We start from the raw sequence: 111,284 nt of genomic DNA, 5'->3' as shown, positions 1-111,284 counted from the left end.
CCCGCGCGAGGCCCTGCTGACCGCCTCCCTGACGCTGGACGAGACCAACTGGCTGGGCGACGAGGCCTCCATCGAGGCGGCGGCCGAGGCCGGCGCGCCGGTGCTGGCCCGCGTCCGCTCGACCCGCCCGCCCTCGCCTGCCCGCCTGGCGCTGGTCGACGGCGTCGTCTCGCTGGTGTTCGCCGCGGGCGAGGAAGGCGTCGCCCCCGGCCAGGCTTGCGCCCTGTACGATCCGGCCGATCCCGACCGGCTGCTGGGCGGCGGCTTCATCAAGACGACCGCCGCCGTTGTCTGACCCTTCGGACGACGCCCTCGCCCTGGCCCGCCGCCACGGCCTGCCGGTCGAGATGCTGTACCTGCGAGAGGAATACCCCCGCGACCGCTGGGCCGAACCGGGCCTCGACCAGACCGCCGCCTTCTGGCTGCAGATGCACGGCTCCTTCCGCGGCCATCAGGGTCATATGGACGGGCTGGTCAGCCAGTGGCGGGCGGGCGGCGACATTCGCGTGCTGCACCGTCAGCTGATCCCGGCGCTGCAATCCTTCCTGCAGCACCTGGACGGCCACCACCGGATCGAAAGCAGCCAGTATTTCCCGATGATGCGCGAGATCGAGCCGAAGATCGGCCACGGCATCGACCTGCTGGACCGCGATCACGACGTCATCCACGGCCAGCTCGAAACCCTGTTCCAGTCGGGCCTCGCCTTCCATCAGGCGGTCTCGTCCAACGCCGCCGACGCCGCCGACCGGGCCGCGCGGCTGGGCGACGCCATCGACGCGATCGCCCCATCCCTGCTGCGCCATCTGGAGGACGAGGAGGACATCGTCATCCCTCTGATCCAGCTGCGCGGCCTGCCACACTGAGTTTTTCGGGCTGGCCTTCCGACGAAGCTTCGGATATCAGCGCCCTCCCGAAAACGAGACGACCCATGTTCGCCTGTTACGCCACCTCGCAGCTGCCCATGCAGCTCGACCGGAATCCGGTCGAGGGCAAGGGCGTGTGCGCGGAGGGTGTCTAGGAGAACGACAGGGCCAGATCGGCTTCGGTTTTCAAGCAACCCCTCCCGCCAACCGGCAGGAGGGGTTTCTTGTATCCGCAAGAGCTCTCCCGCCGGTCCGGAAGGACAACGAGGAAAGGAGAGACCATGCGCGACTATGACGTGATCGACAGCCCGGGCGCGCCCATCAAGGCGTGGACCCGCGGCGTGCCGATCGAGGACGCCGCGCTCAAGCAGCTGAAGAACGTGGCGTCGCTGCCGTTCATCCACAAACACGTCGCGGTCATGCCCGACGTGCACTGGGGCATGGGCGCGACCGTGGGGTCGGTGATCCCGACCGTGGGGGCCATCATCCCGGCCGCCGTGGGCGTGGACATCGGCTGCGGCATGATGGCGGTGCGGACCTCGATCCGCGCCGAACACCTGCCGGACGACCTGTCGGGCATCCGCTCCGCCATCGAGGCGGCCGTCCCGCACGGCCGCACCGACAACGGCGGGCGCAACGACAAGGGCGCCTGGGCGAGCGAGCCCCCGGCCTCTGCCGTCACCCGCTGGACCGACCTCAAGGCCGGCTATGACGCCGTGGTGGAAAAGCACCCCAAGGCGGCGCACCACCGGGGCTTCGGCCACCTGGGCACGCTGGGCACGGGCAACCACTTCATCGAGCTCTGCCTCGACGAGGCGGGGGACGTGTGGGTGATGCTGCACTCCGGCTCTCGGGGCGTGGGCAACCGCTTCGGGACCTACTTCATCGAGCGGGCGAAGCATGAAGCGCGTCGCTGGTTCCTGAACCTGCCGGATCAGGACCTAGCCTACTTCCCGGAAGGGTCGGAGGGCTTCATCGACTACGTCCGGGCGGTGTCCTGGGCCCAGAGGTACGCCCGGGCCAACCGCGAGGTGATGATGGACAGTGTCCTGAACGTGCTCCGCGCGTTCTGGCCGGATCTGGAGACGACGCAGGAGGCGGTGAACTGCCACCACAACTACGTCTCGAAGGAGCGCCACTTCGGCAAGGACGTGTTCCTGACCCGGAAGGGCGCGGTGTCGGCCAAGCTGGACGAACTGGGCATCATCCCCGGCTCGATGGGGGCCAAGTCCTTCATCGTGCGCGGCAAGGGCAATGCGGAAAGCTTCTGCACCTGCTCGCACGGCGCCGGTCGGGCCATGAGCCGGACCGAGGCCAAGCGCCGCTTCACGGTGGAAGACCACGTCCGCGCCACCCAGGGCGTCGAGTGCCGCAAGGACGCGGACGTGATCGACGAAACGCCGATGGCCTACAAGGACATCGACGCCGTGATCGCGGCCCAGTCCGAGCTGATCGAAGTCGTGCACACCCTGCGGCAAGTGGTGTGCGTGAAGGGATGACGGAGGCCGGTCGTGCGCAAGCGCGGCCGGCTTTCGTCGTTCAGGCTCTCGGCGCCCGCGAGGCCAGCACCTTGCGAAGCTGACGCCCGACCGCCAGCGGCCGCCCGTCCTGAGCCCAGGCCGTCGCGTCCTCGACCGTCCAGCCGCCGTGGCTGTCGCGTGAGACGAACTCGAAATAGGTCCAGCCGTCCGGCGCCGCGTCCTCGGGGACCGGGCCGAAGAAGTCGTAGCGCAGGTCGGCGGTGGCCGAGACCGCGGGCGGCGGCGGCAGCATGGTCCAGTAGACCGGGAAGGTGGCGTCCAGCAGGAAGGCCAGCCGGGCCTCGTCCAGCGGCTTGCCGTCGACGGTGCGCATCCATACGCCCATCCGGTCGGTCTCATTCTTGCCGAACAGCTGGATGCCGCCGACGAAGCGGTGCTCCACATGGCGGATGAAGTGCGGGCCGAACTGCGGATCCATCGGCGTCAGCGGCTGCTCCAGCAGCGGCGGCGGGGTGATGGAGGCGGCGCGCAGCTCCGGCCCGTCGCCGGGCTGGCCGAAGGTGATCAGGCCGCTCATCGCCAGCCGGTCGCCCTGCCCCGCCCGCACCGAAGCGTAGGCCGCCGAACGGCCGCCGCGCAGCAGCTCGCTGGTGATGGTCAGCGGCTCGAACCTGGCCCCGATCAGGAACTGGGTCGCCACCGTGCGCAGCGGCGCCGTGATCCCCAGCGTCTCGCGCGCCGCCTTGGCCGCCAGCGCCGCCATCAGCCCGCCGAAGGGCGAGCCCTTCTCGGCCGGCCACGCCGTCGGCGCATTGGAGAATGAGCCGGTCATCGGCGCGATCAGGCCGCCCTGTCCGTCCTCGGTCAGGGTCAGGGCTTCGTCGAGGGTCTGGTGCGTCATGCGATCGGTCTATCGGCAGGAAAGAGCGGGCGGAAGACTGGAATCTTCCGCCCGGAAGTCGAGGGATAAGGATACGTCTGGCATGCGCCGGAACGTGTCCGTAGCCAAACAAGACTGACCTAGTGGGTTCAGATTGGCAACCCTCTTGCAAATCGCCTGACGCGGCGTCACCTTTGCGTCATGGGACGCACAGCCGACTACTCTCGCCAGAGCTGCACCGTCGCCGCCACCCTCGAGGTGATCGGCGACCCGTGGACGATGCTGGTCATCCGCGACGCCTTCAACGGCGTCAGCCGCTTCGAACAGTGGCAGGAGCGTCTCGGCGTCGCCCGCAACGTGCTGGCCGCCCGGCTCAAGACCCTGGTGCAGCACGGCGTGCTGGAGCCCCGCCTCTATTCCGAACGCCCGCCGCGCAACGAGTACGTCCTGACCGCCAAGGGCAAGGACCTGTACGGTGTGCTGGTCACCCTGCACGCCTGGGGCGCCAAGCATGTCTACGGCGAGGAGAACGCCGGCCTGACCATGGTCCACAAGGAATGCGGCCACGACCTGTCGCCCCGCATCGCCTGCGGCCACTGCAACGAGATCGTGCGTCCCCGCGACATCCAGCTGATCCACGACCGCAGCCGCATGACCGTCGGCGAGGTCATGCCCGCCAAGGACGAGGCGGCCTGACGGCCGCCGCCTTTCACTGACGCGGCGTCGGAGGCATCCTCCGCGCCATGACCGACTCACACGCCGACGGCCGCTGCGGCTGGTGCGGAACCGCCGACCCGCTCTACATCGCCTATCACGACGAGGAATGGGGCGTGCCCGAGTACGACGCCCGCGACCTGTGGGAGAAGCTGGTGCTGGACGGCTTCCAGGCCGGGCTGGCGTGGATCACCATCCTGAGGAAGCGCGAAGGCCTGCGCGACGCCTTCCACGGCTTCGATCCCGAGATCGTCGCCCGCTACGGCGAGGACGACATCCAGCGCCTGCTGGGCGACGCCCGCATCATCCGCTCGCGCGCCAAGATCAACGCCGCCATCCGCGGCGCGCAGATCTGGCTGGAGATGCGCGACAATGGCGAAGACTTCTCCGCCTGGCTCTGGTCCTTCGTCGGCGGGTCGCCGATCCAGACCGAGTGGGCCGATTTCCGTGACGCGCCGACCCAGACCGAAGCGTCCTTCGCCATGGCCAAGGCGCTGAAGAAGCGCGGCTTCAACTTCTGCGGCCCGGTGATCGTCTACGCCTTCATGCAGGCCGTAGGCATGGTCAACGATCACCAGACGATCTGCTTCCGTCACGCCCAGGTTCGTGCGATGCCCCGCCCGTGAGTTCTGACCGCACCTTCCCGACCCTGGCGCTCGAGACCCTGCTGGCCCAATCCAGCGGCGGCCTGGTTTGCGGCGTGGACGAGGCCGGGCGCGGACCCTGGGCCGGTCCCGTCTCGGCGGCGGCGGTGATCCTGAACCCCGACGACCTCCCCGAAGGCATGGACGACTCCAAGGTCCTGACTGAAAAGCGCCGCGCGGCGCTGGAGCCCCAGATCAAGGCCCGGGCGCTGGCCTGGGGCGTCGGCTTCGCCTCGGCGCGCGAGATCGAGGAGCTGAACATCATCGGCGCCACCGGCCTGGCCATGTGCCGGGCCATCGAGGCCATGGCGATCCCGCCGGTCGCGGCGCTGGTCGACGGCAACTACCGCTTCAAGCTGCCCTGCCCGATCCAGACCGTCGTTGGCGGCGACGGCCTCAGCCTGTCCATCGCGGCGGCGTCGATCCTGGCCAAGACGGCGCGGGACCGGGTGATGATCGAGCTTGATACGCTCTATCCCGCCTACGGGTTCGCACGGCACAAGGGCTACAACGCGCCGATCCACTCTGAAGCGCTGCAGACCCACGGCCCCTGCCCCGAACACCGGCGCAGCTGGGGTCCGGTGAAGGCTCTGCTGGAAAGCTAAACTCTAGATCTGCAGCGCCCCGCCCAGCAGGGCGCCCATCAGCGCGGCCACGACTCCGCCGCCGACGATCACGGCCCAGCCGGGGATGGCGCGAACCATGTCGCCGACCGTCGGCTCGGGTACGACCGGCGCGTCGTTGGCGATCTCGGTGCGGAAACGGGCGGCGGTGGGCGGTTTCCACGCCACCGCCTCGAAGGCGTCAGCGGCCCGGCCATAGGCGCGGGCGCCGTGCAGCCGGTGCGAGGGGGTCATCGACAACGGTTCCATGGCGGACACAACGGCCCCGGACTCCGACCGTTCCCTTAAGCGGCGTCGGCGAGGTCCAGCCGGCGCTCGCCGACCACGAACAGGTATTCCACGTTGCGCAACCGTCCGACCGTCCCGACCTTCTCACCCTTGGGGCTGTGGATGCCGATGCGGGCGCCGACGTAGCGCGGCCGGGCGATCTCGATCACCTGCACCTCGCCGCGCGTGGACAGCATGGCCACCAGCTGCTCGCGGCTCAGATAGCCCTCGTCGTTGAAGGACACGACCAGGTTCGGCGCCTTCAGCCCGCCGATCACCGCCTCCAGCGCAGGGCCGATGCCGGGGCGGCTGTTGAAGGCGCTCTTGCGGGTCTTCACGTCGATCCGCTTGTTGGCGACGCCATAGGTCTCGGGCTTGTCCCAAAGCACCAGGCTTTCCCAGCAGTGATAGTTCCCCAGATAGGAATGCTGGTTGTAGGGCGGATCCAGGTAAACGAGGTCGGCCTCGATCTCCGGCGCGATCTGCACCGCGTCCGCATGGGTCGCCCTGCAGACTCCGCCCGCGACACCCGGCAGGATGTCCGGCATGCGCAATTCCAGCGGCTTCAGCGCCCTCGGGGCCCAGGTCTTCATATAGGCCATCTGCAGGCCCGCCGTGGAATCCACCCGGTCCGCAGCCTCCATCAGGGCGACCAGGGCGATGGCCTCCAACTCCGGCTCAAGCGCCAGGGCGGTGATCCGGTCGCGCATGGCGTCCACCACCGCGCCGTTGTCGGGATGGAAGAAGCGGGCGTCCTCGCAGAAGGCCTTGGTGAACCAGCCGCGCGCCGGCGTGACCGTGCGAAGCTCGGCCAGCACGGCCTCGGCCCGCTCCAGCCAGCGCTCGCGGTCGGCCTGCACATAGGCGGTGGCCAGGGTGTGGGCGTAGGCGTTGTGATCGTTGGACCAGACCCGGAAGCCCTGTCCCTTCAGCGCGTGCCCCACCCGGGCCGAGCCGGAAAACAGGTCGCAGACCGTCCCGCCCTGCGGCAGCAGGGTCGCGACCGTCGCTGTCACCTGGCCCAGCAAGGCGCGCTTGGAGCCGATGTATTTGATCAAGACGCCCCCTTCGCGAGGGATCAGGCGCGGCCCTTGCCGCCCTTCTTGGTCGGAGCATGCGCCAGACGCAGCAGATTCGCAGCCCCCGGCGCGCCGAAGGGCGTGCCCGCCAGGATCAGGATGCGCTGGCCGGGCTCGGCCAGGCCGTAGGTCATCGCGCTGTTCACCGCGTCCTCGGTGACGTCCTCCAGCGAGGTCGGCTCCTTGCCCAGCCGGGTCTCCAGTCCCCAGACCAGCGCAAGACGGCGCGCGGTGTCGGGATTGGGCGTCAGGGTCAGGATCGGCTGCAGCGGCCGTTCGCGGGCCATGCGTCGAGCGGTCCCGCCCAGGGTCGTGAAGACCACGATACAGGCCGTCGCCTGCGAGTCCGCGGCCTTGCGGGCGGCGGCGACCAGGGCGTCGACGTCGTGTTCCTCCATGCCCGCGTGCTCGGCGTCCATCAGGCTGGGCCACAGGGGATCCTGCTCCACCCGCTCGATGATACGGCTCATGATGCCGACGGCTTCCAGCGGATAATGGCCCGAGGCGGTCTCGGCCGACAGCATCATCGCGTCCGCGCCCTCATAGACGGCGTTGGCGACATCGGACGCCTCGGCGCGGGTCGGCGCCGGCGACGCGGTCATCGATTCCAGCATCTGCGTCGCCACGATCACCGGCACGCCGCGCTGGCGGGCGGCGCGGATGATCTGCTTCTGCGCCACCGGGACCTCCTCCGGCTCCAGCTCGACCCCCAGGTCGCCGCGGGCGACCATGACGCCGTCGCAGTAGTCCAGGATGCTCTCCAGCTGGGCCAGGGCCTGCGGCTTCTCGATCTTGGCCAGGCAGGCGGCCCGTCCCTTCACCAGTTGCTTCAGCTCGGCCATGTCCTCGGCCTTCTGGACGAAGCTGAGGGCGACCCAGTCCACGCCGATGCGCAGGGCGAAGGCCAGGTCCTCGCGGTCCTTGGGGGTCAGGGCCGAGACCGGGATCACCGCCTCGGGCACCGCGACGCCCTTGCGGTCCGACAGCTTGGAGCCGCTCTCGACCGTGACGTCGGCCCAGGTGTCATGGCGCTCGCCGACGCGCAGCCGCACCCGCCCGTCGTCCAGCAGCAGCAGCATGCCGGTGCGCAGCGCCTTGAAGATTTCGGGGTGGGGCATCTGAACCCGCGTCTCGTCGCCGGGCGTCGGGTCCAGGTCGAAGCGCATCTTGTGGCCCGGCTTCACGTCGATCTCGACTTCGGCGAAGCGGCCCAGGCGCAGCTTGGGCCCCTGCAGGTCGGCCAGCACGCCCAGCGGACGCTTCAGCGCCAGTTCGGCGCCGCGCACGGCCTTCAGAGCGGCGGCGTGGTCCTCGTGTGAGCCGTGGCTGAAGTTGAGGCGGAACACGTCCACCCCCGCCTGGGCGAGGGCCTTCACCGTACCGGGCGCCCGGCTGGCCGGTCCAAGGGTGGCGACAATGCGCGCGCGCCGGGCTCTGTTCATCGTGTGGTTCCGGCCTGTGAGAGGATCGAGCGCCCCTTGTGCCTATGAAACGCGGAGCGGGTAAGGCCGCTCCGGTTCCCGAAACACGAAGTTATGAGTGAATCTCGGGGCTTGATTTCAACCAAAAATGGATATCAATGTTATCTGCACGGGAGGCGTTCATGAAAACCAGGGTCCTGATCGTCGGCTTGTCCATCGGTGCGTTGGCCGTCAGCGGCTGCGTCTCACCCAAGATCGCGGCGGCGCAGAAGCTGGGCGTCGCGGGCGTGGAGGCCAGCGCCGGCCTGCTGACCTCGGCCACCAGCGTCGAAAGCGGGTTCCAGGAGTCCCTGCGCCAGGATCGCTTCCTTCGGGCCCTGCAGACCCAGACGCCGTTCGTACGGCTCGCACCCGGCCAGACGCCGCCCTGCTACATTCCGCCGGGCCCGCCGGTGATCACCGCCGTCCCCGCCTCCAGCCCGGATCCCGCTGTCGATCGCGTCGCGGCTTCGCTCAGGGCGAGGACAAACCTGGCCAGGTCGCTGGTCCAGACCTACGCCAGCTGGAACAGCCTGGCGGACTACGACGCCTACGGCCAGGTCCAGGCCGGCGTCGATGGCGTGGTAAGCGCCGCCAACACCTTGCGGGCGCAATGGAACCTGCAACCGATCTCCAAGGGCGCGGGCGCGATCGCCAGCGGCTTGGCCGGCGCCTGGGCCAGCGACCACCAGGCGGAGCGCCTGCTGAGCTCGTCGCGGGACATCAGCGCGGCGCTGAAGGGATACCGCGAGGCCCTGGCTGTCGGCGCGGGCCCGACGGTCTCGGTCATGAGCAATCAGGTCGGTCAGCGCTACGACCTGACGGTGGCTCTGTGGCGGCGCGGCTATCTCGACGCCAACACCCTGGTCGCCAACCTCGGGCTGGCGGGCGAACTGACAGTGCTGCCCGCCTCGCCCGATCTTCGGTTCAACGCCGCGGATGAGGGGACCTGCCGGACCATCCAGACCTACCTGGACACCGAGAAGCTCCAGCGGATCGACGCCGCGGCGAGCGACTATCAGAGCCAGATCGACGTGGTGGACGCCCTCATCGGCCTTCACGACCGGTTCGAGAAGGGCGACGGCATGTCCATCGCCCACATGGACGCCCTGATCGACAGACTGACGGCCATCGCCACCCTTCTGGGACCTGAGGAGGCAGAGGAATGAGAAGCGCCACGCCGGAGTTCAAGGAGATCGAATCCGCCTGGTTCATCATCCGGGCGCGGTTCGACGATCTCAGCATGATGGCCCCGACGGCCGAGGCGCGGATGCGATTGCTCGACGACCGGGACGGCGCGCGCGACGCCTATTATCTCGCCCTGAGCAAGGCCTTCGACCAGGGCGACGGCTTCGTCAGGAACACGCTCAAGGCGCTGAAAGACGCGAACACGAAACTGCAGACGGCCTTGGCGGATATTACGGATCTGGTCGCGGTGCTGGGCTTGATCTCCTCCGTCGCGCAGCTGATGGCGGCGCTGGCGGCCATGGGAACCTGAGCTCTATCGGAGCGGACAGGTCGCGCCGCCGGGCGCCTGCAGATCGATGCAGCGGCCGTCCAGGCCGGCCGGGGTCTGCACCCCGATGATCGGCGCCAGGGTCGGGGCGATGTCGATGGTGCGGATGGGCAGGAAGCGCTCCTGCCCCTGCGCGCCCGGCCACCAGAAGATGATCGGCACGCGGCGGTCATAGTCCCAGGGCGTGCCGTGATTGGCGATGGTGCCGCCGACCCGGCCGCCCGAGACCACGTTCTCGGCCAGGGCGATGATCAGGTCCGGCGAGCGCTCGGCCACGGTCGACAGCCGCATCCGCTGGCGCACGGCCATCAGGTCCGGCGTCAGAGTCGCGGGCGGCAGGGGCTCGGCCAGCAGCACGTCGCGACTCTCGGCGAACGCCACGTCCGCATTGGCGCGCAGCAGCGGCAGGGCCGCCTCGATGATGCGAGTGCGCAGCGGCTCCGGCAGGCCCTTGTGATCCTTGTCGCCGACCATCAGCCCGCTGCCGCCCGAGGACAGGGGGTCGTAGTCCAGGCCGAACTGGGCCTTCAGCGCGCCGTTGATGTTCGCCAGCCGTTGCGGATCGGCGCGATGGGCGTGCGGATAGCCGCGCACGGCCAGCCGTTCGACGAAGTCCGAGCCTCCGTGGTCCGCGGTCAGGACGACGATGCTGCCCTGTGGCAGGCGCTGCAGGAAACGGCCCAGCGCCGCGTCGAGGCGGTACATCTGCTCGCACATCTCCGGTCCCTGGGTGCCGAAGCTGTGGCCGATGCGGTCGGTCCCCGACAGGCTGACGCCCAGCATGTCGACCACGCCGCGGCGGCCCAGCTGCTTCGTCTCCAGCAGTTCGGTCGCGGCCTCCAGCGTCAGCTCATCGAGCATGGGCGAGGTGTCGAGCGCGAAATTCTGGGGCGGCAGGTCGGAATGGAAGGTGCGTCCGTTGATCCGCCAGTCGCCGGTCAGGCGGCGGCAGACGTCGTGGGTGTAGGTCCAGGCGGCGGGCGTGACGCGCAGCCGCTCGGCGATGCGGGCGTTCAGCGCCGCCACGGGCGCCAGCCGCGCCTCGGGCGTCTGGCCCGGCTCGACATAGGTCGTGAAGCCGAAGCCGTCGGTGTACCAGAAGGCCCCGTCGCCGAGGTGGCCGTTCAGATTGATGGCGCCGCGGTCCTTGCCCGACACCGCATAGACGCGGCTCTGCGGACTGGCCGTCTTCAGCCAGTCGGCCAGGGTCGTGACCTCCAGCTGCCCGGGGCCGACCGGACCGTTGTCGCTGGTGTCGTCGCCATGGGCCAGATGGTTGGCGGGCGCGGCCAGGCAGTAGACCTCTTTCCCCGTGGCCGGATCGACCCAGTCGTTGGCCGGAATGCCGGTGCGGGCCGGGTTCATGCCCGTCAGCACGGTCGAGTGGCCGGGGCAAGTCTCGGTCAGGCCGTGCTGCTGGAAGCCGTTGGCGTGGACCCGGCCCTGCTGCGCCAGCACGGCCAGACCGCCGGTGAAGTCGTCGCGGTACTGGTTGAACAGATTGGCGCTGAACTGGTCGATGACGAGGGTCACCACCAGCGTCGGCCGGGCGGTCGATTCGGCGACCGGCGCGGCGACGGTCGCGGGCTCCGACGGCGCAGCGGCGTCCGCCGGCCACCAGCCCTGAACGGTGCTGCAGGCGCCCAGCGCCAGAAGGCTCACGGCGGCGAGGGCGGTTCGAACTCGGTTCACTCGGGCGTCTCCTGCGATGCCGCCGCCTAGCCTGTCCGCGCGACAGCTCTGCGACAGCGGCGGACCGCTACCGTGAGACGCCGCCTTCGGCTAGCCCCGACGGTTCGCCGGTCAGTCCGCGCTGTAGCTGGTCTTGGTCTGGGTGAAGAACTCCGCCGCCGCGAAGCCCTGCTCGCGCGCGCCGTAGCTGGACGACTTCGTCCCGCCGAACGGCACGTGATAGTCGACCCCCGCCGTCGGCAGGTTGACCATGGTCATTCCCGCCTTCGCCCGACGCTGGAAGTCGCGCGCGTGCTTCAGCGAGCTGGTGACGATGCCCGCCGACAGGCCGAACTCGACCCCGTTGGCGATCTCCAGCGCCTCTTCGTAGCTCTTCACGCGGATGGTCGAGGCGACGGGTCCGAAGACCTCCTCATTATTGATCCGCATGTCCGCCAGGGTGTCGGCGATCAGGGTCGGCTGGACGTACCAGCCCGGCTTGTCCAGCTTCAGACGGTCGCCGCCGGTGACGATCCGGGCGCCTTCACTGCGGGCGACCTCGACGTAGCTGTAGGCGGTCTCCATCTGGGCCTCGCTGACCGCCGGGCCCATCTGGGTGTTCGGATCCAACGCGTCGCCGACCCGCAGGGCGGCGACCTTCTCGGCCAGCAGGGCCACGAACCGGTCGTGAATTCCGTCCTGCACGATCAGGCGGCTGGAGGCGGTGCAGCGTTGGCCGGTCGCGAAGAAGGAGCCGTCCAGGGCGATGTTCACCGCCCGCTCCAGATCGGCGTCGTCCAGCACGATCAGCGGGTTCTTGCCGCCCATCTCCAGCTGCACCCGGGCCTGGCGCGCGACCGTCCCGGCCGCCACGCCCGCGCCGACGCCCTGCGAGCCGGTGAAGGAGACCCCGACGACATCCTTGTGATCCACGATGGCCTGACCCACACGGCCACGGCCGATGACCATGTTCATGACGCCCTTGGGCAGGCCCGCCTCGTGCAGGATGGCGACCAGCGCTTCGGCGGTGGCCGGGGTCGGACCGGCGGGCTTCAGCACCACCGTATTGCCGAAGGCCAGGGCGGGCGCGGCCTTCCAGGCGGGGATGGCGATGGGGAAGTTCCACGGCGTGATCAGGCCATAGACGCCGACCGGCTGGCGATAGGTCTGGATCTCCACGCCCGGCCGGGTCGAGGCCAGGTTCTGGCCGTGCAGGCGCAGGGCCTCGCCGGCGAAATACTTCAGGATGCGGGCGGCGCGGGCGGTTTCGCCGACGCCTTCCGCCAGCGTCTTGCCCTCCTCGCGCGACAGCAGTCGGCCGACGCTTTCGCGGCGCTCCATCAACAGGTTGCCGGCGCGGTCCAAAATGTCCGAGCGCACCTCGGGCGAGGCGTCCGCCCAACTGGGAAAGGCCGCCTTGGCCGCCGCGACCGCGTCGTCGACGTCCGAAGCCGAGCCGTCGGGTGTGCGGGCTACGACCTCGCGGGTGTCCGACGGATTGATGCTCTCGGCGGGCCGATCGCCGCTCGTCCGCTCGCCGTTGATCCAGTGCGAAAGGTCGAGCGTGTCGGTCATGGAAGGCGTTCCCTGCAGAAGTCGGTCGTACGGACGCGGCCCCATCGGGACCGCGTCCGCCGACCGCGCCTCAGGCCGCCGGCTTCAGCGTCCAGTCCGGGCGCACGAAGTGGCAGGTGTAGCCTTCCGGATAGCGCTCCAGATAGTCCTGATGTTCAGGTTCGGCCTCCCAGAAGGGCCCGACCGGCTCGACCTCGGTGACCACCTTGCCCGGCCACTGTCCGGACGCCTCCACATCAGCGATGGTCTCAGCGGCGATGCGCTTCTGATCCTCGTCGGCGTAGTAGATGGCCGAGCGATAGCTGAGCCCCCGGTCATTGCCCTGCCGGTTCAGCGTCGTCGGATCGTGGATCTGGAAGAAGAACTCCAGCAGCTGCCGATAGCTGATCTCCTTCGGATCGAAGACGATCTCGATGGCCTCGGCGTGGGTTCCGTGGTTGCGGTAGGTGGCGTTGGGCACGTCGCCGCCGCTGTAGCCGACGCGGGTCGAAATCACGCCCTTGTAGCGCCGCAGCAAATCCTGCATGCCCCAGAAGCAGCCTCCCGCCAGAACGGCGCGCTCGGTCGTCTCGCTGCCCATGATCGGTCCTTTCTTCGCGCGCCCTCGCGGCGCGGCTTCCGTCTTGAAATAGGCGCTCGCGGAAGCGAGGAAAGGCTCGACTGGCGCAACGGCGGTTTTGTCCAGATTTCGTCCCTATTGAAAGGCTATGGCCCGCGCGCATGAACGCGTCGCCCGACATCCCGGCCGCAGGCCTCGAAGCGGTGTTCACCGAGATGCGCCCGGCGCTGATCCGACGGGCGTCGGCCATGGGCGCGGGCGGCGACGCCGAGGACGTGGTCCAGGATGTCTGGCTCAAGATCGGCAACGCCGACGGGCCGGTCGCCAACCCCCAGGCCTATCTGCTGCGCATGGTCTACACCGCCGTGCTGGACCGGCGCCGCGGCATGCGGAGGACGGCGGCGCGGGATGCGGCCTGGGCCAGCCCGGCCAACCTGCCCGAGGACGCCGTCGAACCGGCGGACGCGGAACGCCGCCTGATCGCGGTCCAGGCCTTGGCGGCGGTCGAGGCGCGCCTGGCCGCCGTCGGCGATCCGGCCGCGGCCATTTTCCGCCGGCACCGCATCGACGGCGTCACCCAGCGCCGGCTGGCCGAGGAATTCGGCATGGGCCTGAGCACCATCGAGAAGCATCTGCGCAAGGTCTATGCAGCGCTTCTGGATCTTGAGGGGGACGGGGCATGAGGCGAATCGGCTTCGGCGGCGTCCCGGGGGCATGGGGATGAGCGCCACGACCAGAATTATCGAACGTGACGCCCTGGACTGGCTGGTCCGGGTCAACGATCCCGACTTCGATCAGTGGGACGCCTGGGAGGCCTGGCTGGCCGCCGACGCGCGCCACGCCGAGGTCTATTGGCGGCTGGCCGAGGCCGAGGGCGACGTGGTCGAGGCGCTGAAGACGGCTCCCGCGCGGACCCTGCCGACGATGCGGGCCGGCCGCGGCTTCGTCTTCCCCCGCCGGGCCGTGATCGCGGCGGCGGTCGGCGTGCTGGCCCTCGGCGTGGCGTGGATCGGCTGGAGCGCCCGCCCGCAGCCGTGGCTGATCGAGACCGCGCCCGGCGAGCAGCGCACCGTCACCCTGGCCGACGGCTCCCAGGTCGTGCTGGACGGCGCGACCCGGCTGACGCTGGATCGCCGCAAGCCACGCCAGGTGTCGCTGGAGGCCGGACGCGCCCTGTTCGAGGTCGAGCACGACGACGCCCGCCCCTTCCTCGTCGCGGTCGGCGACACGACCCTGACCGACCTCGGCACCGTCTTCGACGTGACCCGCCTGCAGGACGGCGCGCGCGTCTCGGTGTCCGAAGGCAGCGTCCAGGTTGACGCCGGATCCGCCCGGACGGTCCTCAATCCCGGCGACAGCGTGGTCTCCAGCCTTCGGGGTCTCGAGCGCGGCTCGGTGGCTCCGGAAGACGTGGACAGCTGGCGCGAGGGTCGTCTGTCGTGGAACGACGAGCGCATGACCGTGGTGGCCCAGGACCTGGGCCGCGCCCTGAACCGGCCGGTCACCGTCGCGCCCGGGCTGGCCGACCGCCGCTTCAGCGGCAGCCTGACCACCACCGCCCCGACCGCCGACCAGAAGTCGCGGCTGGAACTGCTGCTCGGCGTCACCATCACGGAGGCGGGCGAGGGCTGGCGGCTGGAGCCGCGTCGGGCGCCGTGACGGTCGCCGCTTGGCTGGCGGTCGGGCTGCTGACGGCTCAGTCAGGCGCGCCACAGACGTTCGACGTGCGGGCCGGCCCCGCCGTCCCCGCCATCAACCGTCTGGCCTCCCAGGCCGGGATCGACGTGGTCATCGCCGCGGACCTGTCCGCCCGGCGGACGCCGGAGCTGCGCGGGCGGATGACGGCGGAAGCGGCGCTTGAACGCCTGCTGCGTCCGCTGGGCGCCCGCGCCGTACGGATCGGCGACGGCGTCTACCGGATCGAAACCGCCCCGCGCGCGCCGCTGCGCCCCGCTTCCCCGCCCCCGCGGCAACCCGTGCCCGCCGGACCGACGACGCTGAGCGAGGTCGTGGTCACCGCGGTTCCGCCGGTCGGGCTTCGCGACGGGGCCGGACGAAGCCTGCTGGCGCCGGGCGCGCTGGACCGGGTCGCGGGCGCGGCCGCCAGCGAGGCCGTGGCCGATCTGTCCGCGACGGTGGACTCCACGCGTCAGGGCCTCGGCCGCAACAAGCTATTCGTGCGGGGCCTGTCGGATTCGGCCATGAACGGCCCGCTGCAGGCGACGGTCGGCCAGTATCTGGGCGACCTGCGGCTGAGCTACGGCTCTCCCGACCCCGACCTGGCCCTCATCGACGTCCGCCGGATCGAGGTGTTCGAGGGCCCGCAGGGCACCCGCTTCGGGGCCGGCTCCATCGGCGGCGTGCTGCGCATCCAGCCTGAATCCCCGGCCCTGTACGAAACCTCGGCCCGCCTCACCACCGGGGTGGGCGCGACCTCGGGCGGGTCGAACAGCGGCGAGGCGTCCCTGGTGGTCAACCAGACCCTCGGCGATCAGACCGCTGCGCGGCTTGTCGCCTACGTCCGCCACGACGGCGGCTTCCTCGACAACCCCGGCCGGGGCCGCCAGATGGACGGGGTCGACACCATCGGCGGCCGCGTCGCCCTGCGCTGGACCGACGAGACCTGGACCATCGACCTGGTCGGCCTGGCCCAGCGCGTCTCGGCCGACGACGCCCAGATCGTCGCCGTCGATGACAACAGCTTCAGTCGCTCCAGCCGGGTGCTCGAACCGTACGAAAGCACCATCGCCATCGCCGGACTGACCGCCCGCCGCCGGCTGGGCGGCGCCACCCTGACCTCGGCCACCAGCGTGTCGCGGCAGGAGTTGATCGAGCGGTTCGACGCCAGCCAGCCCGGCGACCCCTTCCCCAGCGCGGTCGACCGGCGCCAGACCATCACCGCCCTCGCTTCCGAGGCGCGGGTCGACATCACGTCCGGCGGCGGCTGGACCCTGACCGGCGGCGGCACGGTCGCCCTGGGCGAGACCCTGGTCGAGCGCCGGCGGCTCACGCTGTCGCCGACCGACGCCAAGGCCGGCGGCGCGGACCTGAAGCGCAGCTTCGCGGAGGTCGCGGCCTTCGGCGAGGCGGCGCTCGCGCCCACCCCCTACTGGCGTGTCGCCCTCGGCGCCCGTCTGTCCGCCGTCCGCATCGACAGCGACATTCACGACGTCGTCGTCAATCTGCGGGTCGGAAGCGATCACCGGGGCGTCACCTACCGCCTGACCCCCAGCCTGTCGGCGCGCTGGGACGTGTCGCCCGCCGTCACCGTCTTCGGCCGGTTCGAACAGGCCGTGCGCCCCGCCGGGGTCAACGAGGCCGGCGGGGCCTTCGCCCGCTACCAGGGCGACCGGGTGACCCTGCTGGAGCTGGGCGCGCGCACCCGCGACGACTGGAACGGCCTGTCGGGTGAGGTGTCAGTGGGCTGGATGGACTGGCGCGACGTGCAGGCCGATATCGTCACCGAGGGCGGCGATCTGGTCACCGACAATGTCGGCGACGGGGTGATCCACTTCATCTCGTTGAAGGCGGCCTGGCGACCGGCCTCGAATTTCGAGGTGTCCGGCGGCGTGTTCCTCAACGAAAGCAGCCTGACCCGGACCCGCTTCAGCACCATCGGCGGCGGCACGACCGATATCCCCAACGTCGCCCCGGTGGGCGCCCAGATGAGCGTCGACTGGGAGGCGGGGCGGATCGCGACCCTGCCGCTGCGGCTGGGCGCGGACTTCCGCTACATCGGCCATTCGCGGCTCGGCGTCGGTCCGATGCTGGACGTGCCGCAGGGCGGCTACCTGCGCTCCGAGCTGACGGCGCGGCTGGGCGACGAACGCCGGGCCGTCACCGTGCGCCTGTCCAACCCCTTCGACACCACCGGGATCCGCTACGGCATCGGTTCGCCCTACCAGCTGTCCGAGCCGCAGGCCGTCCCGGTCCGGCCGCTGACGCTCCGGCTGACCTTCGACGCCGCCTTCTGAAGAAATTCGGACCGACGCCGTAAGGCGTCCCGCGCGACGCGGCGTCCTTAGAACAGGGCGGCGACTTCAGTGCGAGTATTTCATGATCAAGACCGTCATCGCGGCCTCGGCGCTCGTCACCGCCGACCGTGGGATCACAGACTTCTTCAGAACCGGCGGGTCGCGGGTCACCCCAGCCCCCCAAGGCCCCACCGGCGATCTTCGCCGCTTCTGAATGAAGGGATGGGCGCGCTGCATAGCCCCCGATTGGCGCGCCCATCCTCCCCCACATCATGGAACACGCTTCAAACACCGTCGGCGCGCACGCGCCGCGCCGGAGCCGCCTTGACCAACTCTATCGGCGCGACCCGCGCGCCGAGGGCCGGTTCTGGTATTCGGTCGTCACCACCGGCGTCTATTGCCGCCCGACCTGTCCGGCCCGGCATGCGCGGCCTGAGAACATCCGGCTGCACGACACCCTCGACGAGGCCCGTGCGACCGGCTTCCGCCCCTGTCTGCGCTGCCGTCCCGAAGCCCCCTCGCTGGGCGACCACCACCGGGACCTGATCCAGGCCGCCTGCAGGCTGATCGAGATCAGGGGCGCCGCCCCGCCCTCCCGCGACCTCGCCGAGGCCGTGGGACTGAGCCCGTCGCACCTGTACCGGCTGTTTCGCCGTCTGACCGGCACGACCCCTTCGGCCTACGCCCGGGCCCTGCGCGCGCCCGGTCGACCGGAACCGTCGGCGGCGAGGCTCAGAAGCGCCGGCTTAGACTGAGGCGGACCATGCGCCCCAGCGGGTCTTGATCGTCGCGGCCGTATCCCGGAACCGGTCGGCCGTCGCCGCGCGTGGCCTCGGGCCGCGCGTCGAACAGATTGTCGATCTGCAGCTCGATGCGCACGCCGCCGTCCCGCCGCGGCCTGGCGCCGTCCTGGGCGGCCGGGGCGGCGCGCTCCAGAAGATAGCTGATCTTGAGATCGATCGCCGCGAAGGCGGACCGCTCGATGTCGTTCGGCCCGTCCACCCCGATGTCGCGCCGGATGCGTGACGCGCTCTGCCAGCGCGCGCTCGCGTTCAGGCCCCAGTTCCCCCGACGGCCGTCGACCTGCAGGTTGACCTGCTGCCGCGGCGCCCCGCCGCCGTCGCCGGCCAGGCGGTCCAGCTCCGGCAGGCCCGGATGCAGGATGGCGGTGCTGGCCAGCTGCCAGGTGTGGTTGATCCCGAACTGCAGGGAGGGCGCGCCCGAGCGCCGCCTCCCGCCTCCGAAGGGAACGCTGAAGTTCAGGCCCGAAGTCAGGGTTTCCGACAGCGTCGAGCCGAGGTTGATCGGCCTCTGGTCGATGTTGACCAGCCGACCGCCCGGCTCCCGTATGAAGAGCTCCGGGAAGGCCGCCTCCACCGCCGGGGTGAGATCGGGAACCGGTCCGATGCCGTCGGTCGAACGGTTCCTCTGGAACCCGACACGGCCGCGCACGCCCCATGAGGTGAAGGGACCCGCCGACGCGGACAGGGAGAACCGCTCCAGCGTCTGGCCCCGCAGATCGGGATTGCCGCCCAGGATCGGCAGCACCTCAACGGACTCGCCGGTCTGGAAGTCGAACACCACCCTGGGCGGGCCGAAATAGACCGGATCGAACCTCTGGGATGACGAGGGATTGTCGGTGGACCGGGACCACAGGCCGTTGAACCTCAGCTTGCGGACGGGCGCCCAGGCCAGGCCGACGTTCACCCCGTCGCCCCTGCCGGCGTCGTCGTAGAAGCCGTCCGCCGTGACCCCGAGCGTCAGCGACAGGTCTCCCATGGACAGGCCGCCGTCTTCCCCGGGCGACGCGGCCTTGAACAGAGGGATCGCCAGATTGCCCCTCAGATCCAGGGACTGGGTCGAGCGGGCGTCGGCCGCGTCGCGGGTCACGCGGGATCGGCCGTATCGCGCCGCCAGGGTGGTGATGACCGGGCCGGCCGGAAGCTCGATCAGGGGGCGGTTCGCCTTCACGTCCGCGCCCATGGACATGTTGCGCGAGCGGGAGTTCGCGATCCCCTCCTGCTCGGCGTCCGATATCGCCCCGCTCAGGCCGACCTGAACCGACCATCCCGCGGCGTCGCCGGTCACCCCGCCGGACAGGCCCAGGCTGTCTACGCTTCGCCGGGTCTCGACGGTCTCCGTCCCGGCTCGGGAGGTGAAGCGGTCGCGTTGGACCCGGGCGTCCCCGCTGAGGGAACTGGACCAGTCGCCGAACGCCTTCGTCATCGAGAAATTGGCGTTGACCGCGTCCGTCGCCGGCCGAAGGGTGACGCCGGCGCTTTCGGGATGGTCGCGCAGATAGTCCGGGCGCTCGTCGGCGCGAAGAGAGGTGTCCCGGGTCAGCTGGACGCCGAACTGGCGGGTGTCGCTTTCCACGATCTCGGACTGGCGGGCGTCCAGGCCCAGGGACGAGTTCCCCCCCTGCGTCGGCGCCGAGGCCCTGACGAAGCCGTCGCGGCTGGTGAATCGCGGTTGCAGGACGATGTTCAGAACCCGGCGGGTCGGCGCCTCCCCGTACAGCGAAGCGGCCTGCTGCGGCAGAACCTCGACCCGCACCAGGGCGTCGGTGGGAAAGCGCAGGAAGTCGCGCGCGTTCACGACCCGGCGGCCGTTGACGATGATCGCCGGCGTTTCGTCGAAGCCCAGGGACTGGCTCAGCCGCCCCAGCGCCTCTCCGATGTCGTAGGCGCCCAGGTTGTCGATCTCGGTCGCATCCAGCTCCATCTCGGGGGCCAGGGCCGCCGCGCCGCGGCGCGGGCCCACGACCACCATGCCCTCGATGTCGACGACGTCGGGATCCTGGACGGCTGCCGGCGGCTCTTCACTGACGGGGGCTCGGGGAAGCACGTCAGGCGCGGTCGCGCCGGAAGGCGGTGCGGCGGATTGGGGCGCGGCGGCCTGGGGCGCGCCCAGCACGCTGGAGACAACACAGATCAGCGGCAGCACGGCCATGCCGACGACCTAGCGGCGTCGCGCCGGATCGGCGCCGGGCTGCGGGCGCATTCGTCGATGATGGAGCGGGCGGAGGACGGAAAGCCAGGGCGCCATATACTATCCATCCTTGGCTACGACGCCGCCGGTCCCGGGCGAAACGCCTCCGAGAAGACCGGAATACCGTCCAGGCCGCAACATGATCCCAAAAAGCGTCGCCAGACCTCCCGCACAACCCCAAGGCGGCGCGTGTGGAAGGCCTGGCGAACTATCAGCGATAGGACTGTCGGATTACGACAGCGTGATCGCGGAGTTTCCGGTCGTGGCGAAGCCCTCGATGTAGCAGGTCATCGGGAAGCCGAAGACCGTGCCCGCAATGCCCTGACGGGGGATGGTCAGGGTGTTGCCGACATAGGTGCCGGTGACGGTGCCGGCGCAGGTGCCCAGCAGCGAGACTGCGGAGATGCCCGTGACGGTGACGTTGGTGCCGCCGGTCGGGGTGATCGTCCAGTTGGAGTTGTTCAGGCCGACGTTGTCACACAGGCTGTCGCCGTCGAGCAGGGTGTTGGGCGGGCTGACGTCGATCACCGCGTTGGCGCCGCCGCTCGGCACCGAACCCGCGAAGCCATCGATATGGCAGGTCAGTTCCTGGGTCTGTTGGACGATGAACTCGGAGTCCACGATTTCGAAGGCGCCGGCGGGGCTGAACGACTGGGCGTTAGCGAACGAGGCGGCCGCCATGACGGCCACGAAACAGGAAACGGCTGAAGCGGTACGAATAATCATCAGAACCTCCCTTGTCTCCGCGTTGAGTGCGGATACAGAACGCTATCAACACCTATGAAAGTATTCAACCAGAAATCGGCATTTTAACTATCTTTACAACCTTAGCTATAAAGTATTCGTTGCACGATTCATCGCCTCGCAGAGAATAAACCCTGCGAGGCGACATCGATTTCTGAACAGGGGTCTAGAATCTTTTCGTGACGTTGAATCCAAAGATGCGAGGGTCGTTGATGAACACGTTCGTCGTCAGCATCGAGTCATCACTATTCGTGAATGCATCCACGATGGACTCGTTATCGAGCACGTTCTTGACGTAGGCGCTCAGGACCAGAGAGTTCTGGACGTTCTCGACAGAGATCGATAGGTTCAGGTTGTCCCAACCTTTGATCCGGTCGTACTCGGTGTTGTAGACGCGGAAATAGCTCTCGGCCTGGCGGTAGTAGTCGCCGCGCAGCGTCGTTTCCCAATCCCCCATGAACCAGGTGTATTGGGCGCCGATGTTGGCGGTCCAGCGCGGCGCGTTCGGCAGCTCATTGCCGCTCAGGTCGTCGTAGAAGCCGCGCCCGCCGTTCGGGGCGTCCGTCAGCGGATTGTAGGTGAAGCCGTAGGTCTCATAGAAGCGGAAGCTGCTCTGGATCGCCGGCGTGAAGGTGCCGAACCGCGACGAGCCCGCGCACAGGGCGGCCAGGGCGTTCCACGCCTGGCTCGGATCGGGCTGCATCCTCAGGATGGTTTCCACGTGCCGTGTCGGCGCCACGCAGTTCGACGGCACCTGGATCCACGGCCGCAGCAGGGTCCAGTCCGCATTGCCCTGCGTCCGGTTCATCACGTCGATGGACTGCTCCCCGTCCCCGACCCGGGTCTTCAGGAAACCGAGGTTGCCGTCGATGCGGAAATTCTCGGTGACCTGGAAGATGCCTTCGAGCTCCAGCCCCATGGAGGTGGCGTCGAAATTCTCGTTCAGGGAGATCCGGTCGACGATCTGCGAGACCTGGTAGTCTTTGTATTTATAGTAGAATGCGGTCGCGTTGAGCCGGACCCGCCCGTCGAAATAGTCGCCCTTCACACCGATCTCGAGCGCGTCGACGTATTCCGGATCGAAGACCTCGGCCAGGGGCTGGTACTGGATCACCGCCGGGTTGATGTCGGCGCGGGGCGGGTTGGTGCCGCCGCCCTTGTAGCCGCGGGCGTACGACCCGTAGACCATGACGTCTTCGTTGACGTGCCAGTCCAGGACCACCCGTCCGGTGACCGCGTCCCAGCTCTGTTCGATCGGATCCCCGGCGACGAAGCCGCGCCGCACCGTGCCGCCCGACGACGGACCGAAGCCCAGCTGGGTCCAGGTCCCCAGCAGAAGCTGGCTCGGATAGGGCGTCGTCGTCTTCGTGTCGCTGGTGTAGCGCAGGCCCAGCGTCAGCTTCAGATCGTCCCTCAGATCGATGTAGGATTCGCCGAAGATCGCCCAGGACTCGGTCTCGACCTCGTTCTTGCTGCGGAAATAGTTGTGGCCCTCGCCGTTGATGTTCCCGAGGGGATTGGGATCCACATAAATGCATTCGAAGTTGGTGACGCTGTCGTCGCAGGTGACCGGAATGCGGTTGGACAGCGCGCCGTTGTAGAAATACTCGGCTAGGAAGCTGAACAGGTTGTTGAAGACGAAGTAGTCGTCCTTCGTCTCGAACTTCAGGTAGTTCGCGCCGATATTGAAGTTGACGCCCGAGTCGAAATTCGTCTGCAGCCGGAGCTCTTGATAGAACTGGTTGTTCTCGGACCGGCTGAGATCCACCGACAGCATCCGGTTCGACGGGCCGAGCTGCGGATCGGTGTAGATGCCGCCCGGCGTCGCCGGGTTCGGGATCAGGACGCCCTGACGATTGTAGATCATCGAGCTGTCATTGAAGATCGGATTCGTGACGTACCGGTTGTAGTCCTGCGATGAGTAGTAATTGTCCTTGGTGTAGGCGGTCTGGGACACGATCTGGATCGTGTCGGTCGGGTTGAACTCCATGTTCAGCTGGAACACGTCGTTCTCGGCGCGGAACACCGGATCGTAGGACGTCGAGATCTCCCTCAGGTTCCGGCTCTGCGAAAGCCCCTCGTAGGGGTCCTGGTTCGCATTAACGAAGGTGAAGGACCTGCGCGTGGCGGCCACCGGGGTCGTGAAGCCGCTTGAGACGCCGAAGGCGCTGGCCAGGAACATCTGCGCCAGACCGGCCCCGTTCGGCACGCCATAGGCGGCGTCGTCATACAGGGAGCCCGCCTGGCAGCCCTGGCTCATCCGGCCCCGAAGGGAAACATTGGTGACCGACTGCGCACCGACCTGGGTCGGGCCCGGGTCGCGCGTACACAGCTGCTTGCCCGTGCGCGACCGGTTGTCGTCCTCCTCGAAATGCTCCCAGATCAGGTTGGCGTTGAAGCGTTCGTTGGGCTCCCACGCCGCGGACACCCGGGTCGCCCACAGACTGCGGCCGTTCACGTCCGTGTCCAGGAAGGTGTTGTGGTCGAAGCCGTCGCGTTCGGTGAACGACCCGGCGGCGCGGATCCAGAAGGTGTCCGACACCGGGATGTTGATCATCGCCTGGCCGCGCGTCGAGACATAGTTGCCCAGCTCGAACCGGGCCATGGCGTCGAAATTCGGCCCCGGCAGATTGGGGATCATATTGACCACGCCGGCCGTGGCGTTGCGTCCATACAGCGTGCCTTGCGGTCCGCGCAGCACCTCGACCCGGCTGACGTCCAGGTATTCCTGCTCGAACAGGCGGTTCCGGATCAGGGGGCTGTTGTTGAAGCTGACCGCCACGGCCGGGTCGGAAGCGGCCGAAATGGCCTTGGTCCCGATCCCCCGGATCGAGAAATTGTACATGCTGAAGTTGTTCTTGGAGAAGCTGACGTTCGGGACGGCGCGCAGCAGTTCCGAACCCCCTTCAATCCGCAGATCGTCCAGAACCTCGGCCGAAAAGGCCGACACCGCGATCGGCACGTCCTGGATCGCCTGCTCGCGCTTCTGGGCCGTGACGATGATCTCATCGAGGGTGGCGGCTCCCGGATCGGCTTGCGGTTCGGCGGTCTGGGCCAGGGCCGGCCCCGCCGCCATGAACAAGGCGGTAGCCGAGGCGGTGATAGCCAGACGCGCGCGAATACAGGCCGATGAAGCCATGGTGTCCCTCCCGAAACGCGCCATTCCCCAACAGCGCGCTAATGTACGTTTCCTCCCGTCTGGTCTTTTCCGCGTGATGGGACGGGACCATCAGCGGTTGCCTGCAACTTCGCACTACTAACTCATATGTCAATACCTACTGACAGCGATGTGCGTTGACCTTACGGCAACTTCCCACATACTATTTACATCAATGTAAATCTTGGCGATGGTCTACCGACGGGGGAGGATCGGATGAACTATGACGCCATCATCGTGGGCGCGGGCCTGGCCGGCCTGGTCGCGGCCAACGAACTGGTCCAGGCGGGCCGCCGCGTGGCCGTGGTGGATCAGGAGAACCCCGCCAACCTGGGCGGTCAGGCCTACTGGTCCTTCGGCGGCCTGTTCCTGGTCGACAGTCCCGAGCAGCGGCGGCTGGGCGTCCGCGACAGCGTCGACCTGGCCTGGTCGGACTGGCGGGGCAGCGCCCAATGGGACCGGCTGGACGGCCCTCTCGCCGAAGACGAATGGGCCGCGCGCTGGGGCCGCGCCTATGTCGAGTTCGCGGCGGGCGAAAAGCGCGACTGGCTACGCCGCCATGGCATCCGGCTGACCCCCATGGTCGGCTGGGCCGAGCGGGGCGACGGCCGGGCGGACGGCCACGGCAATTCCGTCCCGCGGTTCCACGTGGCCTGGGGCACCGGCACCGGCGTGTCCGAACCCTTCGCCCGGCGCGCGCTCAAGGCGGCGAAGCGCGGCCTTCTGACCTTCCACCATCGCTGCCGCGTCGATGCGCTGATCGTGGAGGCGGGACGCGTCACCGGGGTCTCGGGCGCGCGGCTTGAGCCGGACGATGCGCCGCGGGGCGCGCCGTCAAACCGGACAGAGGTCGAGGCCTTCGCCCTGCGCGCGCCTGTCGTGCTGATCGCCACCGGCGGCATCGGCGGAGACCATGATCGGGTGCGGCGCTTCTGGCCCGACCGGCTCGGGTCCCCGCCGCGCGAGATGCTCACCGGCGTGCCGGCCTATGTCGACGGGCGGCTGCTCGATATCGCCGAACAGGCCGGCGCCCGCCTCGTGAACCGGGACCGCATGTGGCACTACGTCGAGGGCGTCCGGAACTGGAACCCGGTCTGGCCCCGGCACGCCATCCGGATCCTGCCCGGGCCGTCGTCGATCTGGCTGGATGCGCTGGGACGGCGCCTGCCCTTCCCCGCCCTGCCCGGCTACGACACCGTCTCGACGCTGCGTCATCTGCGCACCACGCCCGACCTGACCGGGCACGACCATTCCTGGTTCATCCTCACCCAGAAGATCATCGAGAAGGAGTTCGCCCTCTCGGGCTCCGAACAGAACGGCGACATCACCTCGGGCAGCTGGCTGCGCGTGCTGAAGACCCGCCTCGGCAAGGGCGCGTCGCCCGAGGTCGAGGCCTTCAAGACCCGGGGCGCCGACTTCGTGATCGCGGACGACCTCGAAACCCTGGTCGCGCGCATGAATGCGCTGACGCCGACGCCGCTGCTGGACCCCGACTTGGTGCGCCGCCAGATTGAGGCCCGCGACGCCCAGATGGCCAACCCCTACGCCAAGGACGTCCAGATCCAGGGCATCCACAACGCGCGCCGCTATCCCGGCGATCGTCTGGCGCGGGTCGCCAAGCCGCACAGGATCCTCGACCCTGCCGCCGGCCCCCTGATCGGGGTCAGGCTGCATGTCCTGACGCGCAAGAGCCTGGGCGGCCTGCAGACCGACCTCGACAGCCGGGTCCTGCGCCCGGACGGCGCCGTCTTTGAAGGCCTCTACGCCGCCGGCGAAGCGGCCGGCTTTGGCGGCGGCGGCCTGCATGGCTACAACGCTCTGGAGGGCTCCTTCCTGGGGGGCTGCATCTTCTCCGGTCGGGCCGCGGGCCGGGCCATGGCCGCTATCGTCTGAGGGATCCCTGAATGGAATTCGCCGCCGTCGCACTGCCCCTGGCCCTCGGGGTGATCATGTTCGGCCTGGGGCTGGACCTCACGCCCGCCGACTTCGCCCGCGTCGCCAGACAGCCCAAGGCGGCCGGCGTCGCTCTCGCCTGCCAGCTGCTGCTGCTGCCCGCGCTCTGCTTCGCCCTGGTGCTGCTGTTCCGCCTGCCGCCGATCCTGGCGGTGGGGATGATGCTGCTGGCGGCCTCGCCCGGCGGAACGACGGCGAACCTCTACAGCCACCTGTTCCGGGGCGACGTGGCGCTGAACATCTCGCTGACGGCGATCAACTCCGTCATCGCCGTGGTGACCCTGCCGGTCATCACCAACCTGGCCATCGCCTTCTTCCAGCCCGGCGACCTGTCCGTCGGCCTGCAGTTCAAGAAGACGCTGGAGGTCTTCCTGATCGTCCTGGCGCCGGTGGCGCTGGGCATGACCGTGCGGGCGCTGAAGCCGGCCTTCGCCAAGGCCATGGACAAGCCCGTGCGGATCGCCTCGGTGGCGATTCTGGTCCTGGTGATCATCGGGGCGTCGGTGAGCAGCTTCGACCTGCTGGCGTCCAACTTCGCCCTGCTGGGCGGGATCTCGGTCGCCTTCTGCGGTCTCAGCCTGGCGGTCGGCTACGTCGTGCCCCGCCTGCTGCGGATCGAACAGCCGCAGGCCGTCGCCAGCGCCTTCGAGGTCGGCATTCACAACGCCACCCTCGCCATCGTCGTCGCCCAGGCGGTGCTGGGGCGGCCGGACATGTCGCTGCCGGCCGCGGTCTACGGGGTGCTGATGTTCCCGGTCGCGGCGCTGTTCGGACTGTGGATCACCCGGCGGCGGGCCGCCTCAGCCGCGTAGTTCGCGCCGCAGCACCTTGCCGACCGCCGATTTGGGCAGGGGCTCGCTGCGGAACTCGACCAGCCGGGGGACCTTGTAGCCGGTCAGGTGCTCCCGGCAGTGGGCGATCAGGGCCTCCTGCGTCAGGGCGTCGGAGCGCGGCACGACGATGATCTTGACCCGCTCGCCCTGGACGGCGTCCGGCACGCCGATCGCGGCGACCTCCTCGACCATCGGGTGGGCGGCCACGACGTCCTCGATCTCGCTCGGATAGACGTTGAAGCCCGACACCAGGATCATGTCCTTGATCCGGTCGACCAGGCGGACCCGGCCGTCGGCCTGCATCACGCCGATGTCGCCGGTGCCCAGCCATCCGTCCGGCGACAGCACCTTCGCCGTCTCCTCCGGTCGGTTCCAGTAGCCCCGCATGACCTGCGGCCCGCGCACGCACAGTTCGCCCGGCTCCTCCAGGCCGCACCAGCCGCCGTCTTCCCGGCGCATCCGCACCTCGGTCGAGGGCACGGGCAGGCCGACGGTCCCGTCGAACCCCATGCTCCCGGGCTGGTCCAGGTCGACATAGCCGATGCACACCACCGGCGAGCATTCCGTCAGGCCGTAGCCCTCGATCAGCGGCGCCCCGGTGGCCGTCTGCCACGCCTCGGCGATCACGCGCTGGGTCGCCATGCCGCCGGCGATGGTCAGCTTCAGGTCGGAGAAGTCCCGGGTGCGGAAGCCCGGCGTGCTCAGCAGGCCGGCGAACAGGGTGTTCAGCCCGGCCATTCCGGTGAACCGCTCCTTGCGCAGCACCCATTCCACCCCTTTGGCGTCGCGCGGATTGGCGATCAGGATGTTGCGGCCGCCGACCCCGACGAACATCAGCAGGTTCGCCGTCAGGGAGAAGATATGGTAGAGCGGCAGCATGGTGACGTTGCCCACCGCCTGCTCCGGCGGGATCTGGCTCATCACCCACGCCCGCCCCTGCAGCACATTGGCCAGGACGTTGCGGTGGCTCAGCATCGCGCCCTTGGCGACGCCTGACGTGCCCCCGGTATATTGCAGGAAGGCCAGGTCGTCCGGGCGGCGCTCGACCGGCCGGAACCCCGTCCGCCGTCCCTGCGCCATCGCCCGTCCCCAGCGCTCGGCCTTCAGCACGCCGGTCGTCTTCCGGCCCGGCGCGCGCGCCGTCATGGCGTTCACCGCCCAGCGCCTGGGCGCCGGCATCATGTCGCCCATGCCGGTCAGCAGGACCTGACAGACGGCGGTGTCGCGCACCCCCTCTTCCAGCGTCGCGGCGAACAGGTCCATGGCCACCAGGACCACAGCCCCGCTGTCGGCCAGCTGATGCCTCAGCTCCCGGGCCGTGTAGAGCGGGTTCACATTGACCACCACGCCCCCGGCGAACAGAACCCCGAACAGGGCCACCGGATACTGAAGGCAGTTCGGCATCATCAGGGCGACCCGGTCGCCGGGCTCCACGCCCACCGACTGCAGCCAGCCCGCGAAGGCCTTCGCGTCCGCCAGGGCGCGGCCGTAGGTCACCTCCGCCCCCAGGCTGACGAACCCGACGCGGTCGGCGAAACGGCGCGAATCCGCCTCGAACAGCTGATGGACGCTTGACCAGCGCGCCAGGTCGTCCTCGATGCAGGCGGGCACGCCGGGCCGATAGGCCGCCGTCCAGAACCGGCCCCTCCACAGGGTGTCGGCGGCGGCGTCCCCGGCGACGGTCGTCGTTTCCAGGAGCTCCAGCGTCACCGGACCCTGCGCCACGTCTGGGTGCGGCACAGCAGGCGCGCGATACACCCCCGCACGGCCAGGGAGTCGCCGACCAGGGTCACCGTGCCGGTCGCGGCGCTCTGCCCGCTGTTCGGGTCGTACAGCGGGCCGGCCCGCCACTCGGTCGGGCCGCCGGTGAGGTTCTGCAGCACCGCCAGTCCCCGCAGGGGCCGGTCCCGAAGCGCGGCGTCGCGATTGCGGACGTCCCTCTGGTTCGGATCGCGCCGCAGCGGCGCGGCGTCGACCAGCCGTCCGCACAGGGTCGCGCCGCAGCGCTGGATTTCAACCACCCCGCCCTCGGCGGGCGTACGCCAGCGCCCGAGGATCGAAGCCTCCTGCGAGACCGCCGGCGACGTCGCTCCAACCAGTATCAGAACGCCGACGACGGCCGCCCGGATCACCCCATCCTCCCGTAGGCGTTGCGGGCCTCGACCGGCACGCGCTCATACACGGTCGGCGCGGTCAGGTTCAGCCGCGCGCGGGCGCTGTCCAGCGGTTCGGCGAACAGGGCCTCGTAATCCAGGCCCGGCAACCAGGCCGCCCGGCGTCCGCGGACCCAGGCCTGCAGAATGGCGCGGGCGCAGGGATAGCCGGTCTTGGCCCTCACGAACTCCACCGCCACGCCCGCCGCGATCACGCCGAAGCCGGGGCTGCGGGTCTGCGGCAGCGAGAACGCCACCACGCAGGCTTCGCCCAGGGCGTCGGTCCGGTATCCGGTCAGCACATGCCAGATGTCGTGCACGTCGCGCAGACGCCGCGCGTACCAGGCGTGGGGGTGGGCCGCCTCGATATCGGTGTCGGCCACCTTGCGGCTCTCGTCGGCCAGTCCGTAGGCGGAAAAATTGCGCTCCTCGATGAACGCCAGATAGGCCCGTCCAACGCTGCCTTCCGGGAAGGCGCGCAGCCAGTCCTTGTCCTGCAACCGGTCGGCCAGCTCCGTCATCAGGAAGGCCTGGCGTCCGCCGTCGGCCTGGTCCAGCATCTGCTGGTAGCCGCGGCGGACCGAGCCGCCCGCCAGGGCGTTCATGATCTCGAAGACCTGGGTGGTGTCTTCCTTGTCCGCGATCAGCCGGCGCAGGGCGCGCCAGGCGCGGACCGGTTGGACACGGCGGGGCTTCAGCCGCGTCGGGGGGCTCACGTTGCGATCGAACGCCATTTCCCCAACCATTGATTCGGCAGTCACTTGCTCTCTCCGCATGCTGGGCTTAACCAAGCCGCTTATCTACATGGATGTAACTTACATAGATGTCAATACCATCTCCACGCCGCCGCCGCCGCACGCCTGAAGAAGCGCGCCTAGAGGCGATCATGTGTGCGCGCGCGCGCCTGCTTTCGGGCGGGCCGGATGCGGTCACGCTCAAGGCCGTGGCGGACGACATCGGAGTGACGCACACCAACCTGATCCACCATTTCGGCTCGGCCGCCGGCCTGCAGTCGGCGCTGATGGGCTCGATGGTCGCGGACCTCGCCCAGGCGCTCGACACCGCCATCGTGCGCCTGCGCACCGACGAGGGCGCGCCGCTGGAGCTGGTCAACGCCGTGTTCGACGCCTTCGCGGAGGGCGGCGCGGGCAAGCTGGCGGCCTGGATCGTTCTGAAGGGCGACCTTTCCCAGCTGGAGCCCGTCCGGGACGCGGTGACCGGCCTGGTGCACGCCATCCAGGAGAAGCTCGGCGATCCCGACGGACAGGCCCACGCCCGCATCTCGGGTGCCGTCCTGTTCATCGCGCTCAGCGCCTTCGGCGAAGCCCTGATCGGCCCGCCCCTGCGCGATATGCTGGATCAGGACGAAGACTCGAGCCGCCGGGTCATCGCCGGCCTCCTGCCGCACTTCCTGCTGAAGCCCGCCCAGGCGGAGTGACCGCCCGCGGGCGTTCGCCTTCGACCGCCCGACCTTCCACAGAGGGTGACAGGCGCGCGCCCATGTGGCTTGCAAATCCGGACTGATCATTGCAGGTTCGGTTACGCAAGTGACGGAGAAAGAGCCATGACGGTCGTGCCCCTGCCCCCGAGACCCGCCAGAACCGCGGCGGCGAGCCCGGCGATCAGCATTCGGGAACTGGCGGCGCGGACAGGAACGACCCTTCGGGCGCTGCGGCACTATGAGGACATCGGCCTGCTGACCGCCGGACGCCGCCCCTCCGGCGCGCGGTGCTACGATTCGGAGCAGCGGCGCCGGGCGGCGCTGATCGCCCGGCTGCGCCGCCTGGGCATGCCGACGCCCGACATCGACGCCGCCCTGACGGCAGCCTCGGGCGAACAGATCGTCACCCGCTTCCTGTCGTCGGAGATCGCCGCCGCCGAGGCGCGCCTTCGGGACCTGCGCACCGCCATTGACGAGCTGGAGGCCGGCGGGCTGGAGGGCCTGGGGGCGGGGACCTCGCCCGCCTCCGTCGCCACTGTGGATCGCTCGGCGAGGCTGCGTCATGCCCGCTGACGCCCACCCCTCGGGTCGCCTTTCCGACCGCCACGTCCTGATCACCGGCGCCTCGTCCGGCATCGGCGAACACCTGGCCCGGGTCGCCGCGCGCGAGGGGGCCAGGGTCACCGTCGCCGCCCGCCGCACCGACCGCCTCGCCGCCGTGGTTGACGCCATCCGGGCCGAAGGCGGGGACGCCTTCGCCGTGGCCATGGACGTCGCCGACGAGGCCTCGGTGATTGCCGGAATCGCTGCGGCGGAGGCCGCCCTCGGCCCGCTGCACACCGCCTACGCCAACGCCGGGATCGGGCTGCCGGGACTGGCGCTGGACGCCCTCGTCGCCGAGTTCGACCAGATGTTCGCCGTCAATGTGCGCGGCGCCTTCCTGACCGCCCGCGAGGCGGCCCGGGCGATGAAGGCCAACGGCGCGGCCGGGGCCGGTCGCGGCCGCATCGTGCTGATCGCCTCCATCGGCGCGCAACAGCAGCTTCCCGGCCTCAGCGGCTATTGCGCCTCCAAGGCGGCCGTCGTCTCCCTGGGCAAGTCGCTGGCCCGCGAATGGGCGCGCGAGGGAATCAACGTCAACTCGGTCTGCCCCGGCTATCTGGAGACCGAAATGAACTCGGACTGGTTCTCCAGCCCCGGCGGCGAGAAACAGATCCGGGGCTTCCCGCGCCGTCGGCTGATGCCGGGCGACGGACTGGATCCGACCCTGATCCTGCTGGGCTCGGACGAGGCCGCCCCGATCACCGGCGGGGTCTTCATCATCGACGACGGCCAGTCCCTGTGAGCGACGGCCCTGTAAGTGCTGACGGCGGCGTGCGCGCCGGGTTTGAATTGGACGCGGCGGCGCTGGAAGCATGGATGCGGGCGCGGCTGGACCTGCCCTCCGGCACCCTGCGGATCAGCCAGTTCTCGGGCGGCCAGTCCAACCCCACCTATCGCGTCCAGGCGGGCGACCGCAGCTTCGTTCTGCGCCGCAAGCCGCCCGGCCCCCTGCTCAAGGGCGCCCACGACGTGCTGCGCGAGGCGCGGGTCATGGGCGCGCTGGGCCAGGCCGACTTCCCCGTGCCGCGCATCCTCGGCGTCTGCGAGGACCCCGAGGTGCTGGGCACGGCCTTCTATCTGATGGACCATGTCGAGGGCCGGATCGTCTGGGACCCCACCACGGACATCGCCTCCCCGCAGGAACGCGCCGCGACGTTCGACGCCATGAACGCCACCCGGGCCGGCCTGCATGCCCTCGACATCGACGCCCTGGGTCTGGGCGACTACGGCCGGCGCGGCGGGTTCGTGGCGCGGCAGACGGCGCTGTGGACCCGCCAGTACCGCGAGGACGTGGACGCCGGGCGCGACCCGAACATGGACGCCCTGATCGACTGGCTGGCCGAACGGGACCTGTCCGACGAGACCTCGGTCATCCACGGCGACTTCCGCATCGACAACCTGATCCTGCGGCCCGACCGGCCCGAGGTGGCGGCGGTCATCGACTGGGAGCTGTCGACGCTCGGCCATCCGCTGGCCGACTTCGCCTATCACCTGATGATGTACCGCATGCCGCCGCATCTGGGCGGTCTGGCCGGACGCGACCTCCAGGCCCTGGGAATCCCGGAAGAAGCGGACTACGTCGAGGCCTACGCCCGGCGGACGGGGCGCAGCGCCCTGCCCGATCTTGATGTCTTCGTGGCCTTCAACATGTTCCGCTTCGCCGCCATCATCCACGGCATCCGGGGTCGGGTGATCCGCGGCAACGCCGTCTCGCCCAAGGCCCGCAAGCGCGCGGACGAGTTCCCCGAACTGGCGCGGCTGGCGTGGGAACAGGCGCAACGCGCGCGTTAGGGAACGATCACCTCGGCATCGTCGGCATACAGCCGCGCCACATCCCCGGCGCGGTTGCGCAGGACCATGTTGCGATTGATCGACCCCTTGTCCGAGACCTCGTGGCCTTCCACGTCCGGCGGCGTGTCGAGGAACAGCAGGCCGGCCAGCCGCTCGCTTTGGCCGGTGTGGGTCGCGTTGTAGCGGCGCAGGCCCTCGGCCACGGCGGCGCGCACGGCGGCTGCATCTCCCAGCCGGCGCACGCCCTCCGGATCGGCCCAGGCCAGGACCTTCAACGCCGTCTGCCCCTCGCCGCAGATCACCACGTCACGGAACACGCCCGGCAGGGCCTCCAGCAGGTCGCTGCGCAGCCGGCCCGCCGCCACGAAGGTGCCGTTGGCCAGCTTGAACTGCTCCACCCGCCGCCCGGCGAAGAACAGGCCCAGCTCGGGGTCGTCCCGGTCGTGGAAGTCGGCCATGTCGTCCATGCGCAGGAAGCCGTCCTCGTCGAAGACCTCGCGCGTCCGGTCGTCGTCGCCGAAATAGCCGGGCGTCACGCTGGGCGCCTTGACCCGCACCTCATAGGCGCCGTCGGCCGGCACCAGCTTCAGCGACGCCCCCGGCACCGGCAGGCCGATGCCGACGCGGGTGCTCTCCCACCAGGTGTAGCTGATCGCGGAGCCGGTCTCGGTCGAGCCGTAGCCGGACACGAACATGAACCGCTGCCCCGTCGTGGCGACCGCCAGCCGCTGCAGCCGGTCGTGCAGGGGCTGGGGCAGCCCCGCCCCGCCGAACAGCATGACCCTCAGCTCGCTGAAGAAGGTCCGGCGCAGCGCCTCGTCCGCCTCCAGCGCATCGGCCAGCATGGCGTAGCCCGAAGGCATGGTGCCGTAGAAGCGCACCGGGACCTCGCGCAGGTTCCTCAGCGTCGCCGCGAACTGCGCTGGCGTCGGACGGCCGTCGTCGATGTGCAGCGTCCCGCCCAGCCAGGTGATGTTGGTCAGCAGGGACGAGCCGGCGATATGGCTCCACGGCAGCCAGTCCAGCATGACCCCGCCCCAGTCGAAGGCGTCGCCCATGGCCTGCGCCCCGCTGGCCGTATTGCCGGTCATCATGGCCTGGGTGTGGATCACCGCCTTGGGCCGCCCGGTCGAGCCGGAGGTCAGCAGGTAGCGGGCGGGCGCCGTCGGATCCAGCGCCTCGACCGCGCGGCCGACGCCCGCCACGTCCGGCGCCCACAGCACCTCGGCCATATCGACCGCTTCGCCCGCGAAGGCGTCGGGGGCGCCGGTGACGATGATCGCATCGTCCGGCGCGATGGCCTCGGCGGCGCGCGCATAGTCGGCGGTCTCGGCGAAGATCACCGCCGGCTTCACCAGATCGACCACATGCCGCAGCCGCTCGAAGTCGGCGCTCAGCAGGGAATAGTTGGTGCTGACCGAACAGATCGGCACGCCCGCGGCCATGGCCCCGAACATCCACAAGGCATGGGCCAGGGTGTTGCCGGACAGGACCAGGATCGAGCGGCCAGGCGCAACGCCCTGCGCCTTCAGCCAGGTCGCCACGGCCGAAACGTCGGTTCGCGCCTGGCCGTAGGAGAGCCGCCGCCAGCCCTCGCCGTCCCGCTCGGCGATCCAGGTCTTCTGCGCCTGCGTCTCGCCGTGCGACCAGAACCGGCGCAGCAGATTCCGCTCATACGGCGCCAGCGGCGCGCGGGCCGACAGGATCAGGGTTCCGTCGTCCCGGCGCTCGATCTCCAGCCCCACGTCGCCGAAGCGGATGGGCCGGCACGGCGCCCGATGGAAGTCCTCGACCAGATCCAGCACGCCACTCTCCCATACACGTCCGGTATTCCGGATCGGCCTTCATCCTAGCGTTCCGGACTGACTTGCAAAACAGGATTTATCGCCCTGATCACGCCCTTGCGTCACCGGACCTGCGATTCAGTGTCCGGAGTGCTAGACAGGGTCCGAAGCAGGATTGAAACGAGGGCTCGTGGACCAGATTTCCACACGCGATCTGATCATGGGGAACCCCGTCGCCCGCGCATTCGCGGTGACGGGCGACGCCTGGACGCAACTGATCCTGCGCGAGGCCTTCTACGGCGCGCGGCGGTTCTCGCAGTGGCGCGACCGGCTCGGCATGCCGCGCAGCGTCCTGACCGACCGGCTCAACCGACTCGTCGCCGCCGGCCTGTTCGAGCAGCGCCCGGCGAAGGAGTCGCCGACGCGCCTGGAGTACCGGCTGACGGAAATGGGGCTCGACATGTTCGGCACCGCCGTCATGCAGGGCCAGTGGGAACGGAAGTGGGCGCGCTCGCCCCTGCAGGAGCGCTACGCCCTCGCCTTCTACGACCGCCACACCGGCGAGCCGGTGACCCCGGCCATCTTCAATCATGAAGGCGGTCAGCCGGTCGATCCGCACTTCGTCCGCGGCGAGGTGGGCGAGGGGCTGGTCCCGATCGCGCCCCCGACGTCGCGCCGGCGCCGGACCCAGCCGATGGAGACGGACCGGGCGATCATCGACCGCTCGACCGACATCATGGGCGATTACTGGAGCTGGGCGGTGCTGGCCGCCGCCTTCTTCCGCATGCGCCGCTTCGACGAGATCCACGAGGCGCTGGGCGTGGCTACCAACATCCTGGCCGACCGCTTGAACCGCATGGTCCTGCACGGGGTGCTTGAAAAGAAGCTCTACCAGAAGGCGCCGCCGCGCTTCGAGTACCGGCTGACCCAGGCCGGGCTGGACCTGTTCCCGATGATCATGGCCATGCACGGCTGGAGCGAGCGCTGGCTCTGCCCCGACGGGCCGCCGCTGAAACTGGTCGACACCCGCACCGGCGAGGCGATCCATCCGGTCGTCTGCGACCTGGCGACGGGCCGCCTGCTGGACCCGCGCAACATCCGCTGGGAAGTCGAGGCGGCGCCGGGAACCCCCGGCGCCGCCCAGCCTCTTCCCTAGAAGCTCTGGCTCAGGGCCACGCCGAACGAGCGCGGCGCCCCGAAGACGCTGAAGCCCACGCCCACGTTCTTGATGATGTGGGTCTGGTACTCGGTGTCCGTCAGGTTCTTGCCGTAGGCCGAAATCTTCAGGCCCGACGGCGACTCCCACGACAGGAAGGCGCTGACCAGCTCGTGCTCCGGCGACAGGACTTCGGGGTTGTTCGACGGATCGAAGTAGAAGGCGTCGGTCCACTGATAGTCGGCCCGCGCCGCCAGCACGCCGCCGGCCACATCCCATTCGCTGTCGATGTACAGGGTGTACTGGCTGTCCGGCGACCGCGGCAGGGTGTTGCCGTTGTAGGGCAGGACCAGCGCGCCCGACGCGGCGTTCGACGTGAACTTCGCATCCAGGCTGGTGTACGAGCCGCCGATGGTCAGGTTGTTGGTGATCGCCAGGGCGGTCTCGATCTCGAACCCGTCCACCTCGGCCTGGGCGTTGGAGGTGACCAGCGCCAGTCCCAGCAGCTCATAGACCTGCAGGTCGGTGTACTCGAGCTTGAACGCCGCCGCGTTGAAGCGCAGCCGGCCCATCAGGGTCGACTTCACCCCGATCTCGTAGTTGTCGAGCAGTTCCGACGCGAGCGGCGTCAGCGCCTGGGCGCCGGACTGGGCCGTCGACGGGAAGGCCCCCGCCTTGTAGCCCCGGTCATAGCTGGCGTAGAGGCGCACGTTGTTGACCGGCTCGACCGCCAGGGCGATCTTCCAGCTCGGCTCGCTGAAGCTCTCGTCGCCGGTCACGTTGTACGGCGCGCCGCCCGGCCCCAGCGGAATGCCCGGAGGCGGATTGGCGCCGCCCTCGTTGTCGATCGCGATCTGGTGGATCTCGCGCTTGTCATGCGTCCACCGGGCGCCCAGCGTCAGTTCCCAGATGTCCGCGAACGGGATGTTGGCCTGGCCGAAGACGGCGAAGCTGCGGTTGGTCGCGTCCTGGATGAAGGTGGTGTCGCCGCCGAACGACGGCGGCGCGATGGGCAGCGCCGTGTTCACGATGAAGCGCTCGCTCCGCAGGATGTCTTCCTGGAACACATAGGCGCCGGCGACCCAGTTGACGTCGGATCCCGGCTTGGACGCCAGCCGGAACTCCTGGCTGAACTGGCGCGCCTTCTCCGAGGCCCGGTCGTCCACCTCCAGCGGGAAGGCCGGGAACGGCAGGCCGCCCAGATTGTCCCGCCAGCTGTAGTCGTTGTCCCGGAACGAGGTCAGGGAGACGAAGTCGAACGCCTGGCCGGAATGCTCGACCCGCGCCGTCACGCCGAAATTGGTGCGGTCCTGATAGTTGTCCGGCGACGAGAAGCTCTGCCGCCGGTCCAGACCTGTCCGCAGGGTATTGATCAGGGTGACGAAGGCCGGCGCGGTGGCCGAGGTCGTGACCGGGATGCGGGCGTGCCCGTCCATGTCGTCCTTCGAATAGTCGCCGCTCAGCAGGAGGCTCCATTCGCCCGCCTCCTTCAGCACCGACACACGCGCGCCCCAGGAGGTTCCGCCCTCCAGCCCCTGGCCGGTCGGGACGTTCTCGGCATAGCCGTCGTTGGTGTTGTAGCGGGCGGCGAAGCGGATCGCGGTCTCGTCGTCCAGCTGGCGGTTCACCACCCCTTCGAGCCCGTACTCGTCGAAGCTGCCGATCCGGGCGGTCAGGCTGCCGGTGTTCTGGAAGACCGGCTTGCGGGTGTAGATGTTCAGCGCCCCACCCGAGGCGTTACGGCCGTACAGCGTCCCCTGCGGCCCGCGCAGGACCTCGACCCGCTCGATGTCGAGGAAGGCCAGGGCGCTGGCGCCCGACCGGCCGATCGACACCTCGTCGATGGAGACGCCGATCGAGGGATCGCTGGCCGCCGAGTCGCTCGAGGACCCGACGCCGCGGATGTAGAGCTGCGGCTCGCCGATGTTGAACTGGGTCAGGGTCACGCCCGGCGCCTTGGCCGCGATGTCCTGGATGCCTGTCGCCGCCGTGCGCTCCAGCGTCTCGGCGTTGAAGGCGGTGATGGCGATCGGCACGTCCTGCAGGCTCTGCTCGCGGCGCTGCGCCGTGACGATCACCTCGTCGAGGGTGGCGGCGTCCTGCGGCGGCGCCTCCTGCGCGGCGGCGGGCGCGGCGAGCGCGGCCCCCAGCATCAGGGCGGCGACGGAGGCGGTTGTGGCGTGAACGAACTTCATTGGCGTTTCCCTCCCCAGGGCAGCGGCTCTCGTTGATCGAAAGCTCGACAGGAATAGTAACTTGCGCCAACGGACCAAGTTTGCAAGTCTTTTTACGCAAGCATGGAGGGGCGGATGGAACAGCGGTCGTTGAAGGACCGGGTCATCGTGGTCACGGGCGCCGGGCGCGGCCTGGGCCTGGCCTATGCGCTGGATCTGGCGTCCCGCGGGGCCAAGGTGGTGGTCAACACCCGGCCCCGCCCGTCGGGCCAGCCGGCCTCGGCCGAGGCCGTGGTCGAGCGAATCCGGGCCGCCGGCGGCGAAGCCGTCGCCTGCGCGCTCGGCGTCGAACAGGACGACGCCGGCGACCGCCTGCTGGAGGCCGCTCTCACCGCCTTCGGCCGCATCGACGGGCTGGTGAACAACGCCGGCGCTCCCGAAGCCAGGAGCCTGCACAAACAGACCCTGGCCGAGCTGCGGGCCGTCTTCGACATCAACTTCTTCGGCACGGTCAGCGCCACCCTGCCGATCTACCGCCACATGCGCGACCAGGGCGCGGGGCGGATCGTCATCACCACCTCCGCGGCCGGCCTGCACGGGGTGCACGGCATGGCCGCCTATTCCTCGTCCAAGGCGGCGCTGATCGGCCTGATGCGGGTCATCGCCCTGGAAGGCGCCTCCAGGGGCGTGCACGCCAACGCCGTCGCCCCCTACGCCCTGACCGGCATGACCGAGGCCTATGTCACCGACGAGGTCGGCCGGGCCATGCCGCCCGAGTACGTCGCCCCGGTGGTCAGCTGGCTGATGACCGCGGCCTGCCCGCTGAACGGCGAGACCCTGGTGGCGGGCGCCGGCAAGGTCCGCCGCGCCGTGCGGATCGAGGGTCCCGGCGTCCAGTTCGATCCGCCGGGCGAGGTCTCTCCTGACGACCTGACCGCGGCCATGGGCCCGCTGATGTCGCTCGAGGACTGGACCCTGCCGACCGACGGAAACGCCGCCTTCGAGGCTTTCCTGAAAGCCCGTCCGGCGACCGCCGTGCGCCTATCATGACTTGCACAAACGGACCGGCAAGAGCAGATTGCATTTCAAGACCCAAGGAGCCGAACCATGGCCGATGACGCGACCGCGGCGCGCCGGATCGAGACCGGTGAACTCACCCCGCTGAACCAGTTGAACCCCTATCTGCAGGGTCTCTACGAGCCCGTGGCGACCGAGACGACGGCGCTGGACCTGCCGGTGATCGGCGAGATTCCGAAAGACCTGTACGGCGCCTTCGTGCGCAATGGTCCCAACCCGGCCCAGGCGCCGGCGGGCCTGCATCACTGGTTCGACGGCGACGGCATGGTCCACGCCATCTGGTTCGAGAACGGCAAGGCCGAATACCGCAACCGCTATGTCGGAACCGACGACTACCGCGCCGAAAAGGCCGGGCTCGACATCCAGGCCGGCGGGGTCATGGCCCCCTCGGCGCGGACCCGTCCGGGGTCGCAGCGCGGCGACCTCGTCTACAAGGACACGGCCAACACCGATCTGGTCTTCCACAACGGCTCGCTGATGGCGCTCTGGTACATCTCGGGCAAGCCGGTGCGGGTCCACGCCCACACCCTGGAGACGATCGGCAACGAGACCTTCGGCGGCGCCCTGCCCCGCCACGTCTCGGCCCACGGCAAGGTCGATCCGAAGACCGGCGAGTTCTGCTTCTTCGACTATTCGCTCTACGAGCCGTGGATGACCTTCGGCGTGGTCGACGCCCAGAACAACCTGACCAATTTCCAGAAGGTCGACCTGCCCGGACCGCGCCTGCCGCACGACATGGGCCTGACCGAGAACTACATCATCCTGCACGACCTGCCGGTGGTCTTCACCGAGGCCGGACTGCGCAACTCGATGTGGCAGATCAAGGTGGCCGACCAGCCCGCCCGCTTCGGCGTCGTGCCCAAGACCGGGACCGGCGATCAGGTCCGCTGGTTCGAGACCGAGACCTGCTACATCTACCACGTCGTCAACGCCTGGGAGGACGGCGACGAGGTCGTCATGACCGCCTGCATGATGACGCCGAACGGCTATCCGCCGAACCCGGCCTATGGCCCCTACGCCTCGATGGTCAATGTGCTGGCGCTGAACGCCGTGCCGGTCGAGTGGCGCATGAACATGGTCACGGGCGAGGTGAAGAAGCGCCGGCTGGACGACCGCATCGGCGAGTTCCCGGTGGTCAACCTCGACTACACCGGCCGCAAGACGAACTGGTCCTACCATGTCTCGATGGCGAAGCAGGAACTGCAGCGCTTCTCGGGCCTGATCAAGTACGACCTCAACACCGGCGCGGCGAAGACGCATGACTTCGCGCCCGGCGTCGGCGGCTCCGAGCCCGCCTTCGCCCCCCGCGTCGGCGCGGTCGATGAAGACGACGGCTACGTCATCGTCTTCACCACCGACGAGGCCACGGGCGCCTCCGAGGTCCAGGTCATCGCGGCCAAGGATTTCGAGGCCGGCCCCATCGCCCGCATCCCCCTGCCCGCCCGCGTCCCCGCCGGCTTCCACGGCACCTGGGCGCCCGGCGCACAAGTCGCCGCCTGAGGATCAGTATGACCGCTTACATCGTCGACGCCGTCCGCACGCCCCGCGCCAAGGCCCGCCCCGACGGCGGCCTCGCGTCCCTCAAGCCGCATGAACTGGTCGCCGGTCTGATCGATGCGCTCGACGCCCGCAACGGCGGCGCGGCGCACAGGGCCGACGCCCTGATCCTGGGCGCCGTGGGCCAGGTCGGGGCCCAGGGCGCCAACGTCGCTCTCGTGACCAAGATGCACGCGGGCCTGCCCGACGACGCCTACGCCTTCAGCCTGAACAACTACTGCGTCTCGGGCCTGACCGCGATCGGCCAGGCCGCCAACATGATCGCCGCCGGGGATGCGAAGACCGCGCTCGCGGGCGGGGTCGAGATGATGAGCCGCGTCCCCTTCATGGGCGACAAGGCCGACTACTACGAGGACGCCAGCTTCCCCCTGCGCACCCGCTACATCCCCGTCGTGGTCGCCGCCGACCGCCTGGCCGAGGACATCGGCGTGTCGCGTCAGGAGATGGACGACGCCGCCCTGCGCTCGCAGCAGCGCACCGCCGCCGCCGAGGGCACGGCCCTGACCAAGTCGCGCATTCCCCTGAACGGCCTCGACAGGGAAGAGCCCGCCCGCGCCTCGACCACCGCCGAAAGCCTCGCGGCCATGCCCGCCGCCTTCGCCCCGCTGGGCGAGCAGTACGCCGAGGCCCTGGGCGGCCGGACCATCGACCACCGCCACACCGTCGCCCACGCCCCGCCCATGTGCGACGGCGCCGGCCTGGCCCTGGTCAGCGCCGCCGCCGACGGCGCGCGCGCGCGGATCGTCGCCTACGCCGAGGCCGGGGGCGATCCCGAGGCCTCGCTGACCGCCGGCTTCACCGCCATGGACCGGGCCCTCGCCAAGGCCGGACTGACGCTGGGCGACATGGACCGCATCGAGTTCATGGAGGCCTTCGCCGTCACCATCGTGAAATTCCTGCGCGAGCGGGACGTGGACGTCGACCGGGTCAACGTCGGCGGCGGCCACCTCGCCAAGGGGCACCCGATGGGCGCGACCGGCGCCATCCTGCTGTCGTCCCTGCTCGATGCGCTGGACGTCGCCGAGGGCCGCTACGGCCTGGTCGTCGCGGCGGGTGCCCAGGGCGTCGGCGCGGCCATGATCGTCGAACGGATCGGCTGACCATGGACGGGGGCCCGCTCAACCGTCACGCCGAACTGATCGCGCGCCACGCCGCGACGCTGGACGCCGCCATCCAGGCCGTGCGCACGCGCCAGGCCTGGAGCCCGTTCAGCGACTCGCCCTCGACGAAGATCCACGGCCCGGACAAGCCGCCCGCCGGCAAGGCCGCCTTCGAGGCCCGGCTGGGAACCACCTTAGACCTGGACCAGCCCGGCGCGACCGGCCGGACGGTCGGCGAGGAGGTCTCGCCCTATACGCAGCAGCCCCTCGACATCCGCTATCCGGTCAGCGACCCGGACGCGCTGGTGGCGTCCGCCATCACCGCCATGGCGCAGTGGCGCGAGGTCGATTTCGAGCTCCGCCTCGCCCTGTGCCTGGAGATGGCGCAGCGGCTCTACGACCGCAATTTCGAGATGGCCCACGCGGTCATGCATGTGGCGGGTCAAAGCTACACCCAGGCCTTCAGCGGCTCGGGTCCCAATGCGCTGGATCGCGGCGTCGAGGCGCTGGCCTACGCCGCCAAGGCCATGCGCGACGTGACGCCGACCGCCGACTACCACCGCCCCTTCGGCGCCGATCAGGTGGCGCTGAGGAAGACTTACACCCTGGTCCCGCGCGGCGTCGGCCTGGTCATCTGCTGCGCCTCCTTCCCGACCTGGAACGCCTATCCGGCCATGTTCGCCAGCCTGGCCACGGGCAATCCGGTCATCGTCAAGCCGCACCCCATCGCCGTCCTGCCCATGGCCCTGGTGGTCGAGACCTGCCGTCAGGTCCTGGCCGATTTCGGCTTCGATCCGAACCTGGTGACCCTGGCCGTGGACACCATGGCCGAGCCCGTCGCGGGCCGCTTCATCGACCACCCGGACGTCCAGATCATCGACTTCACCGGAAGCCCCCGATACGGCGGCCATCTGGAGCGGACGGTGACCGGCAAGCTGCTGTTCACCGAGACCGCGGGCGTCAACACCGTCGTCATCGACAGCGTCCCCCAGGATCAAGCAGGCCTGGACGCCGTCGCCCGCGCCGTCGCCCGCTCGTCCAGCCTGTTCTCGGCCCAGATGTGCACCAGCCCGCAGGTGATCTACATCGCGCCCGACCTGTTCGAGGCCATGTCTTCGGCCATCGTGGATCAGATTGACGCCATCGCCGCCGACCCGGCCCAGGCCGCCGGGATCATGGGCGCCATCCAGGGGCAGGTCAGCCTCGACGTGGTCGCCGAGGCCCGCCGCGCCGCCGACGCCACGCCGGGCGCCCGCGTCCTGCGCGAGGCCGGCGCTTACGCCCACCCGCAGTTCCCCGACGCTCGCACCCTGACCCCGCTGGTCATCGCCGTCGAAGGCGCGGGCGATCCCGAGATCTACGCCGAGGAACGCTTCGGCCCGGTCCTCTTCCTCGTCTCCCGCCCCGCCGACGAGGCGGTGATGGAGGCGACCTGGCTGGCCAGGACCAGGGGCTCGATCAGCTCCTATCTCTACTCGACCGACGAGGCCTTCATCGACCGCGCCGTCCCCGCCTACGAGGCCGCCGGGGCCAATCTGTCGATCAATCTGACCGGCGCGATGTGGATCAATTTCGCCGCCGCCTACAGCGACTATCACGTCACCGGCCTGAACCCGGCGGGCAACGCCTGCCTGGCCGACCTGGCCTTCGTCGCCTCGCGCTTCCGCATCGTCCAGCGACGGCGGCCGATCGCATGAGCGACGACGTCTTCCTCGCCGGCGTCTCCATGACCGCCTTCGGCAAGCGGCCGGACGACAGCGTCAAATCGCTGACCGCCGAGGCCGTGACCGCCGCCCTGTCCGACGCCGGCGCGACCGTCGCCGACATCGAGGCCGCCTGGTTCTCCAACACCCGCCAGCCCATGCTGGAGGGCCAGAACACGGTGCGCGGCCAGATCGCCCTGCGTCCCCTCGGCCTGACCGGCATCCCCGTCGTCAACGTCGAGAACGCCTGCGCCTCCGGCTCCACCGCCCTGCTGCAGGCCATCCACTGGCTGCGCGCCGGCGCGGGCGACATCGCCCTCGTCGTCGGGGCCGAAAAGATGGTTTTCCCCGACCGCCCGGACCGGGTCGCGGCCGCTTTCGCCGGCGGCACCGACATCCACGACCGCGACGGCGTGCTCGACTACATCCGCGCCATGGGCGGCGACGCCCCCGAGGACGGCCGCAGCCTGTTCATGGACCTCTACGCCGCCCAGGCCCGCGCCCACATGGCCCGCTTCGGCTCGACGCCGCTGGACCTGGCCCGCCTCGCCGCCAAGAACCACACGGCGGCCCGGCACAACCCGCGCAGCCAGTACCGCACGCCGATGACGACCGAGCAGGTGCTGGCCGACAAGTCCATCGTCTTCCCCTTCACCCGCGCCATGTGCGCCCCGGTCAGCGACGGCGCCGCCGCCGCCATCGTCTGCTCCGCGCGCGGTCTCAAGCGGCTGGGCGGCGAGGCCCGCGCGGTCCGAGTCCGGGGCTGCGTCCTGGCCAGCGCCGGGGCTCGCGACGCCCGCGACTTCGACAACCACATCGGCCGCCGCGCGGCCCTGGCGGCCTACGAACAGGCGGGCGTCGCCCCCCAGGACATCGATCTGGCCGAAGTCCACGACGCCACCAGCTACGCCGAGCTCCAGCAGATCGAGAACCTGGGCCTCGCCGAACCCGGAACCGTCGGCGCCCGCGCGGCGGCCGGCGACTTCGCCCTGGGCGGCCGCACCCCGGTCAACCCCTCCGGCGGCCTTGTCGCCAAGGGCCATCCCGTCGGCGCCACCGGCCTGGCCCAGATCTTCGAACTGACGACCCAATTGCGCGGCGAGGCCGGAGCGCGGCAGGTCGGAGACGCCCGCATCGCCGTGGCCGAGAACGGCGGCGGCTTCCTCGGCGTCGAGGAGGCGGCCACCGTCGTCACCGTCCTGGAAGGCCGGGCCGCATGACCCATCCGATCCGCGCCCTCTACGAAAACGCCGCCGCCAAGGCCGGTCGCTCCGCCCTGTTCGACGGCGACACGGTCCTGACCCACGGCGAACTGATCCCCCTGGTCGAGCGCGCCGCCGCCGACCTGACCGCGCGCGGGATCCAGCCCGGCGACCGCGTCGGCCTGTGCGCCGCCAACAGCTGGCGCCACGTCGTCGCCTACCTCGCCATCCTGCGCGCCAATGCGGTGTGGACCCCGCTCAATCCCCGCAACGGCGCAGGCCTGAACGGCGACTTCCAGCGCCGCGCGAGCCTGGCTCTCACCCTGCATGATGTCGGCTCGGTCGGCGCGCTGGGCTCCACCGCCCGCCCCCTGCCGCTCGAGGCCTGGCTGGACAGCCTGCCCGACGCCGCCCCGCCCGCGATCCTCGACGACGCAGCCGCCCCCTTCGCCCTGAAGTTCACCGGCGGCTCCACCGGCGTGCCCAAGGGCGTGGTCCAGTCCCAGGCCAGCGGCGCGGCGGCCCTCCGCTCGCTGCAGGGCTTCTACGACTTCACCGCCGACGACGTGAACCTGGCCGTCGCGCCCCTGACCCACGGCTCGTCCCACTACATCCTGCCGGTGCTGGCGGCGGGCGGATCGCACGTCCTGCTGGCCGCGCCGGACCGCGCCGCCATCCTCGATGAGCTGAAGCGCCGGACCACCGTCGTCTTCATGCCGCCCACCCTGATCGCCCTGATGATGGGCGAGACCGACTTCCGGCCCGAAGACTTCCCGCGCCTGCGCCACCTGACCTATTCCGCCGCCCCCATGTCGCCGGGCCGCATCGCCCAGGCGGTCTGCCGCTTCGGCCCGGTGCTGTCGGCCCTCTACGGCCAGACCGAGGCCCCCATGGCCATTACCGGCCAGAGCCCCGCCGACATGGCCGACCCCGACCTGCGCGGCTCCGTCGGCCGCCCCTTCCCCGGCACCCCCGTCGGCCTGCTGACCCGCGAGGGCCAGGTGATGTCACACGGCGAAGGCGAGGTGGTGGTCGGCGGCGACCTGGCCCGCACCGAATACCTGGACGCGCCCGAGCTCACGGCGGCGACCCGGCACGACGGCTGGCTGAAGACCGGCGACATCGGCCGTATCGGCCCCGACGGCCGCCTGACCCTGATCGGCCGCTCCAAGGAGCTGATCATCACCGGCGGCTACAACGTCTATCCCGGCGAGGTCGAGGCCGCGCTGAACGCCCATCCCGCCGTGCGCGAGGCCTGCGCCTTCGGCCTGCCCGACGACGTCTGGGGCGAGCGCCTGGAGGCCGCCGTGGCCGTCGACGCCCGCTTCGTCGACGACGCCGCCATCCGCGCCTTCGTGCGCGAGGCCATCGGCCCCGTCCGCACGCCCAAACGCCTGCACCTCATGCCCGCCCTGCCCCGCAACCCGGTCGGCAAGGTGGTGCGCGGCGAGGTCCGCAGCCTGCTCTATCCCGACGCCAATCTCGCCGTGGAGGTCCGCCCATGATCGTCATTCCCGAACACCGCATCCGCGAGATGAAGGCCCGCGGCTGGTGGGGCGACGTCACCCTGGACGACCTGTTCCAGAAGCATGTGAAGGCCCATCCGGACACGGAGGCCCTGGTCGATCCGTTCAACGCCCCGGACTTCGTCGGCGGGACCGCCGAGCGCCTGACCTGGCGCCAGACCGCCGACGCGGTCGATCGCCTCTGCGCCGTCCTGACCGCCCACGGGATCCGCAAGGACGACGTGGTCGTGGTCCAGCTGCCCAACATCGCCGAACTGACCATCAGCTACCTGGCCTGCCTGCGGCTGGGGATCATCGTCAGCCCCGCCCCGGTCCAGTACCGCGAGCACGAGCTGGGCTACATCATCAGCCAGACCGACGCCGTCGCCGCCATCACCAACGACCGCATCGGCAAGCAGATGCACGGCGAGATGATCGTCGGCCTCAAGGCGACCTGCCCGACACTGAAGACCGTCTTCGTCCTGGGCCAGACCTGCCCCGAGGGCGGTCTCGACCTCGAGCCCCTGATGGACGGCGTCACCCGCGACCAGCACAAGGCCGCGCAGAAGGCGGCGAAGGCTGCCGCGATCACCGCCGATGACATCGTCACCATCTGCTGGACCTCCGGCACCGAGGCCCAGCCCAAGGGCGTGCCGCGCAGCCACAACGAATGGATCATCATGGGCGACGGCGTCATCGACGCCGCCGACCTGGCCCCCGGCGCGCGCCTGCTGAACCCCTTCCCGATGGTCAACATGGGCGGCATCTCCACCGCCTTCATCGGCTGGCTGCTGCTCGGCGGGGTGCTGATCCAGCACCATCCGTTCGACCTGCAGGTCCTGCTCAGGCAGATGCGCGACGAGAGGATCGACTACACCGTCGCCCCGCCCGCCGTGCTGAACCTGCTCCTCCAGAACGAAGCCCTGCTGGAGGGCATCGACTTCAAGCGGCTGAAGTCCATCGGCTCGGGCTCGGCGCCCCTGTCGGAGTGGATGGTGCGGACCTTCCACGAGAAATACGGGGTCCAGATCGTCAACTATTTCGGCTCCAACGAGGGGGCCTCCTTCCCCTCGGCGCTGAAGGACCTGCCCGAGGCCGCCGACCGCGCCAGCCTGTTCCCCCGCCTCGGCGAGGGCTTCACATGGGCCTGCAAGCTGCACGACCGCATCTTCACCCGCCTTGTCGATCCCGAGACCGAACAGGAGATCACCGACGCCGGCCTGCCCGGCGAGCTGCGGGTCAAGGGCGCCACCATCTTCTCCGGCTACTGGCGCGCGCCCGAGATCAACGCCCGCGCCTTCGACGCCGACGGCTGGTTCCGCACCGGCGACCTGTTCGAGCTGGCCGGCGACCGCAGGCAGCACCTGAAATTCGTCGGCCGGCTGAAGGACATCATCATCCGCGGCGGCATGAACATCTCCTCCGAGGAGATCGAGAACCACCTGATGGCCCACCCCGCCGTCGCCGAGGCCGCCGTCGTCGGCGCCCCGGATCCCAATCTGGGCGAGCGCCTCGCGGCCTTCGTCGTCTTCCGTCCCGGCCAGCAAGCGACCCTGGCCGAGATCAACGCCTTCCTGACCGGCGACCGCCAGGTCGCCGTCTACAAGCAGATCGAACGCCTCGAGACCATCGAGGCCCTCCCCCGCAATCCAGTCGGCAAGATCCTCAAGCGGGATCTGCGCCAACGCGTCACCACCGAGACCCTGTCCGCATGACCTCCCCCTTCGACACCCTGCGCCTGCCCGTGTTCGCGGCGCCCATGTTCCTGATCAGCGGGCCGGAACTGGTCATCGCCGCCTGCAGGGCCGGCGTGGGCGGGGCCTTCCCCACCCCCAACTGCCGCACGGTCGAGGACCTGGATGCGTGGATGGGCACGATCACCGACGCGCTGAAGCCGGGCGACGCTCCGTGGATCGCCAACATGATCACCCACTCGACCAACGCGCGCCTGCCCGAAGACCTGCGCCTGATCGCCGAATACAAGCCGCCGGTCGTCATCACCGCCCTGGGTTCGCCCAAGCCGGTCATGGAGACGGTCAAGGGCTACGGCGGCCTGGTCTTCGCCGACGTCGTCTCGATGAAGCTGGCGAAGAAGGCGGCCGAGGCGGGCGTCGACGGCCTGGCCTGCGTCAGCGCGGGCGCCGGCGGCCACACCGGCCACCTGTCGCCCTTCGCCTTCATCTCGGCGGTGCGTGACTTCTTCGACGGATACATAGCCGTCGGCGGCGGGATCGGCGACGGGGCGGGCGTGGCCGGCGCCGTCGCGGCGGGCGCGGACTTCGTCTACATGGGGACGCGCTTCCTGGCCTCCGAAGAGAGCATGGCCCAGCCGGAGTACAAGCAGATGGTCGTCGACGCGGGTCCCGACGATCTGGTCGTCTCCGCCTCGGTCACCGGCACCCCGGCCTCGTGGCTGCGCCCCAGCCTGCTGGCCGCCGGCCAGGATCCCGACAACCTCGGCGCCGCCCCGGACCGCAACTACACCTCGGGCGGCTCGACCAAGCGCTGGCGCGATATCTGGGCCGCCGGCCAGGGGCTTGAGGCCGTCCGCGCCGTCGAGCCGGTCAGCAAGATCGTCGACCAACTGTCCGGCGAATACGACGCCGCCATCGCCCGCTTCCAGACCCGCACGGGCGCCCGCCGGATACAGGGGGCCGCGGCGTGACCTCCGCTCCGGCCAGAGTCGTCGCGCCTGTCGACTTTGAGCTCGACCCGACGGTGTCGGGCCTCGAACTGCTGCGCCGCTGGGCGCGCAAGGCGGACACGGTCGGCGGCTATCCGCAGCGGCTCGGCGCCTGGCCGGTCGAGTTCGAAGAAGGGCTGGTCCGCATCGTCTGCGACCTCGATCCCGGCCACGCCAATTTCGTGGGTCTGGTTCACGGCGGGGTCCTGGCCTCGCTGGTGGACGTCGCGGGCGGCAGCGCCGTCATGACCATTCTCGAGCCCGGCCAGACCCTGCTGACCACCGACCTGTCGATGCGCTTCCTCAACGCCGCCCCGATGGACTGCGCCCGGCTGGAGACGGTCGGCCGGGTGACCTTCCACGACGCCCGCAAGGCCGTGGTCGAGGCGACCATCAGCACCCCCGGCGGCCTCGTCATCGCGCAAGGCACGGTCGGGGTGTCGATCCGCTCTCCCCGCTGATCGTCCTATGACGGCGCCGCGCGCGTGGGCGCTGATTGTACCGCCAAAATCAAAACAGGCGTCTATTCCCATGGCTGGGGAGGCGGAGCGTCATCGGGGTGACTATCTGGAGTGAGACGCTGTCGTCGCTGAAGGGGCGAACGCCATGACGCTTGTCCTCACAGCCATGTGCCCGATCTATGTAGTCCAGGTCAGCGACCGTCTCGTTACGGTGGGGCCTGCTCCCCACGACGCCATGTCCAACAAGACCATCGTCTACCGCGCCAGGGATGCGCTGGTGTCGATCGGCTATTCCGGCGTCGCCTATGTCGGTGATGTGCCGATGGATGACTGGATCGCCGGGGCTCTATGGGGCGGCCCCATACCTCGCGGCCCCGACGGGAAGCGGCCCGCGAAGAGTTTCGGCCCGGCGCCTGTTCTTCGCGATATCGGCCAGGCCGCGGCGCATCTTGAACACGCGATCAAGGGGTTGGCTTCCGCGGCGGTCGATAAGCACGGCCTATACCTCACCCTCGCCGGATGGCAGGGGCAGCGACATGGCGCACGGCCTATCGTGATGGAGATCGAACGTCGGGACGGCGTTACGACGGTGCGGCGTTCGCCTCGCCGCCCGCCCAAGGGACAGGAGTTCCGGCTTCACAGCATTGGGGCGCGCCTCTCGACCGAGGCGTTCCGTGCGCGCTTCGCGTCATTGCGCGGCGAGGGAGGCTTGAACTGCACCATCGAAGAGGTCGAAACGCGCTTTGCCGAAACGATCCGCGAGACGGCGATGTGCGTTCCCAGCGTCGGCGAGAACCTGCTCAGCGTGGTATTGCCCCGTCCCGATCTCGGCCCGGCGACATGCCGTTTCCTGCCGGCCCGGCTCCATGCCGTGCGGATTAGGACGGCCACGCGCGACATGGTGATGGATGTGGCCCATTCTCCGTGGATCGTGGGACCGTCCGTTCTTTATCCGCCAAGCGCCGAGATCGGTGAGACGGTGATGGACCTCGGCGGCGTTCCTCTCGTGATCGTCGGGGCGGCTCCGACGTCGGGACTGCTGGGCCTGAGCAGCAGCATCAGGCGTCCTTTGCCGCCGTCTGCTGGCAGACCAGGACGATTCTGACGTAGTCGAGCCATCCGTCCGTTCCTGACGCAGGCGCGTGCCAGGATGCGCCGATGCTCATCCCGACACGCAGCTCTATCCGGACGCTTCGGACGCTTCGGACGGTGTTTACGACCGTCCGGCCGTCAGGTCCCGATCACCAGGCTCACCGTCGTCGTGGTCGAGCCGCCGATGTTCAGCGTCTGCACATTGCGCGCGCCCTCGACCTGCATCTCGCCCGCGGTTCCGGTCGTCTGCTTGAAGGCGTCCAGCGCCATTCGCACCCCGGTCGCCCCGACCGGGTGACCGCAGCCGATCAGGCCGCCGGACGGGTTGATCGGCAGCCGGCCGCCCATCTCGATGTCGCCCGCCTCGATCGCCTTCCAGCTCTCGCCCGGCGCGGTCAGGCCCAGATGGTCGATGGCCATGTACTCGGTCATCGAGAAGCAGTCGTGGGTCTCCACCGCATCGATGCCCGACAGGTCCAGACCGGCCCGGGCGCGGGCGTCGTCGATGGCCCGCTTCACCTGCGGGAAGACATAGGGCTGCCCCTCGCTGGCCTTGATCTTGCGGCCATAGTCGATCGGCGCGCAGCGGTGGCCCCAGCCCTTGATGCGCGGCAGGCTCTCCAGCGGAATGCCCCGCGCCTTCGCATATTCGGCGGCCCGTTCCGGCGAGGCCAGGATGATGGCGGCGGCGCCGTCCGTCACCTGGCCGCAGTCGGTCTTGCGCACCCGCCCCTCGATCACCGGATTGGCCTCGTCATCATTGCTGAAGCTGGCGGCGGTGAATTCGTATTTTCTGGTTTGGGCGTTTTTGTTGTTCTTGGCGTTGGCGAAATTGATCTGCGCAATCCGGCGCAGATGCTGTTCGTCGATGCCGTAGCGGCGATCGTATTCCTCGGTCAGGTCCGAGAAGGCGCGCGGCCACGGATAGGTCGCGTCCAGATACTCGTGCCCGGCCCAGGCGGCGGCGCCCAGGTGCTCGGCCGCCGTCACGCCCGGCACATTCCGCATCATCTCCATGCCCAGCACCATCGCCGTGCCGTAGCGGCCCGACTCGATGTCGGCGGCGGCGGCCAGCACGGCCAGGCTGCCCGAGGCGCAGGCCGCTTCATGGCGCGACGCGGGCATGCCGGTGAACCGCTCGTCCGCCATGGCGAAGAAGCCGCCCAGCATCCCCTGCCCCGTGAACAGGTCGCCGACGAAATTGCCGACGTGGCCGACCTCGATGTCCTCCGGATCCAGTCCCGTCTCCGCCAGGGCGCCGTGCACGGCCTCCGCGAAGCCGTCGCCGATCTCCAGCCCCTCGCGGGCGTAGTTGCGCGCGAAGTCCGACTGCCAACCGCCCAGGATGTAGGTCATGCGTCCGCCCCCTTACGCCGCCGCCTGCGAGGCCAGCGTGGCCTGCGACGCGCGGATGGTTTCGCCCTGCGACCAGGTCGCGTGGGTCCCGCTGGACATCCGGCCGGGCAGGATGATCCGCGCCACCGGCCCCTCAGCCGGCTTGCGCGCATCATAGATCACGCACTCCGACCGGTTCTCGATCATGTCGGTGACATAGGTGATCAGATAGCCGTCGTCCTCTTCCGTCGCGCCGATGCGCGGGGCGAAGCCGGGCTCCGAGCCGTAGCGCTCCGGGCCGAAATCGACGGTCCAGCTCTCGCCCGTGTCCATGTCGTGCTTCACCAGGCCGGTGAACAGGAACCAGCCGGGCTTGGACACGGCGCTGTAGGCGTATTTGTACTTCACGCCGGCGAACTGGTTGTTGATGACGCCGAACTCCAGCACCCGGTCGTCCAGCCGCTGCTCGATCGTCGCGCCGGTCTTCAGGTTGAAGCGCCAGCGGTGCAGCTTGGGTTGCAGCATGTTCTGGTCCAGGAAGGTCATGATCCGCTCATGCCCCGGCCAGGCGTCCGGGCTGGTCTTGGGCACCGGATTGTCCTGGAAATAGCCGTCCATGACGATCTCGTCGCCGTCTTCCCAGGCGTTCAGGAAGTGCAGCACATAGGTCGCGTCGGCCTCGAACCAGCGCACGTCCTCGGCCCCGCCGAAGCGCGGAATGATGCCGAAGCGCGACTTCATGTCGGCGTGGAAGCGCGCCGCGTGGATGCCCTTGGGCAGCAGGTCCTCTTCCCAGAACAGCGGGAAGTCGTTGAGGATCGAATAGTTGGTCGTGAACGCCATGTCGTGCGGCAGGCGCGCGCCCGGCAGCGGCACGGGCGTGAAATGCTTCAGCTTGTTGTCCGGCCCGACCACGCCGTAGTGCATGTGGGGCGCGGCCTTGGAATAGTTGAAGAACAGCAGCTCGCCGGTCTTCTCGTCCACCTTGGGGTGGGCCGAAATGCCCTCGGGCGGACACCAGTCGGCGCTGGGCAGCTGCTCCATCGTATAGGGATCAAGGCGATAACCCTCGCCGCACTGGTAGAAGGTCGAGAGGATCGCCCCGGCGTGAATGATCACGTCGGTCGAGGACGAATCCTTCAGCCCCCCATGGGCGCCCCAGCCCGGCAGTTCCGACAGCGACGGATGCTCGGCCAGTCCGGCCCACAGCGCCCGTCCCGCCGCCTGTTCGGCCAGGAAGCCCTTGGTGCGCACGAACCGGTTGCGATAGGCGGCCTTGCCGTCCCGCAGCACCATGGTGTGGATCATCCCGTCGCCGTCGAACGGGTGATAGCGGCCGATCGGATCGTGCACCGGGTTCTCGGTGTTGCGCACATAGACGCCGTCGATGTCGGTGGGGATGGTCCCGATCACCGGCATGTCCTCGGCCGTGAACTCCTCATGCTGCGGCGTCCAGGCGCCGGTCATGTAGGGATGCTCGTTCGGCTGCAGCGTCGCCTTGAACGGTTCAAAGCCCATCGATCACTCCTTGCGGGCGCTCGCCCGGAACATAGTGGGTTGCGTTAGAATACCATCCTTGTCGTCGTTGGCGAGGGCTTTTAGTATCAATTCGAAAGCGACGCCGCGAATGGCGCGGACAGGGAGAACAGGACTATGGCGGATCACGTGTTTCCGGCGCTGGACTTTGACGGCCTGCGGCCGCCCAGCCCCTTCCTGACGCCCGAGCATGACGCCTGGCGGGCCCAGTTGCGCGGCTTCGTGGACGGCTATATCGCGCCCCACCTGAAGGACTGGGACGCCGCCTCCGACTTCCCCGACAGCCTCTATGTCGAGGCGGCCAGGGCCGGCATCTCCGGCATGGGCTTCCGCGAGGATCTGGGCGGCACCGGCGAGGACGTCGACCTCTACCACCGCATCATCTACGCCGAGGAGTTCTTTCGGCTCGGCTCCGGCGTCGTCTTCGCGGACCTCGCCACCCCCTGGATCGCCCTGCCGCCGATCATCAACGGCGGAACGCCCGAGATGCTGGACCGCGTCGCCCGGCCCGTGCTGGCGGGCCAGAAGAAGATCGCCTTCGCGGTCACCGAGCCCGGCGGCGGCTCCGACGTCTCGGGCTTCACCACCACGGCCGAGCGCCGCGGCGACGTCTTCGTCGTCAACGGCGGCAAGACCCTGATCTCGGGCGCCATGAAGGCCGACTTCCTGCTGACCGCCGTGCGCACCGGCGGCCCCGGCATGGGCGGCCTGTCCATGCTGCTGATCGAGACCGACCGGCCGGGCGTGACCCGTGGCCCCGTCCCCGGCCTTCAGTGGTACAACCGCAACAACGGCTGGCTTCAGTTCGAGAACGTCGAGGTGCCGGTCAGCAACCTGATCGGCGTCGAGAACCGGGGCTTCGCCGGCCTGGCCAGCCAGTTCAACATCGAGCGCTTCAGCGGCATCTCAGCCACCCTCGCGATGGCCCGCACCTGCATCGCCGAAGCCATCGCCTTCGCCCGCGAGCGCCAGACCTTCGGCAAGCGCCTGATCGACCACCAGTCGATGCGCCACAAGATCGTGGAGATGATCCAGCGTCTGAAGGCCGCCTACGCCTTCCTCGACATCCTGGTCTGGCGCTTCCAGCGCGGCGAAGCGCCGGTCGCCGACCTGGCCCTGCTGAAGGTCCAGGCCACCACCACCCTGGAGCACTGCGCCCGCGAGAGCCTGCAGGTCCTCGGCGGCCGCGCCTACACCGGCGACAACCGCGTCGAGCGCATCTACCGCGAGGCCCGCATCTTCGTCATCGGCGGCGGCTCGGAAGAGATTCTGCGCGACCTCGCCGCCAAGCAGATGGGGTTCTGAACAAGAAGAGGCCCCGCCGACGGATCGGCGGGGCCCAGTTTTCAGGAAAACGCAGTCGCTTCGGAAGTCTCAGAAGTTCCGGCGCAGGGTGATCCCGTAGGTGCGGGGATCGCCGAGGAAGGCCGAGTACGAACCGGCCTGGAACGTGGCCGGAATGATGCGGCGATAATAATCCTTGTCGAAGACGTTGCGGGCCCACAGGTCCACCGCCCAGTCGCCGCCCTCATGCCGCAGCGAGAAGCGGGCGTTGGCCACCGAGAAGGCTTCCTGCACCCGGTTCGGATCGAAGCCGCCGGTGAAGAACTCGGAGCTGTAGCGGTTGTCCATATAGGCCACGCCGGTCAGGTCGCCCGAGATCGGGAACTCGTAGGTGACCGAGGTCACGTTCACCCAGTCCGGCGACTGCTCCATCTCCCGGCCCGAATAGGTCGAGTTGCCGGGGCTGACCGGATAGTAGGCGTCCGTGTAGCTGAGGCCGTTGGTGATCGTCAGGCCGTCCATCGGCCGCCAGGTCACCTCGATCTCGGCGCCCTTGGACACCGCCTCTTCCAGGCTGCGGACGACGAAGTTGACGCCCGTGTACTCGATCAGCTGGAAGCCCGAGAAGGTCTGGTGGAAGACCGCCATGTTGGCGATCAGGCGGCGGTCGAAGAACTCGGTCTTCAGGCCGACCTCATAGGCGTCCACCGTCTCTTCCGAGAAGGCCAGGTCGCGCGCGTTCGGCGTCGCCGGAGTGGTGAAGCCGGCGCGGTCGAAATTGTAGCCGCCCGACTTGTAGCCCCGCGAATAGGAGACATAGCCGTTCACGTTCGGAGCGAACTCATAGGCCACGTTGAAGGTGCCGGTGACGGCGTCCTCGCTGCGCGAGTCCGTGTCGCCCGCCGGGTTCATCCGCGTGTCCCAGAAGGGGGCGCAGAAGCGGGTGATGCCCGGCGCATCGCCGGTCGCCACGGCGCTGTCGCAGGCGGGGTTGAAGTTCTGGCCCCAGAAGTCGATCGACTTCTTGTTGTTGGTGTAGCGCAGACCGGCGGTGACGCTGAGCTGGTCGGTGATGTTGAAGATGTTGTGCGTGAAGACCGAGATGTCCCGGCCGTTCTGCTCGCCCACGCCCCGCGCGCCGTCGCCGGGCGTGAAGGCGGCCAGGGTCGTGGCCTGGAAGGTGGCCGCGCCGCCGTAGATCAGCGGATAGTCGGCGCCCATCCGGTAGGCGGAGTCGTTGCGGACATCCTCATCCGAATAATAGGCCCCGACCAGCCAGTCGACCATGCCGGCCGTGCCCTGCAGGCGCAGTTCCTGGGTGAAGACGTCGAAGTTCTGGTGCAGGCCGTCCGGGGCGAAGAAGCCCAGGTCGGCGCCCGAGTGGTCGAAGTCCTGCGAGCGCGAGGCTTCCCAGCTGCGGTAGGCCGTGACCGAGGTCAGGTTGGCCCAGCCGAGGTCCCAGTCGGCCTGGGCCGACAGGCCCCAGTCGACGATGTTCTCGGAGTTCACGCGCCCGGCGGTCTTGGACGCCTGCCGGTCGAAGGGGTTGGTGCTGGTGTAGCCGATCTGGCCCCGCGCGGCGGACAGGCTGTTCACCAGGCCGTAGGTCGGGCCGGCGATGGCCAGCACCGCGACGCAGCAGTTCTCTTCGCGGTTGGTGTAGTCGGCGCTGAACATCCAGCGCAGGCTGTCGGTCGGCTCGTAGCGCAGCTTGGCGCGGATGAACTGGCGATCCAGGTTGTCCAGGGTCTCCTGGCTGTTGGCGTCCGGATAGAAGCCGTCGCGGGTTTCCGAGCTGGCCTCCACCCGCAGGGCGGCGTTGTCCGACAGGGGCAGATTGACGGCCCCGGCCACGCGCATGTTGGAGAAGTCGCCGTAGGTGCCTTCAAGGCGGCCCTCGACGCCGGTGAAGCTGGGCGTCCGGGTGACGATGTTGATCAGGCCCGAGGAGGTGTTGCGGCCGAACAGGGTGCCCTGCGGTCCGCGCAGGACCTCGATCCGTTCCAGGTCGCCGAGCTCGGACAGGGCCACGCCGGTGCGGGCGCGGGTCACCCCGTCGATCACCACGCCGACCGAGGACTCCAGGCCCGGGTTGGTGGAGGTGGTGCCGATGCCGCGGATGCGGATCGACGAGTCGGCGCCGCCGCCCGGGGTCTGGAACTGCACGCTCGGCGCCAGGCCGGTCAGTTCGCGGATGTCCGAGACGCCGGAGTTCTGAAGCTGCTGCGCGCCGATGGCGGTGACGGCCACGGGCACATCGATGAGCCGCTCTTCCCGCTTGGTCGCGGTGACGATGACGTCGTCGATCTGGGTCGCGGTGTCCTGCGACGGTGTTTGCGGAGCGGTCTGGGCCCATGCCGGCGATGCGCCGAGAGATGCGGCCAGAAGCAATGCGGATACGCTGATGGAACCTCGAATGGTCACGCCCTATCCTCCCATGAGCCCCCGTTTAGCCGAGGTGCTTCAGTGCTAGGTGTAACTTGCAGAACGAGACTGTCAAATAGCTTTTGTAATCAGACCAACATCTGTGCTTGATTGGGTTAAGGCTGTCACCGGGCCCGCAGACCCGTTTGGAAGAACGGAAATCCGCGGCCCGAACGACGCCAACCAGACCGGAAAACCGGCGGTATAACAGGGAGTTGAGGCGGACCCGTGGAGACATCGGTCACACGTCACAGCGAACAGCCCGGCCCGTTTCCGCGGACCGCGAAATCCCTTGCCGAAATCCACCCGCGCGCCGGGATCGGATCGGCAAGTCACTTTCATCTTTAGATTGATTGATTGACCGGACCTCGCCGATGACCAGTACGACGTCCCCTGAAACACCCGTCGCGGCGACTACGCCCAAGCCCCGGATCTGGCCCCATCCCGGGTGGGGCTGGTTCGCGGTCGCGGCCCTGATGGTGGCCTACACCTCCAGCTTCATCGACCGGCAGATCCTGAGCCTTCTGGTCGAGCCGATCCGCGCCGACCTGAACATCTCGGACACCCAGTTCAGCCTGCTGGCGGGTCTGGCCTTCTCGCTGTTCTACACCCTGATGGGCGTGCCCCTGGCCCGGCTGGCCGACCGGGGAAGCCGCCGCTGGATCATCTTCTTCGGCATCGTGATCTGGAGCGTGATGACCGTCGGCTGCGGCCTGGCCAACAGCTTCTGGGCCCTGTTCGCCGCACGCGTCGGCGTCGGCATCGGGGAGGCCGCCCTGTCGCCCGCCGCCTATTCGATGATCTCGGACTATTTCCCGCCGCGCATGCGGGCGCGCGCGCTCGCGGTCTATTCGATGGGCCCGTACATCGGGGCCGGACTGGCCCTGATGATCGGCGGCGGCGCGATCGACATGATCGCCCGTCACGGGACGATGGAGCTGCCGCTGTTGGGGACGCTGGCCCCATGGCAGCAGACCTTCGTCCTGGTCGGCCTGCCCGGCCTTCTGATCGCCGCCCTGTTCCTGATCGTGCGCGAGCCGCCCCGGCACGGGCTGGTCAAGGCCGACCGGAACGCCGGCGTGCTGAAGTTCATGTGGGCGCGCAAGAAGACCTTCTACGCCATGATCATCGGCTTCTCGATCTTCGGCATCGCCGGCATCTCCTACCTGGCGTGGATCCCGGCGGTGCTGATCCGCACGCACGGCTGGAACGCCTCGCAGGTCGGCTTCGCCTACGGGGCCGTGCTTCTGCTGGCGGCGACGCCGGGCGTCCTGGTCGGCGGATGGCTGAGCGACTTCCTGGCCGCGCGCGGCCGCAAGGACGCGCCGCTTGTCGCCGCCATCTTCGGTCTGGTGTGCAGCATCCCCTTCGCCATCGCCACGCCCCTCATGCCTGACGCGAACTGGGCCATCGCCTCGCTGGCCGGCTTCAGCTTCTTCGCGGGCCTGATGAACAGCCTGCCGGCGACCTCGCTGCAATCGGTGTCGCCCAACCAGTTCCGGGCGCAGGTCACGGCCATCTACTTCCTGATCGGCAACCTGATCTCGCTGGCCGGGGGACCGACCATCGTCGCGGCGATCAGCGACGGCCTGCTGGGCGGCCCAAAGCATATCGGCGTGTCCCTGGCCATCGTCAGCGGCGTCTGCATCACCGTCGCCTCGGCCATCCTGATCAAGACCCTGCCCCATTTCCGCGCCAGCGTGGATGAGGCGGAGGAATGGCAGAGGGACGCCTCGTGAGCGGGTTGAAGCTGCCCTGGTTCGACCCGACGCCGCCCACGGCGGACGAGTGCGTGATCCCGCGCCTGCTGGACCGCTACGCCGCCGAGAGGCCCGACAAGGTGTTCATCCGCTATCAGACCGGCGAGACCTGGACCTGGGCCGAGACCCGGCGAAAGGCGCTTGAGACCGCCGCCGCCCTGCAGGCGCGTGGGGTGAAGAAGGGCGACATCGTCGCCGCCTGGGCGCCCAATTCGGCGGCGCTGGTGCGCTCGTGGTTCGGCGCGAACTATGCGGGCGCGGCCCTGGCCCCGATCAACACCAGCTTCCGCGGCAAGCTGCTGGAGCACGCGATCGGCAAGACCGGAGCCCGACTGCTGATCGTGCACCCCGATCTGGTCGGGCGGCTGGAAGGCCTGTCGCTGGGCGCCGTCGAGGGACTGATCCTGACGGGCGAAGCGACCGGGCAAGTCAACCTGGGCGTCGCGGTCGAACCCGCCACGGCCCTGGCCGGCGACGCGGCGGCCTATGCGCGGGTGGAGTCCGATCCGTGGGACAGCCCGGTGATCATCTTCACCTCCGGCACCACGGGACCGTCCAAGGCGGTGCTGACCTCCTATGTGCAGGAGTGGACAACCGGGAAGGTCACCTACGGCTATATGCACGGCGGCGACCGGATGCTGGTCAATCTCCCGATGTTCCATGTCGGCGGCATCGCCGCGATCACGGCGGCGGTGGCCTGCGGCGGTTCCGTGGCCCTGTTCGAGGCTTTCGACACCCGGCGCTTCTGGGACGTGATCCGCGAGACGGAATCGACCGTGTGCAGCGGCCTGATCGGCGCCCTGACGGCCTTCCTGATGAAGGAGCCGCCCCGACCGGACGACCGGAACAATCCGCTGCGCATGGTGACGCTCGCCCCCATCACCGAGGACACGGTCGCGCTCGCCGAGCGGTTCGGCTTCGACTACATCTCGGGCTTCAACATGACCGAGGTTTCGGGGCCGCTGATCTGCGCGGTCAACGAGACGGTGATGCGCAGCTGCGGCCGGGCGCGCGAGGGCATGGAGTGCCGCATCGTAGACGCCTTCGACAACGAGGTTCCGCACGGCGAGCCGGGCGAACTTGTGATCCGCGCGGACAGCCCCTGGACCCTGAGCCACGGCTATCTGGGCGATCCGGAGGCGACAGCGGAGGCCTGGCGCAACGGCTGGTTCCACACCGGCGACCTGATGCGCCGCGACGCCGAGGGCTGCTTCTTCTTCATCGACCGCAAGAAGGACGCGATCCGCCGGCGGGGCGAGAACATGTCGTCGCTGGAGATCGAGATCGAGGTCTGCGGCCACCCCGCCGTGCGCGAGGCGGCGGCCTATGGCGTCGACCTGCCGGGCGGGGAACAGGAGGTGATGGTCGCCGTCGCCCCGGTTGCGGGGGCGACGATCGATCCGAGGGAGCTGGTCGAATATCTGATCCCGCGCATGACCCACTTCATGGTGCCGCGCTATGTGCGGATCGAGGCGGAGCTGCCCAAGACCCCCACCAACAAGATCCAGAAGACCGGCCTGAGGGCGGAGGGAATCACGGCGGAGACCTTCGACCGGGAGGCCGCCGGCCTGACCGTTCGTCGTCAGAAACTCTCAACCGCTTGAATCCCGTTCAACGAGACCGCTAAGACAAGCCATGGTTTCCCAAGGCGCGACGAAGACCCGGCTGGTTCCAAAGAGTTCCCTGAACCGGGCGCTGAACGCGCTCGGCGATAGATGGAGCCTGCTGATCGTTCAGGAAGCCTTCCTCGGCGCCACGCGGTTCGAGGAGTTCCACGAACGGCTGGGCGGCGCCCGCAGCACCCTGTCCAGCCGGCTGCAGGCGCTGGAGCGGCACGACATTCTCGAGAAGCGCCCGCACCGGGACGAGGGCGCGCGAATGGCCTACCATCTGACGCCGCGCGGGCTGGACCTGTTCGACAGCATGATCCTGATGTGGGGCTGGGGTGTGCGCTGGGGCGTGGCCGGCCGCCGCGCGCCGACGGTCTTCATCCACGAGGTCTGCGGCAAGCCCATGCTGCCCGAGGTGCGCTGCACCGCCTGCGGCGAACTGCTGACCCTGCGCAGCTGCAGCTTCGTCCCTGGTCCCGGCCAGGGGATGGAGAAGCTGCCCGTCCAGCGCATGCACCGCAAGCGCCAGCCGACCGACACGACGCCGGTGCTGGAGCTGGTCGACCTGCTGGGCGACCGATGGACCGGCCTGGTGGTCAGCGTCCAGTATTTCGGCATCCACCGCTTCGACGAGATGCAGAACATGCTGGGCATCGCGTCCAACATCCTGACCGACCGGCTGCGCACGCTGGAGAACGCGGGCATCTTCGAGCGGCGGCTCTATGAGATCACCCCGCCCCGGTACGAGTACCGGCTGACCAAGAAAGGGCTGGACCTGTATCCCCACGCCCTGACCATGCTGACCTGGGCCGACGCCTGGCTGAGGGACAAGGCGGGACCGCCCGTCCGTATCCGGCACGAGTGCGGCGCCGCCCTGAGCAGCGAGGTCGACTGCAGCTGCTGCAAGGGCCGGCTGAAGATGGCCGACGTGCTGCTGAAGCCCGGCAAGGGGCACACGATCGCCTGATCCCGAACGCGCTCGCGAGGACGTGAAAGTCCACGTTTGAAAGTACGGCCATGTCGCTTGCATAAACAAACTTACCGTCCTAGCGTTTGCCGAACGACAAGAACGGGAGAGACGCCATGGGCGAGCATATGAAGGTGGTCGAGGCCATGATGGCCGCGTGGAAGAAGCGCGACGTGGAGGGCTTCATCGCTACCCTGTCCGACGACATCGAGTACCACTGGCACCCCACCAAACGTCCCGCCATCGGCAAGGACAAGATGCGCAAATTCCTGGCCAACTACGAACAGGGCTTCGACCAGCAGGAATGGCGGATCGTGCACTCGGCCGAGGCCGGAGAGGTGCTGTTCGTGGAAGGCATGGAAGTCCTCGTGGACCGCTCGACCGGGGTGAAGATGGACAATCCCTTCGTCCAGGTCTTCGAGGTCCGCGACGGCCTGATCCGCCGCATGCGGGACTATTATGACACCTCGCAGGTGCACGCCCCGGCCAAGCCGGACGCCGCCAAGGCCTCGGCGTGAGCACGCCGATCGAGCGCCTGCGGGCGCTGATGGAGGTCTCGGGGCGTCGCGACAAGGCGGCGTTCCTGGACTTCTTCGACCCCGCGATCGAGTACCACTATCACGTCGGCACCCGGCCCCTGATCGGGGTGGAATGGGTCGACAAATTCATCACCCGGTACTGGGCCAACCACTCCGAAACCGAGTGGGTCCTGTCCAGCTGGGCGCAGAACGAAACCCAGGTCCTGACCGAGGGCCGCGAGGACTACGTCAACGCCGACGGCGTGAAGGTGTCCCACCCCTATATGGGCATCATCGAGTTCGGGCCGGATGGGAAGATCACCGCCTGGCGCGACTATTTCCAGATGAAGGACCCAGCCGCGACGGGGTGAGTTCTCCCTCCCCTTCTGGGGAGGGTGGCTCGCGAAGCGAGACGGGTGGGGAGCAACCGCACAGCCCCCCACCCTGTCGTCGCTGCGCGCCGACATCCCTCCCACAGGGGGGAGGGAGAAACGTCAGATCCGCTCCGCCCGAAGCTGGCCCCGACGCACCTTGCCGGCGTCGTCGCGGAGCCTTTCGGCGGTCGCCTCGAAGCTGCGCGGCTGCTTGTAGCGGGCGATGCGCTCGGCGAGGAAGGCCGTCAGCGCCGCGGCGTCCAGCCGCCCGTCCGCGGTCTCGACGATGGCGTGGACGCGCTGGCCCAGGTCGTTGTCCGGCAGGCCGATCACAACGCTGCACTGGACGCCGGGGAAGGCGTCGATCGCCGCCTCGACCTCGGCCGGATAGACGTTGGCGCCGCCCGACAGGATCATGTCCACCCGACGGTCCGCGAGGAAGAGATAGCCGTCGGCGTCCAGCCGGCCCATGTCGCCCAGGGTCTCGAACTCGCCCACCGCCTTGGGCTCGGCGCCCAGGTAGCGGTAGGTGGTCCCCTGCCCTCGCAGGGGCCGGAAGAAGATCTCGCCGACCTCGTCCACGTCGCAGGCCGAGCCGTCCGGACGCAGCACCTGCATCTGGTAGCCGGGCAGGACCCGGCCGACCGAGCCGGGCTTCTCAAGCCACTGCAGGCCGTTGATGCCGGTGCCGCCCATGGCCTCGGTGCCGGTGTAGAGCTCCCACACCGTCTCGGGGCCGACCCAGTCGATCCAGGCCTGCTTGAGCCACGGCGGACACGGCGCGGCGATGTGCATGACGGCGTCCAGGGACGAGATGTCGTAGCGGGCCTTCACCGCCTCCGGCAGGGCCCAGATACGGTGCATCATGGTCGGCACCTGGAACAGCCAGCGCACCCTGTGGCGCTCGATCAGGCGGAGGGCTTCCTCGGCGTCGAAGCGCGGCATCAGCACCACGTGCAGGCCCCAGCCCAGGGCGAAGCAGGTCATGCCGAAGGGGGCCGCGTGGTACAGCGGCCCGGGATTCATCAACACGTCGTCGTCCGGCAGCATGCCCAGCAGGGGTCTGTCCGGATCGGCGACGCCCGGCGACATGTCGACGATGACCTTGGGCCGACCGGTGCTGCCGCCCGAGGCGATGGCCTTCAGGTGCGGGGCGATCTTCTCCGGCAGGGGGCTGTCATCGGCCGCCGCGTCGAAGGTGTCGGCCTCCGCGAAGGCGGGCCAGCCGCCGGCCTTGGCCGCGTCGTTGATCACCACCAGCCGGGGCTTGAGCAGGTCGAGGACGCCCTCCAGCTCCGCCGCCGGCAGCTTGTGCGACAGGGGCGCGGGCGTGGCGCCCAGGGCCCAGACGGCGAAGGCCAGTTCGAGGAAGGCCGGGGTGTTGGGCAGGGCGATGGCGACGAAGTCTCCCGCCTCCACGCCCAGCCGCGCCAGGGTCCGGGCGCGGCGATTGACCCGCGACGCCAGCGCGGCGCGGGTCAGGGTCTCGCCTTCGAAGGACAGGGCCGGGCGGTCCGGATCGCGGGCCGCGTGGATGTCCAGAAGGGCGCCCATGCCCCGGGGCGACATCTCGCCGATCCCGGGGGTGGACATGACGCGTGGGGTGGACGGGCGCTTCACACGACCTCCGGAGCGGCCTTCTTCGGCGGCCAGGGGATGAGGGAACTTGTGCGGGCGATATACTCGGCATAGCCGGGGCGCTGATAGGTCAGCCGCTTCTCGTAGGACGGCCCGCCGCTGTACTTCACGAACATCAGCAGCAGGAGCAGCGGCCCGACGATGGAGGCGACGCCGATCAGGCCGGTCTCCGCCGCGATGGCCCACAGGCCGAACCAGACGCAGAGGTCGCCGAAGTAGTTGGGATGGCGGGTGTAGCGCCACAGGCCGGCGTCCAGCACCTTGCCCTCATTGGCCTTGTTCGCCTTGAAGCGGACCAGCTGGAAGTCGGCCAGGCTCTCGAACAGGATGCCGAAGACGACCAGGCCGGCGCCGATCCAGCCCAGCGTGCCGATGGCCGCGGGCGTGGCCGACAGCTGGCCCAGCTGGACCGGCATACTGACCACCCACAGGATCGGGGCCTGGAACATGAAGACCAGCCGCCAGGAGGCGACGGGGAAGCTCCAGCCCTTGGTCTCCTGCGCGCGGCTGAGCATCTTCACGTAGCGGCGGTCGGGTCCGTGGGAGCGCCAGCGCCACAGGATGTAGAGGCCCAGGCGCAGGCCCCAGACGCAGGCGAGCGCGAGCAGGAGCTGCATCCGCGCATCGGCGCCGTCGGCCTGGAAGAAGGTGGTCACCGCCATGAAGGCCAGTCCCAGCGCCCACCAGGCGTCGACGAAGGTGACGTCCTTCAGTGCGCAGCCGATGGCCCAGAGGATGACGAAGGACGCGATACAGATCCCGAGGTTGATCCCCAGGATCGTGGCGATCTCCTGAACAGCAGGCATTGGACTTCCCTCCCCTTGTGGCGCCGGCGCTAGCGGCCGGTCGACGGTTCCTTGACGAAGACGGCCTTGGCCATCTGCCGCTCCAACCCCTTGGGATCGCGCGCCTTGGCGGCGCGCATCTCGATGGCGAAGCGGTCTGTGTCGATCTCGTCCGTGCCCCGGGTGATGCCGCGCATGGCGGCCCGGGCGACGTCCTCAGGCGCCTCCTTGGCCCCCTTCACATGCGCGGCCATGCGCGTGTCGACCGAGCCGACGATCAGCGAGGTGACGGTCGTGCCCTGCCCGGCCAGCTCGGCGCGGATGCACGTCCCGGCGGCGCGCATGGCGAATTTGGACGGGCTGTAGCCCCCCATGTTCGGCGCGGCGAGGATGCCGCCGACCGAGAGGACGTTCAGGATGGCGCCGCCGCCGTTGGCCTTCAGGATGGGCGCGAAGGCGCGGGCCATGGAGACGGGGCCGAAATAGTTGACCTCCATCTCCTCGCGCGCGGCCGACAGGTCGTCGGCGCCGATCAGCAGCTGGTTGTTGAAGGCGCCGGCGTTGTTGACCACGACCGAGACGTCCGGACAGGCGGCGGCCGCGGCCGTGATCTGCTCCGGCTTCGACACGTCGAGGCGCACCGCGACGACGCGGCCGGGAAACTCATCCTCGAGATGTTTCGCCGAGGCGGGATCGCGGGCGCCGGCATAGACCCTGGCCGCCCCTTCCTGCATCAGCACGCGGACGAAGGCCTCGCCGATCCCGCGATTGGCGCCGGTGACGATGGCGACACAGCCCTGGACTTCCATGATCGGACCTCAGGCGGCGGTGTAGATGATGTCGTCGGGCTTCTTGGCGCCGCGGCGCAGCTGGGTCGGATCGTTGGTGATCGCCCCGCGCGCCCAGGTCTCCGAAATCTCGTGTTCCTCGTTCCACTCCCAGCACATGGTGCGGCGCAGGATCCGCCATTCGTTCCCGCGCTTCTCCATCTGATCGACGCACCGGGCCAGGGTGCGGGTGTCGAACAGCTCGCCCTTCACCTTCAGGCGCGAGGCGGTGAGGATGTAGCATTCGGCCGTGGCCGTCGTGGCGTTCTTCAGCTCGATGACCAGGTTCATGGCCAGATGGTTCATCAGCCCGGCCTTGGGCAGGCGCTCCTTGACGACGGCGACCCATTCGGACGCCGGGCCGTTGAAGGTGCCGCCGTGGTCCTCCCAACCGTCGGGCCAGTAGGCGCGCTCGACCAGGTCCGCGTCGGCGCGGTCGCAGCCGCGCAGAAACAGCAGCAGGGTCTCCTCGATCGCCTTCTTGTCGAGAAGCGCCTGCACCTCGGGATCACGGTCGGCCATGGTCGTTTCCTCGGTTCGTTCTTTTTAGTCTTTGAATGAAAGTGACATGACTTTTGTTAGCGGGCAACCCGCTGACATCAGAGGCGGAGGAGGCCCGGCGGCGCCGCGACCACGCGCGGGATGGCGTCCAGGACCATGCCGGCGACCGCGAACTGCTCTGGCTTGGTGCGCACGCCCGCCGGCGCGGTGTCGACCAGGTCCATGGCGATCTTCAGCCCGGGCAGGCCGTCGACCTCGATCCGCCAGTGCGGCTTGCCGGCGAAGGCCGGGTCAGCCGGGTCCATGATCCAGTTGACCTCGTGGGTGATGCGGCGGACGCCGTCGGCGAGGCCGTGCACCCGCCAGGTCGTCGCCGCCACCGTGCCCCGAGGGATGATGCCCGCCGCGACGATGAGGTCGAGCTCGGCGGTGCGCAGTTCGTGGTCGGACTCATACCCGTCCAGCTTCAGACCGATGCGTTGCGCCAGCCCCTCGACACTCTGGGCGAACATGCGGTCGAAGGTTCGCGCCAGCGGGCCGTCCACCAGGTCGATCGACGCCGGATCGGCGCCGAAGCCGAGTGCGCCGAAGACATAGTCGGGGTTGGGAACCGTCGCACAGTCAATGATTTCGCGGGTCGCGACGTTGCGGTGGGACAGGCACAGGCTGACGGCGTTGGCCGCCATCCGCTCCGCCACCCAGCCCGGATTCACCCCCGTCCCGGCCAGGGTCGCGCCGCCCTTCAGCGCGCTCTGCGACAGGGTCGCCGCATAGGCGGCTCCCAGGGCGGCGGGCTCGAAGTAGTTGTTGATCGAGATGACGTTCTTGCCTGCCTCCAGCAGACGCCGGACGTCGGCGTCATGCCCGTCATAGGGATCCGGCAACATCGGGCAGTGCAGCACCACGTCGGCGTCCAGCGCCAGGATGTCCTCGATGGCGCGGGTGGCGATCACCCCGGTCGGATCGCGCCGCGCGATATCCCCGGCGTCACGCCCGGCCTTGGCCGCGCCATAGACGAACAGACCGACCAGTTCGAAGCGCGGATCGTCGATCACGGCGCGCAGGCAGGCCCGTCCCATGGAGCCGGTCGCCCACTGGATCACGCGGATCGGTCTGGTCATTCGAAGCGGATCCTGTGACTTGCGATTCCGAACCGATACGCCATCAGTCCAGAAACGCAAGCCGGTTGCCAAGCCGTCCCGCTTGATTAGTATGTTTACGAAAGCGACGACGTACGCGCTTTGGAGGATATCCGATGGCTGAGCTGCCCTTCCTGCAAGCCCTTATGAAGTCTGTGAATTTCTACGCACGCTTCGCGCCGTCATTCACCCGCGTCGGCTACATCGCCCGCGGCCTGCCGTTCAAGCCGGTTCGCGCGGACTATTCCGGACAGACCTGGCTGGTCACCGGCGCGACCGGCGGGCTGGGGCGGGCGGCGGCGCTGCGCGCCGTGCGCAAGGGGGCCACGGTGTACGCGGTCGGGCGCAATGTCGCCGCGCTGGATGCGCTTCAGGCCGCGGCGGCGGGGGCGTCCGGACGGATCGTTCCGGTCGTCTGCGACCTGTCATCCATGCGGGCGGTGTCCGACCTGACCCGCCGGCCGGAGATCGCCGCCCTGAAGTTCGACGTTCTGGTCAACAATGTCGGCCTGCTGATGCGGTCCTACCAGGCGACGGCCGAGCGGCTGGAGACCTCCTACGCCACCAATCTGCTGGGTCACTACATCCTGACGGAACAGATGCACGCCGAGGGCCTGTTGGCCTCGGAAGCGGCGATCATTAATGTGGTCTCGGGCGGCCTCTACAATCTGCCGCTGACCAAATCGATGCTGAACATCCCGGTAGAGAAGTTCAACGGCTTCGCCGCCTACGCGGCCCACAAGCGGGCCCAGGTGGCGCTGACCGAGCACTGGCGCGCGGCCTTCGCCGACATTGGGGCCAGGACCTACGCGGTCCATCCGGGCTGGGCCGACACGGCGGGGGTGAAGACCTCCCTGCCCAAGTTCCGCAAGATCCTGGCTCCGATCCTGCGCAACGACGACGAGGGCGCCGACACTATCGACTGGCTGGCCGCGACCCGCCCGCCGGAGGTGGTCGATGAACTGTGGTTCGACCGGAAGCCGCGCACCGCGCACGCCTATCCGCACACCCGCACGCCGAGAGCGACGCCGGCCGACATCGTCGCCTTCCTGGAACGCGACCGGCAAGCGCTGGTCGGCTGACCGGGAGCTGGTGCGGGCGGTCGGACTCGAACCGACACTCCAGAGGACCCGGATTTTAAGTCCGGTGCGTCTACCATTTCGCCACGCCCGCGGCGGTGTTCGGTCTCAGTGGGCCGCCGCCGTCGCCGGACGCATGGCGCGGAAGTCGACGTCGGAATCGGCGACCAGATAGACCAGCGCGGCCCAGGCGGCGACGTTCTGGCTCAGCTGGGCCGGATCGATCTTGTCCAGGGTGTCGTCGGCGGTGTGGTGCAGGTCGAAGTAGCGGGTGCCGTCCTGGTTCAGGCCGAACACCGGCACGCCCGCCTCCGCCAGCGGCCCTACGTCGGCGCCGCCGTGCAGTTCGGGGTCCGGCGAGGGCAGGACACCGATCGGATACAGCACCCGACCCGCGATCCTGGCGAAGTCCGAGCCCTGGGCGCCGGGCGGCAGGCCGAAGGCGTAGACGCGGTCGGCGCCGAAGTCGCTCTCGCCGGCGATGATGTGCTGCTCCACCGCCGCGCCGATGCCGCGCAGATAGGCGCCGCCGCCGTTGCCGGTGTCGGTGGGCTGGGCCACCTCTTCCGAACCGTACAGCACCACGCGCACCGTCCGCGCCGGACGGCGGCCGCTTTCGGCGATGGCCTTGGCGGCGGCCAGGGTGATGGCCCCGCCGGCGCCGTCGTCGATGGCGCCGGTGCCCAGGTCCCAGCTGTCCATATGCGAGCCCAGCACGATCACCTCATTGGGGCGCGAGGCGCCGGTGATCTCGCCGACGACGTTCTGGGACACCGTCTCATAGGTGTGGGCCGTGGAGGACAGGCGCAGGCGGACGGTCTCGCCGCCGGCGATCAGGCGAGACAGCTGGCTGGCGTCCGGGGCCGACAGGGCGAAGCCCGGCAGGGGCACGCGGCCCTCGATGTAACGGGTGGTGCCGGTGTGCGGCATGCGATGCTCGTCCGAACCGACCGAGCGCATGATGAAGGCCACCGCGCCCTTGGCCGCGGCCGCGCCCGGGCCGGCGCCGCGGATGCGGGTCAGGGGACCGTAGCCGGCGCCGTCCTGCATGCGCACCATCTGGCCCGCGTCGACATAGGCGATCTTGCCCGCCAGGGAGCCGGCGGGGGCGGCGTTCAGGGCCTCCAGGCTGGTGAAGCGCACCACCTCGGCCTCGATCACCCCATTGGTGCCGGGCGAATGGCCCAGGGCGGCGACGACCAGACGCTGCGGATGAGCGCCGACGATGGAGGCGCTCTCCTCGCCGCGCTCCCAGCCGACCAGGGGGAAGGTCTCGATACGCACGTTCTGGAAGCCGTGCTCGCGCATGTAGCCGGCGGCCCAGGCCGCGGCGTCCTGCTCGGACTTCGATCCGGCCGGACGCGCACCGAAGCGGGTGGTCAGCCGGGTGACGTAGTCCAAGGCGATGTTCTGCTGGAGCGCCGCGTCGCGGATGCGCTCAGCCCGCTGGACGGTCGCGGCGTCCTGCGCGAGGGCCGGGGCGGCGAAGCTGAGCGCGATCGCGCTGGCGGCGAGAAGGCGGGCGGACAGGCGCATGACGGCTCCGAGGGACTCAGCAACGAGGCCGGGACCCTAGACCGCGATTTCCGGGGCGGGAAGCATCGGCGGCCGCAGTTTTCCTGCTGCCGCCATAAGGGCGACTACTCGCCCTTGACCCAGACCTCGACCGGCCCCTGCAGCTTGACGGTCAGGGCCTTGCCGCGGCGGTCGACGCGGTTGCCGACGGCCAGACGGACCCAGCCTTCCGAGATGCAGTATTCCTCGACGTTGGTCTTCTCTTCGCCCTTGAAGCGGACGCCGATGCCCTGCGCCAGGACGTCGGCGTCGTGGAAGGCGCTGTCGGGATCGACGGACAGGCGGTCGGGAAGGTCGGTCATGGTGGGGCTCTTCAGCAAATCAGCCGCCGCCTTTAGCCGGTCCGCCGCCCGGCTCCAAGCTCTTGACCTGACGTGGGGTCAATCGACTAGGTTCGTTGCAAATCAATACGGACCCTATTCCAGGCCATGGCCGTGACCGATCTGATCATCCGCGACTTCATCGCTCCGGCGACCGACGGCTATCCGCTGGCGATGCGGCTTGTCTCGGCGCAATCGCCGACCATGGCCGTTCTGATGAGTTCCGGGACCGGCTTCCCCAAGGGCTTCTACGACCGCTTCGCCCGGCATCTGGCGCACCGGGGCGCGGCGGTGCTGACCTATGATTTCCGCGGCATCGCCGGATCCCGGCCCGAGGATCTGGCGGCGATGAAGATGGACTATGTCGACTGGGGCCGCCTGGACATGCCCGCCGCGCTGGACGCTCTTATCGAGGCTGCGCCGGGCCTGCCGGTCGTCCACGTCGGCCATAGCGTCGGCGGCCATTTCCTCGGCTTCATGGCAAATCAGGACCGTATCGCCAGGCACGCCTTCGTCTCGGTCGGCAGCGGCTACTGGGGGCGGCATCACCGGTCCTACAATCCAATGGAGCTGTTCTTCTGGTTCGGCTTCGGCCCATGGAGCCTGGCCCGGCACGGCTACATCAAGGGCGGCGGGCTGTGGGCCGGGACCGACCTGCCGCGCGGCGTCTGGGAGACCTGGCGGCGCTGGTGCCTGAAGGAGCCCTACTTCCTCGATGAGCTGAAGGACGGGCTGAAGCCGCACCATTTCGACGCGGTCACGGCCCCGATCCGCTCGTGGATCTTCACGGACGACCCCATCGCCACGCCCGTCACCTCGCCGATCCTGCTGCAGATCTACCCCAACGCCCCGCGCGAGATGACCGTCCACGCCCCGACCGATTTCGGCGTGAAACGGATCGGTCACGAGGGCGCGTTCCGCAGGGGCATGGAGCGGCTCTGGGATGAGATGTTCGACTGGCTGCTTGAACCCGGGCCGTCCGCACATAGGTAAGCGCACCCTTCCCGGAGCGTTCCCATGACCGACCAGCCCACGATCACCGTCGACGGCCACACCATCCCCCTGCTGGGCTTCGGCACCTGGAACCTCGAACCGGCCGACGCGCGCCGCATGGTCGCCGAGGCCCTGCGCATCGGTTACCGGCACATCGACACCGCCTGGATCTACAAGAACGAGGCCGCCGTCGGGGACGGCATCCGCGACGCCATCGCCGCCGGCGATGTGAAGCGCGAGGACATCTGGCTGACCACCAAGATCTGGGTCGCCCATTTCGACCGCGCCGGCCTGCTGAAACAGGCGAAGGAGTCGGCGGACAGCCTGGGCTTCACCCCCGACCTGCTGCTGCTGCACTGGCCCAAGGCCGAGCCGGCGTTCGAGGAGACGCTGGGCGCGCTCAACGAGGCGCTGGAGCAGGGCCTGACCAAGAGCATCGGCCTGTCCAACTTCCCGTCGGCCGAATTCGCCCGCGCCCAGAGCCTGTCGAAGGCGAAGCTGATCACCAACCAGGTCGAGTACCATCCCTATCTGAAGCTGACGAAGCTGATCGCGGCGGCGAAGGCGCTGGGCTCTTCGATCACCGCCTGGTCGCCGCTGGCCCAGGGCAATATCGCCGACGATCCGACCCTGAACGCGATCGGCGAGGCGCACGGCAAGTCCGCGGGCCAGGTCACCCTCCGCTGGCTGATCCAGCAGGGCGTCATCGCCATCCCGCGCACGACCAAGGTCAGCCGCGCCGAGGAAAGCTTCGACATCTTCGACTTCGAACTGTCGGGCGAGGAGATGGATCGCATCCACGCCCTGGCCCGTCCGGACGGCCGTCTCGGCGACTGGCTCGACAAGGCCTTCCAATGGGATGAAGAATGGGCGTGAGGCGCTCCGCCTAGAGGGCGCCCTCTGGGAGTATCGGCGCTCAAGCAGGCGAACGCCGATAGCGCCAAGGGAGAAGACCATGGGTTCGGTGCTGGGTTTCCCCGGCGTCGATCCGTCGGACGCGGCGGTCGGCGCAAGACTGAAGCGGTGGCGCGAAGAGCGCGGCTGGAGCGTGGACGACATGGCGCGCCTGCTGGACATGACCCCCGAGGAGGAACGCCGCGCCGAAGCCGGCCGGGCGCACCTCGACAGCCTGCGCATCGGCGCGGCCACCGCCGCCCTGCGCCTGCCGCTGTGGGCGCTGGTGTCTGACTCAAGGGCTTATTGATGGGCGCCGCCCGGGCTTACCGCGCGGTCTTCGCCCTGGTCGGCTGGTTCGCCATCGGCCTGCAGTACTGGCTGACGTTGACCGGCGACAGCGGCAAGGGCGCCGGCGAGCTTACGCTGAATTTCTTCAGCTATTTCACCGTCCTGATGAATGTGGTCGTGGCGCTGGCCCTGACCGCCCCGGCGTTGTTCCCGAACAGCGCCCTGGGCCGCTGGAGCCTGAGCGAAGGCATCCGGGCGGCGGTGGCGATGTTCATCGCCGTGGTCGGCCTGACCTATCATTTCCTGCTTTCGCACGTCTGGGATCCGCAGGGCTGGCTGTTCGTGTCGAACGGCCTGCTCCACTACGTGATGCCGATCGCCTTCGTGATGGACTGGCTGTTGTTCACGCCCAAGGGCCGGCTGCGCTGGATCGACGCGGTGAAGTGGCTGTCGGTTCCGCTCGTCTACATCGTCTGGACCACGATCCACGGCTATGCCTCGGGCTGGTGGCCGTACTGGTTCGTGGACCTGCCCGCGCTGGGCCTGGCGAAGGCCGCCTTCTGGTTCGCGGCCATGCTGGCCCTGTTCCTCGTCGTCGGCCTGATCATCGTGGCGATCGACCGCACCATCGGACGACGTGACAGGACGCGCGTCGCCGCTTAAGCGAAGCCATGGCCTACAAATCGCTGCGCGACTTCATCGACATCCTCGAAGCCGAGGGCGAGCTGGTGCGCGTCAGCGAACCCGTCTCGACCCACCTGGAGATGACCGAGATCCAGACCCGCCTCCTCCGGAACGGCGGCCCGGCGGTGATCTTCGAAAAGCCGGTCATGCCCGACGGCTCGATCAGCCCCATCCCCTGCCTGGCCAACCTGTTCGGCACGGTGAAGCGCGTGGCCATGGGCGTGACGCTGGAGAAGAAGAGCCGCACCACCGCCGCCGAGCTGCGCGAGGTCGGCGAACTGCTGGCCTTCCTGCGGAACCCGACGCCGCCGCGCGGTCTGGGCGACGCCATGGAGATGCTGCCGCTGGCCCAGACGGTGATGGCCATGCGGCCCAAGGTCGTGAAGACCGCGCCGGTGCAGCAGGTCGTGCTGAAAGGCGACCAGATCGATCTGACCAGCCTGCCAATCCAGGGCTGCTGGCCGGGCGAGCCCGCGCCGCTGATCACCTGGGGCCTGGTCGTCACCAAGGGGCCGTCGGAGGCGCGCGAGGACGACTTCAATCTCGGCATCTACCGCATGCAGGTGCTGGGCAAGGACAAGGCCATCATGCGCTGGCTGGCGCACCGCGGCGGCGCCCAGCACTACGCCCGGCACAAGAAGGCGGGATCGAAGGAACCCCTGCCCTGCGCCGTCGTGCTCGGCGCCGACCCGGGCACCATTCTGGCCGCCGTGACGCCGGTGCCGGACACCCTGTCGGAATACCAGTTCGCCGGCCTGTTGCGCGGCGCCAAGGCCGAGCTCGTCCCCTGCAAGACCGTGCCGCTGATGGTTCCGGCCAACGCCGAGATCGTGCTGGAAGGCCATGTCCTGCTGGACGAGCACGCGGCGGAGGGCCCCTACGGCGACCACACGGGCTACTACAACTCGGTCGAGACCTTCCCGGTCTTCCAGGTGACGGCCATCACCATGCGCCGCGACCCGATCTATCTGACCACCTTCACCGGTCGTCCGCCGGACGAGCCCTCGGTGCTGGGCGAGGCGCTGAACGAGGTCTTCATCCCCCTGCTGCGCCAGCAGTTCCCGGAGATCACCGACTTCTGGCTGCCGCCCGAGGGCTGTTCCTACCGGATCGCCGTGGTGTCGATGAAGAAGGCCTACCCCGGCCACGCCAAGCGGGTGATGCTGGGCGTCTGGAGCTATCTGCGCCAGTTCATGTACACCAAGTGGGTCATCGTCGTGGACGACGACATCGACGCCCGCGACTGGAAACAGGTCATGTGGGCCATTTCGACCAAGATGGATCCGGCGCGCGACATCACGCTGATCGAGAACACCCCGATCGACTATCTGGACTTCGCCAGCCCTGAGAGCGGGCTGGGCTCCAAGATCGGTCTGGACGCCACCGACAAGTGGGAGCCGGAGACCAAGCGCGAATGGGGCGAGGAGATTCGCATGGAGCCGGACGTGGTCGACCGCGTGTCGGAGATGTGGAGCCGTCTGGGACTGCCCGGGGACGGAACGCCGATCTGGAAATAGCCGTGTGTTGCAGCGATGACGCGATCGTTTCCGGAATGTGTCAAAAAATCGCTTTTCAGATGACGAAACGGTAATCTAGAAACAGGGTCAGTGATCTTCCCGGAGGCCCATCCATGAAACACGCTCTCGTCGCCGCCCTGGCCCTCGCTCTCGCGACGCCGGTGGTCACCATCCCCGCCCCCGCCGACGCCCAGGTGCTGACCGGCCGCCATAGCGCGCGCGCCTCGCGCCCGCGCCGCGCCGCGCCGCCGCGCCTGTCGCAGGCCGAGCAGCAGCAGCTCTGGGAAGCCCAGGACCTGGTCACCGACCTGAACGCCACGATCGAATCCCTGCAGGCCGACGGCGCCGCCGCAGGCGGCCTGACCGATGCGCAACGCGCCGAGATCGACGGCCACACCACGCGCCGCAACGAGGCCCAGGCCACCGTCGATCGCCTGGTCGCCAAGCGGAACGGCTGAGCCCCAGGCTTCAGCATACGAAATCAGACGGGCGGCGATGATCTCATCGTCGCCCGTTTTTCGTTCTGGAGCCTTTCCAAGGGGTGACGCGGGACCGGCGGGCTCATAGGGTCGCGCTTCGCCGGTCGGGGGGTCCATGAGCGCGTTCGAGTTCTTCTTCAGCTTCTATGGCCTGGTGCTGGGCCTGTCGGTGACCGTGATCGCCACCGGATTGGCCACCGCCATCCAGCATCGCAAGCGAATCCGGATCGGCTGGCTGACCCCGCTGCTGGCGTTGTTCGTCGGGCTCGATGTCGCCAGCTTCTGGGACTTCGCCTGGACCAATTTCCGCGACCTGCCGTTCAGCTACGGCCTGCTGATCGTCGGCCTGGCCATCGCCCTGATCTACTTCATCGCCGCGTCGCTTGTCTTCCCGCACGCCATCGAGGACGACCTGTCGCTGGACGACCATTTCTGGGCCAACAAGAAGCTCGTCCTGCTGCTGACCACGGCCGCCAATATCGCTGCGCTCATCGTCGCCGCGCCGATCCTGCTGGCGGCGCCCGCCGGCTCCTTGCTGATCGCCAACTACGCCGTGACCCTGACCGCCTATATCGCCCTGGTGATCCCGGCCGCCTTCGTCCGGAACAAGGCGGCGTTCGCGACCCTGACGGGGATCCACATCGCCATCTATCTGGTGCTGGGCGCCGCCTCGGCCGCCTTCCCCAACTCCTCGGAACAGATGCTTGAGGCCATGAACGCCAGGGAGGCGGCCGCCTCGGCGACGGCGCCCGCGAAATGAGCGCCTTCGAGTTCTTCTTCAGCTTCTACGGCCTGCTGCTGGGTCTCTCGGTGGCCGAACTGGTCGGCGGCTTCGCCCGCATCCTGCAGGAGCGGGAACGGGTGCGCTTCGGCTGGCTGACCCCGCTGCTGGCGACCTTCGTGGCGCTGGATGTGGCGACGTTCTGGAACCAGGCCTGGGTCATCTTCCGCGGCGCGCCGTTCAGCCAGGCCCTGCTGATCGCCGGCCTGATCATCGCCGCCACCTTCTACGTCGCCGCCAGCATGACCTTCCCCCGCGTGTCCGCCGAGGGTCATCACGAGCGGATCGATCTGGATGAGCATTTCTGGAAGTCCCGGCGGCTGGTCTTCGGCTGCATCATGACCGCCAACCTCATCGTCGGCCTGCTGTTCCTGGGCCTTATGGCCGCGAACGAGGGTTTCGCCGCCCTGTCGACGACGCGGCTGTGGATCGGTTTCGGCATCTTCTTCACCACGACCGCCGTCGCCGCCTTCGCGCCGTGGCGACGGGCCGTGATCGGCGCCCTGCTGATCGTTCTGGCCTACAGCCTGTGGACGCTGTCGATGTCCGCCATTCACCTGCTGTCCAGCGGCGCCTGGTCGCCCGCGCTGGGCGTGACGGGCTGACGCCCGGATCGCTTGCCGCCGTTCAGCATTTGGTCGAGGAAGCATCATGCGCACCCCCCTTCTGATCGCAGCCGCCCTTCTGTTCGCGAGTCCCGCCATGTCCCAGTCTGTCCCCAACGCCGCGCCGTGGGATCAACCCTTCCTGCCGCCGGCGCCGGAGTGGAACGGCGCCAGCCGCGACCTGCTGCGCGCCGCCTCGGACCCGTGGGTCACGGCCTTCGAAGCCGACGCCGAGCATGACTTCAGCCCGACCTACGCCGACACCCGCGCCTGGTTCGACCGCTTGGACGCCGCCTCGGACCTGATCCGCATCGAGCAGTTCGGCGTCTCGCCGGAAGGCCGGCCGATCTACGCCGTCATCGCCTCGAAGGACGGCGCGCGCTTCGATCCGTCCAAGCCGGTGCTGCTGGCGCAGGCCGGCATCCACCCGGGCGAGATCGACGGCAAGGATGCGGGCATGATGCTGCTTCGCGACATCGCCTTCTACGGCAAGGACGACCTGCTGGACCGGGTCAACCTGATCCTGATCCCCATCCTGTCGGTCGATGGACACGAGCGGGCCAGCGCCTACAGCCGCCCGAACCAACGGGGACCGCGCATTCAGGGCTGGCGCAACACGGCGACCAACCAGAACCTGAACCGCGACTACCTGAAGCTGGACCAGCCCGAGATGCGGGCGGTGCGCGGCCTGATCGTGAAGTACCGGCCCGACCTGTACGTCGACATCCACGTCACCGACGGCATGGATTACCAGTACGACGTCACCTACGGCTACAACGGCGAGGACGGGGTCTATTCCCGTTCGCCCGCCACGGCGCTGTGGCTGGATAACGCCTTCAAGCCGGCGATGAACGCGGCGCTCGAGGCGCGCGGCCACATCCCCGGCGAACTGGTCTTCGGCATCGACGACCAGAACCCGCGCGCCGGCCTGTCGGACGGCGGCCTGGGCGAGCGCTTCTCGAACGGCTGGGGCTCGGCGGCCCACGTCCCGACCATCCTGATCGAGAACCACAGCCTCAAACCGCACGAACAGCGCGTGCTGGGCACCTATGTCTTCCTCGAACAGGCCCTGAAGCTGCTGGCGAGCGACGGCCGGGACCTGCGCGCCGCGATCACCGCCGACAGCGCCCTGCGTCCGGCCGAGATCCCCGCCAACTTCGTCCAGAACGACCAGCCGACCGTGACCCGCCCGTTCAAGGGCATCACCTATGAAACCTATGACAGCCCGGCGTCGGGCCGCCGCGAAATCCGCTGGCTGGGGCAGGCCGATCCCGTGCTGTGGCAGCTGCCGTTCTACACCTCGCATCCGACGCTGACCCTGCGCCGGCCCGAAGCCTATTGGGTGCCGTCGTACCGGACGGACATCATCGAGCGCCTGCGCGTACACGGCGTGACGATGGAGACCCTGACCGCGCCGCGCACCGTGCCGGTGGAGATGCTGCGCCTCGACGATCCGAAGGTCGGCGCCCGCGCCAACGAAGGCCATGTTCCGGTGACCGTGACCTCGGTAACGCCCGAGCGCCGCGACTGGACCTTCCCGATCGGCTCGGTGCGCGTGCCGACCGACCAGCCGCTGGGCGACATCGTCGTCCTGCTGCTGGAGCCGCAGTCGTCGGAAAGCTTCTTCGCCTGGGGCCTGTTCCCCGAGGTGCTGAGCCGCGTCGAATACATCGAGGGCTACGCCATCGCCCCGCTGGCCGAGCGGATGATGGCCGCCGATCCGGCCCTGAAGGCCGAGTTCGAGGCCAAGCTGGCCGCCGAGCCGGACTTCGCCGCCAACGGCGACGCCCGTTTGCAGTGGTTCTATGAACGAACCCCGTTCTATGATGACCACTACCGCCTCTATCCGGTGGCGCGCGAGAACTGAGGGGCGATTCCATGAGCATCGAACAGGCGCTGGCCTTCCATACCGAGGCCTTCCGGGCGGTTGCGCTCTGGACCGGCCTCTCGCTGCTGTTCGTCCTGTTCCTGTCGATGCGGATCAGCGCCGGACGGCGCAAGCTCAAGGTTTCGGTCGGAGACGGCGGCCACGCCGAGCTGACCACGACCACCCGCGCGTTCGGCAACGCCATCGAATACATCCCGGTGGCGCTGGTCTCGCTAGCCGTGGTGGCGGTCTTCTACAGCGCGCCTGTCGTGCACGTGCTGGGCGGTTCATTCTTCCTCGGCCGGGTGCTCCATGCCTGGGGCATGGCGCAGGAGAAGCAGCCCGCCGCCGGACGCATGTTCGGCATGATCCTGACCTACCTGCCCTTCCTGGCCTCGGCGGGGCTGCTGATCTTCGCCGCCGTCTTCTGACGGCGGTTGCGCCCCGGCGGAGGCCCGGCCATATCGGGGCATGACCTCCCCGCGTGACGCCGCCGCCTCCGACATCCTGCCCGACCTCGTCGCCGCCGCCCTGAAGGCCGGGGCGGACGCCGCCGAGGCGGTGTCCTCGGAGCGCGCCTCCCTGTCCATCGGCGTGCGCAACGGCGCGCTGGAGGATGTGGAGCGCGAGGAGAGCCGCGACCTCGGCCTGCGGGTCTTCATCGGCAGGCGTCAGGCGACCGTCTCAGCCTCGGACCTGTCGGACAAGACCCGCGCCCGGTTGGTTGAGCGCGCCGTCGCCATGGCCCGCCTCGCGCCGGAAGACCCCTACGCCGGACTGGCCCCGCAGGATCGCCTCGCCAAGGGCCCGTTCCCCGATCTGGACCTCTACGACCCGACCGAGCGCAGCGCCGCCGATCTGGAAGCCGCCGCCGCCGAAGCCGAGGCCGTCGCGCTGGCAGTCGAGGGCGTCGCCCGTTCGGAGGGCGGTCACGCCGCCGCCTCGTCCAGCCGCTGGCGTCTGGTCACCTCGCACGGCTTCGACGGCGCCTATCAGGGCTCGGCCTTCTCGCTGGGCGTCGGCGTCATCGCCGAGAAGGACGGGGCCATGGAGCGGGGCGGAGAGCACCGCGCCGTCCGCCACCTGTCCGACCTGCCCTCGGCCGACTCCATCGGCGCCTATGCGGGCAAGCGGGCCGTCGAACGCACCGGTCCGCGCAAGATCGCCTCGACCACCGCCCCGGTGATCTTCGAGAACCGCGTGGCGACCCAGGTGCTGTCGCCCCTGCTGGGCGCCATTTCCGGCGCCTCCATCGCGCGCGGCACCTCCTTCCTGAAGGACCGGCTCGGCCAACGGGTTCTGCCCGAGGGCGTGCGCCTGATCGACGATCCCTTCCGCCCGCGCGGTCTCGGCTCGACCCCGTTCGACGACGAGGGCGTGGCCGTAAGCCGGCAATCCATCATCGATGACGGCGTCCTGACCACCTGGCTGCTGAACAGCAGCGCGGCGGCCCAGCTGGGCCTGGCCTCGACCGGCCACGCCTCGCGCGGCCTCGCCGGACCGCCCGGCGTCTCGACCCACAACCTGCATCTGGAGCCGGGCGAGCAGGATCTTGACGGCCTGATGGGCCAGGCGGGGACCGGCCTGCTGATCACCTCGATGTTCGGCCCCTCGCTGAACGGCAACACCGGCGACTGGTCCGCCGGGGTATCGGGCTTCTGGTTCGAGAACGGACGACGCGCCTATCCGGTCAGCGAAGTCACCGTCGCGGGCAATCTGAAGGACCTGTGGGCGCGCCTGGTCCCCGGCTCCGACCTGGAGTTCCGCAGCAGCTTCAACAGTCCGTCCCTACTGTTCGACGGCGTCGCCATCGCGGGCAAATGACGGATTTCGCCACCGATCTCGAGCTGATCCGCGACGCGGCCCTCGCCGCCGGCGAGCTGGCCCTGTCCGAGCGCGAGCGGGGGCTGAAGATCTGGTCCAAGTCCGGCGGTTCGCCCGTCACCTCGGCCGATCTGGCCGTCGACCAGTTGCTGCGCGCCCGCCTGCTGTCGGCCCGTCCGGACTACGGCTGGCTGTCCGAGGAGACCGCCGACAGCGCCGAGCGACTGTCGAAGCGGCGCATTTTCGTGGTCGATCCGATCGACGGCACCGTGGCCTATATGAAGGACAAGCCGTGGTGGTGCATTCCCATCGCCGTGGTCGAGGACGGCCGACCGGTCGCCGCGGTCATTCACGCCCCCATGCTGAACGAGACCTTCGTCGCCACCCTGGGCGGCGGCGCGTCCCTGAACGGGCGGACGATCACGGCGTCGGACACCACCGACCTGGACGACGCCTCGGTGCTGGCCGACGCCCGGCTGATGGAAGGACCGCACTGGCCGGAGCCCTGGCCCGCCATGCGCTACGAGAAGCGCAACGCCCTGGCCTATCGCATGGCGCTGGTCGCCGCGGGCGCGTTTGACGCGGCCATCGCCCTGACGCCCAAATGGGACTGGGACGTCTGCGCCGGCGCCCTGATCGCGGAAGAAGCCGGGGCGAAGGTCAGCGACCACCACGGCGGCCTGTGGCGCTTCAACCAGCCCGATCCGCGACAAACCAGCCTGATCTGCTCCGCCCCGGCCCTTCACCCGTTGATCGTGCGGCGGACAGCGCCTATTCCGCTCGCGCCGCGCTGATCCGCCTCTTTCAGGTCATTTCAACCTGCAAATGGGACGGTGAACCCCACAGACGCCCTCCTCCGGGATACGAACATGACCGCCGAAACCGAAAACCAGCTGCTGCACATCGTCATCGGCGGCGAGCTGCGCCATCTGGACGCTCCGGTGTTCCGCGACCTGTCCAAGGTCGAATTCGTCGGCGCCTTCCCGAACTACGAGGAAGCCCGCAAGGCCTGGAAGGCCAAGGCCCAGGCCACGGTCGACAACGCCCACATGCGCTACTTCATCCTGCACGCCCACCGGATGATCGATCCGCGCGGCGACGCCCACGAGCACTGACCGCGCCCCCGGGTCCTGGCGGGAACCGGGGCCGTCGCTCGAACGCTCTGTCCGTGACAGTCACGTTGACGGAGGATCGCCCGTGAACACTCTTCTGATCGTGCTGGTGCTCGGCGCCATCGCCGTCGGCATCGTCGTGTGGGTCACGCGCCGCAAGCCGGATGCGAACAGCAACGCCCCGCGAGAGTCCGACACCGCCTGGAACGACCCGGTGACGCCCGCGTCGCCGGATGATACCAAACACCCATGACCCTGTTCGGCCGCACACTCGGCGCTGAGGAAATCAGCGCCCTGGTCTTCATGCTCATGGCGTTGGTGCTGTGGACCATGTCCCTGCGCGGCGAGATGCGGTGGACGCGGTGGTTCAGGGACTGGGAAGCCGACCGCAAGGCGCGGCGCGACGCCGAACTGGCCTCGGAGCGCGGCGAAAGCCCTCCGCCGTCCCCCCAAGGACCGCGCGGCCCCTGGAGCTGAGGCCCTACTCCCGCCGCAGCAGTTTCTCGGTCAGCAGGGTGCCCCACCACTGGCCCTTGAACTCGGACCGGATCGCCTTGGGATCATAGGCCGGGCTGTCGATCCACTCCAGGAAGCTGACGCCCGTGGGCTCGACCTCCTTGAGGTATTTCTCCAGCGTGTAGTCCAGCACCCCGGTCAGCCCCTCGCGGTGGTGCAGGTATTTCTTGTCGAGCTGCTTGATCGCTTCCGAGATGGGTTCGCCCAGATGGAAGTGGCGATAGAAGACCGCCATCATCCCGGCCCGGTCCGCCCCCGACTTGCAGTGGATCAGCACCGGATATTCGATCGTCTCGAACAGCCCTTTCGCCCGGTGGATGCGGTCCGGCTGCGGCGGATCCCGGCTGTCCAGCGGCGCGTCGATCAGGGTCAGGCCCAGCCGCTCGCAGGCGTCCGTCTCCAACGCGTAATAGGCTTCGTCCCGCGCCCCGCGCAGGTTGATGACCGTCTTGATCCCCTGCGATTTCCACCAGGCGAGCTGGCGCGGCGACGGCTGGTTCGTCCGCACCAGATCCGGCCCCAGCCAGTGGGCGTTCATGAACCACCGCCTCAGGAAGGCGTGGTCCTTCCAGACGTAGTCCCACTTCGCCCTGAAGCGGCCGGCGGCGGTGGAGAGGTCGTAACGAGGCATGCAGGGGAGATAGAGGGTCGGAGCGGCCGCGTCACGCCATCCCCGCTTGACTTCCTCCCCCCGTCGTCCGACCTCGGACCGATGACGACGCCTGCCCCCGCGACCGACGAGAAAGAGCCGCTGCGCCCGCTGCTGGCGCGCATCTGGCGCGACTACCTCTCGCACCACCGGACGCCCCTGTTCCTGTCCATCCTCTGCGCGGCCGTCGTCGGCGTCATGGCCGCCACCGTCCTGCAACTGCTGCAGCCCGCCGTCGACGGACTGTTCCTGGGCAAGCCGGTCACCATCTGGCGCGTCTTCACCATCCCGCCCGAACAGGCGCTGGTCAGCATTCCGCTGATCATCATCGGCGCGGGCGTCATCTGGACCATCGCGGCCCTGGGCCAGGCGGCTCTGGTCAACCGACTGGGTCACGGCATCGTCGGCGACATCCAGGTGCGCCTGTTCGGCGCCATGATCCGCGCCGACCTGGCCCGCCTGCGCAGCCAGCACTCCGGCGGTTTCGTCTCCTCGGTGCTGTTCGACGCCAACATGGTGCGCGAGGCCTTCACCAACGGCGTGGTCAACTACACCCAGCACGCCCTGACCCTGATCGCGGTGATCGGCTACATGGCCTGGACCGACTGGCGGCTGACCCTGATCGTCCTGCTGGGCGCGCCGGTCATCGCCCTTGTCATTCGCCGTTTCGGCAAGCGGGTGCGCAAGGCCACGACCGGCGCCATGGTCGAGACGTCCAACCTCTCCACCGCCCTGATGGAGAACCTGGACGGCGTTCGCCTGATCAAGATCGAGAACCGCGAGGCCGCCGAGGAGGCCCGGGTGGGCGAGGTCGTCGCCCGCCGCCAGCGCCACGTCATCAAGTCCGCCGACAGCCGCGCCTTCGCCGGTCCCTTCTCCAACCTCGTCGCCATGGTCATCGTCGCCGCCGTCATGGCCTACGCCGGCTGGCAGGCGCGTCAGGGCCAGATGACCGTCGGCGCGTTCGCCGCCTACATCGGCCTGCTGATGTCCGCCGGCCAGTCGCTGCGTCAGGTCACCAACCTGCAGACCGTCATGGCCGAGGGCCTGACCGCCGCCCGGCGCCTGTTCGCCTCGCTCGACATCGAGCCCGAAATCCGCGAGGCGCCCGACGCCGCGCCTCTGGAGACCGGCCCGGTCACCGTCGCCTTCGACCACGTCAGCTTCGCCTACGCCCCCGCGGCCGACGGCGGCGCGCCGACCCTGTCGGACGTCTCCCTGTCGGTGAAGCCCGGCGAGACCGTGGCCCTGGTCGGCCCGTCCGGCGGCGGCAAGTCGACGATCCTGTCGCTGCTGCCCCGCTTCTACGACGTCACATCGGGCGCCGTGACCATCAACGGCCGCGACATCCGCGAGCTCAAACTGCACGACCTGCGCACCCACATCGCCCTGGTCACGCAGGAACCCTTCCTGTTTGACGACACCATCGCCGCCAACATCGCCTATGGCCGCCCCGGGGCCTCGCAGGACGAGATCGAGGCCGCCGCCGCCTCGGCCGCCGCCCATGACTTCATCACCGCCCTGCCCGAGGGTTATCTGACCCGGGCCGGCGAGGCAGGCCTGCGCCTGTCCGGCGGCCAACGCCAGCGGATCGCCATCGCCCGCGCCTTCCTGAAGGACGCGCCCATCCTGCTGCTGGACGAGGCCACCTCGGCGCTGGACACGGAGAGCGAGGCCCTGGTGCAGGTCGCGCTGGAGCGGCTGATGGAGGGCCGCGCCACCCTGATGATCGCCCACCGCCTGTCGACTGTCCGCAACGCCGACCGCATCTATGTCATCGACGCCGGCAAGGTGGTCGAGACCGGCAGCCACGCGGCGCTGGTGAAGAAGGGCGGCCTGTACGCCCGCCTGGCGCGACAGCAATCCCTGGACAGCGATCCGGTCTCCGTGGCGAGCGTTTCATGAGGCCGCTGCGCAACCCGGTCGTCCAGGCGTTCTTCGCCTGGGCCCTGGCGTGGTGGATGCGGTTCTGCTTCGCCACCATCCGCTGGACGCACCAGAACGAAGGCGTGGCCGAGGCCATATGGAAACAGGGCGGCGGCGTGCTGTGCGCCTTCTGGCATTCGCGCATCAGCCTGAGCCCCGCCAGCTGGCCGCTGGACCGCGCTCAACCGGTCAAGGGCCTGGTTTCCCTGTCGCCCGACGGCCAGTTCATCGCCCGGGCGATGGCGCTTCTGGGCATCCCCGCCGTGCGCGGCTCGTCCGCCAACAAGGACAAGGCGGACCGCGCCAAGGGCGGCACCCAGGCCCTGCGTGACGGCCTGCGCCAGCTGAAGGTCGGCGCCTTGGCGGTCACCCCCGACGGTCCGCGCGGCCCGGCCCGGCAGATGGCCGAGGGCCTGCCCCTGCTGGCCAAGCTGTCGGGGGCGCCGACCCTGCTCATCGGCATCTCCTGCAATCCGGCCATCCGTCTGAACAGCTGGGACAAGGCCGTCCTGCCGCTGCCCTTCGGCAAGGGGGCCATCGTCTGGGACGTGGCCGACTATCCGGAAGGCGCCGACGTGGCCGATGTCGCCTTCGCCTGGGCCGAGCGCCTGGACGCCGTCGAGGCCGAGGCCGACGCCATCACCGGCCTGAAGCGGGTCTGACGTGAGCCCCGCCCTGATCCTCTACCGGCTCCTGACCCGGATGCTGGAGCCGCTGGCCCCCCGCCTGCTCGACGGTCGGGCGAAGAAGGGCAAGGAGGACCCCGTCCGCGTCGATGAACGCCTGGGCCTGACCCGGGTCCCCCGTCCCGACGGCGAGGTGGTCTGGCTGCACGGCGTCAGCGTCGGCGAGACCCTGTCCCTGCTGCCGGTGGTCGCCAAGCTGCGCGCCACGCGCCCGGACCTGAACCTGCTCGTCACCTCCGGCACCCTGACCTCGGCCGCCCTGCTGGCGCACCGTCTGCCCGAAGGCGTGATCCATCAGTTCGCCCCCGTCGACGCGCCGGGCGCGGTCGACGCCTTCCTGACCCACTGGAAGCCCGTGGTCGGCATCTTCGTCGAAAGCGAGCTTTGGCCGAACCTGATCCTCGAATCCCGCCGCCGGGGCGTGAAGCTGGTGCTGGCCAGCGCCCGGATCACCGAGAAGACCGTCGCCGGCTGGCGGCGCTTCCCCGCGGCGGCGCGCGAGATCCTGTCGGCCTTCGACGTGATCCTGCCGCAGGACGGCGTTTCCGCCGACCGGCTGGAGAGCCTGGGCGCCCGTATCGACGGCCATGTGAACCTCAAGCTGGCGGGCGAGGCCCCGCCGCATGACGGCGCGGCCTTCACCAAGCTCAGCGCCGCCATCGGGGACCGGCCCGTGGTCGTGGCCGCCAGCACCCACGACGGCGAGGAGATCGCCATCGTCCGCGCCCTGGACAAGCTGGCCGACCGGCTGTGCCTGATCCTGATCCCGCGCCATCCGGAGCGCAGCGCCGCCATCGCCGCCGCCCTGACCCGCGACGGCTACCGCTTCGCCCTGCGCTCGCAGGGACGTCAGCCGGACAACGACACCGACCTGTATGTCGCCGACACCCTGGGCGAGATGGGCCTGTTCCTGCGGCTGGCCGACGTGGTCGTCATGGGCGGCAGCTTCTCGGCGGCGCTGGAGAAGCCCCCCGTCGGCGGCCACAACCCGCTGGAGCCCGCGCGGCTTGGCAAGCCGGCCGTCACCGGCCCGGACATGACCAACTGGGCCGCCATCACCGAGGCGCTGGTCGAGGCCGGCGGCCTGCAGATCGTGGCCGCGCCCTGGGACCTGCCCACCGCGCTCACACCCCTGCTGGCCGACGAAAAGGCCGCCCGGGCCATGGGCGACCGCGGCCGTCGCGCCGCCGCCGAGGCCGGGTCCGGGCTGGAACGGCTGATCGAGGCGATGCATCCCCTGTTGCCGCCGAAGCCGAGCCGGCGATGAGCCTGAGCACGCCGAAATGGTGGTATCTGCGCGACCGCAAGCATGCGGCCATGACGCGGATGCTGCTCAAGCCGCTGTCGTGGATCTGGGCCGGAGTGACGGCCAACCGCATCGCCCGCGCCACGCCGGTCGATCCGGGCGTGCCGGTCATCTCCGTCGGCAATCTGACCGTGGGCGGATCGGGCAAGACGCCGGTCGCCCGCGAGGTCCTGCGGCTGCTGCGGCTGTCAGGCGTCGAGGCCCACGCCCTGTCGCGCGGCTACGGTGGAAAGCTGGAAGGCCCGATCCGGGTCGACCTGAACCTCCACACCGCCGCCGAAGTGGGCGACGAGCCGCTGATGCTCGCGCTGGACAGCCCCGCCTGGATCGCCCGCGACCGCGTGGCCGGCGCCAAGGCGGCCGCCGCCGCGGGCGCAAAGGCTCTCGTGTTGGATGACGGACACCAGAACCCGGCCCTGAAGAAGACCCTCAGCCTGATCGTGGTGGACGGCGAGACCCGCGACGACGAATGGCCCTTCGGCGACGGCTCGGTCTTCCCCTCCGGTCCGATGCGCGAGCCGCTGAAGGCCGGTCTGGCCCGCGCCGACGCCGCGATCGTCCTGATGCCGTCCGATCTGGCCGAGCCCGATCCGGAACTGCTGGAGACCTTCGGCGCCCTGCCCGTCTTCATCGCCCGGCTGCAGCCCGCCGGTCCGCCGCCGTCCGGACCGCTGGTCGGCTTCGCCGGCATCGCCAAGCCGTGGAAGGTCGAGCGCTCGCTGAAGGCCGCCGGCGCCGATCTGGCCGAGTTCGCCCCCTTCCCCGACCACGCCGCCTTCAAGACCGAGGATCTCCGCTTCCTCGCCGACCGCGCGGAACAGTTCGGCGCGACCCTGGTGACCACCGAGAAGGACTGGTCCCGTCTGCCCCCCGAATGGCGGACGCGGGTGACCTCCTGGCCGGTGAAGGCTGCGTTCGAGGACGAAGCGGGGTTCCTGCGCCTGCTGCGCGGCGAGGGCTGAGCGGAACAGTCCCGACGCCCGTGTGTTCGACACGGGATTACGGAGGGAAAGCCGCATGCGCCGCCTGATGATCCTCGCCGCCCTGACCGCCCTGGGGGCCGCCGCCGCGGGCTGCGCCACCACCGACGGCTACGCCTCGGCTTGCGAGCGCGACTACGCCCGGAACCGGGACTATGCGAGGGCCAGCGGCGCGGCCCTGGGCGCCCTGGCAGGGGCGGCGATAGACAAGGAGAATCCCGAGCGTGGCGCGGCCATCGGCGCGCTGGCGGGCGGCCTGCTGGGCAACCAGTTGTCGGCGGAGGACGATCCCTGCGGCTATGGCTTCGGCGGCTACAACCGCGACCGTCGCTATGGGACCGAGCGGGTCTACTGGCGGGACAACCACCGCCCCTATCCGCGCTATTGAATCCTAGCCGAACCGGCGGCGCTGTTCGGCGCTGCGCAGGGTGGAGCGCAGGAACTCGGCGGGCGGATCGGTCTCGGCCAGCACGGCTTCCTTGATGGCGCGGGGCTCGCCGAACAGGTGGCCCTGGCCCATGGAGACGTCCAGTTCGAGGATGTCGACGATCTGGCGCTCGCTCTCGCACTTCTCGGCGATGACCTCGATGCCGTAGCGGCGGGTCAGGCCCGCGAAGTCGGCGGCCTGAATGTCGCGCAGGGACGGGAGGGCCGGTCCGTTGTCGAGATCCAGAAGCTGTTCGATCAGCAGGTCGGCGGCGACCTTGAGGAACTTCACGTCCGAACGCTGCAGGTCGGCGAAGTCGAGGTCCAGCGTCTGGACCTTGTCGATCGAGAAGCGGAAGCCGAGGTCCGCCAGCTTGGCCATGTTGCGGGCCTCGACGGCGCCGCGGGCGTCGAACACGGCCTGGCCCAGCTCGAAGATCAGGGCCTGGTTCAGGTCGCGGTTCTCGCTCAGGAAGTCGAGGAACTGCGGGAAGAAGGTCTCATCGCCCAGCGAGGACAGGGCCACATTGCAGAAGACGCCGACCTTGCGGTCCTGACGGGCCAGGCGGCGCACGATCTGGGCGCAGCGGAACAGCAGCAGATTGTCGATGGCGGGCACCAGCCCCTCGCCCTCGGCGACGGACAGATACTCGGCCGGCATCATCACCCGGTCGTCGGCGGCGCGCAGGCGGGTGAAGCTTTCGTAGAAGATGGTCCGGCGCTGCGGCAGGGAGACCACCGGCTGCAGGTAGAGGTCGACCCGGTTCTCGGCCAGGGCCTCGTGGATGGTCTGCAGCAGGACGTTGGACTGCTGGCGGTGACGCGCCTCGAACGGGCTGGCGGGGACCGGTTGCTGGACCCGCTCCTCGATGGAGACGCTCATCTGCTGGATCAGGGTCTCCAGCATGCGGACTTCGCCCGACAGCTGCTCGGTCGAGGTCAGGGCTCCGGCCTCGATGGCCTGGGCCAGTTCGGTCAGGGCGCCCTGGGTGGACTCCATCGCGTCGGCCAGCAGGCGGTGGGCCTCGCGGACCTGGTCGATTTCCTTCTTCAGGGCGGCGCGCTGAGTTCGTCCGACGACCAGGACGTGGATCGCCATCAGCAGGCCCGCGGTGCCGAAGCCGGCGGCCACGCCTGCGCCGCCGCCGAGACCCGCGCGCCACAGGAAGGCGCCGACGGTCATCGCCAGGAACAGGTAGCCGAAGAACAGAAAGCCGTTGGTTATGGCGCGCATGGGGTACGGAGTTTCCGCCTTCCCGGATGGAATCGCCCGAGTATCGGGGTATCACGGCAATACGCATAGGGTCCGAACACGGATTCTCCCCACGCTTTCGAGGTTAACGATGGAATTGTTCGACCTGACCGGCAAGGTCGCGGTGATCACCGGCTCCTCAAAGGGCATCGGCAAGGCGATCGCGGAGCGGATGGCCGAGCACGGCGCCAAGGTCGTGATCTCGTCGCGCAAGGCCGGCCCTTGTGACGAAGTGGCTCAAGCGCTGAACGCCAAGCACGGCGAGGGCACGGCCATCGCCGTCCCGGCCAACATCGCCTCGAAGGAAGAACTGCAGCGGCTGGTCGACGAGACCATCGCCGCCTTCGGCCAGATCGACATCCTGGTCTGCAACGCGGCGTCCAATCCCTACGCCGGGCCGATGGGCGGCATCACGGACGACCAGTTCCAGAAAATCTTCCATAACAACGTCCTGGCCAACCACTGGCTGATCCAGATGGTCGCGCCGCAGATGGTGGAGCGGAAGGACGGGGCCATTCTGGTGATCTCGTCGGTCGGCGGCCTGCGCGGCAACGCCCTGATCGGCGCCTACAACGTGTCCAAGGCGGCGGACATGCAGCTGGTGCGCAACCTGGCGGTCGAGTTCGGCCCGTCGAACGTGCGGGTCAACTGCATCGCGCCGGGCCTGATCCAGACCGACTTCGCCCGCTACCTGTGGGAGAACGAGGAAGTGCTGAAGGTCACCGTCGAGCCCAATCCGATGAAGCGCATCGGACAGCCGGACGAGATCGCGGGCACCGCCGTCTATCTGTGCAGCAAGGCGGCGGCCTATGTGACCGGCCAGACCCTGGTCGTAGACGGCGGGCTGACGATTGCCTGGTGACGGTCCCAAGGTGAGTTTCGGCCAGGACCTGGCCTGGCGGCTGGAAGGCGTGGCCTTCGCCGGCCTGATCGGCCTCATGCGACTGCTGGGGCTGACGCGGGCCTCCGCGGTCGGCGGCTGGCTGCTGAAAGCCCTGGGGCCGATGACCAGCACCCAGAAGACGGTGATGCGCAACCTGCGCATCGCCTTCCCGGACATGCCGCGGGCCGAGCGCGAGGCCCTGGCGACGGCCCAGTGGGAACAGACCGGCCGCACCTTCGCCGAGACCCTGGTGATGGATCAGCTGACCCCGGCGTCGGGACGGATCGAGATCGTCGGCATCGAGCGGCTGCACGCCATTCGCGACAGCGGCAGGCCGGCGGTGCTGGTCTCGGGCCACATGGCCAATATCGAGGTGATGGCGGCGGTGATCGTGGCGGCGGGCGTGCCCTGCCAGGTGACCTATCGCGCGGCCAACAACCCCTATGTCGACAAGCAGATCCGCGAGGCGCGGGCCCGCTACGGCGTGACCCTGTTCGCGCCCAAGGGCGGCGACGGCGCGCGCGAGCTGCTGGCCGGGATGGCGCGCGGCGAGTCCGTGGCGCTGATGAACGACCAGAAGTTCTCGGAAGGCCCCGAGGTGACCTTCTTCGGTCAGCCGGTGAACGCGGCGCCGGGGCCCAGCCGGCTGGCCCTGCGGTTCGGAACCTTCATCCAGCCGATGTCGGTGGTGCGCCTGCCGGGCGTGCGCTTCCGCGTGACGGCGCATGAACCGATCGAACTGGAGAAGACCGGCAACCGGTCGGGCGACATCGTCCGCGGCGTGCAGGCGATCACCACCTTCATCGAGGATCGGGTGCGCGAGCATCCGGTCGACTGGTTCTGGGTCCACAAGCGCTGGCCGCAGAAGGTCTATGACGCGCTGGCCGCCGAGCGCTAGACCATTTTTGCTTCAGGTCGGATCGACCTGAATCCAAAAAATGGTCCAGCATCAAACTGGAGCGAAATCTGAGCCGAGCCGGACTACGTCCAACTCGACCGATTTCGTTCTAGACCGCCTCAGACCTCGTGCGGCCGGTCCGTGGCGCGGCGCTTGGGCCCCTTGTCGTCGGCGCTTTGCACCCGGCGGCGGTCGGGCCCGAAATAGCCGTCGGTCTTCACGAACGGGCGCGGGCGGAAGATCACCGCCTGGATGCGGTCCAGAATGGCCTTGGCGGTGATCGGCTTGACCACGAACTCGTTCACCCCGGCGTCGCGCGCCTCGTAGACGCGCGTCTTCTCGGAGTGGCCGGTCATCATGATGATCGGCAGATAGGGATTGGCGCTGTCGGGACTGTTGCGCACCAGGCGGGTGAACTCGACCCCGTCCAGCGGAAACATGTTGAAGTCGACGATGACCAGATCAACCGCATGGTCGCGCAGGATTTCGAGCGCGGCGGCGCCGTCGGCGGCCTCGCGCAGCTTGCGGATTCCGGCGGACTGAAGAACAGCGGAGGTGATCGCCCTCATGTGCTGGTTATCATCAACCAGAAGAACCTGAAGGGCGGCGAGGGAAGACATGCAGGACAGCTTGGTGGAGACGGCCAAACCGTCGGCGTTCGCGACGTCTAGGGCCGGATTCGGCCCGCGTCTATCAGCGAACGCTGTTTCAACTTTAGCGTAAACGGCTAAGCTTGCTCAGGATTTGACCAGCAGCGACGGATCGAGGTTCCGATCGCGCCATTTCATGCGCCAGCACAGGTGGGGACCGGTCGCTCGCCCGGTCATGCCGACCCGCCCGATCAGATCGCCGCGCATCAGATCCTGCCCTTCCCGGACCTCCAGCCGCGACTGGTGCAGATAGGCGGTGATCAGGCCCTGACCGTGATCGATCAGGACCAGCCCGCCCTCGAAATGCAGCGACGGCTGGGCCAGGGTCACCCGGCCGGGCGCCGGCGCGCGAATGGCCGAGCCCTGCGGCGCGGCCAGGTCGATGCCGAAATGGGGCCGGGCGGGCGTGCCGTTCAGCACGCGCTGGGCGCCCCAGCGGCTGGTGATGCGGAAGCTCTCCAGCGGCCAGACGAAGCCGTCACGGAAGCCGTCCGCGTCGGTACGGCTGGCGAAGCCCTCGGTCTTGAGCAGAACCTCGTCCCGGATGCGGGCCAGCAGGGCCGGGTCCGAGGGCTCCACCGTCGCCGGCGGCAGGCCGTTGACCGCCGTGGCGGGGAAGGTCCCCGCCGCGATGGACAGCACCCGGCGGGCCGAGCGGCCGTCCGACCGGGCCTCGATCTCGACGCTGCCCGCCGCATCGCGGTCGAAGCCGACGATGAACCAGCCGTCGGCCGAGGCGGCGGTCAGGGATTCGCCGTCGACGAAGACCAGCGCCCGCGGCCAGGTCCGGCCGATGGCGTGGCCGCCCTGTACGAAGCGGCCGGTCAGGTCGAGGTCGGAGCCCGTGGTCTGCGCGCGGGCGGCGCCGGCGGCCAGAAGCGCCGCGCTGCCGGCAAGCAGGCCGCGCCGGTCCAGCATCAGGGCTGCTGGCCCAGCCGCTGGAAGGCCTCTTCGGGGCCGGCGTAGGCTTCCTGAAGCCGGGCCGACCAGTACCGCAGGGTTTCCAGCGGGATCGGCTTTCCGGAGACGGCGCAGGTGACAACACGCCCGGGCTTCAGGACGGCGAATTCGCCATCGCCGTAGTGGAGCGTCGCCTGTTCACCGGGAGATTGGACCATGACGACAGCCTAGCTTGAGCGAACGGGGAGCGCCAAGGCCCTGGCCGACCCTGTCGGGCTAAAAACGCCGAATCCCGCCTTCCCGGCGCATCCGACGCGGATCAGCCGGAAAAGTGCACTCGGAAAAAATGGAGTGCACATTGTGCACAAATTCGCCTGAGGCGGGGGAAATCGAACGGGCTCAACCGGAGCGTCGGGCGTGTTTGATTGTCAAAGATCCGAGGACCGGCACCCTAGCAGGGAGATGCGTCGAATCTGGGCGTGGGGGTGATCCGAGGCTCCGCTCCACCGGTCATCGCGGCCGGAGCGCTGGAGACACGGCTAGAACAGGTCGCCCTGCCCCGGAGCGGCGGGCTTGGGCTTCGCCGCCGGGCGCGGTTTGGGCTCCACGAGCGCCGGAGACGGGGAGGCCCCCTCCCCCTCTATCCGCGCGCCCTTCGATCCGTCGGCGAAGACCAGACGCACGGCCTGACCGTCGTGCAGCCCGGCCGCGGAGGCGATCATGGCCCCCTCTGCATCCTCCACACGGGCGAAGCCGGGCTTGGGCCGCTTCGGATCAAGGGTCGCCAGCGCCCGCGACAGGGCGGCCAGCCGGGTCTCATCCCGCTCAAGCCGGCGCGGCAGCAGCGGATCGAACCGCCCGGCGACGGCGGTCAGGCGATCCCGGCGCCGCTCGGTGGCGCGATCCAGCAGCCCCCGCGACAGGCGGGCTGAAACCGAGGCGTACTGCCGTTCGTGCACCGCGACATTGCGATGGAGGGCCGAGCCGAGGCGGCTTCCGGCGTGATCCAGCCGCTGCTGCGGCAGGGCCAGCAGGTCCTCGGGCCGGGCCGGCAGGCCGCGGGCGGCGGCGCGCAAGCGGGTGCGGCGGTCTTCCAGCAACCGTCCCCCGGCGCGGGCCAGGCGGCGCTCGAAATCGGCCACGGCGTACTGCAGGTCGGCCAGCACCGGGGTGGCGATCTCGGCGGCGCCGGTCGGCGTCGGCGCGCGGCGGTCCGAGACGAAGTCGATCAGGGTGGTGTCGGTTTCGTGCCCGACGGCCGAGATGATCGGGATGGAGGCGGCGGCGACCGTGCGGGCCAGCCCCTCGTCGTTGAAGCACCACAGGTCCTCGACCGAGCCGCCGCCCCGCGCGACGATGACCACGTCGGGACGCGGAACGGGGCCGTCAGGCGTCATCGCATCGAAGCCGCGAATGGCGTTGGCGACCTGGCCCGCCGCGGCGTCGCCCTGGACCACCACCGGCCAGACGATGACGCGGCACGGCCAGCGCTCGGCGATGCGGTGCAGGATGTCGCGGATCACCGCGCCGGTCGGGCTGGTGATGACGCCGACCGTGGCCGGGAAGGCGGGGATGGACTTCTTGCGCGCGGCCTCGAACAGCCCCTCGCCGGCCAGCCTGGTCTTCAGCCGCTCCAGCTGGGCCAGGAGGGCGCCGGCGCCGGCGGCCTCCATGCTCTCGATGACGATCTGGTACGACGAGCGGGCCGGATAGCTGGTGATCTTGCCGGTGACGATGACCTCCAGCCCCGACTCGGGCCGTACGCCGAGGCCCCGGACCGAGCCCTTCCAGATCACGCCGTCGATGGCGGCCTTGTCGTCCTTGAGCGTCAGATAGACGTGGCCCGAGGCGTGGTGGTTCACCTTGGAGATCTCGCCGCGCAGGCGGACATGGCCGAACCGGTCCTCCAGCGTGCGCTTCAGGGCGAACGACAGTTCCGAGACCGTCTGGGGCGGATTGTTGTCGCGCGGCGCCTGCGGTTCGTCCGCCGGGCCTTCGAAGACGTAGTCGTCGGTCATGGCGTCAGCCTAGCGAGGCGCGGAGCCGGGCGAAACTCAGAACCGCTTCGTCAGGCCGATGCTGATCACCCGACCGCGGGGATCGGCGGCGATCGGATCGTAGCCGAGCGCGAACTGGGCCAGCGGCGGGTCGGAATCCGCCACGTTCATGACGCCCAGCGAGAGGTCCAAGGCCGAAGAGAGGGCCCGCACGTACTGCAGGTCCACCGTGGTCCAGTGATCGATGGTCGGATCGGTGATGCCGCTGCGGTCATTGCGATAGCCGCCGGTGTAGTGGGCCAGGACGGTGATGGTGTCGCTCGGCCCCGACCAGCCGAGGGCGAACTCGCCCCGGTCCTGCGGCATCGACCGCGCGAGGGTGTTCAGATTGGTCGAGCCCAGGCCCGAGGTGGTCGGCGCGCCGGGCGCCAGGCGGATGTCGTAGCGGTTCACGTACGTCCACGTCGCCGAGGCCGAGAAGCGGCCGTCGAACAGGTCGCGTTCATAGCGGGCCGAGAGATCCAGCCCCTGGGTCTCGATGGAGGAGGCGTTGGCGAAGCGCAGGTCGACGAAGGTCAGGGCGCCGCCCGGCGCGCGGGTGACGCGGGCCTGCGCCGCCGTGCCTGTCAGGCCCGCCAGATCATCCGCCGTCGCGCGGTCGATGACGGCCTGGGCGGATTCCTTGACGATCAGGTTGGTGTAGTCGATCCGCCAGGCGTCGAGGCCGATTTGCAGGCCGCGAAGGGGCGTCCAGACCGCCCCCGCCGTCAGGGTCTCGGATTCCTCGGGCTTCAGATCGGGGTCGCCGGTGGTCAGGGTGTTGACGAAGACGAAGGCGCCGCGATCAAAGACGGACGGCTGCGACGCCTGGGCGCCGGCCAGCGCATAGACGGACGGGTTGCGGAAGCCCTGTCCCCAGGAGGCGCGCAGGGTCAGGGCGTCGGCGACATCCCAGCGCACGGCCACGCGGGGGCTCAGCGCGCTCTCGCCGCCGTCATAGACCTCCTGCCGGGCCGCCAGTTGGGCCTCGATGGCGTCGCCGAGGCGGATGCGGGCCTCCGCGAAGGCCGAAAAGACTTCCTGGTCGCCGTCGAAGTCGGGCGAATAGCCTGCCGTCAGCAGCTCGCCCGCATTGACCAGATCGCTCCAGTCGTGGCGCAGGCCGCGGCGGCGATACTGGACGCCGAAAGCCAGGTCGGCCCCGCCGCCGGTCCAGTTCAGGGCCCGGCCGCTCGTCTGGGCGTCGACGGTGGTCAGGGTGGCCGCGCCGCGTAGGCCGGTCGAACCGATCAGCCCTGCGACCAGCGTGGGGTCATTGGCCGAACCGGTGCGCAGGTAGGCGCTGCCGAACGGGTTGAAGTACCGGCAAGGTCCGGCGCCGGGCGTTCCCGTCGCCGGATTGCAGCCCGCGCCGCCCAGGCCGTTCAGGGCGTTCTGCAGGGCCGTGCCGATCACGTCGGGCTTGTCATAGGCGATGTGCTGGCGGCTGGAGGTCGCCGACAGGTCCCAGGTCCAGCCGCTCGCGAAGCGCCCGGCCAGGCCGCCCGCCAGACGCCAGGTCCGGTAGTCGAACTCGGCCTGGGACGCCCCGGCCTCGGCGCCCAGCAGACGCCCCCGGAACTGCACCGCCTCGCCGAACGGATTGTCCGGATGGGAGGCCGGCACGGTCAGGCTGCGGGCCAGGATGGGCAGGGACGGGCTCTGACGCGCGATGGTCTCGGTCGAGGACCAGGCGGCCTGCAGCCGGACATCCACCGCGCCCACCGTGCGGCGCCATCCGGCGAACAGCTGGGTGCGGGTCTCTTCCGGCGACAGGTCGAAGAAGTCCGAATAGTCGAGGCGGCAGAAGGCGTCGGTCGGACTGTTGCGGAAGGCGTGGGTGAAGGCGGGATTGGTGCAGTTCGGATCCGGCGCATAGGCGTTCGTGCTGGGCCGGAAGTAGGAGCCGGGCTGGCCGTAGCTGGTCACGGCCGTCCATGCGGCGCGGCCATAGGTCTGGGCCTGGGTGAAGGCGCGTTCGTCCGAGCCAAGCGCCGACCGATGCAGATGCGATGCCGCCAGCGTCAGGTCCCCGCCCGCGACCCGCAGGCCGCCCAACGCCTCGATCAGGGTCTCGTCCGCCCCGTCCATGAAACCGTACCGGACACGCAGCTCGGGCTGGTCCACGCCGTCGCGGGTGATGAAGTTGACCACCCCGGCCACGGCGTCGGAGCCGTAGAGGGCCGAGGCGCCGTCCTTGAACGTCTCGATGCGCCGCAGCGCGATCAGGGGCACGAGGCTGTTGATGTCGACGAAGTTCGAGCCGTCGGCGGCCACGGCAGCGCTGGAGGTCCAGCGCAGGCCGTCGACCAGCACCAGGGTCGAGCCGAGACCGAGGTTGCGCAGGTTGAACTGGGCCGTGCCGGAGCTCTGCGGCTGGTTCAGCTGGTCCACGCGCGCTTCGGAGCCGGAGTTGGCGGTCAGCAGCTGAAGCACCTGGGCCGCGTCGGTGACGCCCGCTCGGTCCAGCGTCCGATGGTCCAGGATCTCGACCGGAGCCAGCTTTTGGGCCCCCGACAGGCGCGAGCCGGTGACGACGACCTCGTCCAGCGAGTCCGGCGCGGTCTGGGGCGCGGTCTGGGCTTGGGCGGCGCTGGCCAGGGCGCAGAATGCGGCTCCGGCGAGGAGGGCGAAGCGGCGGTCGGTACGAAGGGAATCGAACATGGTCGGGCGGTTTAGGTCGCCTTGGCCGCAAGGGACAGGGTGAAGCTTGACGCCACGGCAGGGGGAACGCCGTTCAGGTGTGGGTCGTTTGCGGATCATGCCCGCCGACCCGCCCGATACCGATCCTGGAGACGAGACGCCGCGCGAACGCGGCCTGCGCGAGCGGAGCGACACGCCCGCCGTCAGCCCGTGGGTGATCCTAGGCGGCATCTTGATGTTGGGCGGGCTGGTCTACGTCGTATCCGCCCTGCTTTGATCCCGAGGAGAGTTCCGATGATCCGCACCGCCCTTCTGAGCGCCGCCGCCGTGAGCCTGCTGGCCGTCGCCGCCTGCTCCGACAACACCACCGACGACGTGGTTCAGGCCCCCGCCCCGGGCGCCGCGCCCGCGCCGGTCACCGAGACCCGCGCCCAGACCGCCCAGACCACCGCCGCCCTCGCCTTCGGCATGACCCGCAAGGAGCTTGAGGACGCCGATCTGGTGTCCGCGAACTTCACCGACCTGGGCGATATCGAAACCCTGGTTCTGGACGCCTCGGGCGCCCTGACGCAGGTGGTGGTCGAGCTGGAAGGGCCAGGCGACCGCAAGGTGGCCCTGCCGATCGCCGACATCAGCCCGATCGCCCACGCCAACGGAACCGAGAAAAATCTGACCACCACGCTGAGCGCCGCCCAGCTGGCCGCGCTGCCCGAATGGACCCCTCCGCCGGCCGGTTAAGGTCGTTTGGCGCCGCTCGTGACTTGACCGCCTTCGCAGGTGCGGTCATTGCGCGGGCATGAATATCCTGCTGGTCGGATCAGGCGGGCGCGAGCACGCCCTGGCGTGGAAGATCGCCCAGTCACCGCTGGTGAAGCGGCTGGTTATCGCGCCCGGCAATCCGGGCATGGAAAAGCTGGGCGAACTGCGCCCGGTCAAGGTGACCGACGCCGACCAGCTGGCGGCCCTGGCGCGCGAGATTCGCGCCGATCTGGTCGTGGTCGGCCCCGAGAGCGCGCTGGAGAAGGGTCTGGCCGACCGGCTGAACGCGGCGGGCATCCCCTGCTTCGGTCCGACGGCCAAGGCGGCCCAGCTGGAGACCTCCAAGGCCTTCTCCAAGGCCTTCATGGAACGCCACGAAATCCCGACCGCGGGCTTCGGCGTCTATGAGCGGCTGCACGAGGCCCGGCAGGCCCTGACGGTGTTCAAGCCCCCCTACGTCATCAAGGCCGACGGCCTGGCGGCGGGCAAGGGCGTGGCCATCTCGCCGACCAAGCGCGAGGCGGAGCGCGAGATCGAATGGATGCTGGGCGGCCGCTTCGGCCAGGCCGGGGCCCGCGTCGTCATCGAAGAGTTCATGGCCGGCGAAGAGGGCTCGCTGTTCGCCCTGTCCGACGGCCGCCACTATGTCCTGCTGGGCGGGGCCCAGGACCACAAGCGCGCCTATGACGGCGATCTGGGTCCGAACACGGGCGGCATGGGCGCCTATTCCCCGGCCCCGGTCTTCACGCCCGAACTGGTCGAGGCCGCCGAGCGCGACGTCGTCGCCCCGGTGATCGCCGGGATGGCGGCCGAGGGCATGCCCTATCGCGGCGTGCTGTACGCCGGCCTGATGGCCACCGACGAGGGCCCCAAGGTCGTCGAGTTCAACGCCCGCTTCGGCGATCCGGAATGCCAGGTGCTGATGATGCGGCTGGCCGGCGACATCGTGCCGGTGCTGCTGGCCTGCGCGCGCGGCGACCTGAGCCGGACGCCGCCGCCCGAGTTCCTGCCCGAGACGGTGATCTGCGTGGTCATGGCGGCGCAGGGCTATCCCGACAGCCCGGTCGAGGGGTCGATCATCCGCGGCGCCGAGCAGGACTTCGGCCCGCATGTGCAGGTCTTCCACGCCGGAACCCGTCGTCAGGAAGACGGCCAGCTGGTCGCCGCCGGCGGCCGGGTGCTGAACATCTGCGCCCGCGGCAAGGACATCGCCCAGGCCCGGGAACGCGCCTACGCCGCGATCAAGAAGATCGACTGGCCCGGCGGCTTCAACCGCACCGACATCGGCTGGCGGGCGCTGGAACGGGAATAGTCAGCCCGGCGCTTAAGCCCAGGCGAACAGCAGGCGGCCTTCGCCCATGCGGTCCCGCAGGCGCGGAAGGTCGGTGTGGGCCACCGAGAAACAGCCGTAGGAGCGGCCCAGCTTGCCTTCGCGGGCGAGGAAGGCCGGGTCGGCGTAGTCGGCGCCGTGGATGATGATGGCGCGCTCGCGGGCGTTGTTGTTGGTGTACTCCAGCCCGTCCAGCAGGACGTTCGGGCCCTGCTGGGCGCCCCAGCCGGCGCCGGCGGTGGCGTAGGCGCCGACCGAGGACTTGAAGCTTTCCGGGGTGTTGGAGAAGCTGCGGGCGTAGCCGGAGTGGTCCGGATCGGACCCGCGGCCGTGGCAGGTGCGCATCAGGGTGACGGCGCCGCCCTCGAGATCGACCTCGTAGAGGCGCTCTTCGCCCGAGAATTTGGTGAAGTCGACCAGATACATGCGGTCGCGCTGGGTAATCTTGTGATCGTGGATGTCGAGCGCGGCCAGGGCGCGCTGCATCAGCTCGGGACGGACCTGGCCCCGCGGATCCAGCAGGCGGGTGGAGTTCAGATGGGCCGTGATGGCCTCAGGCTCGGCCGGAGCGACGGCAATGCGCGGAGTCTGGACCGGAACGGCCTGTGCGGTCGTCAGCGGCGTGAAGACGCCGGTCGGCCGGGTCGCCGCCGCCGAGGCGCAACCCGACAGGAGGGCGGCGCCGCCCAGAATGAATCCACGTCTTGCTAGCCGCATGCGACGCCCCTCGCACGTTTCACAGGAAGTGACGGGTTGTTTCAAAAGCGACCGAGGTTAGCAACCTGAGCCTTGGAGGATGGCCGGGGACGGGTATGGTGATCCGGGGACCAAGGGAGGATTTCGTGAAGTCGATCACGTTGATGCTGGCGGCGCTCGCCGCATGTGTGGCCACAAGCGTCGCCGCGCAAACACCCGCGACCACGTCCGTTTCGCCAGAGGCGGGAACCACGTTCGTTCAAGTGGGGCGACTTCTGGCCGATCCGTCCACGGGGATTGTGCAACGCGATAAAACTCTCGTGATCAGAGGGAACCAGGTCGCCGAAATCCGCGACGGCTTCGTCGGCGAAGGGCGGATCGTCGATCTGAGGGACGATTTCGTCCTGCCCGGACTGATCGACAGCCACGTGCATCTGACCGGCCAGCAGAACCCGAATTCACGGCTGGAGGGGGTGACCCAGTCCAGCGCGGACGAGGCCATGGTCGGCGCCCGCTACGCCCGCCGCACCCTCCTGGCCGGCTTCACCACCGTGGCCGATCTGGGCGCGACCAACGAAGCCATCTTCGCCCTGCGCGGCGCTGTGGCCCGCGGCGACGTGCCGGGCCCGCGGATCATCGCCTCGGGCGCGGCGGTGTCGATCCATGGCGGCCATGGCGACGTCAACGGCTACCGCGAGGACATCATGCATCTGTTCACCGGGGAGAACATCTGTTCCGGTCCCGAGGACTGCATGCGCGCGGTGCGGCTGCAGGTGCGGGCCGGCGCCGACATCATCAAGATCACGGCCACGGGCGGGGTGCTGTCCAACACCGCCGCCGGCCTGGGCCAGCAGTTCTCGGACGAGGAACTGGCCGCCATCGTCGACTCCGCGCACCGCATGGGCCGCCAGGTCACGGCGCACGCCCACGGCGGAGACGGGATCAACAGCTTCCTGCGCGCCGGCGGCGACTCGATCGAGCACGGCACCTATCTGGACGCCGAGTCGATCCGGCTGATGCGCCGCGACGGCGTCTATCTGGTGCCCACCCTGATGGCCGGCGACTTCGTGGCCCGCATCGCCTCGGGTCCCGACAACTTCTTCACCCCGGCCCAGACCGCCAAGGCCCTGCAGGCCGGGCCGCTGATGCTGGACATGGCGCGCCGGGCGCATGAGGGCGGCGTCCGCATCGCCTTCGGCACCGACAGCGGGGTCTCCGCGCACGGCGACAACGCCGGCGAATTCGTCCTGCTGGTCCGCGCCGGACTGACGCCGCTGGAGGCGATCCAGACAGCGACCGTCAACGCCGCCGCCCACCTGCGCATCTCCGGCGAGGCCGGACGGATCGCGCCGGGCATGCCGGCCGACCTGATCGCCGTCAGCGGCGACCCGCTGGCCGATGTGACCGCGCTGCAGCACGTCGGCTTCGTGATGAAGGGTGGGACGGTCTACCGCGAGGACTAGGGTCCACCCTGCCCTTCACCCGGCGCCCCCGAACCGCTATCTCGGGCGCATGACCCTTCCGCACGCCCTTTCCGGCCTCGGCGAGATCGCCGGGGACTACGACATCCTGCTCTGCGACGTCTGGGGCGTGATCCACAACGGCCGCGAAAGCTGGCCCGCCGCCTGCGAGGCCCTGACCCGCTTCAACCGCGAGGGCGGGCACGTCGTCCTGATCTCCAACTCGCCCCGCCCCGGCCCGGGCGTGGTCAGCCAGATGGACGCGCTGGGCGTGCCGCGCGACAGCTGGAAGGCCGTCGTCACCTCGGGCGACGCCACCCGCGCCGAACTGGCCAAACGCGCGCCCGGCCCGGCCTGGCTGATCGGCCCCGAGCGCGACGCCCCCCTGTATGAAGGCCTGGGCCTCCAGACCGTCGCCGCCGCCTCGGGCGCCGCCTTCATCTCCGTCACCGGCCCCTATGACGACGAGGTCGAGACGCCGGAGGACTATCGCGAGCGCCTGACCGCCGCCGCCGCGCAGGATCTGGAGATGATCTGCGCCAACCCGGACCGGGTGGTTCAGCGCGGAGACCGGCTGATCTATTGCGCCGGCTCGCTGGCGGACCTGTACGAAAGCCTCGGCGGGCGCGTGACCATGGCGGGCAAGCCGTTCGGCCCGATCTACGACCTGGCCCTGCACGAGGCCGCCGCCCTGCTGGGCAAGCCGGTCGATCGCTCGCGCGTGCTGTGCATCGGCGACGGCGTCGTGACCGACGTCCTCGGGGCCAACAAACAGGCGCTGGATTGCCTGTTCATCGCCCAGGGCATCCACGGCGATCAGGCCAAGGGACCGGACGGACGCCTCGACCCCGACCGCGCCGCCGCCCTGTTGAAGGCTGAAACGACATATGCGCGCCACGCCATGCTCGATCTCGCGTGGTGAGGATGGTCATTCTGTCGCACGGGCGCTAACACCCCCTCATGGTTGATCTGGTTCAGAAACATCCCTCGGGCGGCTACATCCTCGAGGAGCTTCACGCGGGCATGGCCGCCGAAAAGGTGATCCACGTCACCGAGGAGCGGATCCGCCTGTTCGCCGAGGCGTCGGATGACTTCAATCCGGTCCACCTGGACGAGGCCTTCGCCTCCAGGACCGCCTATCGCGGCCGCATCGCCCACGGCCTGCTGTCGGCCTCGTTCGGCTCGGCGGTGGTCGGCACCATCCTGCCCGGCGCCGGCGCGATCTACATCTCCCAGACCCTGGCCTTCCATCTGCCGGTCCGCATCGACGACACCGTCCTGATCCGCATCACCGTGCTGTCGGTCGATCAGGAAAGCGCGCGGGTCGAGCTGAACTGCGAGGGCTTCGTCGAAGGCAAGCTGATCATGGACGGCATCGCCATGGTTCGCGTGCCGCGCCGCCGCAAGCCGTCCGCGCGTTGATCCAGGTCGTCCGCGGCTGGCGCGGCCTGCCCCCGGAGCAACGGGGGGCGGCGGTCGCCATCGGCGCCTTCGACGGCGTTCACCGCGGGCATCAGGCCGTCATCGCCGACGCCCGCGAGGCCGCCGCCCGTCTGGGCGTTCCCCTGGCCGTCGTCAGCTTCGATCCGCATCCGCGCCGCTGGTTCCAGCCCGACGCCGCCCCCTTCCGCCTGATGACGCCCGACCAGATGGCCCGGGCGCTGGAGTCCCTGGGAGTCGATCGCCTCTATCTCCTGCCCTTCGACGGCGAGATGGCGGCCATGACTGACGAACAATTCGCCCGCGACGTGCTGGGCGACGGCATCGGGATCAGGCACGCCGCCGTCGGTTTCGACTTCACCTTCGGCAAGGGCCGCACCGGCTCGCCCGACGCCCTGCGCCGCTACGGCGAGACGGCGGGCTTCACCGTCTCCGTCGCCGAGCGGCTGGACGACGCCGACGGGCTTAAACTGTCGTCCTCGGCCGTGCGCGAGGCGCTGAAGGCCGGCGACATGGCCCGCGCCGCCGCCATCCTGGGCCGCCCCTTCGCCATCGCCGGCGAGGTGATCCACGGCGACAAGCGGGGCCGGACCATCGGCATACCGACCGCCAACATCGCCATGGGCGACTACATGCGCCCGGCCTACGGGGTCTATGCGACCCGGACCCGCCTGCCGGACGGGCGGGTGATCGACGGCGTCGCCAACCTGGGCGTGCGGCCGATGTACCCGACCGACGATCCCCTGCTGGAGGTCTGGCTGTTCGACTTCAGCGAGGACCTCTACGGCCAGACGGTCGAGACCGAACTGGTCGCCTTCCTGCGCGGCGAGATGAAGTTCGACGGACTGGACGCGCTGAAAGTCCAGATCGGGCAAGACGCTGAAAATGCGCGAACGGCGCTGGCTCAGTCGCCCTCGTAGATGGCCCCGAAGCCCGGCATCACCTGCTCCAGTGAAGCCAGCATCCCGTCCGGAAGGTCATCATAGACCGTCACCTCGTCGCCGCGCTTGGTCATGACCCGCTGGGGTCGCGCGCCGGAGTTGTCGTAGACATCGACCGTGTCCGCAGCATCGAAGAACCAGCCGAACTGCGCGAAAGAGCGGTCCCGGCGCCCCCGGATCTTGTCCTCCGGCACGGCATGGCCGCCCTTGCGAACCCGTGTCGCCACCCGCTCAACGTTCAGCTCGGCGGTCTCGAGGAAGACGTAGATCAGGCTGACGCTGAAACCCCGTTTCCGGGCATGTTCGACCAGCCGCCGGTACTTGTCGGTCGAAAGCACCGTTTCGACGCCGATGGTCTGGTAAGCGTCCAGCGAGGCGAACAGCCATGATTCAATGCGCCGAACCGCCTCCAGGTTGGCCGGCTGAAGCGGCAGGTCTTCCTGCTCGGCGATCCGCCTGGCCAGTTCGTCGGGATTGATGATCCAGATCGAGCCCGACGGTTCATTGACCGCCGCCATGCCATAGGCGCTGCTCTTTCCGGAGCCGTTGGGCCCGGCGATGATCCAGAGCGAAGGCGACCTAGGCGGGCTTCTTGACGCCATCGGCGGAGCCGATCACCCGCTTGTTCTCGCGCCGCGCCGCCTCGACGTTCTTGCTGAAGACGTACAGGAAGTCCTCGCCGAAGGTCGGGCTGTGAGCATCGAGCGCGCGGATCGTGACCTTGTCACCTTCGGATGTCGTCACCCGACGCAGGGTGACGCCCTTCGGCTTCTTGCCGGCGCGCTTGCCCTTGGCGGATCGCTGCAGGGTGATGTCGGTCATGGATTGAATATCGGCCCCGCAGGGACTCTTGGCAAGGCTCCCGCTGGCGCCCGACCAACGCCCCTGCTAGACCGCTAGCACCATGACCGTCCGCGTGTTTCGCCCCATTTCGATTAGCCGCCCGGCGTAGCGCCGCAGGGCTTTTGCCCCGCGCACGTCGGGACTTCGAAACCAACGCGAACGATCACACACGACGAAACGAGACTTCATGGCTGACGCCACCGACACCCCCTCCGGCCGCGATTACCGCGAAACCGTCTTCCTGCCGGAGACGCCCTTCCCCATGCGCGGCGGCCTGCCCCAGAAGGAACCGCAGATCATCGCGCAATGGGGCGACCTCTACGCCGCCCTGCGCAAGCAGCGTCAGGCCGAGGGCGCGCCGCTGTATGTGCTGCACGACGGCCCACCCTACGCCAACGGCGACATCCACATCGGCCACGCCCTGAACAAGACGCTGAAGGACTTCGTCGTCCGCAGCCGGTTCCTGCTGGGCAACGACGTCGACTACGTCCCCGGCTGGGACTGCCACGGCCTGCCGATCGAGTGGAAGATCGAGGAACAGTACCGCGCCAAGGGCCGCCGCAAGGACGAGGTCTCCAAGGCCGAGTTCCGCGCCGCCTGCCGCGAATACGCCGCCGGCTGGATCGACGTGCAGCGCGAGCAGTTCAAGCGCCTGGGCGTCACGGGCGACTGGGACAACCGCTACGCCACCATGGACTTCACGACCGAGGCGGCCATCGTCGCCGAGTTCCACAAGTTCAAGAACTCGGGCCAGCTGTATCGCGGCTCCAAGCCCGTCATGTGGTCGCCGGTCGAGCGCACGGCCCTGGCCGACGCCGAGATCGAATACCACGACCACGTCAGCCCGATGGTCTGGGTCAAATTCCCGGTCACCGGCGCCACGGACGATCATCCGGACGACCTGCTGTCGTTCCGCCACGCGACCCCGTCCGTCGTGATCTGGACCACGACGCCGTGGACCATCCCCGCCAACCGCGCCATCAGCTATGGCCCCGAGATCGCCTATGGCCTGTACGAGGTCACGGCGATGGAGGAAGGCCTGGAGTTCGAGCCCTGGGCCAAGCCGGGCGACCGCCTGATCCTGGCTGACAAGCTGGCCGAGGACGTGTTCAAGGCCGCGAAGATCGCCGCCTGGACCCGCGTCGACGACCTGAACCCGTCGGGCCTGGAGTGCGCCCATCCGCTGGCGGCCCTGTCGCCCGGCTATGGCTTCGCCGTGCCGCTGCTGGCCGGCGACCACGTCACCGACGACGCCGGCACGGGCTTCGTGCACACGGCCCCGGGCCACGGCGCCGACGACTTCGAGGTCTGGAAGGCCCACGGCCATCACGAGGTGCCGGACACGGTCGATCCGGACGGCGCCTACTATGACCACGTGCCCCTGTTCGCGGGCCTGAAGGTGCTGGAGACCGAGGGCAAGAAGACCGGCAAGTTCGGCCCCGCCAACGGCGCGGTGATGGACAAGCTGATCGAGGCCGGGACCCTGCTGGCCCGCGGCCGGATGGAGCATTCCTATCCGCACAGCTGGCGTTCGCGCGCGCCGGTCATCTTCCGCAATACGCCGCAGTGGTTCATCCGCATGGACGCCCCGCTGGAAGACGACGGCACCCTGCGCGAGCGGGCGCTGGCCGCGATCGACGCCACCGCCTTCCACCCGGCGGCGGGCAAGAACCGCATCCGGTCGATGGTCGAGGGCCGTCCCGACTGGCTGATCAGCCGACAGCGCGCCTGGGGCACGCCCCTGGCGATGTTCGTGGACAAGCAGACCGGCCAGCCGCTGGTCGATGCGGAGGTCGACGCCCGCATCCTGGCCGCGGTCAGCAAGGGCGGCGCCGACGCCTGGTTCGAGACGCCCGACGCCGACTTCCTGGGCGTCAACGACCCGGCCAAGTACGAGAAGATCGAGGACATCCTGGATGTCTGGTTCGACTCGGGCTGCACCCACGCCTTCACGCTGGAGGCCCGCGATCCGGCCCACGGCTATGTCGGCGATCGCCCCTCGCACTGGCCCGCGGACCTGTATCTGGAAGGCTCGGACCAGCACCGGGGCTGGTTCCAGTCCAACCTGCTCGAAGGCTCCGGCACCCGCGGCCGCGCCCCCTATGACGCTGTTCTCACCCATGGTTTCACCCAGGATGAGAACGGGGAGAAGATGTCCAAGTCCAAGGGCAACACCGTGGACCCGGCGACCGTGATCAAGGAGTCGGGCGCCGACATCCTGCGCCTGTGGGTGGCGCTGGTGGACTATGCCGAGGACCAGCGGATCGGGAAGCAGATCCTGCAGACCACGGTCGACGCCTATCGCAAGCTGCGCAACACGGTGCGCTATCTGTTGGGCGCCCTGGCCGACTTCGACGAAAGCGAGCGCCTGCCCTACGCCGAGATGCCGCCGCTGGAGAAATTCATCCTCCACCGCCTTCATGAGCTGGATGGCCAGGTCCGCGCCGCCTACGCCGAATACCGCTTCCAGGACGTCGTTCGCCCGGTACTGGAATTCTGCTCCAACGACCTGTCGGCCCTGTATTTCGACGTCCGCAAGGACAGCCTGTACTGCGACCGCCCCGATGCGATCCGCCGCCGCGCCGCCCGCACGGTGATGGACGAGGTCTTCGCGCGCCTGACGGCCTGGCTGGCCCCGCTGACGCCGTTCACGATGGAAGAAGCCTGGACCACGCGCTTCCCCGAGGGCGGCTCCAACTGCGCGCGGGTCATCCCGGAGACGCCGGCGGAGTGGAACAACCCGCAGGAAGCCGACCGCTGGGCCGGCGTCCAGGGCGTGCTCGAGGTCGTCAACGAGGCGCTGGAAGCCGCGCGGCGCGAGAAGGTCATCGGCGGGGCGCTGGACGCCTGGCCGGTCGTGACCGGTCCCGCCGGCGCCTTCGCGGCGTTCTCCGAGCTGGACGCCGCGGAGGTCTTCCGGACCTCGGGCGCCGAACTGGTCCACGGCGGCGAGGCGATCTCGGTCGAGGTCAAGCTGGCCGACCATCCCAAATGCGCCCGCTCGTGGCGCCGCGTGCCCGACGTCGGCTCCGATCCGGACTACCCGGATCTCAGCGCCCGCGACGCGGACGCGGTCCGCTGGTGGGACGCCCAGCGCGCATAACAAAACGGCCCCGCCCGATCCCGGACGGGGCCGTCTTTCCATTCAGACCGGCCGTCAGCCTTCCCGGGACTGATTGCGCAGTTGAACGGACTGGGCGGCCAACTCCTCGGCCTGACGGGCGAGCTTCGGCGACAGGGCGCGCAGGTCCTCATCCGTGACCGGGTGGCCGGCGACGCGTTGCCGCTCGATCACCTGCGCGCGATAGGCCGGGTCGCGCAGGCGGCGCGATTCCTCACGCATCTGCTGCGCGCCGCGCTCCATCTCGTCAGCGCCGCGGGCCATTTCGACACGGGCCTGGGCCATGGCGCGCCCGGCTTCGCGGCGGGCGACCGCGGCCTGGGCCTCGGCGTGGCGGGCCTCGACACGCGCCGCTTCGCCCAGGGCTCGCGCCTGTTCCGCCTGTCGGCGCACGTCGGAGCGGGAAATGGCGGCGGCTTCGGCGCGCACCTGGGCGGCCTGGGCCCGGACCCGGGCCGCATCGGCTCGCGCCGGGACGGCCTGCTCACGGGCCTGGGCGGCCTGCTCCCGCGCTTGCGCAGCCTGTTCCCTCGCCTGGTCGGCCAGACGGCGGGTCTCCGGATCGGCGTTCTCGGTCCAGTAGACCTGCGAGGTCTGGAACCGGGGCGCCCGGGGCGGAGGCGGAGGCGCGGGCGGGGCCGGCGGCGCGGGCGGCGCGGTCCATTCCACAGCTGAAGGCGGAGCCGGAGGCGCAGGCGGCGCGGGCGGCGCCACCCAGTTCATGGCCGAACGCGGGGCCGGGGGCGCCGGAGGAGCCTTCGGCGCATGGCGGGGGGCGCTGGGGGGCGGCGGCGGAGCGGCCTGTTGCGTCAGTTCGACGGCGGCCAGCGGGGTGGCGACGGCGACCAGGGCGCCGACCGTCAGGGCCAGGACCAGGGGACGGGCAGGCAGGGAGCGGCGGGTCTTCATGATGCGGGCGATCCTTTTGGAGAGAGAGCGGGCGGGGCCGGTCATGCCAAGGGCGGCGGGCTGACCGAAATCGGCGGCGAGGCCGACGAGCGTGCGGGCGTAGGCGCCCGGATCCAGAACCTTCAGGGCCTCGGCGTCGGCGGCGTCCTCGGTCCGCGCGGCCAGTTCGGCGTGCAGCCACCAGACCAGCGGATTGAACCAGAACAGGGCCAGGGCGCAGCGGGACAGCAGCAGGAACAGCCAGTCGCGGCGACGAATGTGGGCCAGTTCGTGGGCCAGGACGGCGCGCGCGCACTCCGGCCGGGCCACATGGTCGTCGCCGATCAGCACCACGCCGGGCGGCAGGCCCCAGCTCAGCGGCGCGGCCACGGCGGACGAGGCCAGCAGGCGGGGGCGAAGGCGCGCGGCCACGCGCTCCAGCGGCGCGGTCCACAGGGGGGACGTCACGGGTCGCCCGGCGCGCGTCCAGGTCATCAGGGTCCACAGGCCCAGGGCGAAGCGGCCCGCGACGAGGGCGGCGCCGGCGGCCCAGGCCCAGGAGAGGAGCAGGCCGGGCGACGGCTCAACCAGGGAGGTGGACAGGGACACCCCCGCCACCGGGCCCACTTCTCCGGCCCAGAGCGGCATGGGGGCGAGCGTCGCCTCCGGCGCGGCGGCGCCGGGCAGCAACGGCAGGGCCAGATCCGGCGTCAGCAGCATCAGCACCGGTAGGGCCAGCAGCAGCAGGACCGTGACGCGCAGCAGATCGACGCCTTCGGTGGCCGGACGTTCGCGCAGGGCGGCCGCCAGCAACAGGCCGGCGCCGGCGATGGCGCCCGATTTGACCAGCAGTTCGAGGATGAGGACGACAGTCATGCGTCACGCTCCCCGGCGTCGTCGATGGCGCGTCTCAAGGCTGCGATCTCGTCCGGCTTCAGGGCCCGGGTCAGGCCCAGCAGCGCGGTCGCGGCGCTGGCGGCCGAGCCGGCGAAGAAGGTGTCGACCATCCGGTGCAGGGCGCCGGTGGCCAGGGCCTCGGGCGCGGGCGCCGGGCGATAGGCGACGCCGCCCTCCCCCGCCTCGCGCACGACCAGGCCCTTGGCCTCCAGCCGGGCCAGTAATGTGCGGACGGCGGAATCGCTGAGCGGATCGGCCAGGGCCGCGCGGACCGCGCCCGTGGTGGCCTGCTCCAGCCGGCACAGGGTCTCGAACACCTCTCGCTCACGTCTGGGCAGGGTTTCGATCATCACAGCGCCTCCGGATCGCTACATGTGTAGCGCTACATTTGTAGCGAATTGCGTCAGGATCGGGGCGGCGGGATGAACTCGGCGACAGGCGCCGGGCCAGCACGGGGCTGAACGCAGAAAAGCCCCGCCGGCGGGACCAGGCGGGGCTTTGAGAAAGGGGTTGCAGCGGACGAACGGCGCGCGAAACCGGATCTGGAGGCGCCCGCAGGCGGCGGGCGTCGGGATTCCGGACAGCAAAAAGCCGTTAGACGATTGATCTAACGGCTTAAAAGCTTGGGTGCGGGAGTAGGATTTGAACCTACGACCTTCAGGTTATGAGCCTGACGAGCTACCGGGCTGCTCCATCCCGCGGCAAACGGTAGAAATGAAGGAAGAGACGTTCGAGAAGACGCGCCGATAACGGCGACATAAAGCAATCATTCTATCCGACTGGTAGACCCGGCGGCGACCTACTCTCCCGCGCCTTAAGACGAAGTACCATCGGCTCTGGAGGGCTTAACGACCGAGTTCGGAATGGGATCGGGTGGGGAACCTCCGACATAGCCACCAGGTCAACCAGGCGGATAGAAGGATTGCGAAGAAGACATTGTCAAAAAATCGAATGAGTTTTGCTGAGAAACGATCAAGCCGATCGGATTATTAGTACCAGTAAGCTTCATGGGTCGCCCCACTTCCACACCTGGCCTATCAACGTGGTAGTCTTCCACGATCCTCAGCGAAGCCTTGTTTTGAGGTTAGTTTCCCGCTTAGATGCTTTCAGCGGTTATCTATTCCATACATAGCTACCCTGCTGCGCAGCTGGCGCCACGACAGGTCCACCAGAGGTATGTCCATCCCGGTCCTCTCGTACTAGGGACAGATCCTCTCAAGCTTCGAACACCCACGGCAGATAGGGACCAAACTGTCTCACGACGTTCTGAACCCAGCTCACGTACCACTTTAAATGGCGAACAGCCATACCCTTGGGACCTGCTCCAGCCCCAGGATGTGATGAGCCGACATCGAGGTGCCAAACTTTGCCGTCGATATGGACTCTTGGGCAAAATCAGCCTGTTATCCCTAGAGTACCTTTTATCCGTTGAGCGATGGCCCTTCCACGCGGGACCACCGGATCACTATGGCCGACTTTCGTCTCTGCTCGACTTGTCAGTCTCGCAGTCAGGCGGGCTTATGCCATTGCACTCGACGACCGATTTCCGACCGGTCTGAGCCCACCATCGCGCGCCTCCGTTACACTTTAGGAGGCGACCGCCCCAGTCAAACTACCCACCACGCCATGTCCCGGGACCGGATAACGGCCCTCGGTTAGACGTCAACGACAGTAAGGGTGGTATTTCAAGGATGACTCCACCAGAGCTGGCGCCCCGGCTTCATAGTCTCCCACCTATCCTACACATACGGTCGCTAACGCCAAGGCGAAGCTATAGTAAAGGTTCATAGGGTCTTTCCGTCTGACCGCGGGAACCCCGCATCTTCACGGGGAATTCAATTTCACTGAGCCTGTGCTGGAGACAGTGGGGAAGTCGTTACGCCATTCGTGCAGGTCGGAACTTACCCGACAAGGAATTTCGCTACCTTAGGACCGTTATAGTTACGGCCGCCGTTTACCTGGGCTTCAGTTCG

103 protein-coding genes, 2 tRNA genes, 2 rRNA genes and 1 pseudogene (2 of these 108 cut by a window edge) are annotated in these 111,284 nt (G+C 69.2%); 67 read left to right on the top strand and 41 right to left on the bottom strand.

The features are described from left to right. From mnmA to AC07NB_RS12810, 3 genes are all read left to right on the top strand, one after another. A protein-coding gene (gene mnmA / locus AC07NB_RS12820; protein WP_494572581.1) for a tRNA 2-thiouridine(34) synthase MnmA crosses the window boundary here: on the top strand, positions 1-295 show its 3' end. 920 nt of this gene lie to the left of the window's left edge; only the last 295 of its 1,215 coding nucleotides appear in the window; its start codon lies beyond the left edge, outside the window; the stop codon is at positions 293-295. Beyond that, complete coding sequence (locus tag AC07NB_RS12815; RefSeq protein WP_494571413.1) at positions 288-863, top strand: hemerythrin domain-containing protein; 576 nt, start codon at positions 288-290, stop codon at positions 861-863. The genes mnmA and AC07NB_RS12815 overlap by 8 nt, the downstream gene beginning before the upstream one ends. Positions 864-1,144: 281 nt before the next feature. Further along, positions 1,145-2,362: an RtcB family protein gene (locus AC07NB_RS12810; protein WP_494571414.1), complete on the top strand. Its 1,218-nt coding sequence runs from the start codon at positions 1,145-1,147 to the stop codon at positions 2,360-2,362. Positions 2,363-2,402: 40 nt separating this feature from the next. Here the strand turns inward: AC07NB_RS12810 and AC07NB_RS12805 are convergent, their stop codons facing one another. Beyond that, a complete protein-coding gene (locus AC07NB_RS12805; RefSeq protein WP_291836743.1) occupies positions 2,403-3,245 on the bottom strand; it encodes an acyl-CoA thioesterase in 843 nt (280 codons plus the stop codon). A 180-nt stretch (positions 3,246-3,425) separates the two neighbouring features. Here AC07NB_RS12805 and AC07NB_RS12800 point away from each other — a divergent pair, with 180 nt between their 5' ends. From AC07NB_RS12800 to rnhB, 3 genes are read left to right on the top strand one after another with little or no spacing between them, the layout of a single operon-like run. Beyond that, the gene (locus AC07NB_RS12800; protein ID WP_291836744.1) at positions 3,426-3,920 is read left to right on the top strand and encodes a winged helix-turn-helix transcriptional regulator; all 495 of its coding nucleotides are present in this window, start codon (positions 3,426-3,428) and stop codon (positions 3,918-3,920) included. A 47-nt stretch (positions 3,921-3,967) separates the two neighbouring features. Then, the gene (locus AC07NB_RS12795; protein WP_494571415.1) at positions 3,968-4,564 is read left to right on the top strand and encodes a DNA-3-methyladenine glycosylase I; all 597 of its coding nucleotides are present in this window, start codon (positions 3,968-3,970) and stop codon (positions 4,562-4,564) included. Further along, positions 4,561-5,187, top strand: coding sequence for a ribonuclease HII (gene rnhB / locus AC07NB_RS12790; RefSeq protein WP_494571416.1), 627 nt, complete (start codon positions 4,561-4,563; stop codon positions 5,185-5,187). The genes AC07NB_RS12795 and rnhB overlap by 4 nt, the downstream gene beginning before the upstream one ends. 3 nt (positions 5,188-5,190) lie before the next feature. Here rnhB and AC07NB_RS12785 read toward each other — a convergent pair whose 3' ends face one another. Genes AC07NB_RS12785 through pyk form a run of 3 tightly spaced genes read right to left on the bottom strand, consistent with a single transcriptional unit; the run spans position 5,191 to position 7,993 of the window. Next, positions 5,191-5,439, bottom strand: coding sequence for a hypothetical protein (locus tag AC07NB_RS12785; RefSeq protein WP_291836747.1), 249 nt, complete (start codon positions 5,437-5,439; stop codon positions 5,191-5,193). Between the two features lie 50 nt (positions 5,440-5,489). Continuing rightward, complete coding sequence (locus AC07NB_RS12780; protein ID WP_494571417.1) at positions 5,490-6,530, bottom strand: DNA adenine methylase; 1,041 nt, start codon at positions 6,528-6,530, stop codon at positions 5,490-5,492. 20 nt (positions 6,531-6,550) lie between these two features. Further along, complete coding sequence (pyk, locus tag AC07NB_RS12775) at positions 6,551-7,993, bottom strand: pyruvate kinase (protein ID WP_494571418.1); 1,443 nt, start codon at positions 7,991-7,993, stop codon at positions 6,551-6,553. Positions 7,994-8,154: 161 nt separating this feature from the next. Between pyk and AC07NB_RS12770 the strand changes: the two genes are divergently transcribed. Next, positions 8,155-9,180: a hypothetical protein gene (locus tag AC07NB_RS12770; protein ID WP_494571419.1), complete on the top strand. Its 1,026-nt coding sequence runs from the start codon at positions 8,155-8,157 to the stop codon at positions 9,178-9,180. Then, the gene (locus AC07NB_RS12765; protein WP_494571420.1) at positions 9,177-9,509 is read left to right on the top strand and encodes a hypothetical protein; all 333 of its coding nucleotides are present in this window, start codon (positions 9,177-9,179) and stop codon (positions 9,507-9,509) included. The genes AC07NB_RS12770 and AC07NB_RS12765 overlap by 4 nt, the downstream gene beginning before the upstream one ends. A 3-nt stretch (positions 9,510-9,512) precedes the next feature. Here AC07NB_RS12765 and AC07NB_RS12760 read toward each other — a convergent pair whose 3' ends face one another. The 3 genes from AC07NB_RS12760 to msrA all read right to left on the bottom strand — a co-directional run bounded on the left by AC07NB_RS12760 (position 9,513) and on the right by msrA (position 13,353). After that, a complete protein-coding gene (locus AC07NB_RS12760) occupies positions 9,513-11,219 on the bottom strand; it encodes an alkaline phosphatase family protein (RefSeq protein WP_494571421.1) in 1,707 nt (568 codons plus the stop codon). 111 nt (positions 11,220-11,330) lie between these two features. Then, positions 11,331-12,773: an aldehyde dehydrogenase family protein gene (locus tag AC07NB_RS12755; protein ID WP_494571422.1), complete on the bottom strand. Its 1,443-nt coding sequence runs from the start codon at positions 12,771-12,773 to the stop codon at positions 11,331-11,333. A 70-nt stretch (positions 12,774-12,843) separates the two neighbouring features. Continuing rightward, the gene (gene msrA / locus AC07NB_RS12750) at positions 12,844-13,353 is read right to left on the bottom strand and encodes a peptide-methionine (S)-S-oxide reductase MsrA (protein ID WP_494571423.1); all 510 of its coding nucleotides are present in this window, start codon (positions 13,351-13,353) and stop codon (positions 12,844-12,846) included. A gap of 140 nt (positions 13,354-13,493) precedes the next feature. Between msrA and AC07NB_RS12745 the strand changes: the two genes are divergently transcribed. From AC07NB_RS12745 to AC07NB_RS12725, 5 genes are all read left to right on the top strand, one after another. Continuing rightward, the gene (locus AC07NB_RS12745) at positions 13,494-14,015 is read left to right on the top strand and encodes an RNA polymerase sigma factor (RefSeq protein WP_494571424.1); all 522 of its coding nucleotides are present in this window, start codon (positions 13,494-13,496) and stop codon (positions 14,013-14,015) included. A 37-nt stretch (positions 14,016-14,052) separates the two neighbouring features. Next, the gene (locus AC07NB_RS12740; RefSeq protein WP_494571425.1) at positions 14,053-14,991 is read left to right on the top strand and encodes a FecR family protein; all 939 of its coding nucleotides are present in this window, start codon (positions 14,053-14,055) and stop codon (positions 14,989-14,991) included. Then, complete coding sequence (locus AC07NB_RS12735; RefSeq protein ID WP_494571426.1) at positions 14,988-17,306, top strand: TonB-dependent receptor; 2,319 nt, start codon at positions 14,988-14,990, stop codon at positions 17,304-17,306. Before AC07NB_RS12740 ends, AC07NB_RS12735 begins: the two co-directional genes overlap by 4 nt. Before the next feature lie 82 nt (positions 17,307-17,388). Next, the gene (locus tag AC07NB_RS12730) at positions 17,389-17,520 is read left to right on the top strand and encodes a hypothetical protein (protein ID WP_291836832.1); all 132 of its coding nucleotides are present in this window, start codon (positions 17,389-17,391) and stop codon (positions 17,518-17,520) included. Between the two features lie 58 nt (positions 17,521-17,578). Next, positions 17,579-18,061, top strand: a complete 483-nt coding sequence (locus AC07NB_RS12725) for an Ada metal-binding domain-containing protein (RefSeq protein ID WP_291836834.1) — start codon at positions 17,579-17,581, stop codon at positions 18,059-18,061. On the opposite strand, the gene AC07NB_RS12720 is transcribed toward AC07NB_RS12725, so the two are convergent. The 3 genes from AC07NB_RS12720 to AC07NB_RS12710 all read right to left on the bottom strand — a co-directional run bounded on the left by AC07NB_RS12720 (position 18,039) and on the right by AC07NB_RS12710 (position 24,180). Then, positions 18,039-20,258, bottom strand: coding sequence for a TonB-dependent receptor (locus tag AC07NB_RS12720; protein WP_494571427.1), 2,220 nt, complete (start codon positions 20,256-20,258; stop codon positions 18,039-18,041). The two genes, AC07NB_RS12725 and AC07NB_RS12720, sit on opposite strands and share 23 nt — an antisense overlap. A 270-nt stretch (positions 20,259-20,528) precedes the next feature. Continuing rightward, positions 20,529-21,023: a PraA/PraB family alkane oxidation protein activator gene (locus AC07NB_RS12715; protein WP_291836838.1), complete on the bottom strand. Its 495-nt coding sequence runs from the start codon at positions 21,021-21,023 to the stop codon at positions 20,529-20,531. A 184-nt stretch (positions 21,024-21,207) separates the two neighbouring features. Further along, positions 21,208-24,180 (bottom strand): TonB-dependent receptor, encoded by a 2,973-nt coding sequence (locus tag AC07NB_RS12710; protein WP_492312597.1) that lies wholly within the window; start codon positions 24,178-24,180, stop codon positions 21,208-21,210. 234 nt (positions 24,181-24,414) lie between these two features. On the opposite strand from AC07NB_RS12710, the gene AC07NB_RS12705 reads away from it, so the two are divergent. Both AC07NB_RS12705 and AC07NB_RS12700 read left to right on the top strand, forming a co-directional pair. Further along, positions 24,415-26,091, top strand: a complete 1,677-nt coding sequence (locus AC07NB_RS12705; RefSeq protein ID WP_494571428.1) for an FAD-binding dehydrogenase — start codon at positions 24,415-24,417, stop codon at positions 26,089-26,091. An 11-nt stretch (positions 26,092-26,102) separates the two neighbouring features. Continuing rightward, positions 26,103-26,963 carry a bile acid:sodium symporter family protein gene (locus AC07NB_RS12700; protein ID WP_494571429.1) on the top strand — a complete coding sequence of 287 codons (861 nt, stop codon included), beginning with the start codon at positions 26,103-26,105 and terminating at the stop codon, positions 26,961-26,963. Here the strand turns inward: AC07NB_RS12700 and AC07NB_RS12695 are convergent. The 3 genes from AC07NB_RS12695 to AC07NB_RS12685 are packed head-to-tail and all read right to left on the bottom strand — an operon-like array spanning position 26,952 to position 29,853. Then, a complete protein-coding gene (locus AC07NB_RS12695) occupies positions 26,952-28,694 on the bottom strand; it encodes an AMP-binding protein (RefSeq protein WP_494571430.1) in 1,743 nt (580 codons plus the stop codon). The two genes, AC07NB_RS12700 and AC07NB_RS12695, sit on opposite strands and share 12 nt — an antisense overlap. After that, entirely contained in the window at positions 28,691-29,116 is a 426-nt protein-coding gene (locus AC07NB_RS12690) for a DUF2147 domain-containing protein (protein WP_494571431.1), read from the bottom strand. Before AC07NB_RS12690 ends, AC07NB_RS12695 begins: the two co-directional genes overlap by 4 nt. Beyond that, positions 29,113-29,853: a Coq4 family protein gene (locus tag AC07NB_RS12685; protein ID WP_291833440.1), complete on the bottom strand. Its 741-nt coding sequence runs from the start codon at positions 29,851-29,853 to the stop codon at positions 29,113-29,115. Before AC07NB_RS12685 ends, AC07NB_RS12690 begins: the two co-directional genes overlap by 4 nt. Positions 29,854-29,960: 107 nt before the next feature. Here AC07NB_RS12685 and AC07NB_RS12680 point away from each other — a divergent pair, with 107 nt between their 5' ends. From AC07NB_RS12680 to AC07NB_RS12665, 4 genes are all read left to right on the top strand, one after another. Further along, on the top strand, positions 29,961-30,575 hold the full coding sequence (locus AC07NB_RS12680; RefSeq protein WP_291833437.1) for a TetR/AcrR family transcriptional regulator: 615 nt from the start codon (positions 29,961-29,963) through the stop codon (positions 30,573-30,575). A 126-nt stretch (positions 30,576-30,701) separates the two neighbouring features. Next, positions 30,702-31,151, top strand: a complete 450-nt coding sequence (locus AC07NB_RS12675) for a MerR family transcriptional regulator (protein WP_494571432.1) — start codon at positions 30,702-30,704, stop codon at positions 31,149-31,151. Continuing rightward, positions 31,141-31,923, top strand: a complete 783-nt coding sequence (locus AC07NB_RS12670; RefSeq protein WP_494571433.1) for an SDR family NAD(P)-dependent oxidoreductase — start codon at positions 31,141-31,143, stop codon at positions 31,921-31,923. The genes AC07NB_RS12675 and AC07NB_RS12670 overlap by 11 nt, the downstream gene beginning before the upstream one ends. Before the next feature lie 29 nt (positions 31,924-31,952). After that, positions 31,953-32,972, top strand: a complete 1,020-nt coding sequence (locus AC07NB_RS12665; RefSeq protein WP_494571434.1) for a phosphotransferase family protein — start codon at positions 31,953-31,955, stop codon at positions 32,970-32,972. On the opposite strand, the gene AC07NB_RS12660 is transcribed toward AC07NB_RS12665, so the two are convergent. Further along, positions 32,969-34,777, bottom strand: a complete 1,809-nt coding sequence (locus AC07NB_RS12660) for an AMP-binding protein (protein WP_492312588.1) — start codon at positions 34,775-34,777, stop codon at positions 32,969-32,971. The two genes, AC07NB_RS12665 and AC07NB_RS12660, sit on opposite strands and share 4 nt — an antisense overlap. 199 nt (positions 34,778-34,976) lie before the next feature. Between AC07NB_RS12660 and AC07NB_RS12655 the strand changes: the two genes are divergently transcribed. Further along, positions 34,977-35,912, top strand: coding sequence for a winged helix-turn-helix transcriptional regulator (locus tag AC07NB_RS12655; RefSeq protein ID WP_492312587.1), 936 nt, complete (start codon positions 34,977-34,979; stop codon positions 35,910-35,912). On the opposite strand, the gene AC07NB_RS12650 is transcribed toward AC07NB_RS12655, so the two are convergent. After that, positions 35,909-38,107 (bottom strand): TonB-dependent receptor, encoded by a 2,199-nt coding sequence (locus tag AC07NB_RS12650; protein WP_494571435.1) that lies wholly within the window; start codon positions 38,105-38,107, stop codon positions 35,909-35,911. The two genes, AC07NB_RS12655 and AC07NB_RS12650, sit on opposite strands and share 4 nt — an antisense overlap. A 114-nt stretch (positions 38,108-38,221) precedes the next feature. Here AC07NB_RS12650 and AC07NB_RS12645 point away from each other — a divergent pair, with 114 nt between their 5' ends. The 10 genes from AC07NB_RS12645 (at position 38,222) to AC07NB_RS12600 (ending at position 50,479) form a co-directional block, all read left to right on the top strand. Beyond that, a complete protein-coding gene (locus tag AC07NB_RS12645) occupies positions 38,222-39,136 on the top strand; it encodes an SDR family NAD(P)-dependent oxidoreductase (RefSeq protein WP_494571436.1) in 915 nt (304 codons plus the stop codon). A gap of 57 nt (positions 39,137-39,193) precedes the next feature. Continuing rightward, positions 39,194-40,663 (top strand): carotenoid oxygenase family protein, encoded by a 1,470-nt coding sequence (locus AC07NB_RS12640; RefSeq protein ID WP_494571437.1) that lies wholly within the window; start codon positions 39,194-39,196, stop codon positions 40,661-40,663. A gap of 8 nt (positions 40,664-40,671) precedes the next feature. Next, positions 40,672-41,820, top strand: a complete 1,149-nt coding sequence (locus AC07NB_RS12635; protein WP_291833409.1) for an acetyl-CoA C-acyltransferase — start codon at positions 40,672-40,674, stop codon at positions 41,818-41,820. Between the two features lie 2 nt (positions 41,821-41,822). Further along, entirely contained in the window at positions 41,823-43,517 is a 1,695-nt protein-coding gene (locus AC07NB_RS12630; RefSeq protein ID WP_494571438.1) for an aldehyde dehydrogenase family protein, read from the top strand. Then, positions 43,514-44,743 carry a thiolase family protein gene (locus AC07NB_RS12625; protein ID WP_494571439.1) on the top strand — a complete coding sequence of 410 codons (1,230 nt, stop codon included), beginning with the start codon at positions 43,514-43,516 and terminating at the stop codon, positions 44,741-44,743. Before AC07NB_RS12630 ends, AC07NB_RS12625 begins: the two co-directional genes overlap by 4 nt. Next, positions 44,740-46,230 carry a class I adenylate-forming enzyme family protein gene (locus AC07NB_RS12620; RefSeq protein ID WP_494571440.1) on the top strand — a complete coding sequence of 497 codons (1,491 nt, stop codon included), beginning with the start codon at positions 44,740-44,742 and terminating at the stop codon, positions 46,228-46,230. The genes AC07NB_RS12625 and AC07NB_RS12620 overlap by 4 nt, the downstream gene beginning before the upstream one ends. Continuing rightward, positions 46,227-47,945 (top strand): class I adenylate-forming enzyme family protein, encoded by a 1,719-nt coding sequence (locus tag AC07NB_RS12615; protein WP_494571441.1) that lies wholly within the window; start codon positions 46,227-46,229, stop codon positions 47,943-47,945. The genes AC07NB_RS12620 and AC07NB_RS12615 overlap by 4 nt, the downstream gene beginning before the upstream one ends. After that, the gene (locus AC07NB_RS12610) at positions 47,942-48,895 is read left to right on the top strand and encodes an NAD(P)H-dependent flavin oxidoreductase (RefSeq protein ID WP_291832688.1); all 954 of its coding nucleotides are present in this window, start codon (positions 47,942-47,944) and stop codon (positions 48,893-48,895) included. Before AC07NB_RS12615 ends, AC07NB_RS12610 begins: the two co-directional genes overlap by 4 nt. Continuing rightward, positions 48,892-49,374, top strand: coding sequence for a PaaI family thioesterase (locus tag AC07NB_RS12605; RefSeq protein WP_494571442.1), 483 nt, complete (start codon positions 48,892-48,894; stop codon positions 49,372-49,374). Before AC07NB_RS12610 ends, AC07NB_RS12605 begins: the two co-directional genes overlap by 4 nt. Before the next feature lie 145 nt (positions 49,375-49,519). After that, a complete protein-coding gene (locus AC07NB_RS12600; RefSeq protein WP_494571443.1) occupies positions 49,520-50,479 on the top strand; it encodes a hypothetical protein in 960 nt (319 codons plus the stop codon). Positions 50,480-50,604: 125 nt separating this feature from the next. Here the strand turns inward: AC07NB_RS12600 and AC07NB_RS12595 are convergent, their stop codons facing one another. Together AC07NB_RS12595 and AC07NB_RS12590 are read right to left on the bottom strand one after the other, a co-directional pair. Continuing rightward, positions 50,605-51,822, bottom strand: a complete 1,218-nt coding sequence (locus AC07NB_RS12595; protein WP_494571444.1) for an acetyl-CoA acetyltransferase — start codon at positions 51,820-51,822, stop codon at positions 50,605-50,607. 12 nt (positions 51,823-51,834) lie between these two features. Further along, entirely contained in the window at positions 51,835-53,319 is a 1,485-nt protein-coding gene (locus AC07NB_RS12590) for a carotenoid oxygenase family protein (protein WP_494571445.1), read from the bottom strand. 135 nt (positions 53,320-53,454) lie between these two features. Here AC07NB_RS12590 and AC07NB_RS12585 point away from each other — a divergent pair, with 135 nt between their 5' ends. Continuing rightward, a complete protein-coding gene (locus AC07NB_RS12585) occupies positions 53,455-54,642 on the top strand; it encodes an acyl-CoA dehydrogenase family protein (RefSeq protein WP_494571446.1) in 1,188 nt (395 codons plus the stop codon). Between the two features lie 69 nt (positions 54,643-54,711). Here the strand turns inward: AC07NB_RS12585 and AC07NB_RS12580 are convergent, their stop codons facing one another. Then, positions 54,712-57,045 carry a TonB-dependent receptor gene (locus AC07NB_RS12580; protein ID WP_492312573.1) on the bottom strand — a complete coding sequence of 778 codons (2,334 nt, stop codon included), beginning with the start codon at positions 57,043-57,045 and terminating at the stop codon, positions 54,712-54,714. Between the two features lie 374 nt (positions 57,046-57,419). Between AC07NB_RS12580 and AC07NB_RS12575 the strand changes: the two genes are divergently transcribed. The 5 genes from AC07NB_RS12575 to AC07NB_RS12555 all read left to right on the top strand — a co-directional run bounded on the left by AC07NB_RS12575 (position 57,420) and on the right by AC07NB_RS12555 (position 62,271). Continuing rightward, positions 57,420-58,784, top strand: a complete 1,365-nt coding sequence (locus AC07NB_RS12575; RefSeq protein ID WP_291832707.1) for a spinster family MFS transporter — start codon at positions 57,420-57,422, stop codon at positions 58,782-58,784. Beyond that, a complete protein-coding gene (locus AC07NB_RS12570) occupies positions 58,781-60,409 on the top strand; it encodes an AMP-binding protein (protein ID WP_494571447.1) in 1,629 nt (542 codons plus the stop codon). The genes AC07NB_RS12575 and AC07NB_RS12570 overlap by 4 nt, the downstream gene beginning before the upstream one ends. 31 nt (positions 60,410-60,440) lie before the next feature. Continuing rightward, the gene (locus AC07NB_RS12565) at positions 60,441-61,382 is read left to right on the top strand and encodes a winged helix-turn-helix transcriptional regulator (RefSeq protein WP_291832713.1); all 942 of its coding nucleotides are present in this window, start codon (positions 60,441-60,443) and stop codon (positions 61,380-61,382) included. A gap of 116 nt (positions 61,383-61,498) precedes the next feature. Then, complete coding sequence (locus AC07NB_RS12560) at positions 61,499-61,900, top strand: nuclear transport factor 2 family protein (protein WP_291832716.1); 402 nt, start codon at positions 61,499-61,501, stop codon at positions 61,898-61,900. Next, positions 61,897-62,271, top strand: coding sequence for a nuclear transport factor 2 family protein (locus AC07NB_RS12555; RefSeq protein WP_494571448.1), 375 nt, complete (start codon positions 61,897-61,899; stop codon positions 62,269-62,271). Before AC07NB_RS12560 ends, AC07NB_RS12555 begins: the two co-directional genes overlap by 4 nt. A gap of 123 nt (positions 62,272-62,394) precedes the next feature. On the opposite strand, the gene AC07NB_RS12550 is transcribed toward AC07NB_RS12555, so the two are convergent. The 5 genes from AC07NB_RS12550 to AC07NB_RS12530 form a co-directional block, all read right to left on the bottom strand. Next, positions 62,395-63,894 carry an AMP-binding protein gene (locus tag AC07NB_RS12550; protein ID WP_494571449.1) on the bottom strand — a complete coding sequence of 500 codons (1,500 nt, stop codon included), beginning with the start codon at positions 63,892-63,894 and terminating at the stop codon, positions 62,395-62,397. Then, the gene (locus AC07NB_RS12545; RefSeq protein WP_291832722.1) at positions 63,891-64,718 is read right to left on the bottom strand and encodes a DUF1295 domain-containing protein; all 828 of its coding nucleotides are present in this window, start codon (positions 64,716-64,718) and stop codon (positions 63,891-63,893) included. The genes AC07NB_RS12550 and AC07NB_RS12545 overlap by 4 nt, the downstream gene beginning before the upstream one ends. A 29-nt stretch (positions 64,719-64,747) precedes the next feature. Then, positions 64,748-65,506 (bottom strand): SDR family oxidoreductase, encoded by a 759-nt coding sequence (locus AC07NB_RS12540; protein WP_494571450.1) that lies wholly within the window; start codon positions 65,504-65,506, stop codon positions 64,748-64,750. 9 nt (positions 65,507-65,515) lie between these two features. Beyond that, positions 65,516-66,046 carry a nuclear transport factor 2 family protein gene (locus AC07NB_RS12535; RefSeq protein ID WP_494571451.1) on the bottom strand — a complete coding sequence of 177 codons (531 nt, stop codon included), beginning with the start codon at positions 66,044-66,046 and terminating at the stop codon, positions 65,516-65,518. Positions 66,047-66,123: 77 nt separating this feature from the next. Beyond that, the gene (locus AC07NB_RS12530) at positions 66,124-67,146 is read right to left on the bottom strand and encodes an NAD(P)H-dependent amine dehydrogenase family protein (protein WP_494571452.1); all 1,023 of its coding nucleotides are present in this window, start codon (positions 67,144-67,146) and stop codon (positions 66,124-66,126) included. A gap of 134 nt (positions 67,147-67,280) precedes the next feature. Between AC07NB_RS12530 and AC07NB_RS12525 the strand changes: the two genes are divergently transcribed. Beyond that, positions 67,281-68,246: an SDR family NAD(P)-dependent oxidoreductase gene (locus tag AC07NB_RS12525; protein WP_494571453.1), complete on the top strand. Its 966-nt coding sequence runs from the start codon at positions 67,281-67,283 to the stop codon at positions 68,244-68,246. A gap of 8 nt (positions 68,247-68,254) precedes the next feature. On the opposite strand, the gene AC07NB_RS12520 is transcribed toward AC07NB_RS12525, so the two are convergent. The 3 genes from AC07NB_RS12520 to AC07NB_RS12510 all read right to left on the bottom strand — a co-directional run bounded on the left by AC07NB_RS12520 (position 68,255) and on the right by AC07NB_RS12510 (position 70,120). Continuing rightward, positions 68,255-68,337: transfer RNA gene (locus tag AC07NB_RS12520), tRNA-Leu, on the bottom strand. 14 nt (positions 68,338-68,351) lie between these two features. Beyond that, positions 68,352-69,779: a M20/M25/M40 family metallo-hydrolase gene (locus AC07NB_RS12515; RefSeq protein WP_494571454.1), complete on the bottom strand. Its 1,428-nt coding sequence runs from the start codon at positions 69,777-69,779 to the stop codon at positions 68,352-68,354. A 104-nt stretch (positions 69,780-69,883) separates the two neighbouring features. Beyond that, positions 69,884-70,120, bottom strand: a complete 237-nt coding sequence (locus tag AC07NB_RS12510; protein ID WP_494571455.1) for a DUF3297 family protein — start codon at positions 70,118-70,120, stop codon at positions 69,884-69,886. 132 nt (positions 70,121-70,252) lie between these two features. Here AC07NB_RS12510 and AC07NB_RS12505 point away from each other — a divergent pair, with 132 nt between their 5' ends. The 15 genes from AC07NB_RS12505 (at position 70,253) to AC07NB_RS12435 (ending at position 81,662) form a co-directional block, all read left to right on the top strand. Further along, positions 70,253-71,131 (top strand): alpha/beta hydrolase family protein, encoded by an 879-nt coding sequence (locus tag AC07NB_RS12505; protein ID WP_494571456.1) that lies wholly within the window; start codon positions 70,253-70,255, stop codon positions 71,129-71,131. Between the two features lie 24 nt (positions 71,132-71,155). Then, the gene (locus tag AC07NB_RS12500; RefSeq protein ID WP_494571457.1) at positions 71,156-72,007 is read left to right on the top strand and encodes an aldo/keto reductase; all 852 of its coding nucleotides are present in this window, start codon (positions 71,156-71,158) and stop codon (positions 72,005-72,007) included. Positions 72,008-72,086: 79 nt separating this feature from the next. After that, positions 72,087-72,335: a helix-turn-helix domain-containing protein gene (locus AC07NB_RS12495; RefSeq protein ID WP_291838977.1), complete on the top strand. Its 249-nt coding sequence runs from the start codon at positions 72,087-72,089 to the stop codon at positions 72,333-72,335. Continuing rightward, complete coding sequence (locus AC07NB_RS12490; protein ID WP_494571458.1) at positions 72,335-72,979, top strand: Pr6Pr family membrane protein; 645 nt, start codon at positions 72,335-72,337, stop codon at positions 72,977-72,979. The genes AC07NB_RS12495 and AC07NB_RS12490 overlap by 1 nt, the downstream gene beginning before the upstream one ends. Before the next feature lie 8 nt (positions 72,980-72,987). Further along, the gene (locus AC07NB_RS12485) at positions 72,988-74,517 is read left to right on the top strand and encodes a UbiD family decarboxylase (RefSeq protein WP_494571459.1); all 1,530 of its coding nucleotides are present in this window, start codon (positions 72,988-72,990) and stop codon (positions 74,515-74,517) included. A 113-nt stretch (positions 74,518-74,630) separates the two neighbouring features. Then, positions 74,631-74,975 (top strand): hypothetical protein, encoded by a 345-nt coding sequence (locus AC07NB_RS12480; RefSeq protein ID WP_492312560.1) that lies wholly within the window; start codon positions 74,631-74,633, stop codon positions 74,973-74,975. Between the two features lie 136 nt (positions 74,976-75,111). Beyond that, a complete protein-coding gene (locus AC07NB_RS12475) occupies positions 75,112-75,756 on the top strand; it encodes a hypothetical protein (protein WP_494571460.1) in 645 nt (214 codons plus the stop codon). Further along, positions 75,753-76,382 carry a hypothetical protein gene (locus AC07NB_RS12470; RefSeq protein ID WP_494571461.1) on the top strand — a complete coding sequence of 210 codons (630 nt, stop codon included), beginning with the start codon at positions 75,753-75,755 and terminating at the stop codon, positions 76,380-76,382. Before AC07NB_RS12475 ends, AC07NB_RS12470 begins: the two co-directional genes overlap by 4 nt. Before the next feature lie 46 nt (positions 76,383-76,428). Beyond that, positions 76,429-78,249: a M14 family metallopeptidase gene (locus tag AC07NB_RS12465; protein ID WP_494571462.1), complete on the top strand. Its 1,821-nt coding sequence runs from the start codon at positions 76,429-76,431 to the stop codon at positions 78,247-78,249. A gap of 11 nt (positions 78,250-78,260) precedes the next feature. Further along, the gene (locus AC07NB_RS12460; RefSeq protein WP_291836157.1) at positions 78,261-78,680 is read left to right on the top strand and encodes an MAPEG family protein; all 420 of its coding nucleotides are present in this window, start codon (positions 78,261-78,263) and stop codon (positions 78,678-78,680) included. Between the two features lie 40 nt (positions 78,681-78,720). Next, positions 78,721-80,073, top strand: a complete 1,353-nt coding sequence (locus AC07NB_RS12455; RefSeq protein WP_494571463.1) for a TldD/PmbA family protein — start codon at positions 78,721-78,723, stop codon at positions 80,071-80,073. Next, positions 80,070-80,867, top strand: coding sequence for a 3'(2'),5'-bisphosphate nucleotidase CysQ (locus AC07NB_RS12450; protein WP_291836152.1), 798 nt, complete (start codon positions 80,070-80,072; stop codon positions 80,865-80,867). The genes AC07NB_RS12455 and AC07NB_RS12450 overlap by 4 nt, the downstream gene beginning before the upstream one ends. A 75-nt stretch (positions 80,868-80,942) precedes the next feature. Further along, positions 80,943-81,188, top strand: coding sequence for a DUF4170 domain-containing protein (locus tag AC07NB_RS12445; protein WP_492312555.1), 246 nt, complete (start codon positions 80,943-80,945; stop codon positions 81,186-81,188). Between the two features lie 82 nt (positions 81,189-81,270). Then, complete coding sequence (locus AC07NB_RS12440) at positions 81,271-81,438, top strand: hypothetical protein (protein ID WP_291836146.1); 168 nt, start codon at positions 81,271-81,273, stop codon at positions 81,436-81,438. Beyond that, positions 81,435-81,662 carry a hypothetical protein gene (locus AC07NB_RS12435; protein ID WP_494571464.1) on the top strand — a complete coding sequence of 76 codons (228 nt, stop codon included), beginning with the start codon at positions 81,435-81,437 and terminating at the stop codon, positions 81,660-81,662. The genes AC07NB_RS12440 and AC07NB_RS12435 overlap by 4 nt, the downstream gene beginning before the upstream one ends. Before the next feature lie 4 nt (positions 81,663-81,666). On the opposite strand, the gene AC07NB_RS12430 is transcribed toward AC07NB_RS12435, so the two are convergent. Then, entirely contained in the window at positions 81,667-82,332 is a 666-nt protein-coding gene (locus AC07NB_RS12430) for a protein tyrosine phosphatase family protein (protein WP_494571465.1), read from the bottom strand. Positions 82,333-82,413: 81 nt separating this feature from the next. On the opposite strand from AC07NB_RS12430, the gene AC07NB_RS12425 reads away from it, so the two are divergent. From AC07NB_RS12425 to AC07NB_RS12405, 5 genes are read left to right on the top strand one after another with little or no spacing between them, the layout of a single operon-like run. Continuing rightward, entirely contained in the window at positions 82,414-84,255 is a 1,842-nt protein-coding gene (locus AC07NB_RS12425; RefSeq protein WP_492312552.1) for an ABC transporter ATP-binding protein, read from the top strand. Further along, positions 84,252-84,938, top strand: a complete 687-nt coding sequence (locus AC07NB_RS12420; protein WP_291836130.1) for a lysophospholipid acyltransferase family protein — start codon at positions 84,252-84,254, stop codon at positions 84,936-84,938. The genes AC07NB_RS12425 and AC07NB_RS12420 overlap by 4 nt, the downstream gene beginning before the upstream one ends. Before the next feature lies 1 nt (position 84,939). Continuing rightward, complete coding sequence (locus AC07NB_RS12415; protein WP_494571466.1) at positions 84,940-86,229, top strand: 3-deoxy-D-manno-octulosonic acid transferase; 1,290 nt, start codon at positions 84,940-84,942, stop codon at positions 86,227-86,229. Next, on the top strand, positions 86,226-87,230 hold the full coding sequence (gene lpxK, locus AC07NB_RS12410) for a tetraacyldisaccharide 4'-kinase (RefSeq protein WP_494571467.1): 1,005 nt from the start codon (positions 86,226-86,228) through the stop codon (positions 87,228-87,230). The genes AC07NB_RS12415 and lpxK overlap by 4 nt, the downstream gene beginning before the upstream one ends. A 55-nt stretch (positions 87,231-87,285) precedes the next feature. Next, positions 87,286-87,636 carry a YMGG-like glycine zipper-containing protein gene (locus AC07NB_RS12405; RefSeq protein ID WP_494571468.1) on the top strand — a complete coding sequence of 117 codons (351 nt, stop codon included), beginning with the start codon at positions 87,286-87,288 and terminating at the stop codon, positions 87,634-87,636. A gap of 3 nt (positions 87,637-87,639) precedes the next feature. Here AC07NB_RS12405 and tipF read toward each other — a convergent pair whose 3' ends face one another. Then, positions 87,640-88,908 (bottom strand): flagella assembly cyclic-di-GMP phosphodiesterase TipF, encoded by a 1,269-nt coding sequence (gene tipF, locus AC07NB_RS12400; RefSeq protein WP_492312548.1) that lies wholly within the window; start codon positions 88,906-88,908, stop codon positions 87,640-87,642. Between the two features lie 109 nt (positions 88,909-89,017). Between tipF and AC07NB_RS12395 the strand changes: the two genes are divergently transcribed. Together AC07NB_RS12395 and AC07NB_RS12390 are read left to right on the top strand one after the other, a co-directional pair. Then, positions 89,018-89,788, top strand: coding sequence for an SDR family NAD(P)-dependent oxidoreductase (locus AC07NB_RS12395; RefSeq protein WP_494571469.1), 771 nt, complete (start codon positions 89,018-89,020; stop codon positions 89,786-89,788). 10 nt (positions 89,789-89,798) lie between these two features. After that, positions 89,799-90,707 (top strand): lysophospholipid acyltransferase family protein, encoded by a 909-nt coding sequence (locus tag AC07NB_RS12390; RefSeq protein ID WP_492312546.1) that lies wholly within the window; start codon positions 89,799-89,801, stop codon positions 90,705-90,707. A gap of 119 nt (positions 90,708-90,826) precedes the next feature. On the opposite strand, the pseudogene AC07NB_RS12385 reads toward AC07NB_RS12390, so the two are convergent. From AC07NB_RS12385 to AC07NB_RS12365, 5 genes and pseudogenes are all read right to left on the bottom strand, one after another. Then, positions 90,827-91,381 (bottom strand): annotated as a pseudogene (locus tag AC07NB_RS12385) (response regulator); the annotation flags it as partial. A gap of 63 nt (positions 91,382-91,444) precedes the next feature. Further along, the gene (locus tag AC07NB_RS12380; RefSeq protein WP_494571470.1) at positions 91,445-92,275 is read right to left on the bottom strand and encodes a M23 family metallopeptidase; all 831 of its coding nucleotides are present in this window, start codon (positions 92,273-92,275) and stop codon (positions 91,445-91,447) included. Next, positions 92,275-92,475, bottom strand: a complete 201-nt coding sequence (locus AC07NB_RS12375) for a DUF2093 domain-containing protein (protein WP_291835729.1) — start codon at positions 92,473-92,475, stop codon at positions 92,275-92,277. The genes AC07NB_RS12380 and AC07NB_RS12375 overlap by 1 nt, the downstream gene beginning before the upstream one ends. Before the next feature lie 321 nt (positions 92,476-92,796). Next, on the bottom strand, positions 92,797-94,275 hold the full coding sequence (gene xseA / locus AC07NB_RS12370; RefSeq protein ID WP_492312543.1) for an exodeoxyribonuclease VII large subunit: 1,479 nt from the start codon (positions 94,273-94,275) through the stop codon (positions 92,797-92,799). Between the two features lie 36 nt (positions 94,276-94,311). Further along, complete coding sequence (locus AC07NB_RS12365; RefSeq protein ID WP_494571471.1) at positions 94,312-96,957, bottom strand: TonB-dependent receptor plug domain-containing protein; 2,646 nt, start codon at positions 96,955-96,957, stop codon at positions 94,312-94,314. 88 nt (positions 96,958-97,045) lie between these two features. Between AC07NB_RS12365 and AC07NB_RS12360 the strand changes: the two genes are divergently transcribed. The 3 genes from AC07NB_RS12360 to purD are packed head-to-tail and all read left to right on the top strand — an operon-like array spanning position 97,046 to position 99,007. Next, positions 97,046-97,213, top strand: a complete 168-nt coding sequence (locus tag AC07NB_RS12360; RefSeq protein WP_291835750.1) for a hypothetical protein — start codon at positions 97,046-97,048, stop codon at positions 97,211-97,213. A 17-nt stretch (positions 97,214-97,230) separates the two neighbouring features. Then, positions 97,231-97,674: a hypothetical protein gene (locus tag AC07NB_RS12355; protein ID WP_492312541.1), complete on the top strand. Its 444-nt coding sequence runs from the start codon at positions 97,231-97,233 to the stop codon at positions 97,672-97,674. A gap of 58 nt (positions 97,675-97,732) precedes the next feature. After that, positions 97,733-99,007, top strand: coding sequence for a phosphoribosylamine--glycine ligase (gene purD / locus AC07NB_RS12350; RefSeq protein WP_291835741.1), 1,275 nt, complete (start codon positions 97,733-97,735; stop codon positions 99,005-99,007). Between the two features lie 12 nt (positions 99,008-99,019). Here the strand turns inward: purD and AC07NB_RS12345 are convergent, their stop codons facing one another. Continuing rightward, positions 99,020-99,742, bottom strand: a complete 723-nt coding sequence (locus tag AC07NB_RS12345; RefSeq protein WP_291835744.1) for a murein L,D-transpeptidase catalytic domain family protein — start codon at positions 99,740-99,742, stop codon at positions 99,020-99,022. Positions 99,743-99,885: 143 nt separating this feature from the next. Between AC07NB_RS12345 and AC07NB_RS12340 the strand changes: the two genes are divergently transcribed. From AC07NB_RS12340 to AC07NB_RS12325, 4 genes are read left to right on the top strand one after another with little or no spacing between them, the layout of a single operon-like run. Next, positions 99,886-101,184 (top strand): metal-dependent hydrolase family protein, encoded by a 1,299-nt coding sequence (locus AC07NB_RS12340; protein WP_494571489.1) that lies wholly within the window; start codon positions 99,886-99,888, stop codon positions 101,182-101,184. A gap of 49 nt (positions 101,185-101,233) precedes the next feature. After that, entirely contained in the window at positions 101,234-102,103 is an 870-nt protein-coding gene (locus tag AC07NB_RS12335; protein ID WP_494571472.1) for a TIGR01459 family HAD-type hydrolase, read from the top strand. A gap of 38 nt (positions 102,104-102,141) precedes the next feature. Then, positions 102,142-102,603, top strand: a complete 462-nt coding sequence (locus AC07NB_RS12330) for a MaoC family dehydratase (protein WP_291838053.1) — start codon at positions 102,142-102,144, stop codon at positions 102,601-102,603. Next, on the top strand, positions 102,603-103,541 hold the full coding sequence (locus AC07NB_RS12325; protein WP_494571490.1) for a bifunctional riboflavin kinase/FAD synthetase: 939 nt from the start codon (positions 102,603-102,605) through the stop codon (positions 103,539-103,541). The genes AC07NB_RS12330 and AC07NB_RS12325 overlap by 1 nt, the downstream gene beginning before the upstream one ends. On the opposite strand, the gene AC07NB_RS12320 is transcribed toward AC07NB_RS12325, so the two are convergent. Together AC07NB_RS12320 and AC07NB_RS12315 are read right to left on the bottom strand one after the other, a co-directional pair. Further along, positions 103,526-104,164, bottom strand: coding sequence for an ATPase (locus AC07NB_RS12320; RefSeq protein ID WP_494571473.1), 639 nt, complete (start codon positions 104,162-104,164; stop codon positions 103,526-103,528). The two genes, AC07NB_RS12325 and AC07NB_RS12320, sit on opposite strands and share 16 nt — an antisense overlap. Then, a complete protein-coding gene (locus AC07NB_RS12315) occupies positions 104,142-104,384 on the bottom strand; it encodes a hypothetical protein (RefSeq protein WP_494571474.1) in 243 nt (80 codons plus the stop codon). Before AC07NB_RS12315 ends, AC07NB_RS12320 begins: the two co-directional genes overlap by 23 nt. Before the next feature lie 208 nt (positions 104,385-104,592). Here AC07NB_RS12315 and ileS point away from each other — a divergent pair, with 208 nt between their 5' ends. After that, entirely contained in the window at positions 104,593-107,508 is a 2,916-nt protein-coding gene (gene ileS / locus AC07NB_RS12310) for an isoleucine--tRNA ligase (protein ID WP_494571475.1), read from the top strand. 54 nt (positions 107,509-107,562) lie between these two features. Here ileS and AC07NB_RS12305 read toward each other — a convergent pair whose 3' ends face one another. The 5 genes from AC07NB_RS12305 to AC07NB_RS12285 all read right to left on the bottom strand — a co-directional run. Then, positions 107,563-109,290, bottom strand: coding sequence for a M56 family metallopeptidase (locus AC07NB_RS12305; protein WP_494571476.1), 1,728 nt, complete (start codon positions 109,288-109,290; stop codon positions 107,563-107,565). Beyond that, entirely contained in the window at positions 109,287-109,661 is a 375-nt protein-coding gene (locus AC07NB_RS12300; protein ID WP_492312536.1) for a BlaI/MecI/CopY family transcriptional regulator, read from the bottom strand. Before AC07NB_RS12300 ends, AC07NB_RS12305 begins: the two co-directional genes overlap by 4 nt. Positions 109,662-109,935: 274 nt before the next feature. Beyond that, positions 109,936-110,012 (bottom strand) — tRNA-Met (locus tag AC07NB_RS12295). Positions 110,013-110,097: 85 nt separating this feature from the next. Beyond that, positions 110,098-110,212: ribosomal RNA gene (gene rrf / locus AC07NB_RS12290) — 5S ribosomal RNA — on the bottom strand. A 67-nt stretch (positions 110,213-110,279) separates the two neighbouring features. Further along, positions 110,280-111,284: ribosomal RNA gene (locus tag AC07NB_RS12285) — 23S ribosomal RNA — on the bottom strand (it continues 1,781 nt past the right edge of the window).

Source organism: Brevundimonas sp. GW821-FHT09G01, assembly GCF_059416065.1.
The sequence above is the reverse complement of the archived record's forward strand: the minus strand, read 5'-3'. Positions and strand labels throughout refer to the sequence as shown.

What these genes read in the sequence shown, in the direction of transcription:
- AC07NB_RS12315 (WP_494571474.1), bottom strand. Translation starts at nt 104,384, where the DNA reads ATGACCGACATCACCCTGCAGCGATCCGCCAAGGGCAAGCGCGCCGGC.
- AC07NB_RS12800 (WP_291836744.1), top strand. Translation starts at nt 3,426, where the DNA reads ATGGGACGCACAGCCGACTACTCTCGCCAGAGCTGCACCGTCGCCGCC.
- AC07NB_RS12745 (WP_494571424.1), top strand. Translation starts at nt 13,494, where the DNA reads ATGAACGCGTCGCCCGACATCCCGGCCGCAGGCCTCGAAGCGGTGTTC.
- msrA (WP_494571423.1), bottom strand. Translation starts at nt 13,353, where the DNA reads ATGGGCAGCGAGACGACCGAGCGCGCCGTTCTGGCGGGAGGCTGCTTC.
- AC07NB_RS12645 (WP_494571436.1), top strand. Translation starts at nt 38,222, where the DNA reads ATGGAACAGCGGTCGTTGAAGGACCGGGTCATCGTGGTCACGGGCGCC.
- AC07NB_RS12300 (WP_492312536.1), bottom strand. Translation starts at nt 109,661, where the DNA reads ATGATCGAAACCCTGCCCAGACGTGAGCGAGAGGTGTTCGAGACCCTG.
- AC07NB_RS12460 (WP_291836157.1), top strand. Translation starts at nt 78,261, where the DNA reads ATGAGCATCGAACAGGCGCTGGCCTTCCATACCGAGGCCTTCCGGGCG.
- AC07NB_RS12530 (WP_494571452.1), bottom strand. Translation starts at nt 67,146, where the DNA reads ATGACCAGACCGATCCGCGTGATCCAGTGGGCGACCGGCTCCATGGGA.
- AC07NB_RS12515 (WP_494571454.1), bottom strand. Translation starts at nt 69,779, where the DNA reads ATGCGCCTGTCCGCCCGCCTTCTCGCCGCCAGCGCGATCGCGCTCAGC.
- AC07NB_RS12710 (WP_492312597.1), bottom strand. Translation starts at nt 24,180, where the DNA reads ATGGCTTCATCGGCCTGTATTCGCGCGCGTCTGGCTATCACCGCCTCG.
- AC07NB_RS12565 (WP_291832713.1), top strand. Translation starts at nt 60,441, where the DNA reads ATGGTTTCCCAAGGCGCGACGAAGACCCGGCTGGTTCCAAAGAGTTCC.
- AC07NB_RS12455 (WP_494571463.1), top strand. Translation starts at nt 78,721, where the DNA reads ATGACCTCCCCGCGTGACGCCGCCGCCTCCGACATCCTGCCCGACCTC.
- ileS (WP_494571475.1), top strand. Translation starts at nt 104,593, where the DNA reads ATGGCTGACGCCACCGACACCCCCTCCGGCCGCGATTACCGCGAAACC.
- AC07NB_RS12405 (WP_494571468.1), top strand. Translation starts at nt 87,286, where the DNA reads ATGCGCCGCCTGATGATCCTCGCCGCCCTGACCGCCCTGGGGGCCGCC.
- AC07NB_RS12365 (WP_494571471.1), bottom strand. Translation starts at nt 96,957, where the DNA reads ATGTTCGATTCCCTTCGTACCGACCGCCGCTTCGCCCTCCTCGCCGGA.
- pyk (WP_494571418.1), bottom strand. Translation starts at nt 7,993, where the DNA reads ATGAACAGAGCCCGGCGCGCGCGCATTGTCGCCACCCTTGGACCGGCC.
- AC07NB_RS12305 (WP_494571476.1), bottom strand. Translation starts at nt 109,290, where the DNA reads ATGACTGTCGTCCTCATCCTCGAACTGCTGGTCAAATCGGGCGCCATC.
- AC07NB_RS12525 (WP_494571453.1), top strand. Translation starts at nt 67,281, where the DNA reads ATGGCTGAGCTGCCCTTCCTGCAAGCCCTTATGAAGTCTGTGAATTTC.
- AC07NB_RS12810 (WP_494571414.1), top strand. Translation starts at nt 1,145, where the DNA reads ATGCGCGACTATGACGTGATCGACAGCCCGGGCGCGCCCATCAAGGCG.
- AC07NB_RS12700 (WP_494571429.1), top strand. Translation starts at nt 26,103, where the DNA reads ATGGAATTCGCCGCCGTCGCACTGCCCCTGGCCCTCGGGGTGATCATG.
- AC07NB_RS12430 (WP_494571465.1), bottom strand. Translation starts at nt 82,332, where the DNA reads ATGCCTCGTTACGACCTCTCCACCGCCGCCGGCCGCTTCAGGGCGAAG.
- AC07NB_RS12625 (WP_494571439.1), top strand. Translation starts at nt 43,514, where the DNA reads ATGAGCGACGACGTCTTCCTCGCCGGCGTCTCCATGACCGCCTTCGGC.
- AC07NB_RS12670 (WP_494571433.1), top strand. Translation starts at nt 31,141, where the DNA reads ATGCCCGCTGACGCCCACCCCTCGGGTCGCCTTTCCGACCGCCACGTC.
- AC07NB_RS12600 (WP_494571443.1), top strand. Translation starts at nt 49,520, where the DNA reads ATGACGCTTGTCCTCACAGCCATGTGCCCGATCTATGTAGTCCAGGTC.
- AC07NB_RS12585 (WP_494571446.1), top strand. Translation starts at nt 53,455, where the DNA reads ATGGCGGATCACGTGTTTCCGGCGCTGGACTTTGACGGCCTGCGGCCG.
- AC07NB_RS12725 (WP_291836834.1), top strand. Translation starts at nt 17,579, where the DNA reads ATGGAACACGCTTCAAACACCGTCGGCGCGCACGCGCCGCGCCGGAGC.
- AC07NB_RS12490 (WP_494571458.1), top strand. Translation starts at nt 72,335, where the DNA reads ATGGGCGCCGCCCGGGCTTACCGCGCGGTCTTCGCCCTGGTCGGCTGG.
- AC07NB_RS12355 (WP_492312541.1), top strand. Translation starts at nt 97,231, where the DNA reads ATGATCCGCACCGCCCTTCTGAGCGCCGCCGCCGTGAGCCTGCTGGCC.
- AC07NB_RS12470 (WP_494571461.1), top strand. Translation starts at nt 75,753, where the DNA reads ATGAGCGCCTTCGAGTTCTTCTTCAGCTTCTACGGCCTGCTGCTGGGT.
- AC07NB_RS12375 (WP_291835729.1), bottom strand. Translation starts at nt 92,475, where the DNA reads ATGGTCCAATCTCCCGGTGAACAGGCGACGCTCCACTACGGCGATGGC.
- AC07NB_RS12610 (WP_291832688.1), top strand. Translation starts at nt 47,942, where the DNA reads ATGACCTCCCCCTTCGACACCCTGCGCCTGCCCGTGTTCGCGGCGCCC.
- xseA (WP_492312543.1), bottom strand. Translation starts at nt 94,275, where the DNA reads ATGACCGACGACTACGTCTTCGAAGGCCCGGCGGACGAACCGCAGGCG.
- AC07NB_RS12705 (WP_494571428.1), top strand. Translation starts at nt 24,415, where the DNA reads ATGAACTATGACGCCATCATCGTGGGCGCGGGCCTGGCCGGCCTGGTC.
- AC07NB_RS12795 (WP_494571415.1), top strand. Translation starts at nt 3,968, where the DNA reads ATGACCGACTCACACGCCGACGGCCGCTGCGGCTGGTGCGGAACCGCC.
- AC07NB_RS12575 (WP_291832707.1), top strand. Translation starts at nt 57,420, where the DNA reads ATGACCAGTACGACGTCCCCTGAAACACCCGTCGCGGCGACTACGCCC.
- AC07NB_RS12335 (WP_494571472.1), top strand. Translation starts at nt 101,234, where the DNA reads ATGACCCTTCCGCACGCCCTTTCCGGCCTCGGCGAGATCGCCGGGGAC.
- AC07NB_RS12540 (WP_494571450.1), bottom strand. Translation starts at nt 65,506, where the DNA reads ATGGAAGTCCAGGGCTGTGTCGCCATCGTCACCGGCGCCAATCGCGGG.
- AC07NB_RS12340 (WP_494571489.1), top strand. Translation starts at nt 99,886, where the DNA reads ATGCTGGCGGCGCTCGCCGCATGTGTGGCCACAAGCGTCGCCGCGCAA.
- AC07NB_RS12635 (WP_291833409.1), top strand. Translation starts at nt 40,672, where the DNA reads ATGACCGCTTACATCGTCGACGCCGTCCGCACGCCCCGCGCCAAGGCC.
- AC07NB_RS12465 (WP_494571462.1), top strand. Translation starts at nt 76,429, where the DNA reads ATGCGCACCCCCCTTCTGATCGCAGCCGCCCTTCTGTTCGCGAGTCCC.
- AC07NB_RS12805 (WP_291836743.1), bottom strand. Translation starts at nt 3,245, where the DNA reads ATGACGCACCAGACCCTCGACGAAGCCCTGACCCTGACCGAGGACGGA.
- AC07NB_RS12395 (WP_494571469.1), top strand. Translation starts at nt 89,018, where the DNA reads ATGGAATTGTTCGACCTGACCGGCAAGGTCGCGGTGATCACCGGCTCC.
- AC07NB_RS12755 (WP_494571422.1), bottom strand. Translation starts at nt 12,773, where the DNA reads ATGACCGACACGCTCGACCTTTCGCACTGGATCAACGGCGAGCGGACG.
- AC07NB_RS12590 (WP_494571445.1), bottom strand. Translation starts at nt 53,319, where the DNA reads ATGGGCTTTGAACCGTTCAAGGCGACGCTGCAGCCGAACGAGCATCCC.
- AC07NB_RS12715 (WP_291836838.1), bottom strand. Translation starts at nt 21,023, where the DNA reads ATGATTATTCGTACCGCTTCAGCCGTTTCCTGTTTCGTGGCCGTCATG.
- AC07NB_RS12765 (WP_494571420.1), top strand. Translation starts at nt 9,177, where the DNA reads ATGAGAAGCGCCACGCCGGAGTTCAAGGAGATCGAATCCGCCTGGTTC.
- AC07NB_RS12650 (WP_494571435.1), bottom strand. Translation starts at nt 38,107, where the DNA reads ATGAAGTTCGTTCACGCCACAACCGCCTCCGTCGCCGCCCTGATGCTG.
- AC07NB_RS12495 (WP_291838977.1), top strand. Translation starts at nt 72,087, where the DNA reads ATGGGTTCGGTGCTGGGTTTCCCCGGCGTCGATCCGTCGGACGCGGCG.
- tipF (WP_492312548.1), bottom strand. Translation starts at nt 88,908, where the DNA reads ATGCGCGCCATAACCAACGGCTTTCTGTTCTTCGGCTACCTGTTCCTG.
- AC07NB_RS12595 (WP_494571444.1), bottom strand. Translation starts at nt 51,822, where the DNA reads ATGACCTACATCCTGGGCGGTTGGCAGTCGGACTTCGCGCGCAACTAC.
- AC07NB_RS12545 (WP_291832722.1), bottom strand. Translation starts at nt 64,718, where the DNA reads ATGCCTGCTGTTCAGGAGATCGCCACGATCCTGGGGATCAACCTCGGG.
- lpxK (WP_494571467.1), top strand. Translation starts at nt 86,226, where the DNA reads ATGAGCCTGAGCACGCCGAAATGGTGGTATCTGCGCGACCGCAAGCAT.
- AC07NB_RS12655 (WP_492312587.1), top strand. Translation starts at nt 34,977, where the DNA reads ATGGGGAACCCCGTCGCCCGCGCATTCGCGGTGACGGGCGACGCCTGG.
- AC07NB_RS12535 (WP_494571451.1), bottom strand. Translation starts at nt 66,046, where the DNA reads ATGGCCGACCGTGATCCCGAGGTGCAGGCGCTTCTCGACAAGAAGGCG.
- AC07NB_RS12630 (WP_494571438.1), top strand. Translation starts at nt 41,823, where the DNA reads ATGGACGGGGGCCCGCTCAACCGTCACGCCGAACTGATCGCGCGCCAC.
- AC07NB_RS12480 (WP_492312560.1), top strand. Translation starts at nt 74,631, where the DNA reads ATGAAACACGCTCTCGTCGCCGCCCTGGCCCTCGCTCTCGCGACGCCG.
- AC07NB_RS12425 (WP_492312552.1), top strand. Translation starts at nt 82,414, where the DNA reads ATGACGACGCCTGCCCCCGCGACCGACGAGAAAGAGCCGCTGCGCCCG.
- AC07NB_RS12420 (WP_291836130.1), top strand. Translation starts at nt 84,252, where the DNA reads ATGAGGCCGCTGCGCAACCCGGTCGTCCAGGCGTTCTTCGCCTGGGCC.
- AC07NB_RS12620 (WP_494571440.1), top strand. Translation starts at nt 44,740, where the DNA reads ATGACCCATCCGATCCGCGCCCTCTACGAAAACGCCGCCGCCAAGGCC.
- AC07NB_RS12330 (WP_291838053.1), top strand. Translation starts at nt 102,142, where the DNA reads ATGGTTGATCTGGTTCAGAAACATCCCTCGGGCGGCTACATCCTCGAG.
- AC07NB_RS12770 (WP_494571419.1), top strand. Translation starts at nt 8,155, where the DNA reads ATGAAAACCAGGGTCCTGATCGTCGGCTTGTCCATCGGTGCGTTGGCC.
- purD (WP_291835741.1), top strand. Translation starts at nt 97,733, where the DNA reads ATGAATATCCTGCTGGTCGGATCAGGCGGGCGCGAGCACGCCCTGGCG.
- AC07NB_RS12740 (WP_494571425.1), top strand. Translation starts at nt 14,053, where the DNA reads ATGAGCGCCACGACCAGAATTATCGAACGTGACGCCCTGGACTGGCTG.
- AC07NB_RS12785 (WP_291836747.1), bottom strand. Translation starts at nt 5,439, where the DNA reads ATGACCCCCTCGCACCGGCTGCACGGCGCCCGCGCCTATGGCCGGGCC.
- AC07NB_RS12500 (WP_494571457.1), top strand. Translation starts at nt 71,156, where the DNA reads ATGACCGACCAGCCCACGATCACCGTCGACGGCCACACCATCCCCCTG.
- AC07NB_RS12615 (WP_494571441.1), top strand. Translation starts at nt 46,227, where the DNA reads ATGATCGTCATTCCCGAACACCGCATCCGCGAGATGAAGGCCCGCGGC.
- AC07NB_RS12435 (WP_494571464.1), top strand. Translation starts at nt 81,435, where the DNA reads ATGACCCTGTTCGGCCGCACACTCGGCGCTGAGGAAATCAGCGCCCTG.
- AC07NB_RS12680 (WP_291833437.1), top strand. Translation starts at nt 29,961, where the DNA reads ATGTCAATACCATCTCCACGCCGCCGCCGCCGCACGCCTGAAGAAGCG.
- AC07NB_RS12510 (WP_494571455.1), bottom strand. Translation starts at nt 70,120, where the DNA reads ATGACCGACCTTCCCGACCGCCTGTCCGTCGATCCCGACAGCGCCTTC.
- AC07NB_RS12380 (WP_494571470.1), bottom strand. Translation starts at nt 92,275, where the DNA reads ATGCTGGACCGGCGCGGCCTGCTTGCCGGCAGCGCGGCGCTTCTGGCC.
- AC07NB_RS12730 (WP_291836832.1), top strand. Translation starts at nt 17,389, where the DNA reads ATGATCAAGACCGTCATCGCGGCCTCGGCGCTCGTCACCGCCGACCGT.
- AC07NB_RS12450 (WP_291836152.1), top strand. Translation starts at nt 80,070, where the DNA reads ATGACGGATTTCGCCACCGATCTCGAGCTGATCCGCGACGCGGCCCTC.
- AC07NB_RS12485 (WP_494571459.1), top strand. Translation starts at nt 72,988, where the DNA reads ATGGCCTACAAATCGCTGCGCGACTTCATCGACATCCTCGAAGCCGAG.
- AC07NB_RS12560 (WP_291832716.1), top strand. Translation starts at nt 61,499, where the DNA reads ATGGGCGAGCATATGAAGGTGGTCGAGGCCATGATGGCCGCGTGGAAG.
- AC07NB_RS12320 (WP_494571473.1), bottom strand. Translation starts at nt 104,164, where the DNA reads ATGGCGTCAAGAAGCCCGCCTAGGTCGCCTTCGCTCTGGATCATCGCC.
- AC07NB_RS12445 (WP_492312555.1), top strand. Translation starts at nt 80,943, where the DNA reads ATGACCGCCGAAACCGAAAACCAGCTGCTGCACATCGTCATCGGCGGC.
- AC07NB_RS12345 (WP_291835744.1), bottom strand. Translation starts at nt 99,742, where the DNA reads ATGCGGCTAGCAAGACGTGGATTCATTCTGGGCGGCGCCGCCCTCCTG.
- AC07NB_RS12675 (WP_494571432.1), top strand. Translation starts at nt 30,702, where the DNA reads ATGACGGTCGTGCCCCTGCCCCCGAGACCCGCCAGAACCGCGGCGGCG.
- AC07NB_RS12640 (WP_494571437.1), top strand. Translation starts at nt 39,194, where the DNA reads ATGGCCGATGACGCGACCGCGGCGCGCCGGATCGAGACCGGTGAACTC.
- AC07NB_RS12475 (WP_494571460.1), top strand. Translation starts at nt 75,112, where the DNA reads ATGAGCGCGTTCGAGTTCTTCTTCAGCTTCTATGGCCTGGTGCTGGGC.
- AC07NB_RS12720 (WP_494571427.1), bottom strand. Translation starts at nt 20,258, where the DNA reads ATGGCCGTGCTGCCGCTGATCTGTGTTGTCTCCAGCGTGCTGGGCGCG.